Here is a 115,343-nt window from a genome sequence, read left to right on the forward strand (position 1 = left end):
GTTTCTCTCCTGGAGCGAGCTGCCGTGGTTCTGGTGGGGCACCCAGCACTTTGCCTGGGCGCTGGTGCTGATCGTGATGGTGCCGGGTTTGCTGGCGCTGGTGTTTGGCTGGTTTGCCTTCCGCTCGAAGATCAAAGGGGTTTACTTCTCGATTATGACCCAGGCGCTGACCTACGCGGGCATGCTGCTGTTCTTTCGCAACGAAACCGGCTTTGGCGGCAATAACGGCTTTACCGGCTTCACCACGCTGCTCGGGTTTTCGGTGACGGAAACGGCAACCCGCATCGCGCTGTTCCTGGCGACGGTGCTGTTGCTGCTTCTGGCGTTGGGCACCGGATTTGCGCTGGCGAAGAGCAAGTTTGGCCGCATCCTGACCGCCGTGCGCGACGCGGAAAACCGCCTGACGTTCTGCGGGTACGATCCGCGCGGGTTCAAGCTACTGGTGTGGACGCTCTCCGCCGTGCTGTGCGGCCTGGCGGGGGCGCTGTACGTTCCGCAGGTGGGCATCATTAACCCCGGTGAAATGTCGCCGACCAACTCGATAGAAGCCGCCATCTGGGTGGCGCTGGGCGGGCGCGGCACCCTGGTGGGGCCGGTGATTGGCGCGGCGCTGGTGAACGGGGCGAAAAGCTTCTTTACCGTTGCCATGCCGGAGTACTGGCAGCTGTTTCTGGGGCTGATTTTTATCGCCGTCACGCTGTTCCTGCCGCGCGGCGTCTACGGTCTGTTGCGTAAGGGAGAGAAATAATGCAGCCAACGGAAGAGTTATTTACCCGCCAGTTGCCCGGCGATCGCTACCGGGACCAGACTGACCCGGTGCTTCAGCTTGAGGCCATTAACGTCAGTTTCGACGGCTTCCAGGCGCTGACCGATCTCTCCCTGAATATCGGCGTGGGCGAGTTGCGCTGCGTGATTGGCCCCAACGGGGCGGGTAAAACCACGCTGATGGACGTGATCACCGGCAAAACCCGACCCAAAAGCGGGAGAGCGATTTACGACCAGTCCATCGACCTGACCGGGCTGGAGCCTGCGGCCATTGCTCGCCAGGGGATTGGCCGAAAATTCCAGAAACCCACGGTCTTTGAAGCGCTGACGGTGTGGGAGAACCTTGAGATCGCCATGAAAACCGATAAATCCGTCTGGGCGAGCCTGCGGGCAAAACTCAGCGGCGAGCAGCGGGACCGCATTGACGAGATGCTGGTTCTTCTGCGCCTTGGCAGCGAGCGGGGCCGTCGCGCCGGGCTGCTTTCGCACGGGCAGAAACAGTTCCTGGAGATCGGCATGCTGCTGGTGCAGGACCCGCACCTGCTGCTGCTGGATGAACCCGCCGCCGGGATGACCGATGCGGAAACGGAATACACCGCCGAGCTGTTCAAAACCCTGGCGGGCAAGCATTCGCTGATGGTGGTGGAGCACGACATGGGCTTTGTTGAAACGATTGCCGACCACGTCACGGTGCTGCATCAGGGGCGCGTGCTGGCGGAAGGCTCGCTTCGCGAGGTGCAGGCCAACGAGCAGGTGATTGAGGTCTATCTGGGCCGCTAAGGAGCGATGATGTTACAGGTTAACGAACTGAATCAGTACTACGGCGGCAGCCATATCCTGCGCGGCGTGAGCTTCGAAGCCGCTCCCGGTGAAGTCACCTGTCTGCTGGGGCGCAACGGCGTCGGGAAAACCACGCTGCTGAAATGCCTGATGGGGCTGATCCCGGCGAAAACCGGGGAGGTCATCTGGCAGGGTAAAACGATCACCCACAGCAGGCCGCACCAGCGGGTGCAGTCCGGCGTGGCGTATGTCCCGCAGGGGCGCGAGATTTTCCCGCGCCTGACCGTGGAAGAGAACCTTTTGCTTGGGCTGTCGCGTTTTTCCGCCCGCGAGGCAAAGCAGGTTCCTGACGAGATCTGGCAGCTGTTTCCGGTTCTCAAAGAGATGAAGCACCGCCGCGGGGGCGATCTCTCCGGCGGGCAGCAGCAGCAGCTGGCGATTGGTCGCGCGCTGGCGAGCCGTCCGCAGCTGCTGATTCTGGACGAACCGACGGAAGGCATACAGCCTTCCGTCATCAAAGAGATTGGCCAGGTGATCCGCACCCTGGCAAACAGAGGCGATATGGCAATCCTGCTCGTCGAGCAGTTTTACGACTTTGCCGCCGAGCTGGCCGACAGCTATCTCCTGATGTCCCGCGGCACTATCATTCAGCGCGGGAGGGGCGAAAATATGGAGCAGGAGGGCGTTCGCGGCCTGGTTGCGATTTGAAATGTTATATTATAACATCCTCATTCTTATAAAACGGAATGAGGGCGTTACTTTGGCTGCACATATTGGAAAATTTGCCATGACTCTGGGGGCGCTGCTGGTCAGCGGCCAGCTGTTTGCTCACTCGCACGGCCATCAGATGACCGAAGCGGAACAGAAGGCGGCGAACGGCGTGTTTGAGGATAAAGACGTGAAGGACAGAACGCTGTCCGACTGGGACGGAACCTGGCAGTCGGTGTATCCGTTCCTGCTGGACGGTTCGCTGGATCCGGTCTTCAAACAGAAAGCGCAGAAGGATAAAAGCAAAACCTTTGACGAGGTGAAAGCGTATTACCGCAAGGGATATGCCACGGACGTGGATGCCATCGGCATTGAAAATAACGTAATGGAATTCCACAGAGGCAAGGCGGTCAGCAGCTGTCAGTATGACTACAGTGGCTACAAAATTCTGACCTACGCATCGGGCAAAAAAGGCGTTCGCTATCTGTTTGAGTGTAAGGATGCGGACAGCAAGGCGCCGAAGTTCGTGCAGTTCAGCGACCATATCATCGGGCCGAAAGCCTCATCGCACTTCCATATTTTTATGGGCAATACCTCCCACGAGGCGCTGCTGAAAGAGATGGACAACTGGCCGACCTATTATCCAAACGAGATGTATAAAGAGCAGGTTGTCGAGGAGATGCTGCACCACTGATGCGTTATTGCCGGGGGGCGGCTTCGCCTTACCCGGCCACTATTTTTTACGCCGCTTTGGGGGATTCGTTCCACGCCTTCACGCTCATTCCCCGCAAAATCATCAGCCAGGCAACGACGATGGCAACCATCATGATTGCAAACAGCGACCAGTGCGGCAGGTTGGTCAGGATAATGCCGGTGATCATCGGGTTTGCCGCCGCGCCGAGCCAGCCCAGCGCCTGCGCGGAAAAATAGCTCGCCTTCATCCCCGGCGGGGCGATGTTGTCGATCAGCATGTATTCACCCGGTGCGTAGATAATCTCACCCAGCGTAAAGATGGCGGCGGCGATGCCCCAGTAAATCAGGTTCTCCCCGGAGAGCATAAAGCCTCCCAGACCCAGGATAAAAAACAGCGTTGCGGCGGTCATTAAAGGCCGAATATTGCTGGCGGAGATCTTCCGCCCCAGCGCGTACTGCAGCGTCACCACCACGGCGGCGTTAACGGGCAGCACCACGGCGACCACCTTCTGGGCAAAATCGCTGTCGGCATTGGCGGCCAGTACGTATTGCGAAATGCAGCTGGCGAACGATCCGCCCACGTAAGACGCGAGCAGGCCGGAGAGGGTGAACCAGAACAGGGCGCGATCTTTCAGCAGCACCGACGGCTGCCAGGGCATCTTCTCCTCGGCGGTATCCAGCGCGACGCTTTTTTGCACGAAGAAATGAATAAACCCGAGCGGCAGCGCGGCGCAGAAGGCCGCCAGCCAGAACGGCAGCTGCAGGCTGTACATCACCAGCAGGGTGCCAATCGGCGGCCCAATCGTCCAGCCAATGTTCAGAAAGCTGTAGTTGAGCGAGAAGACGCGCGCTTTCTGGCTGGAGGTCAGCACGTCCGAGAACCAGGCTTTCAGCACCGTCGAAAAGACGGAATAGGCGCAGTTAATCAGGGAAAAGAACAGCACTACCAGGGTGACGTTATCCACCAGCGGAATCGCGACAAAACCGGCGATAAAAGCCACGATCGCGATCAGCATATAGCGTTTTTTATCAAACTTATCGGCCAGAATGCCAAATCCCAGGCTGAACACCACGCCAACGGTCAGCGCAATCGTCAGGGCATAACCAATATTCTCGACGCTCATATTAAACACGCGCGTGAGATAAATGGTCATGAACGGCAGCGTTGCCCCCCGACCGATGGTTAATAACAATGACGATGCCAGCAGCGCTGCGGTTGAGCGCCTGAGAGATGGTTTCATATTCCTTCCCGACGGTTGCTTATGCTTTTTTTAGACGAGTGTTAACAGGATTACCATGACATAAGGGGCTTGTATAGCACCCGATTTATCCCTAAGTGCTTCAGCTGCCTGCCAGAAATAATGATCTTCTCGCGGCACACTTTTTTCTGTTACCTTGAAGTGTTAACAAATTATTAATAATTCAGGGGCAGGATATGACGCGTAAAGACGGACTGCTGGCGTTGCTGGTGGTCGTGGTATGGGGACTCAATTTTGTGGTCATTAAGCTGGGATTGCACAACATGCCCCCGCTGATGCTGGCCGGTTTGCGTTTTATGCTGGTGGCGTTCCCGGCGCTCTTTTTCGTCGCCCGTCCGAAAATCCCGTTAAAACTGCTGCTGGGCTACGGTCTGACCATCAGCTTTGGCCAGTTCGCGTTTCTCTTCTGCGCCATCAAGTTCGGCATGCCGGCCGGTCTGGCCTCGCTGGTGTTACAGGCGCAGGCGTTCTTTACCATTATTCTCGGCGCATTTGTGTTTGGCGAACGTCTGCAGGGCAAGCAGCTGGCGGGGATAACGCTGGCGGTATTTGGCGTGCTGGTGCTGATTGAAGCCAGCCTGAACGGTCAGGATGTGGCGCTGCTCGGGTTTATGCTCACGCTGGCGGCGGGGCTGAGCTGGGCGTGCGGCAATATTTTCAACAAGCTGATTATGCAGCACGAGGCGAGGCCTCAGGTGATGTCTCTGGTGGTCTGGAGCGCATTGATCCCGATAATCCCGTTTCTGGTGGCGTCGTTTATTCTGGATGGTCCGGAGGTGATGCTGAACAGCCTGGTCGAGATCGATCTGACCACGATCTTTTCTCTTATCTATCTGGCGTTTGTCGCCACCATCGTGGGCTACGGGATCTGGGGTTCGCTGCTGGGGCGCTATGAGACCTGGCGCGTCGCGCCGCTGTCTTTGCTGGTTCCGGTAGTGGGGCTTGCCAGTGCGGCGATACTGCTGGATGAAACGCTGAGCGCGCTGCAGCTGCTCGGTGCCGTGCTGATCATGGCCGGGCTATACATCAACGTGTTTGGCCTGCGGGTTCGCCGGGCGGCGCGGGTAAGGGGATAGGGCGTAAAAAAGCCCCGCGGCTGCGGGGCAAAAACGAATCAGAGGCCGTGCTGATTATAATAAGGCACGCCTAATTCGTCGGATTTGTCGCTACCAGCACCCATGTGGTTGAAATCATAAGGCGACTGGTCATGTGCTGACGGCAAAATCATCGTGTCATGATTATTTTGCTGCGTTGCACCTGGGGTTTGCTCCGCGAAGGTCTGGCTGGAAAACAGCACCAGCAAGGCGAGGGCGGCGGAGGCGGTAACTTTCATTTTTTCCTCGGTTACGTCTTTTACAGGCGATGATTAACTACAGTGTTTTAACGGATACAGATAACGGGATTCACCCGGCACGCTGGTGATTCGGTACTTATGAGGCGGCACGTCAAAATAGTTCTTGAACGTACGCGTGAGGGTTTGCTGTGATTCAAATCCGTAACGCTCCGCCAGATAAAGGATCGGTTCATTGCTTTCTTTCAGTTTCTGGGCAATTTCCGTCAGCTTGCGGCTGCGAATATATTGACCTAATGAATGACCGGTCTCTTTTTTGAACATCCGTTGCAGGTGCCATTTGGAGTAACCTGAACGCTCAGACACTTTTTCAAGGGAGAGCGGCGATTCCAGGTTATCTTCGATCCAGTCCAAAATGCTATGAATAGTGATAGCGTCAGTATTGCGTCTGGACATCGTCATACCTCTTTTTCTGTTTACGGCAGTATTTTCTTCAGCAAAAGCTCAAGGGTAGCCACTTCATCTGCCGTTAAGTTTTTTGTTAGTTCCTGATGCAGTGTTTGTCCTACTAATTGATGACATTGCTCGCACATAGCCGCACCATCGCTGGTGAGCCTGACCAGTACGCCGCGTTTGTCATTCGGGTTAGGGCTTCGTTCTACCCATCCTTTGCAGACGAGACGATCGAGCATGCGGGTTAACGCACCCAGATCGACAGAGAGCACCTTTTTCAGCTCAACCGGCGTGATACACACTTCGCAGCGAATGGAACACAGCACTTTGAACTGTGTTGCGGTGATATCCAGCGGTGACAGGTAGTCATTGAGCAGGCGATCTTTTTTCTGGTTAACCATATGAATAAGACGACCCAGCGGAACAACGTCGTTAAAGATATCACTGGTGCTTTTCACAATGGTTGCCCTGGCAAGTAGTTTAATCACGGCAGATATTATTGCTCAGGCAAGTATAAGTCAACTGAATGAATCAGCCGATGCCACGAATTGCTAAAACGTTTCATGAACGATTTTTGCAACCTTTCAAATCAGGAAGATAACAAACGGGTATCGTTCCCAAAGGAAAACTATCGTTACGTTGCGCCGATGGCTGAACGTCACACTTTCACCCTATAATCGCGATGTTAAATATGGATAAGGACAACGACGCACTATGTTGGATTTGATTAAAGCAATTGGTCTCGGGCTGGTGGTACTGCTGCCGTTAGCTAACCCGTTAACGACGGTGGCGCTGTTCCTGGGGCTGGCAGGGAATATGAACAGCGCCGAGCGCAACCATCAGTCGATGATGGCTTCGGTGTATGTGTTTGCCATTATGATGGTGGCCTACTACGCCGGGCAGCTGGTGATGAACACCTTCGGGATTTCAATTCCCGGGCTGCGTATAGCGGGCGGGCTGATTGTGGCCTTTATCGGCTTCCGCATGCTGTTCCCGGCGCAGAAAGCGCACGAGTCTCCGGAGGCAACCAGCAAATCTGAAGAGCTGGAGTCCGAACCGAGCGCGAATATTGCTTTTGTACCGCTGGCCATGCCGAGTACGGCCGGGCCGGGTACCATCGCGATGATCATCAGTTCTGCATCGACGGTGCGCGACAGCTCTACCTTCCCGGACTGGGTACTCACCGTTGCGCCACCGCTAATTTTTGCGCTTATTGGGGTTATCGTGTGGGCGTCTCTGCGCAGTTCCGGTGCGATCATGCGCTGGGTGGGCAAGGGCGGTATCGAGGCGATTTCCCGTCTGATGGGCTTCTTACTGGTCTGTATGGGCGTGCAGTTTATTATTAACGGCGTGCTGGAGATTATTAAGACCTACCACTGATGTCATTGCCGGGTGGCGGCTACGCCTTGCCCGGCACAAACGCACCTCACCCGTGCTGCCCCTGTTCCTCCAGCGCCACCGGCCACTTGCGGAAGATGAGTACCGACCAGACGAGCGCGACGAGCGCCGGAATCGCCCCCAGATAGCCAATCGCCGACATCGATACGTGCAGGCTAATCTGATTGCCCACCAGCGCCCCCGCGCCAATCCCCAGATTGAATATCCCCGAGAACAGCGACATCGCCACGTCCGTGGCATCCGGTGCCAGGGCCAGGACTTTCACCTGCATGCCGAGACCAATAATCATGATCGCCACGCCCCAGAACAGGCTCAGGATCGCCAGCTGGCTTTCGCTGCCTGACGCAGGCAGCAGCAGCACCAGGCACGCCAGCAGCAGGCCGATGGCGCTGCTCACCAGCAAGGAGGCATGCTGGTTACCCAGTTTACCAAACAGCACGCTGCCAATAATGCCCGCGCCGCCGAGAATGAGCAGTAAGAGGGTGGCAAAGTTTGCGCTAAAGCCCGCGACCACCTGCACAAACGGTTCAATGTAGCTGTACGCCGTGTAGTGCGCGGTGACCACGATAACGGTAAGCAGGTAGATACTCAGCAGCGCCGGGCGACGCATCAGCAGCGGCAGGCTTTTCAGCGAGCCGGAGTGTTCGCTTGGCAGCGCGGGCAGCAGCTTAATCAGACACACCAGCGTCACCAGCGCGCCCATGCCGATGGCAAAGAAGGTGGTACGCCAGCCGAAGTACTGTCCCACGATGCGGCCAATGGGCAGCCCCAGCACCATCGCCAGCGCGGTACCGGTGGCAATCAGGCTCAAGGCCTGGGCGCGTTTACCCGCCGGCGCGAGCCGAATAGCCAGCGACGCGGTGATCGACCAGAACACCGCGTGGGCAAAGGCAATGCCGATGCGGCTAATGACCAGCACCGTAAAATTCCACGCCATAAACGACAGGACATGGCTGGCAATGAACAGGGCAAACAGGCCGATCAACAGCCTGCGCCGCTCCATCTGGCTGGTCAGCAACATAAACGGCAAAGACATCAGCGCCACCACCCAGGCGTAGATAGTTAACATAATCCCCACCTGCGCCGTTTCCATCTGGAAGCTTTCTGCTATGTCAGACAACAGCCCAACCGGAACAAATTCTGTGGTGTTAAAAATAAATGCGGCAATGGCCAGCGTGACCACGCGTAGCCACGCGACCCTGCGGGAAACTGTGTTCGTTGTCATAGGGATGTCGGAGATTCGTTGCTGGAAAGATGAGAAGGCGATCTTAAAACGTCATACGGCGAAAACTCAACCATTATGTGACGCAGATCTCAATATTTACCTTATGAAAGCGGTAGCCGGGGGCGTTGTTTTCATTGAATATAAAAGTACAACACAGCACAGACAGGCGGTAAGACAATGCAGGAGATTGATTTTTATCTGGTAGATGCGTTCAGCAATACCTCGTTCGGCGGCAATCCGGCAGCGGTTTGCCCGCTGAACGAATGGCTGCCGGATGAAACGTTACTGAAAATGGCGCAGCAGCATAATCAGTCGGAAACCGCATTTTTCGTCTGCACTAAGGGCGGCATTGAGCTACGCTGGTTTACCACGCTCACTGAAGTCAATCTCTGCGGTCACGCCACCCTGGCCGCCGCGTACGTTCTGTTTAATGAACTCGATTACCCCGACTCGCGGATCCACTTTGATACCGCCTCTGGCCGACTGACGGTCAGCCGGGAGGGAGAGTGGATGACGCTGGACTTCCCGGCGTGTCCGACCCGAGAAGAGACGCCGCCGCCAGAGATGCTCGCGGCGCTCGGTATCCGCCATTACGTTGAAGCCCGTAAAGGCCGCGCCTGGGTGATTGTGCTGGAAAATCCCCGGCAGGTTGAAGCACTTGCGCCGCGCTTTTCGGCGATGACGCCGGGCGAGCATAAAGTGAGCGTGACGGCACCGGGTGAAGGGGAATATGACTTTGTCAGCCGCTTCTTCTCACCGGGCGTTGCCGTTCCGGAAGATCCGGTGACCGGATCCGCGCACACGATGCTGATCCCCTACTGGAGCGAAAAGCTGGGGAAAACGGCAATGTTTGCCCGTCAGGTTTCGGCGCGCGGCGGGGATGTGCGCTGCGAGCTGAAAGGGGAGCGCGTATTGATGAGCGGTCAGGCGTCGTGCTACCTGAAAGGCACTGTGTATCTGCGCTAAAACTGATAACAAAAGAGGAAGAGACAATGCGGGAAATTGATTTTTATCTGGTGGATGCCTTCAGCGACAAAACCTTTGGCGGCAACGCGGCAGCGGTATGTCCTCTGGAAGAGTGGCTGCCGGACGAGACGCTTCTCAAAATGGCACAGCAGCATAACCAGTCGGAGACCGCGTTTTTTGTGCGAACCGACGGCGGATTTGAACTGCGCTGGTTCACCACGCTGCATGAAATTAACCTCTGCGGCCATGCGACCCTCGCGGCATCACACGTCATTTTTGAGTATCTGGACTATCCGCATACGGAAATCCACTTTACCACGCGCTTCGTGGGGGAGCTGACGGTCAAACGCAGCGGCGACTGGCTGACGCTGAATTTCCCCGCATGGTCCACGGAGGTCGTCGATAACCCACCGCCTGCACTGTTTAGCGCGCTGGGCATCCCGGCGGCAAAAGAGGTGCGCGTCGGGCGAGACTACCTCGTGGTGCTGGAGAGCCAGCAGCAGGTGGAGGCATTAATGCCGGATATTGGCGCGATGGTTCCGCTGGGCAAAATGGTCTGCGTAACCGCGCCGGGCGAAGGGGAATATGACTTCGTCAGCCGCTTTTTCTGCCCGGGCGAAGGGGTGCCGGAAGATCCGGTTACCGGGTCCACGCACAGCATGCTGATCCCCTACTGGAGTGAAAGGCTGGGTAAGACGTCTCTCAACGCCCGCCAGGTGTCGTACCGCGGCGGGGATCTTCGCTGCGAGCTGAAGGGCGACCGCGTACTCATTGCCGGTCAGGCCACCCTGTACCTGAAAGGGCGGATCTTTTTACGCTAGCGGCTGCGCGATAAGTTAATACTATGAAGTAGCCTGGCAGGCCTGCGCTATGTTGACATTGAGTTTCACAAATAAAGCAAGGAGCCTGCCATGTATTTCATTACCTCTGAATCTGCACGTCACCCGGACATTCTTAGGCTGATTGCGGCCCTCGACCGTTATCAGAGCGAACTTTATCCCGCCGAAAGCAACCATCTGCTCGATCTTTCAGAACTGCCCGCGACATCCCTTATCCTGATGATCGTCCGCGACCCGCAGCTTCAGGCCGTTGGCTGTGGAGCTATCGTGCTCAACGGCGACGGAACGGGGGAGATGAAGCGGGTTTATATCGATCCGGCCCATCGCGGGCAACATCTGGCTGAGAAGCTGCTGGCCGCGCTGGAAGATGAGGCCCTGAGCCGTCACTGCCATACCGTACGGCTGGAAACGGGCATCAAACAGCATGCCGCGATTCGTCTTTATGAACGAAGCGGCTACGATCGGCGTCCGGCGTTTGCCCCGTATGTGGACGATCCGCTCAGCCTGTTTATGGAGAAGGCGCTGGTTGAAGACGTTCGTTTAGCAGCGCTATAAACGCTTCCAGCTGGCGGGTCATCGCCCCGCGTCGCCACACCAGCCAGGTAGTGAGCCAGCGCCAGTTTTCCGCCAGCGGCCAGGCTTCAACCTGATGGTGGCCCGGCATACTTTCCAGCATTGAGCGCGGCATCAGCGCGATGCCCGCGCCCGCGATGACGCAGGCGAGCATGCCGTGATAGGACTCCATCTCATGAATGCGTCCCGGCGCGGCTCTGTCTGCATGAAACCAGCTCTCCAGGTGTCGGCGATACGAGCAGTTTGCGCGAAAGGCATAAACATCACTGCCGCTCACCTGCGCAGCGCGCGTTACCTCTGTCTGCCCGGCAGGGGTGACCAGCATCATCTCTTCCCGGTAGACCGGCATCCCCTCCAGCTCCGGGTGCGACAGCGGCCCGTCGACAAAGGCGGCGCTCAGGGTTCCCTCCAGTACGCCATCAATCATCGTCCCGGACGGCCCGGTAGAAAGGGCAAACTGGATGCGCGGATAGCGCTGGTTAAACTGCGCCAGCGTCTCAGGGATGCGCACGGCGGCGGTGCTCTCCAGCGCGCCGAGGGCAAACAGCCCCTGCGGCTCATCGCCCGCGACGACCATGCGCGCTTCATCCACCAGCGCCAGGATCTGCCTGCTGTAGCGCAGGAAGTTATGACCGGCGGGAGATAAGCGTAAACGCTGGTTCTCACGAATAAACAGCTCCACGCCAAGATCGGCCTCCAGCTGGCGGATGCGGGTCGTCAGATTCGAAGGAACGCGATGCACCTTCTGCGCCGCCTGGGTGATGCTGCCCGTCAGCGCGACGGCGTTAAACATTTCAAGCTGGGTTAAGTCCATAGCATTCTCGTTTCGTGAATAAGGTGGTCAGTATTATTCATTTTTAAGAAATAGCAGAGTGAGCCACACTTAATCAACCGAAATGCGTGGAGAACATCATGAAATATTCATCTGCTACACATGCTCTGTCCGTTAACCCTGCAACGGGCGAAACGCTCGCCTCGTATCAGTGGGCGACGCAGGAAGAGGTTGAACGTGCCATCGCGCTGGCTGATGCGGGCTTTCGTCACTGGCGGTGCGAAAGCGTAGCCCACCGGGCGCAGAAGCTGCGCGATCTCGGCACCGCGCTGCGCGGTCGCGCGGAAGAGATGGCCCGGATGATGTCCCGCGAGATGGGAAAACCCATTCAGCAGGCGCGGGCGGAAGTGGCGAAATCAGCGGGCCTTTGCGACTGGTATGCCGAACATGGCCCGGCGATGCTGAATGCTGAACCCACGCAGGTCGAGAATAACAACGCGGTCATCGAGTATCGTCCGCTGGGGCCAATTCTGGCGGTGATGCCGTGGAACTTCCCGCTTTGGCAGGTGCTGCGCGGCGCGGTGCCGATCCTGCTGGCAGGTAACAGCTATCTGCTCAAACACGCGCCCAACGTGCTCGGCTCGGCGGAACTTATCGCGCAGATTTTTGCGGACGCCGGCTTCCCTGAAGGGGTATTCGGCTGGGTGAACGCCACCAATGACGGCGTAAGCCAGGCGATTAACGATCGTCGCATTGCGGCGGTAACCGTCACCGGCAGCGTGCGCGCCGGGGCAGCCATTGGCGCGCAGGCGGGGGCGGCGCTGAAAAAATGCGTTCTTGAGCTGGGGGGTTCTGACCCGTTCATCGTTCTCAACGATGCCGACCTGGATCTTGCCGTGAAGGCGGCGGTAGCAGGGCGCTACCAGAATACCGGGCAGGTGTGCGCGGCGGCCAAACGGTTCATTGTGGAAGAGGGTATTGCAGACACCTTTACCCGACGCTTCGTTGACGCCGTCGCCGCGTTAAAGATGGGCGCGCCGGATGAAGAAGAGAACTACCTTGGCCCGATGGCGCGCTATGATCTGCGCGATGAACTGCATCAGCAGGTGCAGGCGAGCCTGGCAGAAGGGGCAACGCTGCTTCTGGGGGGAGAGAAAATCAGCGGTGAGGGGAATTATTACGCGCCAACCGTGCTGGCGAACGTCACCCCATCGATGACGGCCTTCCGCCAGGAGCTGTTTGGTCCGGTCGCGGCCATTACGGTTGCGAAAGACGCGGCGCACGCCCTGACGCTTGCCAATGACAGCGACTTTGGCCTGTCTGCCACGGTCTTCACCGCCGACGCAGCGCTTGCGGATAAATTCTCTCGCGAGCTGGAGTGCGGTGGGGTGTTTATCAACGGATACAGCGCCAGCGACGCGCGCGTGGCCTTTGGTGGCGTGAAGAAAAGTGGCTTTGGCCGCGAACTTTCCCATTTTGGTTTGCACGAATTCTGTAATGTGCAGACGGTGTGGAAGGATCGCGTGTAATTTATTCGGCCCTCATCACGAGGGCCGTTGTCATTTATCTGCAATGGTTCTGTCATTTTCGTTTCGTAGACTCGCACGCGTCTAACGTCTTGTTACTGAAGAAAATTATGAACCTAACGCAAATTTTTCGCCGTATTGCGCAGCGTCTTATCCCTCGCCAGTTTGGCCTGCTGACGGGCATCTTTTGTATTATTGGCCTTTTCTCCGCGCTGCAGCTCTCCTCATCCTTTCTGCTGAACGCCTCCCTGAAGGAAGCTCAGCGCAATGAACGACAAAACCTGCTGGCGTATCAGCAGCAGAGCAAGCTGGATCTGGCGCGCGTCTCTCTGCTGGCGGCGAGCGATCTGCTCAACCGCTCCGGCGTCTGGTTTATGCAGGATAAAGAAACCGGCTCGGAAGGAAGCTGGCACAGCCTGATGGACGACGCACAAAAGTCGCTGGCGGTTTCTCAGCAGGCATGGAAGGCCTGGCTGGCGCTCAGCCCGCCAAAAGATGAGGCGCTGATTAACAGCTACCAGCTTTTCTACGATGCCATTAAGGAGCAATCGGAAGCGCTTGTCAGAACCAACTCGATTGATGCCTTTTTTGCCGTGCCGGCACAGGCGTTTCAGACCGACTTTAACGACAACTACGCGCGCTATCAGCAGGCCAGCGAGAAGCAGGCCCTGCAGGGGCGTCAGGCTTTAATGGCGCAGCTCTCCGGTCTGCAAACGTTGTTCCTGCTGGCGCCGGTTCTGCTACTCGCCATCGCCGCAGCCGTCTGGTTCGGCATGTCCAGGTGGGTGATTACGCCGTTGCGTCGGCTTATTGCACATATTAACCGGCTGGCCGCTGGAGATCTCTCCGGCACGCCGCCAAACGTGATGCGCTTTAACCGGGAGACGGGGCAGCTTAGCGACAGCGTTGCCACCATGCAGCGCGGCTTGCAGCAGCTGGTGACGCAGGTCAGCCACGCCACAGCCACGATGGTGGAGAACATTGGCTCCCTCGCGGAGGGAAACCAGAAGCTGTACCAGCAGTCGGCGCGTCAGGCAAAGGAGCTGGAGGAGGTCATAGCGCATATCGCGGCGCTGGAAACCCACGTGGAAGGGAATACCGGCTATGCCCGCCTCGCCAGCTCGCGCGCGGATGAAGCGCGTCAGGCTGCCGTAGGAGGCGACCAGATGATGTCGACCGTGAATGCCTCCATGCAGGCGATCGTCGAGCGATCGTCAGAGATGCGCGGGATCGTGGCGATGATCGACAGCGTGGCGTTTCAGACTAACATTCTGGCGCTCAACGCCGCCATTGAGGCCGCCCATGCCGGAAACCAGGGGCGCGGGTTTGCCGTCGTCGCCCGGGAAGTCGGGCTCCTGGCGCGAAAGAGCAGCCACTCGACGCAGACCATTCAGGAGTTGATCAACCGCTCCGTGCAGGGCATTGAAGACGGCTCCCGCGCCGTGAAGCTGATGGAAGAGAACCTGCAGCAGGTCACCGGTCTGGTGGGCAATTTAAGCAGTTTGCTGAATGAAATCTCGACCGCCACGCTCAGTCAGGGAGAAAGTATTCACCAGATGACGCGCCAGCTTCAGGCGCTGAATCAGGTCTCGCGCCAGACGGATCTGCTGGTTTCTGACGCCTCGGAGGCCTCTGAACGCCTGCAAAAGCAGTCCGATCTTTTATTGCAGGCCGTTTCGCGTTTTCGTCTTAGCGCCTGACGCAATACATTAGCCTCTGTTATACTCGCAGCCCGTTTTAGCCTGAGGGCAAGGAGCAAAGAGTGGCTGCGGTCATCCATAATGAGATGCTGGACGAGATTCTGGCGCAGGTTCGTCCGTTATTGGGAAAGGGGAAGGTGGCCGACTACATTCCGGCCCTTGCCTCGGTGAGCGGGAATAAGCTGGGCATCGCTATCTGTACCATAGACGGACAGCGATATCAGGCAGGCGATGCCACTGAACGCTTTTCAATTCAGTCTATTTCTAAAGTGCTGAGTCTGGTCGCGGCGATGCGCCAGTATGAGGAAGAAGAGATCTGGCAGCGCGTGGGAAAAGATCCGTCCGGCCAGCCCTTTAACTCACTGCTTCAGCTCGAAATCGAGCAGGGTAAACCGCGTAACCCCTTTATCAACGCCGGGGCGCTGGTGGTCTGCGATATGCTGCAAAGCCGCCTCAGCGCACCGCGTCAGCGAATGCTTGAGATTGTTCGTCAGCTTTCTGGCGTGGACGACATTGCCTATGATTCAGTGGTGGCGCGCTCGGAGTTTGAACACTCGGCCCGCAACGCGGCTATCGCCTGGCTGATGAAATCCTTCGGCAATTTCCACAATGACGTGGCGACCGTGCTGCAAAACTACTTCCATTACTGCGCCCTGAAGATGAACTGCGTTGAGCTGGCCCAGACGTTTCTGTTCCTTGCGCACCAGGGGCACGCACCGCATCTCGATCAGGAGGTGGTTTCCCCGCTTCAGGCGCGTCAGGTTAACGCCCTGATGGCTACCAGCGGCATGTATCAGAACGCCGGAGAGTTTGCCTGGCGGGTTGGCCTTCCGGCCAAATCGGGCGTTGGCGGCGGGGTGGTGGCGATTGTGCCGCATGAAATGGCGATTGCCGTCTGGAGCCCGGAGCTGGATGAAACGGGAAATTCACTTGCCGGCGTGGCGGTTCTGGAGAAGCTGACCCAGCGCCTGGGACGTTCTGTATACTGATGTCTGACCTGGATCCCCTCTTTTCCCGCCTGGCGCGATCGACGTTTCGCTCGCGCTTCCGCTTAGGCAATAAGGAACGACAGTACTGCTGGGACAAAGGCCCCGAAACCATTGACCAGCATGCCGCCGATTTTGTCGCTAAACGCCTTGCACCCGCGCAACCCGTAAACGACGGCAAGCAGACGCCCATGCGTGGCCACCCGGTGTTTATCGCCCAGCATGCCACCGCGACCTGCTGCCGGGGCTGTCTGGCAAAATGGCATAACATTCCCCAGGGCGTGCAGCTGAGCGCGCAGCAGCAACATTATATCGTCAGCGTGATCCACCGCTGGCTGGTGATACAGATGAACGCCCAAAAATGATATTTAATGCGTTCTGCGCTTACCGCCTGCAGCCTCGTACCCGGCTGGCGGACGAGCAAATCGTCATAACGCATTGACGTGAAATGGATAGCGGCTTAACAGGACGTCGAACGCTGACAATGTCTCGGTTTAAGCTACGCTTTGAGTAACGCTTTACGTCAGGAGACATTATGAAAGCACCTGCAACACCTGAAAATGAAATTGACAGACTTAACGCGCTGCGCGAATCGGGTCTGCTTGAGATTGACAGTTCCCCGGCGTTTGACCGCTTAACGCGTCTGGCAAAACGCTTTTTCCAGGTACCGCTGGCCATGGTCAACCTTATTGATGAGCATACGCTGATCGTTAAGTCGGCGGATGGGCAGGCCCCCGATTCCGTTCCGCGCAACATCTCTTTTTGTGGCCATACCATCCTCACCGAAGCACCGCTGATCGTCGGGGATATGCTTCAGGACGATCGTTTTGCGGATAACCCGCTGGTGGCCGGCGAACCTCGCGTGCGGTTTTACGCAGGCTTTCCGCTGCGTTTACGCAACGGCGCAAGCGTTGGCTCGCTTTGCCTGATTGACTACGCACCGCGGGAGTTCTCAGCGACCGATCTCGCCGTGCTGGGGGATTTGGGCGCGCTGGCTGAAGATGAGTTTGCGGCAATCAGCGCGGCGACCACGGATGAATTGACCGGATTATTCAACCGACGGGGCTTTAACCAGCTCGTGCGGTTCACGCTCTCCATCGCCCGACGCCGGGCGGAGCCGTTAACGCTCGGCTGGCTGGATCTGGATCGTTTCAAGGAGATTAACGATCGCTACGGGCATGAAGAGGGGGATAAGGCATTAAAGACCATGGCGCAGCTGATGCGCGCCTCTTTCCGCGAAGCGGATATGCTGGTTCGTTTTGGTGGCGATGAGTTTGCCGTGCTGTTTGCTGATACGGATGAGAAGGGCGCGTGGATTGCCATGCAGTATCTCGCCGAGCAGGTCGAAAACTACAATGCACGCAAGCTACATCCGTGGTCGCTTCTGTTCTCCTGGGGGCTGAGCGAATTCGATCATAACGGCAACGACCTGCAGCAGTGGCTCAAAGATGCCGATGAAAAAATGTATGCCATGAAGCAGCAGCGGCAGCGGGCCAGATGACATAACAAAAGCGTATGACCGTTCCGTTTGCGTTAATGAAATGTTAAATGCAAAGTGAGGGTATTCATCCTAAGGACAAAAAAATGAATACCTCACTGCAAATCAAAAACCTCACCCACGACGACATTCTCACCTATCTTGATGCGCTGGCCGGGATCCTCGAAAATTGCGTAAACGGCGGCGCATCCGTCAGCTTTATGCTGCCCTTTAACCTGGAGAAGGCACGTTCATTCTGGCTCGGCATAGCTGACAGCGTAGGGCGCAACGAGCGCGTGGTGCTGGCCAGTATTGATCCGCAGGAGGGCGTCATTGGCACGGTGCAACTGATTACCGACCAGCCGGAAAACCAGCCGCACCGTGCGGACGTGGCAAAGCTGCTGGTTCATGAAAAAGCGCGTCGAAAAGGGGCCGCAATGGCGCTGATGGAAGCGCTGGAAGCTGAGGCCCGGGCCAGAAACATTTCGGTTCTGGTGCTCGATACCTCCACCGGCAGCGGCGCCGAAACCTTCTACCAGCGTGCCGGCTGGCAAAAGGTCGGTGAGATCCCGCGCTATGCCCTGATGCCGGACGGCGCTATGACGGCCACGTCGGTGTTCTATAAATTCTTATAATTTTTTCACAACCACGCCGGGGATTGATCGAAACAGGGTTTCTGGTCGTAAAGTTTTGATAAGTTATCGTACCAATCTTATCAGGCTGTATGACTAATCATAAAAGGAACCCTCTTGTGAACACGCTCAACCGTCGTGATTTTCCCGGTGCGCAGTATCCCGAACGCATTATTCAGTTTGGCGAAGGCAATTTCCTGCGTGCGTTTGTCGACTGGCAAATTGACCTTTTGAATGAACATACCGATCTCAACGCCGGTGTGGTTATCGTTCGTCCTATTCAGAGCGACTTCCCGCCGTCGCTGAACACGCAGGATGGGTTGTACACCACCATCATTCGTGGCCTGAATGAGCAGGGCGAAGAGGTGAGCGAAGCCCGACTTATCCGCTCTGTTAACCGTGAAATCAGCGTCTACGACGATTACGACGCCTTTCTGAAACTGGCACACAGTCCGGATATGCGCTTTGTTTTCTCGAACACCACCGAAGCCGGAATCAGCTATCACGCGGGTGATAAGTTCGACGATGCGCCTGCCGTCAGCTACCCGGCGAAGCTAACGCGCCTGCTGTTTGAGCGCTTTAGCCACTTTAACGGCGCGCCTGACAAGGGGTGGGTAATCATTCCGTGTGAACTGATTGACTACAACGGTGACGCATTGCGTGAACTTGTGTTGCGCTATGCCCAGGAGTGGGCGCTGCCTGCCGCATTTATCCAGTGGCTGAACGAGGCAAACCACTTCTGCTCAACGCTGGTTGACCGTATCGTGACCGGTTACCCGCGCGATGAAGTGGACACGCTTGAGGCCGGGCTGGGTTATCAGGATGGGTTCCTGGACACGGCTGAACACTTTTATCTGTTTGTAATTCAGGGGCCAGCCTCGCTGGCTGGTGAGCTGCGCCTGGATAAGTACCCGTTAAATGTGCTGATTGTCGACGACATCAAGCCCTATAAAGAGCGTAAAGTCGCCATTCTTAACGGTGCGCACACGGCGCTGGTACCGGTGGCTTATCAGGCCGGGCTGGATACGGTTGGCGAGGCGATGAATGATGAAGACGTGTGCGCTTTCGTCGAAAAAGCAATTTATGAGGAGATTATTCCGGTTCTCGATTTGCCCCGCGACGAACTGGAGTCGTTCGCCAGCGCGGTAACAGGGCGTTTTCGAAATCCCTACATCAGACACCAGCTGCTTTCCATCGCGCTCAACGGCATGACCAAGTATCGCACGCGTATTCTTCCGCAGCTGCTGGCAGGGCAGAAGGCTTCAGGTCAACTGCCAGCGCGTCTGACGTTTGCGTTAGCGGCACTGATCGCATTTTATCGCGCGGAGCGTAACGGAGAGAACTATCCGGTGCAGGATGATGCGTTCTGGCTGGAACGTTATCAACAGCTATGGGCGCAGCATCGCGATAATCAGCTCGCTACCCGCGAACTGGTGCACGCCGTGCTGAGCGTAGAAGCGCACTGGGAGCAGGACCTGACGAAGGTGGACGGTCTGGTTGATCAGGTGACGCGGGATCTTGATGCCATTCTGCTGAAGGGCATGCACGCAGCGGTGAAGCCGCTTTGCTAATTACGTGACCCGGCTTCGGCCGGGTATAAACAGGCATTATTTTAGTTACAACATACTATTTACCCTGTTTTTAAAATCAAATGCAGCACCGTGCGGTTTTCATTCTTCAGGTGAGAGAATGCAATGTTCCGTTAACATGCTTGCAACCGTGATGGGGATCACGTTTAATAGCCACGCTCTTTTCTTGCCTGAAACTCACTATGATTGTTCGTCCTAAACAGCACTGGCTACAACTGATTTTTGTCTGGCACGGTTCGGTACTCCCCAAAATCTATACCCGACTGCTGCTCAACTTCCTGCTTTCTATCGCCGTTATCCTGATGCTGCCGTGGTATACCTCGCTGGGCATCAAATTTACCGTGGCGCCATTTAGCATTCTCGGCGTGGCGATCGCAATCTTTCTTGGTTTCAGAAACAACGCCTGCTATTCACGCTACGTTGAGGCTCGCCAGCTGTGGGGGCAACTGATGATAGCGGCACGCTCGCTGTTTCGCGAGGTAAAAAACACCTTGCCGGACGATAAGCACCTGGGGGAATTTGTCCGCCTGCAGATCGCCTTTGCCAACTGCCTGCGCATGACCCTGCGCCGGGAAATGAACGCTGACCAGCTCTCTCGCTATCTTGCCCCTGACGTTTTAGCTCAGGTAATGGGCGCCAACTCGCCGGCGAACCGTATTTTGCTGGTCATGGGGGAGTGGCTGGCCGTGCGGCGGCGTAACGGGCAGCTTTCGGACATCCTGTTCCACAGCCTGAACAACCGCCTCAACGATATGTCCATCGTCCTTTCCGGCTGTGAACGGATTGCGACAACGCCAGTGCCGTTTGCCTATACGCTGATTTTGCACCGCACGGTGTATCTGTTCTGCATCATGCTGCCGTTCGCGCTGGTTGTGGATCTGCACTACATGACGCCGTTTGTCTCGGCGCTGATCTCATACACCTTTATCTCGCTGGACACCCTGGCGGAAGAGCTGGAAGACCCGTTTGGCACAGAAGATAACGACCTTCCGCTGGACGCCATCTGCAACATGATGGAACGCGATCTGCTGCAGATGAACGATGAAGAGAACATTCCGGAAAGGCTGATGCCGGATAAATACTATCAGCTGACCTGATGGGCGTTCCACTCGTCGCGGGTGATCTCCCACAGTTCGGAGTCCAATATCCCGCTGACGTAGGCTTTCTTTTCCGTTCTGATGAGCCGCATGCCGCTGCTGTCTGAAATACGACGGGAGCGGCTGTTCGCGGCGGCCTTCGGCGCCCGCAAAACGGGTTTGTTGAGCGTATTAAACCAGTAATCCGTCGCGGCAATGCTGGCCTCACGCATATATCCCTGTCCCTGAAACTCCGGCGCCAGCCAGAATCCGCGGTTATTATCGTCAACATCGTACAGACAGATAATCCCCATCAACGTATCCGCCACCTCACGACGGCGGATGCTCCAGATCCAGGCTATCCCTTTTGCCATATCCGGCAGCGCGACGTTATTCACATAGTTTTCCGCGCCATTATCCGGGTAGGGCCAGGGCACGGAAGAGACCAAATAGCGAACGATCTCCCAGCGCGGATACAGCTTTTGAATCTGAACCGCATCTTCGGCGACCAGCGGTTTCAGCAGGAGACGTTCTGTCGTGAGGGTCGGTATTGTCATCTGCGGATCTCCTTATTTAAGCGTTATGTTTTTGTTTGCGTTCTGGTATTTTCATCTCTATCACATTCTGGTGAGGCGTGCTGTGGTTATTCACTACCAAAACTGGGCAACGTCTCTTTCATGGCGAAATATCGAAGAGGTGATATGACGTTACGAACTGCTCATCCACAGGAAGCCGAAATACTCTGGAATATACGCAATCAGGCGATTCGTCACGGCTGCAAAACCAGCTACGACGCTGACGTGATTGCACGCTGGACGCCGGATCTTATGCCCGAGCATTACCGTCAAATGGTCATTGATTACCCTTTTTACGTGGTGGAAGACGAGAAGGGCGTCATTGCGGCTACCGGCTATCTGGATCTCGATACCCATTACCTGGAGGCCATATTCACCTTGCCTTCAGCCACCGGAAAAGGCATGGCGACCCGAATTATCGAGGCGCTTACACACGAGGCGCGCAGCCGGGGGATAACCCGCCTGAGGCTGGATGCAACGCCTAACGCCCACTCCTTTTATCAGAAGCTGGGGTTTGTGACGTTGCGCGAAAACTATCATCACTCGCGTATGGCGGGGGCTGATTTACGCTGTTTTGAAATGGCAATCGACTTGTAATGTGAGGAACGCATGGCTGTCACGGTAAGACCTCTACGCGAAGACGACTATCCCCAGTGGCGACCGCTGTGGGATGGCTATACCCATTTTTATGATTGCTACCTCGAGGAGTCCGTTACCGCATCGACATGGGAAAGGGCGCTCTCAGCGCATTCACCGATGTTCTGTCGGGTGGTAGAGAAAGACGCAAAGGTCATCGGTTTCGCAATGTGTGTTCTGCACGAAGGAACCTGGTCAACCGCGCCCATCTGCTACCTGGAAGATCTGTTTGTTGATGCAGCCGAGCGCGGCGCGGGAGCGGGTAAGGCGTTGATTGATGCCTTGATAGCGGAAGGCAAGCGCGAAGGGTGGTCAAAGCTCTACTGGGTTACCCGGGAGAACAATCCGGCACGTAAACTCTACGATCGATACGGTGACGCTGACGATTACGTCCGCTATCGTCTCTCCCTTTAAGGCAAAAATGCCTGTGTTTGTATCACACTGTATCCGTGTTCCAGATACATACACAGGCTTGCAATAAACGCGTTTCCGCACATATCCGCTATACATTGAACTGTTGTTATATCCCCGTGAATTGTACTCAACCGGAGATACCAACATGTTCAGCAAACTCGCTTATTCAACGCTTGCTCTCACCGTTTCCCTTGGCACCGTCATGTCATGTCAGGCCGAAGTCACCGGCACTAACTTAGCGGCGGCTTTCGATCGTCCACAGCAAATTAACGCCGGCGATCTTAACGTCGGGTATGTCGACATTGGTCCTAAAGACGGCCAACCGGTCATTCTGTTACACGGCTGGCCCTACGATATTCACAGCTACGCTGAAGTCGCGCCTGCGCTGGCGGCAAAAGGCTACCGCGTGATTGTGCCTTCTCTGCGCGGCTACGGTACTACGCGCTTCCTGTCGGCAAAAACGCTGCGCAACGGCCAGCCTTCCGCGATGGCGAAAGATATCGTGAACCTGATGGACGCCCTGAATATCAAGCAGGCGGTGTTTGCAGGCTATGACTGGGGTGCCCGTACGGCCGATATCGTTGCGGCGCTGTGGCCAGAGCGCGTTAAGTCGCTCGTTTCGGTAAGCGGTTATCTCATCAGCAGCCAGCAGATTGGTAAACAGCCGTTGCCGCCAAAAGCGGAGCAGCAGTGGTGGTATCAGTTCTATTTCGCCACCGAGCGCGGCGCTGAAGGCTATGCCAAAAACACGCATGACTTCGCTCGTTTGATCTGGTCTCAGGCCTCACCTGACTGGAAATTTAGCGACGCTGTCTTTAACGCCAGCGCCAAATCCCTTGATAATCCGGATCACGTTGCGGTAACGCTCAGCAACTATCGCTGGCGCTTAGGGCTGGAAAAAGGCGAGCGCAAATACGACGCCTACGAGCAAAAACTGGCCACGCTGCCGAATATCACCGTTCCGACGATCACCATCGAAGGTGGAAACAACGGGGCGCCGCATCCGGCACCGCAGGCCTACGCGGGTAAATTCACCGGTAAGTATGAACACCGTACCTTCGGCGCAACCGTGGGGCACAATCCGCCTCAGGAAGATCCGCAGGATTTCGTCAAGGCAGTTGTTGACGCTGACAAACTCTGAAATGTGCTATTTTCAGTACGTTACCCTTCGGTCTGGAGATTTCGGTGGAGCATATTGATCATATCCTTGTCGTCGATGACGACAGGGATATTCGTGAACTGATTATCGACTATCTCGTTAAGTCCGGTTATCGCGCCTCTGGCGCGGCAAACGGCAAAGAGATGCGCGTCGTGCTGGAGAAGCAGCATATCGACCTGGTGGTGCTGGACGTTATGATGCCCGGCGACGACGGGCTTACGCTGTGCCGGCAATTACGCGTCGGGAAATATAAAGATCTGCCCATCCTGATGCTGACGGCGCGCAACGAGGAGACGGACAGGATCCTGGGTCTGGAGATGGGAGCCGACGATTACGTCGTAAAGCCTTTCGTCGCGCGAGAATTGCTGGCGCGTATCAAAGCGATTTTACGCCGTTTTCGCACGATGCCGCCCAATTTACAGGTGACGGAAGCAGGGCGGCTGGTGACGTTCGGCGAATGGCAGCTCGATACCGTTGCCCGCCACCTGATCGACCCGGAAGGGGTGATTGTGGCGCTCAGCGGGGCGGAGTATCGCCTGCTGCGCGTTTTCCTTGACCACCCGCAGAGGGTGCTGACCCGCGATCAGCTGCTCAACCTGACGCAGGGGCGTGACGCCGAGCTTTTTGAACGCTCAATCGACCTGCTGGTTAGCCGGGTTCGCCAGCGTCTGAATGAAGATGCCCGTACGCCCGCGTATATTAAAACCGTGCGCAGCGAGGGCTATGTGTTTACCATGCCGGTCACCATCAAAGAGGCTAACGAATGACGCTCTGGCCACGCTCGCTGCTGGCCCGCTTGCTGATCGTCGTGCTGCCCGGCCTGTTGCTCGCCAATGCCCTGAGCCTGACGCTGGTCATGATAGAGCGAATGCACAGCGCCCGAACGGTGATGCTCGGTAATCTGGAATACGATGTTGCGACCAGCGTGGCTATTTTAGACCGCTTACCCGCCAGCGAGCGCGCGGCCTGGTTGCCGCGCCTTGAACGGGGTAACTATCGCTATATTCTGGGGCCGGGAGCTCCTGGCAACGCGCCGACGGATAAGCGTTCCCGGGACGCCATCCGAACCTTAAAAGCGACGCTTGCGGAACAGTACCCGCTCAGCTTCACCGCCGTTCCCGGCGCCATTTCACATATCCAGGCGCATCTCACGCTACATGATGGCGCGCCGCTGACCATTGACCTGATCCCTCGGATGCCGCCGGTCGCCAGCTGGCTGCCCGTTGTTCTTATTCTGCAGTTGCTCGTGCTGGCTGCCTGCTCCTGGATCGCCGTACGCCAGGTGATACGGCCTTTTTCACAGTTTACCCGCGCGGTAGACTCCCTGGACCCGGCCGCCAACACGCCAATGACGGAAAAGGGGCCGGTCGAGGTGCAGCGGGCAGCACATGCCTTCAACGCGATGCAGGCGCGCATTCAGTCCTATCTCAGGGAGCGGGCGCAGATCCTGGCATCCATATCGCACGATCTCCAGACGCCCATTACCCGCATGAAGCTTCGTGTTGAAATGGCGGATCAGCCTGACCTGCGCGACAAGCTCTTAAACGACCTTGATAACATGTCGCGTCTGGTGCGGGAGGGTATTGCGTATGCCCGGTCATCAGAATCACTGGAAGAGACCTCGCTGAAGCTGGAGCTGAACGCCTGGATAAACAGCATCGCCTGCGATTATCAGGACATCGGTAAAAACGTGCAGTTTCAGGCAGGCGAAAACCGTTTGCCCATCGTCACGCGTCCACAGGCGCTGCGCCGGGTGATGACCAACCTGCTGGATAACGCCCTGAAATTTGGCGACTACGCCACCATTAGCATTGATGACTCGGCCGCCGGAGAGGTGGTGATTCACATCATGGACGGCGGGCCTGGGATACCGGATGCCGAGCTGGAGGCGGTATTACAGCCGTTTTATCGGGTAGAAACATCACGCAACCGCGACACCGGCGGGACAGGACTCGGCCTGGCGATCGCAGCGCAGCTCACCGCTCAGCTGGACGGAAAGCTAAAGCTGGAGAACCGCGCAGAGGGCGGGCTGGACGTTTCGATTACTCTCCCGCGCCTTTAATTGTACGGTTCTGTATCTCCCCGCGTGGCCGATACAGAGCCAGACAAAAACCCACGCTTTTACACATATCCTGAACACATCCGCACGATGAAATAGCCTCACTGCAGCGTCGCAGGACTTGTATTGTGAGGTGTCTATGTTTCTGATAATTGCTTTCTTGGGCGGGATGATAAGCTTGCTCAGTCCATGTACGCTCCCGGTAATTCCTCTCCTGTTCGCCGGTTTTCAGGGGCAGCGGCGACATATTCTGGCGCTGCTCGCGGGGATGATCGTCATGTTCACCCTGGTGGCGATGGTCGTCACCGTCGCCAGCGAGTGGATAGCAGAGGCAACTATCGTCGGGCGCTGGATCGCGCTTATCGTCCTGGCCACGGCCGCGCTGGCCTTAATTTTTCCGGCCTTTGCCCAGCGTATCGCCGGGCCGGCAGTCAGCGCGGGAAATGTCCTCAACACCCGAAGCGGGCAAACGCGTGGTATGGCATCGGCTTTTCTGGCCGGGCTTGCCGTCGGGCTGCTCTGGTCTCCCTGCGCGGGACCGATTCTGGGCGCCATTTTCAGCATCAATATTGCCGGACACTCGGCCATTGCCACAGGAGCCTTGCTGGCCGCCTATGGTAGCGGCTGCGCGCTGATGCTGGGCCTGCTCGTTTTCGGAGGCCGCACGCTGATGGCGCCGCTGAGAGCAAGGTCGGCGCTGATGGAAAAGTTACGTAAGGGGGCAGGCGTGGTGATGTTAGCGGCCGTTGTCTTTAACGCAACGGGGATGACGTCTGTTCTGCAAGGCGCAAACGGCGTCGCGGATCGTCTTGAAACCGCGCTGCTGAATCTGGCAAAGCCCGCCGCGCAACCGGCGAAGCTTCAACCGGTCGTCATGACCGAGCCCAGCAGCCAGCTGCCTTCATTAAGCGGTGGAACAGGGTGGGTAAATGGTGACCCTGTCACGTCTGAATCGTTGCGCGGGAGGGTGGTTCTGATCGATTTCTGGACCTGGGACTGCATTAACTGCCAGCATACGCTTCCGCACGTGCGCGACTGGGCAACAAAATACCAGTCTCAGGGCCTGGTCGTCATAGGGGTACACACGCCTGAATACCCCTGGGAGAAACCGATCGCCTCGGTGAAAAACGCGGTAAATAAATGGCAACTGCCGTACCGGGTTGTGACGGACATCAACTATCAGATCTGGAACGCTTTTGGCAACCAGTACTGGCCCGCGCACTACTATTTCGATGCTAAAGGTCAGCTACGCTATACCTCGTTTGGCGAAGGGAATTATGAGCAGCAGGAAAAGATTATCCAGCAGCTGCTCAAAGAGGCCCGTTCATAGCGCCGTTCAGGGCTGACGCTGGGCAACCATAAACAGTCGAGGAAAAGCCAGCAGTATCTGCCCGTTTTCCTGGAGCGGATACTGCTCTTCCAGCAGTTCATGGTAGCGTTTCAGGAAACGTTGCTGCTCGCTCTCGTTCAGTTCCTGGAGCCACGGGCGCAAACCGGTCGCGCTGACCCAGTCAATAATGGCCTGGTGCGAACTCATTTTATGGAAATAGGTTGTCCGCCAGATATCCACATCGCAGCCGGCCTCCGACAGGATATCATAATAGGCATGCACGCCAGGCAGCGGCTCGCGCCCACGGTCCGGGTAGCCTTGCTCCAGAGCCACTTCACGCATCGCCACATGCGTGGGCTCAAGCCAGTTGTCCGGCATCTGGATCGCCAGCACGCCATTGAGCGCGAGCAGTGACGCCAAGTGCGGCAGGAGATCGTAATGGTCAGGTATCCATTGTAGGGATGCGTTCGCATAGATGAGGTTCAACGGCTGGCCAGGCCTGAACTGGCGGATATCGGCCTCAACGAACTGACAGTCGGGCAGTGCCTTGCGCGCCTCTTCCAGCATAGCCGGTGAGTTATCGACGCCGACAATCTGCGCTTTTGGCCAGCGATGCTGCAACAGCGCGGTGCTGTTTCCCGGTCCGCAGCCCAAATCGGCAATGGTGGCAACGTCACTCAGGGGAATTCAGGCAAGCAGCTCGGCGGCAGGGCGCGTTCGTTCAGCGCCGTATTGCAGATAAAGCGAGGGGTTCCAGTCGGCCATCTTCAGATCTCCGTTTTGCGTGTTTCAGCAAGGATAGCACAGGCCGACACCTGCACCGGGACAGGCGTCGGGCGAGCGGCAGGTTACAGAATGCCTTTCAGTGCAATATGGTAGAGCAGCATGATGGTTTTTCCGTCGACGATTTTGCCCGTATCAATTCCCCGCAATGCCTCTTCAAAGGGCATTTCCAGCACGTCGATATCTTCTCCCTCCGCTTTGATACCGCCGCCTGCGCTGGTTTTGTCCTTCGGCTGATACTCGGCAATATAGAAATAGAGTTTCTCCGTGACGGAGCCTGGGCTCATGTAGGCTTCAAAGATTTTCTGCACGCTCGACACGTTAAACCCGGTCTCTTCTTCCGCCTCTGCTCTAATGCGGCTTTCCGGATCCATGTTATCAAGCAGGCCGGCCGCCGCCTCAATCAGATTGTCCTCATGGCCATTAATAAAGACCGGGAAGCGGAACTGGCGGGTCAGAATCACCGTTTTTTGGTCACGGTTGTAGAGCAGGATCGTAGCGCCGTTCCCCCGGTCATAAACTTCACGCGTTTGCCGCTGCCATTCGCCATCGCGTCTTTGTAGGTCAAAGGTATATTTTTTAAGTAAGTACCAGTTATCTGACAGGGTTTCACTGTCAATGATGCGCACATCTGCACGTTTTGATTGCACGTTTCGTCCTCCTTACGTAGAGTAACTATCAATACCAGCACTATCGTGCATTTTCAAGATTAAACATGCAACGTCAGGAATACATCATGCTCAGCAGTCAGCGAAAACAGTTGATCCTTGAAAAGCTCGGTGCCGAAGGTCAAGTCCAGTCAAAAGCGCTTAGCGTTCTCTTCGACGTCTCTGAAGACACCATCCGACGCGATTTGCGCGAGCTGGCGGCAGAAGGGCGTTTACAGCGGGTTCACGGCGGCGCGCTGCCGTCGTCTTCCGCTACTGTGCCTTTCGCGGAACGACAGTCCGTTAAAATGGATGCCAAAAGAAAGGTGGCGCAGAAGGGGGCGCAGCTTATTTCTTCGGGCCAGGTGGTGATCGTTGACGGTGGAACGACCACTTCAGAATTGCTCGCTTTTTTACCGCAAGACCTGCGTATTACCGTGGTGACGCACAGTCCGAGCATTGCCCTGGGGCTTGTTAATCATCCTTCCATCGAGGTGATTCTCATCGGCGGCCGTTTGTATAAACACTCGATTGTCGCCGTCGGCGCGGCGGCCATCGAAGGTATCGAAAACATTCATGCGGATCTGTTCTTTATGGGCGTGACCGGTATCCATCCGGAAGCAGGGCTGACGACCGGAGATTTCGAAGAGGCGTGCATCAAACGTGCATTTTCCGGCAGAGCCGCCGAGACGGTTGTCCTGGCGTCGCCGGAAAAAATAAATACGGCGTCATCATTTGTTATTGGCGATGTGGCGCTGGCGAATACGATTGTCGTCGAAGGCGATACCGACCGCGACTGGGTCAATGCGGTATCGGAAAAAGGGGTATCGGTCGTATTGGCCTGAGCGTGAGCCAGCCAGAAAACTGGCTGGCGCGGGTACTCGCAAGCGAGTGAAATTAAGTTATCTTTCTTCGGGGGCATGGCATACCGCTTCGATATTATGACCATCAGGCGCAATGACAAATGCGGCATAGTAATTTTTACCGTAGGAGCGTAATCCCGGTGCGCCATTGTCGCGTCCGCCTGCGCGCAGCGCGGCATGGTAAAAGTCATCAACCTGCTGGCGTGTCGTGGCCACAAAGGCCAGATGAAGCGGAGCGGGTTTATCATTCGACTGAAAAAGGCAAAGAGAAACATCGCCGGAACTCATTTCGACGCCATAGTCAGGAGAGCCTTCATCGACGAGTTCGACACCGAGCGGTTGAAGCGACATGAGGAAGAAGGTTTTACTTTTCTCATAATCGCTGACGCCGAATTTTACATGATCAAACATTATGGACTCCTCAAAAGTGATGGTGAAATGAGAAGTATAGAAAGAGAGTGGAGTCCAACACGATCAAGGGGTTGCGAATGTGACCGATATCAATACTCGCTACACAGCAGACCGTTTACTCCCTACGAATGTCCAACGCAGATAATCATAGAGCCAGTTAAAAAGCATCGTGTATGGCAGGAAAAACAGTACAAGGCCAATCTCAACAAAAAATGCCTCCGCGATCGTTAAATTCAGCATGAACATGGCCACAGGGATTAAGGAGATGATAAGGCCCGTTTCAAACCCAACTGCATGGATGGCGCGAACGAGAAACGTTCGTTGAAACTGATGTTTTTTCTGAAGGGAGTCAAAGAACTTATTGAAGACAAAATTCCAGACCGTTGCGGTAAGTGCAGATATCACCGACAACGAACCCGACTGGAGTACCGAAACGTTCATCAGCCACGCAAGAGACAGAGCGATGATAACGTTGGCCGTCACTTCAAAAATGACAGCGTGGAAAATCCTTTCTTTGAAGCTTTTATTGAGTTCGATTTCCATAAGTCTACAGCAGCGGTGGTCAAAGCCAGGAGTATATCAAACGTCTTTTAACATTGGATAAACGTAGAAGTTGGGATTTCACAAGCTATCAATGACCAGGGGCAATCACGACCGTAGAAAGGCAGATTTTGACTGGCATTACGTTGGTGCGCATAATGTATATTATGTTAAATAAGAATGTTGCTGTGCCTCGGGAGGTATCCCTCCTCAGTCTTGAGGATTCACCGTTGGCCACGCAGTTTGTATGTAAAACCCACTGACGATTACGCCTATCTGTGAAAAAAACTCACAACACCATTCGATGGCGCATGCTGGTTCCCTTCATGTCAGTGCAATACCCTGTCACATACAGAATTGCTGGCAATAAAAGAAGGAACACAGAATGGAGTATGTGAATCTGGGTCGTAGCGGTTTGAAAGTCTCCCGTCTTTGTCTCGGTTGTATGAGCTATGGTGAACCTGAACGCTTGCCTCAACCCTGGTCCCTGGATGAAAAGGCGTCACGTCCGCTCATTCGTCAGGCGCTTGAAGCGGGCATTAATTTTTTTGATACCGCGAATATCTACTCGGGCGGAAGTTCTGAAGAGATCACTGGAAAAGCGCTGAGAGAAATGGCCAGACGCGATGAGATCGTTGTGGCGACAAAGACCTTCTTTCCGTGGCGCAACTCACCCAATACCGGGTTTCTTTCCCGCAAGGCCATTTTTCATTCTATTGACGATAGCCTGATGCGCTTAGGCATGGATTACGTGGATCTCTTTCAGATTCACCGCTTTGACCACTCCACGCCTGTTGAAGAGACCATGGAGGCTCTGCATGACCTCGTTAAATCAGGAAAAGTACGTTACATCGGCGCATCATCTATGGAAGCCTGGCGCTTTGCAAAAATGCAGCATACGGCAGAGCGTAACGGCTGGACCCGATTTATTACGATGCAACCGCAATACAACCTGCTTTACCGGGAAGAAGAGCGCGAGATGCTGCCCCTGTGTGAAGACCAGGGCGTTGGTGTGATCCCCTGGAGTCCGATGGCACGAGGCAGGCTCACGCGCGACTGGAGTGTCACGTCCCGACGAACGCAAAACGATGCCTTTGCGTTAAAAATGTATGAGAACGCAGCCCTTCTGGATAAGCCCGTTATTGATGTTGTTGCCAGCATTGCTGAAAAGCACCATGTGCCAAGAGCCCATGTTGCAATTGCCTGGTTGCTATCAAAAACGGTCATCACAGCACCGATCATCGGCGCGACGAAACCAGAACATCTTTCCACGGCTATTAGCGCGCTGGACTTTTCACTTAGCGATGCCGAAATCATGGAACTCGAGGCACGCTATCTGCCGCACCCCGTCGACGGGATCATTCCCCCGCTTCCGGATACGCCACCTTCACTCACGCCGCCTTCAGCAATACAGGACTGTTAATGCCCTACCCTGGCCCGGCGTTGGTTCGGGCCCGCTGTTGGTGACAATGAACAACTCGTGATGTCAGGGTCGGATCGCCAAACCGGGAGACTTTACCTACAGTCTCCCTGTGACAGTAAGTATAAAGGTGGCCATCACCGTTTAACTTTTATCAAACTGACTTTCGGTAAACGGATCTGCGCGACCGCCCTGCAATGGGATCCTGGCAAGCGCTGCATCGATTTCGCGTAACTCGCTGTCCGTCAACCGGACTTGCGGTGCACCGCTATTTTCTATCAGGTGCGGATATTGCGTCGTACCCGGGATGGGGACAATCCATGGCCGTTGTGCCATCACCCAGGCCAGCGCGAACTGAACCGGAGTGGTGTTTTTGCGGCGGGCCCACGACTGCGCAAATTCAAGCAGTACCATGTTTTTGGCCAGGGCATCGGGCTGGAAGCGTGGCAGATTATGCCGCCGATCTGTGCTGTCGAACCGCTGATCTGGATTGACTGCCCCGGCAAGGAAACTCCTGGCGGTCGGGCAGTAAGGTACAAAGCCGATACCCAGCTCTTCGAGCGTTGGAAATATCCGCGTCTCCGGTTCACGCCACCACATGGCGTACTCACTCTGTACTGCAGTCACAGGGAGTACCGCATGTGCGCGGCGGATTGTCCTGGCACTCGCTTCCGACAATCCCCAGTGTTTCACTTTACCCTCCTGTATCAACGCCTTCACGGTTTCCGCCACATCCTCGATCGGCACATTCGGATCGGGGCGATGCTGATAAAGAAGATCGATGTGCTCCGTTTTCAGACGCTTTAGCGAGCCCTCTACGGCACGGCGAATATGGTCAGGATGGCTGTTAAGGGAGGTTGGCTTCCCCTCCTCCACGCCGAAACCGAACTTAGTGGCAATCACCACACGATCGCGAACGGGGGCCAGTGCTTCCCCGACAAATTCTTCACTGAGATGGGGACCATACACCTCGGCAGTATCAAAGAACGTAATCCCTTGTTCGAAGGCGGCCCGGATGAGCGACACCATGGCTTTGCGATCGCGCGGACCACCGCCGTAATACCCCACCATAGGCAGACACCCCAGTCCCATGCTGGAAACCTCCAGCGAGCCGAGTTTACGCGTGGTTAAGATCTCCTTCTCGACGGGAACAGCATCCGAAGGGGCGTTCGACGAGTCCTGACCAGCCGGGTTCGCCATCACTGCACCGCTCCTGCCAAGGGTGGTAGCGGCCAACGCCAGACCGGCGCCGGCGATCAGAAAATTGCGACGATCCCGGGAAGCGGGTACGGAAGCAGAATGCTGGTCATGCATCATCTTGCTCATAAACTGGAACTCCCTATAGCGAAGAAAGGATTCATTAATTTGGTCATTACCAGGCATAAGCCTGGGGCGCTTCTCCCCCGGGTCCGGGCCAGATTTCGTCGAGACAGCTCATGGTGTCGTCTGATAGCGTGATTGTCGTTGCGTGAAGCGCCTGCTGGAGTTGTTCGACCGTACGAGGCCCGATAAGTGGAGCAGTAACCACAGGATTCTGCAGGAGCCAGGCAAGCGCCACATCGGAAGGGGTTTCGCCGAGGTCCTCACATAATCCTTCGTAGGCTTCCAGCTGCGGACGATACTGTTCGATTAGACGGGCAAACGCGGGCCTTGCACGGCGCCCGCTTGCCATCTTTTTCAGTACGCCGCCAAGCAACCCTCCGGCAAGTGGACTCCAGGGAATCAGTCCCAGGCCAAAATGACGGCATGCGGGAATGACCTCAAGCTCAACGGTTCGGGCAGTCAGATTGTAGAGACTTTGCTCAGCAACCAGGCCCAGGGAATGACGGGCCGTGGCAACTGACTGCGCCGTCGCAATGTCCCAGCCTGCGAAATTGCTGCTACCGATATAAAGCACTTTTCCCTGCTGAACAAGGAGTTCCATGGCCTGCCAGACCTCTTCCCATGGTGTATAACGATCGATGTGATGCATCTGATAGACGTCAATATGGTCGGTCTTAAGCCGTCGCAAACTGTCCTCGCAGGCCTTGCGAATATGGTAAGCAGAAAGACGGCGATCGTTCGGACCCGGTCCCATAGGCTGATAGGCTTTCGTCGCCAGAACGATACGGTCACGGCGGCCACCCTGCTGGAGCCAGCGACCAATAATCTCTTCAGACAGCCCCGAACCTTGCTGGATATCGGGTGATTGTTCGGTGCCATACACGTCTGCTGTATCAATGAAATTGATACCCGCCTCAAGCGCTTCATCCAGAATGCGGGCGCTGGTTTTCTCGTCGGTGACGTCACCAAAATTCATGGTTCCGAGACAAAGGCGGCTGACTTTCAGGCCGGTGCGGCCAAGATGCGTATAGTTCATACACGGCTCCGTTAGGTGAATGTTCCGCCCTGACCGACGGCCAGAGCGCATAATTTTCAAGAATAACGAAGCACAATATGTTCAGTGAGAGGCGATGGGTGGATGGACTTGTGAAAAAAATTCAGCAACGGATTAGCCGTGGTCGGTCTATGGTGTATATCATTTCCCTATCAACGCATTCGGGCCTTAACGCACAAGGAAAACGATTCTGTATGCAAATAAGCAGAGCTGATGTCGCCGATCTCATTTATTTCATGGCTATTGCACGTCATCGCAGTTTCAGCCGTGCGGCGATTGAATTAGGTGTCAGTGCATCAGCGCTTAGTCATGCCCTGAAGGGACTGGAAACCCGGCTCGGGGTTCGCCTGCTTAATCGCACGACCAAGAGCGTTACACCTACGGCTGCAGGTGAAGAACTGGTTCAGTCTGTCCTTCAGCCTTTCGACAAGATAGAAGGCGCGCTTGAATCGCTTAACCGGTATCGTAATACGCCTACCGGGCGTATCCGCATCAATGCAGCCGTTGAAGCGGCCAATCTTTTGCTTGCACCGGTTATGCCCGCGTTTATGGATCGCTATCCCGATATTGAAATCGATATTGTGGCCAGTAACCGTATGGTTGACGTCACTGATGCGGGCTTCGATGCCGGTATCCGCTATGGTGGCACCGTCCCGGAAGACATGGTTGCCCGGCGTTTATCTGCCGATATTCGCTGGGTTATCGCCGCATCCCCCGACTACCTTGAACGCTACGGAACGCCTGAACATCCTGATGATTTATTACACCATCGCTGTATAAGCAATCGTCTCGGCGACGATCGGATTTATCGCTGGGAGCTTGAGCGAGACGGCGAAACGTACCAAATCACTGTGCCTGGCTCAGTGACGGTCAACCAGGCTGAAACGGGTCTTGTGGCCGTATTAGGCGGGGCCGGCCTGATGTATTTTCCGGAGCCTCTTGTTGCACCCTATGTGAAGGATGGACGGCTCCGCCTGGTGCTTACGGAATGGTCCCCGCTGGAGGAAGGTTTTTATATCTATTATTCAAGCCGCCGGCAACTGCCGACCGGGCTTCGCCTTCTGATTGAGTTCATACAGGAGGCCAGGCCACTGGGGTTGTGAAATAGCGCTTCCATACGGGACAATAGGATGCGGTATCGACGCGCTTCATTCTCTCCGTGCTGAAAAAAGTGGCCTGAGCCGTCAGCGTACAGCGCGGCACACCTCCAGCACCTTTTCTCTGAGCCAGCGATGCGCCGGGTCCCTTTCCATGCGCGGATGCCACATCTGTGACACCGTAATGCTCCGGGTTTTAAACGGCAGTGCAAAGACGTGCACGCGCTCGGTCATCGGCTGATTGAGCAGATAGAGCGCCGGCACCATGGCAACGAGATCGGAGACCATCGCCACCGATAACGCCGTCGGGAACCCTGGCACCACGCTGGCAATTTTGCGCTTCATCCCGCGTTCCGCCAGCGCCTCATCGACAAATCCGTGTAACGAGCCGTCGGGCGAGGCCACCACGTGCCCCCAGGCGACATAATCCTCAAGGCTGACTGACGACAGCGAGGCCAGCGGATGCCCCTGGCGTACCGCGCCCACAAACCGGTCCTGAAAGAGCCGTTGCAGACGAATTTCAGGCCCCATATTGCTCTGCACGCCGATCTCCAGGTCAACCAGCCCCTCACGCAGATAGCGCGACGTTTTCTCAGGTTTCGGCGAAAAGCGAATGCAGACGTCGGGCGCCACCGCCGCCACTGCGGCAATGAGCAGTGGCCCAAACGCCACCACAAAGCCGTCGTTGGCTCGGATGGTGAACAGGCGCTCCATACGCTCAACATTCAGCGTTTCCGTGGAGGGTTGCAGTACCGCCCTTGCCTCATGCACGGCGCTTCTGGCCCGGTCCCGGGTGGCTTCGGCCCAGGGCGTCAGCACCATCTGCCGACCGGCCCGCACCAGGATAGGATCGCCTGTCACCTCCCGCAGCCTGCTCAGGGTGCGGCTCATGGCGGACGTACTCAGGTTTAAGCGCCGCGCCGCGCCAGCCACGCTGGCTTCGGCCAGCAGAACGTCGAGCGCAACCAGAAGGTTAAAGTCAGGATCGGACACGATGGCTCCTCTGATAAGGCGTTATATGCAACGATAAAGTGCAAGCGCTGCGTCTTCCGCCCTGTATACCCCATGATTATAGTTTCGTCATCACTATTCTTATGCGGAGTAACGACGATGACGCTCTTTTCAAACCAGCCCGGCGATGAAGGCTTACCCGGTCATGAACGCGCCCGGGTGATGGCCGCCGTCATGACCACCACGCTGATGGGCGTCTTTGACGGCACCATGATCAACATCGCGCTGCCCTCCATGGCAAGGGCGATGCAGGTCCCCGCGAACGTTGCGGTGTGGTTTGCCAACGGTTATCTACTATCGGCGGCAATGACGCTGGCCATCTTCGCGGCGCTGGCGGCGCGGGTGGGCTATCGCCCGGTTTTTCTTGCCGGGCTTGCCACCTTTACGCTCACCTCGCTCGGCTGCGCGCTGGCGAAAACGCCCGACATGCTGATCGGGATGCGTATTCTGCAGGGCATCGGCGGCGCGGCTACCCTGAGTATCGCCCCGGCGATCCTGCGTTCCGTTTTTCCGGGGCGACTGCTTGGCCGCATTCTGGGGCTGCACGCCCTGCTTATTGCCGCCAGCACGGCAATTGCCCCCGTGCTGGGCGGGACGATACTGGACGTGCTGAGCTGGCAGTGGCTGTTCGCCATTAACCTTGTTCCGGGCAGTATTGCCCTGTTGCTGGCATGGCGGGCGTTGCCGCGCCAGTCGGACGTTGACGGCTCCCCCTTTGATGCGCCGGGCGCCGCGCTCTCCGCCGTGCTGTTAGGTTCTGCAATCATGCTGGCCGACAGCCTTCAGCACATAACGCAAGGCATTAACCCGGCAGCCGCTGGCTGGGGGCTTCTCACGCTGGTCAGCGCTATCGCCTTCGTCTGGCGTATTCGGCGCGCGCGCAGTCCCATACTGCCGCCCGTTATGTTCAGAAACGGACGCTTCACCCTCGCCGCCCTGACCTCGCTGGCCTCGTTTGTCAGCCAGGGCATCACCTTTGTCGCGCTGCCGTTCCTGTTTCAGAGCGTGTATGGCTACAGCCCGGTGGTTTCGGCGCTGCTGTTCACCCCGTGGCCAATTGGCATTGTGCTGATCGCACCGCACGCGGGGCGCTGGGCAGATACCCTTTCCGCGCCGCTGATCTCGACTATCGGCCTGATGATTTTTGTCGGTGGGCTGGTCCTGCTGGCGACGTTGCCGGAAAACCCGTCCGCATGGAATATCTGCCTGCGCAGTCTGGTTTGCGGGATTGGGTTTGGCTGCTTCCAGAGCCCCAATAACCGGGAGATGCTCGCTAACGTGGCGCGGGAACATGCCAGCTATGCCTCAGGGGTGTTGTCTATCGTCAGGACGTTCGGGCAATGTCTGGGGGCCGCCGCGGTGGGGGTGCTGCTTGCGACGACCGGATCAGACCACGATCGGGCCGTGCATCTGGCACGGTGGATCGCCGTCATCGCCTCAACAGGATCGGTTTTGTTTAGCCTGAGCAGGCTGCGCCCTGGGGTGCGGGCATCAGCGTAACGCTGTGCAGCGCCTCTCGGCGCTGCTTGTTTATAACAACTACGCTGTAGGACGTTCGTTCCACGCATCAGTGTACTGTATATTTCCGTCCAGAATTTTCCATGTGATTTTTGCATATCGTAAAGATACATTTTCCATGTGACCAGTACCGGGACAATCTCTTGTATCATGCATTATTGGAGTTATTGAAATGACTTTCACGCCTTCCATCAGGATGTTGAAGTATTCCACTTCCTGACCAGCATCATTGATGTGATAGAACTTTAATTCGGCACTTTGAAGCGTCTGACCTGTAGCCACTGCTTTGTATAGATAGGGTGAAGATGAGTCAATTGCCTTTGTTAAACTGAAGGCTGAATGTTGCCTTGTACCTGTAAGTTTACCTGTTGCCTCATCTGTTGGAATGCTCAGGTTATGGATCAGATCTCTAAGCTCTATGCTTCCTTCACGGTTTGCAACATCAGAACCACCACGGATCATTGCTCCGCCATCGTCTTTCAAAAAGAGGTGTACTGGTACAGCCATTTTTAAAACTCCTTATGTTAATTAATTTCTTATTCCATTGGCTATGAGATTAATTACAGGCATGATCGCTACACCATCGGCATAGAACAGATCAGAATTAGTGAATGAATAAACCTTGCCCGTGATTTTTACATTTACCGTGTTCCCATAAGCTGAAGCTGTGACATTGCTTGTATCGGCTTCCAGGAAGGGTGATCGTTCTTCAAGGGCTTTCATAATGTTCCCGCTGTTGTCTTTATCTAAATAGAAGCGGTAAACATCCGACACCGTAGCGTCTCCATCATCATACTTAGTTATGTACAGTGTGACGGTATCAGAGAGTTTCTGTTTGCTGACAAAGCTATCGTGAGGAGATGCATTAAAATAGTATTGATATGTCAGAAACCCACAAACAACGAGCAACAGAATCGTTGTGAGTAAGCAATGGAGCCGTTTAATAACCGTATTTCTTTGCATATTCTATACCTTGCCTTATCCAAAACTGATCGTGTGGATCATCCCCATAAGGCGGTTTTTGATACCAGTGCCCCCATTTCTTTTTGGAGGTTTTAGCTCTTTCCTGCGCCCATCCAGCACCCATCAATAGCGGTTCTGATGGTATCCCGGCAGCATAGCCAGCCGAACCATAATTGAAGTTCCCAAAATTTGCTAACTCCGGGTGTCCTTGCTTGTAATCCCACGGTCCCTTATTTCTTACTTTTTGATAAAACCAAAGATAGGTTGTAGGGATAGCCATGTTTCTGCTCATACCATGCGCTCTTGCAATCCTCATGTTTGCCAACACAAGAGCGATTCCTTCTTTGGGTAACAAAGGTATAACAGCCATATTAACCACCTATTTCATGTGGGTATATGGCCGCATATCGTACACCTTTGCGATGGTAAAAAAGATATCTGTTTACAGAGAAATGACGGAAAAATATCCGACTAAGGTATTAACCGCATTAAAAATCAAAAAAATTAAGGCGGCGCTACGCTTGCGCGGGCCTACAGGAATTGTGCATTTCACAATGTAGGGCAAATAAGCGCAGCGCCACCCGGCAGGAAAGACGGCGTATTTGTTTATTCCAGCGCCAGTAGCGCAAAGCTCGCCAGCCAGTGCCCGCCGCTGTAGTGGCTGCCCACCACGTGCCCGACACTTGCCGCCAGGTGTTTTGCCACGGCATCACGCAAGGCCTGCTGGGCCGGGTGGTTTACCGGAAGCGCCCTGGCGATATGCTTCATACACCAGGCGCGGCTGAGGTTTAACCCATCCAGATGAGCAATTTTCGGGTCGGTACGGTCGCTCACTTCCGCCGGGTTCATCAGCGCCGCAATGGAGCCGATATCCGGCAGAAACGCGTCAAACCAGGCCGGGAAATTCTCTGCGACCTTGCTCATCAGCAGCGCTTCCGTCAGCGCACCAGAGATGTACTCATCGCCACCCGGCTCGTAATGGGCCGGGTAGCGCGTATCGGCGAGATAAAACCGCTCCGCCGCCGTCACAATCGCCTGCTCAAGCGCGCTATCTTCCACGGCTCGGGCGTAATCCAGCCCCAGCGCGAGGGCAAACGCCGTGTTGTAGTGCGTTCCGACGCGGATCGGATAGGTGAGCTTGCTGAGGTAATCCACCAGCCGGTTGCGAATATCCTGGGTGAGCGGCTCCAGCGTCTGGTACCAGCCTGCGGCCTGCGGCAGCGACGATTGTTTCAGCTCCTGGGCCAGCGCCAGCAGCCATCCGTAGCCATACGGCCGCTCAAACGAGGCGCGGAACGGCGCGGTGAAATAGGCCAACTCCTTCGCCACGTTCTCGTCGGTCAGGTGCTCGTCGAAAAGCGCGACGATGTCATTCCGACACGGTAGATCAGGATAGAGGCGCACGCAGCGCAGCAGCAGCCAGTAGCCGTGCACCGCCGAGTGCCAGTCGAAACAGCCGTAGAAAATCGGGTGCAGCTCGCGAGGCGGCAGAACGTCACCGTCATCATTCAGCAGATGCATGATGTGGTTCGGGTATTCCTGGCGCAAATAGGTTAAAGGCATGCGGGCAAACGCGTCAGCCTGATGTTGCGTCAATTCCATAACAGCTCCTTAGCGAAACACGAGGAAATACATGAGGAACACGTTCACCACCAGCAGGGTTAACGCGGTCGGGATCTGGATCTTGATCACCTGATATTTGTCTTTCAGCTCCAGCAGCGCGGCGGGAACGATATTGAAGTTCGCAGCCATTGGCGTCATCAGCGTGCCGCAGTAGCCCGCGTACATGCCGATCGCCAGCAGCGGCGCCGGGTTGCCGTGATGCACGTTGATCAGGAACGGCAAGGCGATCCCCGCGCTCAGCACCGGGAAGGCCGCAAAGGCGTTACCCATGATCATGGTAAACAGCGCCATCCCCACGCAGTAAATGACCACCAGCATGAAGCGGCTGTCCGGGTTCACGAACAGGCTCACCACCTTCTGCACCGAATCACCGGTATTGGCCGCCACGAACACGCCGCCGAGCATGGCCAGCATCTGCGGCAGGATCACCGCCCAGCCGATGGTATCGACAAGACGACGTGACTGGCGAATGGCGTGCAGCGGCGTGCCTTTGGTCAGCCACCAGCCGGTGAGGATCGCCGCGACGCAGGCCACGCACAGCGCCGCCAGAGTGAGCTGTTTCTGGTCGAGAAGGTAAACACCGCCAATCGACACCCCCTTCAGGAACAGCGTCCCGATTACCGTCACCACCGGGATCATCAGCGCGGGCAGGAACAGCCAGTTTTTAAGGCGGTTTGACGAGGCAATGCGCTCCTCGTCGGAGGCCATTTTATAGTGGCCTTTCCCGACCAGGCCAAAACCCGCCAGCAGCGCGATTGCGATAACGCAACCGCCAACGATCCGGTACGCCAGCGATTTGCCCAGCTCCTGAACCATCAGGTCACCGAACAGGAAGATCCCGCCGAATAAAAACCAGAACAGCGCGGTGGTAAAACGCTTCGGATTCTCGCGGTCGCGCAGGGTCATGACAACCAGCAGCATCACAACAAAACCGATCAGGTAATACACCCGATTAATGGTGATAAGCGTCATCATTGCGCGGCCCCCTGCGTACCCTGCTCTGCACGCCAGGCCATGACGTCGCGGCGGATGCTGGCATCCAGGCGCAGCAGGCGCGTCATATGAATAATCAATGCCGCAATGGCGGTGGGAATGGCCCACAGGCCGATGTGCAGCGGCTCGATCCCTTCGATCCCGTTTTCCTTAAGAAACGCGTCAATCAGAAGCACCGCACCGAAGGCGATAAAGATATCTTCCCCAAAGAAGACCGCGATGTTATCGCACGCCGCGGCATGGGCCTTGATTTTGTCGCGAATGTGCTGCGGCAGTTCGCCGTATTCGTTCAGCGCTGCCCCTTCGGCCATCGGGGCCAGCAGCGGGCGTACCGTCTGGGCATGGCCGCCCAGCGACATCAGCCCCAGCGCGGCTGTGCCTTCACGCGCCACGAAGTAGAGCATCAGAATACGCGCCGAGGTGGCGCTGGCGATCTTCGCCACCCAGGCCTGGGCGCGCTCTTTAAGCCCGTAATATTCCAGCAGACCAATTACCGGCAGGATCAGAATGAAGGTCGCCAGCGATCGGCTATTGACGAACTTCTCGCCAAAGGTCTCCAGCAGCATCCCGAAATCCATCCCGACCAGCAGGCCCGTCGCCAGACCCGCCACCACGACGACCAGCAGCGGGTTGAAGCGCAGTGCAAAACCAATGACCACGATCGGTATCCCGATCAGCGGCAACAGCGTAGTACCGTCCATAACGTTTACCCTATCGAAAGTGAGCGTTGCGCGCCGACGGCTATTTTTTTAATTTGCGGCGAGCGATGTTGTGTTTTTCGCCAGGCTTCACAAAACCTGGGCTAAAAAGCTATATCTGAACCTCAAAAACATGTAAACAAATTATCAATAAAATGTTCTTATTTTATCGACGAGTTTACATTTCTGGCTAAGGAACGTTATGACCTCGAAAAAGAGTGCTTCACCCGATTGCAATGATATCAACGATGGCCGGATCGTCTCCTCCCGCCATCTGGTGTCGGAGCGCTGCGCGGAACTGTCAGAGCTGGAGTACGCGCTGATCATGACCGGCAACGCGTTTAACAAGTGGATGGTGCGCTGCATGGCCGCAGCCGGAGAGCCGGATATGGGCGCTTTTGACGTCTCGCTGCTGCATCACGTGAACCACCGCGACCGCAAGAAAAAGCTGGCCGATATCTGCTTTGTTCTCAACGTGGAAGATACGCATGTAGTGACCTATGCCCTGAAAAAGCTGGTCAAAGCGGGCTACGTGACGAGCGAGAAAGCGGGTAAAGAGCTCTTTTTCTCCACCACGGAGGAAGGGAAAGCGTTGTGCATGAAGTACCGGGACGTGCGTGAAGCGTGTCTGATCGCCATTCATGCGGAGAGCGGCATTTCCGGGAAATCCATCGGCGAAACCGCGCAGCTGCTACGCGCGATCTCCTCCCTGTATGACACCGCCGCCCGCGCGGCGGCATCACTCTGAATTACGGACGTCTGAACAGGGTAATGCTGCGTCCGGCCAGTTCGTACTCTACGGTTTCGGTGAACGCTGTCCCGGCGGCAGCGTCATCCGCCGTAGAAAGCTCCAGCACCCATCCTCCTTCGCCAAACTGCGGGATCTGGAACGGCACGGTGCCTTCGAACGGATTAAACAGCATCAGCACGTCGTGCCAGATGCCGTCCTCCTGCTGAAGATCCGGCCTGCTGATGGAGACCCCGAGCGTTGAGCCTTCATCCCACTGCTCGGCCTGCTGCGGACCGCCTCCGGCATTGAACCAGCGGATCTCCAGCCCGTCGCGCCAGCTCTCACGACGCAACAGCGGCTGCTGCGCGCGCAGGGCAATGAGCCGGCGGGTGAACTCGCGCAGCGCCGCGTCGTTTTCGGACAGCCCCTTCCAGTCGATCCATGAGATCTCGCTGTCCTGGCAGTAGCCGTTGTTGTTGCCCTTCTGCGTACGGCCAAACTCGTCCCCCGCCAGCAGCATCGGCGTACCGTGGGAGAAAAGCAGCGTGGTCAGGAAATTACGCTTCTGCCGTTCGCGGGTGGCGATAATGTCCGGGTTCTCCGTCGGCCCTTCTTCGCCATAGTTGTACGACCGGTTATCGTTATGCCCGTCGTTATTGTCCTCGCCGTTGTCGGCGTTGTGCTTCTCGTTGTACGACACCAGGTCATTCAGCGTAAAGCCGTCATGGGCGGTGATAAAGTTGACGCTGGCCCACGGGCGACGCCCGCGCAGGTCGTACAGATCCCCGGAGCCCAGCAGACGCGCGGCAAAGTCCGTCGAGACGTTGTCCCCCTTCCAGTACTCGCGCACGGTATCGCGGTATTTGTCGTTCCACTCTCCCCAGCCTGGCGGGAAGCCACCGACCTGATAGCCGCCGGGGCCAATATCCCAGGGCTCGCCAATTAGCTTGAGCTTAGAGAGCACCGGATCCTGGGTAACGGCGTCGAAAAAGCCCCCGCGCGGGTCGAACCCCTCAGGCTCGCGGCCCAGAATCGTCCCCAGGTCGAAACGAAAACCGTCAATGTGCATGGATTCGGCCCAGTAGCGCAAGGAATCCATCACCATCTGCAGCACGCGCGGGTGGGAGGTATTCACCGTGTTCCCCGTCCCGGTGTCGTTAATGTAATACCGGTGCTGGTCCGGCAGCGTGCGGTAGTAGCTGTAGTTATCAATGCCCTTGAATGAAAGCGTTGGCCCCAGCTCGTTACCTTCCGCCGTGTGGTTGTAGACCACGTCCAGAATCACCTCGATGCCCGCGTCATGATAGGCGCGCACCATGTCGCGAAAGCCCTGGATCCCCGCCGGGCCGTAGTAGCGCGACGCCGGAGCAAAAAAGCCGAGCGTGTTATAGCCCCAGAAGTTCTTCAGGCCACGGTCGAGCAGATGCTGGTCGTCCGGGAACCAGTGAACGGGCAGCAGCTCCACCGAGGTAATGCCCAGACTCTTGATGTAGTCGACCGAGGCTTTGTGTCCCATCCCCTCGAAGGTCCCGCGCAGCTCGGGCGGGATGGCCGGGTTCATCTGGGTAAAGCCCTTCACGTGGCTCTCATAGACGACGGTATGTGGCCAGGGCACGTTTGGCCGGTTGTTGTCCTGCCAGTCAAAAGCGTTCGGGTCGATAACCTTGCATTTCGGCGTGAACGGCGCGCTGTCCCGCGTATCGAAGCTAAGATCCAGTTCGTCATGCCCCAGCTCATAGCCGAAATGGGCGTCGTTCCAGTCGATATCGCCCACCAGTTCACGGGCATACGGGTCAATAAGCAGCTTATGCGGGTTAAAGCGGTGACCGTTTTCCGGATCGTAGGGGCCGTAGACGCGATAGCCGTACAGCGCACCGGGTTTCAGGTCAGGCACATAGCCGTGCCAGACCTCATGGGTATACTCCGGCAGCTCCAGCCGGGCGATTTCTGTTTTCCCGGACGGGTCAAACAGACAGAGCTCCACCCGCTCCGCGTGCGCGGAGAACAGCGCGAAGTTAACGCCCTTCCCGTCATAATTCGCCCCCAACTGCTGGCCATGACCGGCCCGAATTTCAAACGTAGTTTCCTTTGCCATTTTCGTTCTCCACGATTATTCGCAGGTAAGCAGAACCAGTACACATCCCTTTTCTGACGTTAAATCCAGCGTCTCTTGCAGAATGCGGCTTTCACCGCTGAACAGATCCCGATAGCGCTTCCCGGCCAGTTCGTCGGGTATCGCTACCGTGGTATTGACCCACAGCTGATGATTATCGGTGATGCCAAAAACCAGACGCGGCACGGCAACGATCAGCGCCTCCTCGTCTTTAACGCGCGCATAGACAATCAGGTTCTCCTCGCGCTCGCCGGAAACCTTGAGCGGCAGCCAGTCGCCGTAGCGGAAAAGCGCGTCGTAATGCGGTCGAAGCCGCAGCAGCGTGGCGGTGACAAACTGCTTTACCCTGCCTTCCCGCCAGCAGGCCGGGTGTTCAAACACTGAAGCATCCGCCGCGCTGAGGTTTTGCATCAGCGCGTTGAAGTCCGGCTCCCGCCGGTTATCCGGGTCGACGAGGCTAAAGTTGAGCGCCTCGCTGCCCTGATAGATATCCGGCACGCCGGGCGCCGTCAGCTTGATGACCGTCTGGCTGAGGCTGTTCATAAGCCCGGCGCGGATAAAGGGCTGCATCGCCTCGCTGAAATCGTGCAGGAACGGGGCGTTATCCGGGGAAAGCAGATGCCGCGCATAGCTCAGCACCACGCTCTCATAGCTCTCGTTGCTGTCGATCCAGTCGGTGCGCTGCTTCGCCTCGCGAAGCGCTTTCTCAAGGAAGCCGAGGAAACGCGTCTCCAGCGATGCAAGCCCTTCGGCATCGTCAGGCGACAACGTGGCGGGCCAGACGCCCGCCAGCGCCTGATAGATCATCCAGGTATCGGCGGCGTTCGGCGCGGTGCCGTCGTTGAGAAAACGCACCTGGGTCTGGTTCATCTGCCGCCAGCGGGCGAGATTTTCTCCCCAGCGTTCCGGCGCCTCCGTCAGGGTGTAGAGCCGCGCCCGGGCGTCTTCTCCGCGCTTGGTATCGTGCGTGGAGGTGCCCAGCAGCGCGTCGGGCTGACGGGCGAGACGAATGCGCATCTCCTGGTGAAAGCGGGATAACGAGAACGCGCGCGGTGTCGGGTCAGCGCCCACTTCATTGAGCGCAAGCTCAAGGTTCAGACGGAAAAACAGCGTATCTTCCACCGACTTCGCCATCAGCGGCCCGGTCAGCTGCTGGAAGCGGGTTCTGAAAAGCGCGGCGCAGTCGCGGCAATCTTCCGGCAGCTCGCCGGTAAGAATACGCACAATCAGGCTCAGGGCCGCTTCGGACGTATTTACGCCGGCGACCACGCGGCTAAGCAGCGCCACATCAGGCGGGGTTAATCCCTCGCGAGTGCCGTAGGTGCGGTACACCGGAAAGGCGATAAGCAGCTCGCGCAGCGCGTGGCGGATCTCCTCGCGCGGCAGCGCAACGTCATTGCGGCGGGCCAGATCGTCCGCAAGATTTAGCAGCGTGGTGAACTCGCCCTCAAAATTACGATCGGTCATCAGACCCTTGGCATCGCGCAGTTCGACGTGGCGATCGACCGTGACGCCCAGCGTCTCGTCGTGGATTGTCTCCAGGCGCGAGAGGTTATCGTCGTCGACCAGCACCTCCGCCAGCGAGGCGATAAACTCGTAGCCGGTGGTGCCGGAAACCGGCCAGTCGGTGGGGAGCTGCTCTCCCTTCGCGAGAATTTTTTCGACCGTGATGTAACAGTCAGGTCCGGCTGCCTGCCGCAGCTTCTGCAAATAACCCAGCGGATCGGCCAGGCCGTCAATATGGTCAATGCGCAGGCCGTCAACCACGCCCGCGTGAACCAGCTCAAGAATGAGACGGTGCGTATCGTCGAAGACCGCCTCGTCTTCAACCCGTACGCCTACAAGACCGGTGATCTCGAAGAAGCGCCGCCATGAGAGCTGCTTCGGCGCTTCCCGCCAGGACATCAGCCGCCAGCTCTGCGCCTCATGCAGTTCGGCGATGCTTTTATCCTCGCTGTACGTGCCCGGATTAAGCGGGTACGCCGTGTCGTAATAGACCAGAGAGGCTTTATTCGTGACAGGGTCACGTTTTAACGTAATGGCACCCTTCTCCAGCTCCGCCTCAAAGGTGTCGCCGAGAAACGGCAGCGTCAGCGGGCGCGACGCGTCGATATCGAAATAGCGGAAATAGCGGCTCTGCTGGCCATATTCAATCACGTCCCGCCACCAGGCGTTTTCCAGCGAGGTGGACATATGGTTCGGGACAATATCCAGAATCAGCCCCATGCCAGCCTGCCTGACCGCCGCGGCCATGCGGTCAAACCCTGCCCGACCGCCAATCGCGGGGTCAATTTCATTCGGGTTGGTCACGTCATAGCCGTGGGTGGAACCCGTTGTGGCGGTAAACACGGGCGAGGCGTAGAGGTGGCTGATGCCGAGGTCTTTCAGATACGGCACCAGCTCGACAGCGCGGTCAAACGTCATGCCGTTGCGGAACTGAATACGGTACGTGGCGGAAGGGATCATAACGATGCGTCTCCATCAGCAAAGCGAACGACAATACTGTTCGGCGGCAAAACGTCGTTTACCTCCGGCCAGGCGAAGCGCGTCTCCCCTGCGAGCGCGGGTACGTCGACAGGCTTAGGGCCGATATTGAGCGCCAGAGAGAGCGTCCCGGACGGGAAGCGCCAGCTCACCGCCACCATGCCGGGCGCGGTCTCGATCATCTTGCCTTCAACGATGCCGCCCTGATGCAGAAGCGGAACGATATAGCGATGGCGCAACGTCAGCAGGTGGCGGGTGAAGCGCAGCCACGTTTTCCCTTCGTCGGTAGCAATCTTATGCCAGTCGAGCTTTGAGCGAACGAAGGTGTTAACGTCGTTCGGGTCCGGGACGGCTTCATCGTGCCCGGCGTGGCCGGTAAACTCTTTCGCGCGCCCTTCCCGCACCGCTTTTGCCAGGTCGCCGTGAAAATCGGTGAAGAACAGGAACGGATGCGTTTCACCGAACTCCTCGCCCATAAACAGCAGCGGGATATGAGGAGAGAGCAGCAACGCGGCAAGCAGCACCCGCGTCCTGTCGGCCCCCGCGAGGGTGATGAGCCGCTCCCCCTGGGCGCGATTCCCGGTCTGATCGTGGTTCTGAATGAAATCGACGAAGAACTGCGGCGGCTGGGTACGACACTCCACCCCGCGAGATTCTCCGGTTTGCAGCGAAATCTCGCCCTGGTAGACAAACCCTTCCGCCAGCGCACGGGCGAACTTTTTCTCCGGCTCACACGCAAAATCCTGGTAGTAGGCGTGCGTTTCGCCGGTGGCAAACACGTGGGCAGCGTTGTGGAAGTCATCATTCCACTCGGCGGTAAACAGCGGCGTGTTGCCCTGTTCATCGCGCGGATGCAGGAAAATCACGTTGCGGCTGTCTTCCGTGGTCAGGTGAACGTGACGGTGCGGGATCGCCTCGCGGATCTTCGCGGCAATCTCCTCCAGAATGTGCGTCCCGAAGCTGTCTTTAATCTGGTCGATGGCATCAAAGCGCAGGCCATCCAGACGGTACTCCGTCAGCCAGTAGAGCGGTGCGTCGGAGATGTACTGCCTCACCGGCTCGCGCTCGTAAGCGATACCGTTGCCCCACGGCGTCATCCGCTGCGCATCAAAAAACGCGGGCGACAGCAGCGGGAGATAATTCCCCTCCGGGCCGAAGTGGTTGAGCACGATATCCAGCACCACGGAAAGCCCCAGCCCGTGCGCGGCGTCGATAAACGCGTGAAAATCCTCCGGCGTACCGTAGGCAGCGTGCGGGGCATACAGCAGCACGCCGTCGTAGCCCCAGCCGCGGGTTCCGCCAAACTGGGAAACGGGCATCACTTCAAGCTGGGTGATACCGAGCTCCGCCAGATAGGGCAGCTTGTCGATGGCCGCCCGGAAGGTGCCCTCTGGGGTAAAGGTGCCGACGTGCAGCTCGTAAATGACCGTCTCTTCCCACGGCCGCCCTGCCCAGTCCCGGTTAACCGGCTGATAGCGTCGGGGATTAATAACAACCGATGGCCCGTTAACGTCGCCCTTTTGCGCGCGCGATGCCGGGTCGGGTACCGTCATGCCGTCCTGCAGGACAAACTGATACTCTGCACCGTGCGTGACGCCAGAAACGTCTGCCTGGAACCAGCCGTGCCCCACCGCCGTCATCGGCACGTCGGTGGCGGCCAGACGTAGCGTAAGTTCTTTCTGTCCTTCTGCCCAGACGCGAAAACGTACCACGTCATCGGAAATAAACTCAGCACCCCACTGCTTTTGAAATGTCCTGAATTCCATTCATTGTCCTCGAATGACCCACATTTTACGCGGAACGAAGTACAAGCTTAGTTCAGGATCACAAGTGCGTGAGATCAGCGGATTTAACCGCGTCGTCTATTCTTTAGGAATAACTCACTATCGGGAATACTATGCAGATTCGAAAAGGATTAAATACGGACCTCGTCCGTCTTGAATGTTGTGACTTTTCTTTCACCATTAGCCACATTGCGCGAGAGCCCTTTATCCATTGTGATTTGCATATTGAAGCCGTCGCCGAGCCCTGGATAAAAACCTACGAACGCGACATCCAAACCCTTGAAAACCATTGCGTTAATCCGGACGCCATATTTCTTGTTGCGGAAACCGATGACGGTGAATTAGCCGGATTTATTACCGCATCAATCGGCTGGAATAAATTTATTTCAGTGGATTATATTGCCGTTGATCGCACCAGACGCAGAACCGGCGCCGCGCAAAAATTAATGGCTGCCGCGCACGTGTGGGCCCGCAGCGTAAACGCGCCGGGATTACGGCTTGAAACACAAAATGTGAACGTCTCTGCCTGTCTGTTTTACCGTAACTACGGGTTCACCCTGGGCGGGTACGATCGTTATCTCTACAACGCCTTACCGGAAAAAGACGAGGTCGCCCTGTTCTGGTATTACATGCTGGTGTAGCGACGCTGCCTTCATATTTCTGTCATTGAACTTCATTACGCTTTCGGGATTTTAACCACGGTGTTGAGGAAAGAAGTGTGAATTCAATGGCTAAGGCATTACTGCTGGCATTACCCGTTTTGAGTGCAGCGGCGACGGCCGCTGAGCGCGAGCTGTGTGAACCCAAAGCGTACGAAATGGCGCTGCGCTATCAGCAGAAATCGGCTGAGATTCTGGCCCTTCAGCTGCAGACGTATCGGTTTGCCACCGAGCGTTTCAACGAAAAATTAAAAGATCTGAAAACACCTGAAAATTACGCCGTGGTGATGGACCTGGATGAAACGGTGCTGGATAACACCCCTCTGCTGGTGCGCGACATGGCGCAGTGTCACGACTATACGAAATGGGATACCTGGAGCGACTGGGAAAAACAGGGAAAACCCGGCTTAATCCCAGGAGCGAAGGCGTTTCTTGACCATGTGAATCAAAGCAAGGTCCGCATCTATTATGTTTCGGACCGTATGCAGGAAAACAAAGCCGACACGCTGAAGACGTTAAACGCTCTCGGCCTGCCGCAGGTATCTGACGAAAGCGTGCTGCTGGATACGGTCAGCAAGGAAGAGCGCCGTCAGAGCATCCTCAAAAAGCAGCAGATCGTGATGCTGTTCGGCGACAGCCTGCCGGACTTCGCCGTACAGTTCAAAAACAAAAAACCGAGCGAGCAGCAGCGTGAGCTGGTTGAAGCCAGCGCCGAACACTTCGGCAACGACTGGATTGTGCTCCCAAATGCCGCTTATGGTGCCTGGTCCAGGGCCACGCTGGATAGCTGGAACGCACCGCTGAAAAAATAACGCTTTACGGGCCGGGAATGGCTTCACCACCACCCGGCTGTTGCGCTGTGCTATTTATCTCGTTTATAGGTCCTATCATTTCTGAGCAGGTTCTTATAATTTTACGGAGCAGTAAGATGAGCACTTTCAAAGGAGACTCGTATGCTTACCGTGAAAAAACTTGCTCTTTCCACGCTGATTTCCAGTTCATTGCTGTTCTACCCTGCGCTGCAGGCCTCGGCAGAAACGCCGCAGCACGTCGTTAAACAACCGGCGGGCGGTTACAGCGTGCAGGTCGGTGACGTTCTGGTAACGTCGTTTACGGACGGGACCGTTGCGCAGGATCTGCATAAGCTACTGCGCCGTACAACGCCGCAAAACATTGATGCACTGCTCGCGAAAAACTTTCAGACCAACCCGGCGGAAGTGTCCATCAACGCCTTCCTGATTGCGATGCCCGGACACAAAATCCTGGTGGATACCGGTTCCGGCCAGCTCTTTGGCCCCGGCAACGGCGGACGTCTGATTGAGAGCCTCGCCACCCAGGGGATCAAACCCGAGGACATTACTGAAGTCTTGCTAACCCACGCCCATTCCGACCACGCGGGCGGCCTGGTGAAAGACGGCAAGGTGGTGTTCAGCAACGCGCGCGTTTTCGTTGGCAAACCGGACATCGACTTTTTCTTTAACGACGACAATCAGAAGAAAACCGGCTACGGCAAGAACTATTTCGATGTCGCACAGAAGACCTTAAAACCCTATCTTGACGCGGGTAAAGTGGTGCCGTTTAGCGGCACATCGGAGATTCTTCCGGGGCTGACCGGCACGGTTCATCCCGGACACACGCCGGGATCAGCCTTCTACACGCTGACAAGTAAAGGCGAGAAGATCACCTTTGTCGGCGACATCATTCACGCAGCGGCGGTCCAGTTCCCGCAGCCTGCGGTGACCATCACCTACGATGAAGATGAGAACAAAGCGGCAAGCGTACGCGAGCATGCATTCGCTGACTTTGTGAAAAATAAAGACCTTATTGCCGCGCCCCATCTGCCTTTCCCGGGCATCGGCTATGTGACGAAAGGTGAGAAAGGCGGCTATGCCTGGGTCCCTGTCACCTATACCAACCGGGACGCCAGCGGCGCGAAGTAGAGTGATGTCGCGTATATCTGACATGGACATAGACCTGCTCCTGGCGCTGGACGCCCTGCTTCAGGACAGGAACATCACTCATGCGGCCACGCGGCTGGGCATCAGCCAACCCGCCCTCTCTGCCCGCCTGGCGCGTCTGCGCACGCTCTTTGGCGAACCGCTGTTTATTCCCTCCCCGCATGGACGCGGGGTATTGCCCACGCCGCGAGCGGAAGCGCTCAGGCCGCAGGTGGCAAGCGTGCTGCACGGCATCAGCGCGATGTTTGCGCCCATCGCGTTTGAGGCGCAAACCAGCAGCCGGACATTTGTTATCGCGCTGCATGAAAACCCGGCGCTGATGCTCGGCACCGCGCTGCTTAACCAGGTGAGTACCGATGCCCCCGGCATCCGCCTGCGCTTCGCCCTTCCGGAGATAGTAGACCTGCCGCAGCAGCTGGAAAACGGTGATGTGGATATCTACATCGGCGTGAGCGCGGGCGCCCATGACGGATGGGTGAGGCGCAAACTTCTCGACGACGCGTTTGCCACCGCCCAGCGCAAAGCTCATCCGCGTGGAACAGGTTCGTTAGATTTGGAAAGTTACTGCGCGCTTTCCCATCTGGTGGTGTCGTCGGCGGGAGATCCCTTTACCGGATTTATCGACCAAACCCTCGCCGGGCTGGGCTATCAGCGACACGTTGCCATGTCCACCCAGAGCTACGCTATGGCGCCTGCGCTGGTTGCCGGTACCGACCTGGTATGTACCCTGCCGGAACGGATGCTGAAGCAGTTTGCCAGCACGCTGGATATTTTCCCACCGCCGCTGCCGCTCCAGCCGATAACCATCAACATGTACTGGCACCCGAAAAACAGCCAGGATCCGGCGAACGCCTGGCTGCGCGGGCAGCTGCTGCGGGCTGCCGGACGTCAGGTGTGATCGAGCGTGACCAGAAACTTTTTAAGCACTTCTGAACGAATAATCCGGTGGCAAACCAGGGTGAGTTCGCTCTCCCGCAGCCGGTCGAGGATGTCCACGTAGACGACATTCTCAACGCTCACTGCCTTTGCCGACGCGGGCAGCAGCGCCAGCCCAAATCCGGCCGCAACAAGGCTTATCACCGTGGGCACGTCGGTCGCATTTTGCACCACGCCCGGCTGAAAGCCCGCCCCGCTGCAGGCGTCATAGAAGTACTGCTCCAGCCCCATTCCCTCCGGATCGCGCAGCGAGATCCATTTTTCGTCTTTCACCGACGAAAGCGTCAGCGCGGACGATCCGGCGAGCGGATGCTGACGAGAGAGCGCCAGCACCGTTTTCTCCGAGGTGAACGGCCGGCTTTGCAGATCGTCAGGCAGCGACGGCAGCGGCGCGCGGATGATGGCCACGTCCAGCTGGTTGCTCTGTACGGCGGCGTAGAGCGTCTGCACATTTCCCGTCATCAGGGACATGGTAATGGCCGGCCAGCGGCTGTGCATCTGGCGCAGCGCGGCGGGCAGCCTGCCGTCAAACATCGCACTCGACACGCACCCCAGGTTTAACTCCCCCTGCTCGCCCCGTGCCGTTTGTCTGGCATCCAGCACCGCCTGCTCGGTCAACGAGATGGCAAGCCGGGCTTTGACCAGAAACGCTTCGCCCGCGGGCGTTAGGGTTAAGCGGCGGTTCGCCCGGCTGAAAAGCGTGACGCCTAAACGTTCTTCCAGCGCCTTTATCTGCTGGCTCAGCGCCGGTTGGGCGATATTCAGACGCTCGGCGGCCCGGTGCATGTGGAGCTCTTCGGCTACGACAATGAAGTGGCGCATCTGACGAAACTGCACGAGACGCCTCCCTGTATTGATATAAATTTACTTATCAATTTAACAGAAATGATGAAATTGATGCTATTGGTCTTTGCCATAAAAATGGATGTATTCAACCGAGGGAGGAAAATATGGAAAACCAAGTCAACGATCTCCGCAGCGCCATCGCCTTACTGCGGCGCCACAAAGGCCAGTATATTGAAACCGATCATCCGGTCGATCCCAACGCGGAACTGGCGGGTGTCTACCGCCATATCGGCGCAGGCGGCACGGTAAAACGTCCGACCCGCTCGGGTCCGGCCATGATGTTCAACAGCGTTAAGGGCTATCCGGGCTCCCGCATTCTGGTGGGCATGCACGCCAGCCGCGAGCGCGCGGCGCTGCTGTTAGGCTGCGAACCGTCTGAACTGGCAAAACACGTTGGCCAGGCGGTGAAAAAGCCGGTCGCACCGGTTGTTGTTCCGGCCTCGCAGGCCCCCTGCCAGGAACAGGTCTTCTACGCTGACGATCCTGACTTCGATCTTCGCAAATTGCTTCCGGCACCGACCAATACGCCAATTGATGCCGGTCCGTTTTTCTGCCTGGGGCTGGTGCTGGCAAGCGATCCGGAAGACAGCTCGCTGACGGATGTCACCATTCACCGCCTCTGCGTGCAGGAGCGCGACGAGCTTTCCATGTTCCTTGCCGCCGGGCGACATATCGAAGTCTTCCGTAAAAAAGCGGAGGATGCCGGAAAACCGCTGCCGGTGACGATCAACATGGGTCTCGACCCCGCCATCTATATCGGCGCATGCTTTGAGGCCCCTACCACGCCGTTTGGCTACAACGAGCTGGGCGTCGCCGGGGCGCTGCGCCAGCAGCCGGTCGAGCTGGTGCAGGGCGTGGAGGTCAAAGAGAAAGCCATCGCACGGGCGGAAATCATCATCGAAGGCGAACTGCTTCCGGGCGTGCGCGTAAGAGAGGATCAGCATACCAACACTGGCCACGCAATGCCGGAGTTCCCGGGCTATTGCGGTGAGGCGAATCCCTCCCTGCCGGTGATCAAAGTGAAAGCCGTGACCATGCGCAACCACGCGATCCTGCAGACGCTGGTGGGACCGGGGGAAGAACATACCACGCTGGCCGGACTGCCGACCGAGGCCAGCATCCGTAATGCCGTTGAAGAGGCAATTCCGGGCTTCCTGCAAAACGTCTATGCCCATACCGCGGGCGGCGGTAAGTTCCTCGGCATATTGCAGGTGAAAAAACGCCAGCCGTCAGACGAAGGACGCCAGGGCCAGGCGGCGCTCATCGCCTTAGCCACCTATTCGGAGCTGAAAAACATTATTCTTGTCGACGAAGATGTGGATATTTTCGACAGCGACGACATCCTGTGGGCGATGACGACGCGCATGCAGGGCGATGTGAGCATCACCAATATTCCGGGGATCCGCGGCCACCAGCTGGATCCGTCCCAGTCGCCGGATTACAGCACCTCGATTCGCGGCAACGGCATTTCCTGCAAGACGATCTTCGACTGCACGGTGCCGTGGGCGCTGAAGGACCGCTTCGAGCGCGCGCCGTTTATGGAAGTGGATCCACGTCCGTGGGCGCCGGAGCTGTTTGCCGATAAGAAATAAAATCACGCGCGTATGGCCCGCAGGTCATACGCGTATTTTCTTTTCAAGCGTGGCGATATTTTCACCCGCCACGCGTTCAACAGTGAAACGATCGACGCTCAGCAATATGAGCATCAGCCCCCTGCCGCTCTCCAGCAGCGGCGACATTTCGCAGAAACGGTCTCGGCGGGCGATCTCAAGACGCTCCTGCGGGAACGCGTCACCCGCGTCGGTAAAAACAAGGCTGACGTCATGGCCGCGGATGGCGAACTGTACGCTAAAGACGCTCGAATTATCCTCATGAAGCGCGTAGCGGATGATATTCGTTGCCACTTCACAAACGGCGAGATCGAAGGCGAAACGCCACTCGTCATCGACGGGAAGCGCGCTCAGCCTGTCTCTCAGCCAGTCGGACAGCGGCGTCAGGGACGCGACCGCCGCCGGAAATTCAGCATGCTCTGGCCTCTGCATCTACTGCCCCAGCTGCGCAAGCGCGCTATGTTTATCCGGATAGATACGGAAGATGCGATCCATTCGGGTCAGGGTGAACATGTTCATGATCCCGGGGTTCAGAGAGCACAGCGCCATGTCACCTTTCCCGTTCATCAGCTTAAACAACGACACCAGCATCCCCAGCCCGCTGCTGTCGATGAAATCCACTTTGCTAAAGTCGACGATTAAGGCTTTACGATCGCTGCCGATTTCCTCCGTCACGGACGCTTTAAACGTCGCAGCAACGGAGGCGTCCAGTCGTCGGACCGCGGGCGTGAGAATGTTGGCATGCGGTAATCGTTCGGTGTTAATTATCATTCTGTTCTCCCTGACGCTCAATCACGAGCAGTGACACGTCATCGGTTAAGGCGATCGGTTCATCACGGTTTGCATTGCGCCAGCTGGTCAGGTGGTCACCGAACCGCGGCAGGAGCTGGTCAACGGGGAGCCGGGCATGCTCATGAAGCCAGCGTTCGAGACGTTGCGGGCCAAACTGCTCGCCGCTGACGTTCTCACACTCGGTAATACCGTCACTGAATAAGCATAAGCGATCCCCCGGATGGAGGGTAAACGCGACGTCTTCCCAGCTCAGATCCGGGATTAGCCCGACCGGCGGTCCGCCATCGCCCACGGACGTGACGGCGCTGTCCGCGTTCACAATGACGGGAGTAGGATGCCCGGCCTGGCACAGCCACCCTTCGCCAGTCTCTGGATCGATCACGCCGTAAATGAGCGTGAAATAACTGGTGATGTCGCTCTCTTCACTGCAAAAGCGGCTGTTCAACATCCTGACAACCTCCGCAGGTGACTGAATCCCCCCCTCTTCGGTAAACAGAAAGCGATCCACCACCCGGCCATGTAAAAACTGGCGAGCCACCGCGAGGGACATCATCGCGGCCCCCACGCCGTGACCCGAGACATCAACGCAATAGAATCCCAGATGTGAATCCAGAGGGAAAATATTGAACACATCGCCCGAAACCCAGGCTGACGGCAGGAAAAGCCAGTCGGAGAAGTAGTCGCCATAGCGTAAGCGGCGTGAAGGCAGCACCGAGTGCTGAACGCGCGCAGCCAGTTCCAGATCTTTTTCAATCTGATGCAACGCTTCACTCAGGCGCTTGTTGTGCGCCGCGAGGGTCGCCTCCAGCGTAAGAATACGGACCCCGGCATGGAGCCGCGCCCGCAGTTCAGCCTGCTCAACGGGCTTACTCAAAAAATCATCCGCTCCGGCATCAAACCCCTGCGTCACGTCCCCGGCATTCTCGCGGGCCGTCAACAGGATGATATACACGTAGCGGCCAAACTGACGGTTGCGGATGGTCTGACACAGCGTCAGTCCGTCCATTTCCGGCATTTCCCAGTCGCTTATCACCATGCTGACCGGCTGGCTGGACAAGATTTCCAGCGCGTCGACACCGTTTACCGCCTCGCTCACGATATATCCCCACTGGGTGAGCATTCGGGAGAGTAACCGACGATAAATCAGCGAATCTTCAACGATTAACACGTGCAGCGCCGACATACATCCCTCCTAAAGCGGTAAGAACCAGATGAGGCTCACGGTCCCTTCCCTGAATTTTGCATTCCCGTTGCCGTGCCCCGGATAGCGCGTTCCTGCATAATTCGCGTACTGGATGGAGAACGAACCCGGCGTATAGCCGGCATAACCGAAGCTGTAGCTGTAATCGCCGTTCCAGGGCTGCTGCTGGCTGCTGTCCGGGAACCAGAATGCCGTCGCGCGAACGAAGAAATGTTGTTTGAAGGTGTAGCCACAGCCGCCGAGCATGACGTTTTTATTTTTGCGGATGTCATCGCTGCTGAGGTCGTAGTAGCGCGGTGCCCAGCTGTACCCGACCTGGCAAATGATGGAATCCCCTTTATTAATCAGGAGCGTGTTTTCAACCGGTTTCGGTAGCGAAAACTTATAGGCCAGCGTGAAGGCGCCCTGTTCGAAATAGGTGTGTCGTCGGCTGCCCGATGTCCAGAAATGGTTATCGCCGTAGTTGCTGTAAACCAGACTCACGGTGTTGGCGTGCCAGTCATCGTAGCCGAAGCTGTAGCGAAAATCGGCGGTATAGCGGCTGGTGTCTCTGACCGGCAGTCGGGACGTAATGTTGGCAAACCAGAAGCTGTAGGGGGAATACTGTAAGCTGAGATTCAGCGTCTGGTTAATCTTTTTCTTTTCCGTGGCGGTGTCTGAACTGTTAGGAATGCTCATCCACTGCTCTTTCAGTCCCGAGCTAAAGCTCAGCGCACCTGAGAATTTCTTGTCGTTACCCGAGAACAGGCGCCCCCAACGGCTGGTAAAAACGCCTGCCTGAACGGGTTCACCGTTCTTATCGCGCAGGGTTTCTTTATCACTGCTTTGCGCCGCCTCCGCGGTGGGTATCGCGGCGAGCAGCACGCCCGCCAGAAGCCATTTTTCGCGCATAACCGCCATCCTTAGTTAGGTATCCAGCGTGCGCCGACGTCGTATTTTGCCATCAGCCACAAAATACCCAGTGCCGCCGCATGCACTAACGTGTTCTCTATCCAGGCGTGACGCCATAAATCGAAGGTAATGAACTGACTCACCAGCAGCACCACGTAAACATGCAAAATAAAGGTATAGAGCGAGTGCTGCCCTAGCGGGATGAGGAACCATCCCAGCAGGCGGTTGAGCGGCGTCCAGCAATACGTCAGCACCAGGTAGACGGTGACCATCAGGGCGATATCGTTCAATACCCGCACCGGGCCCAGCCCATTCTTCGCCGCCCAGGTGTGATAAAACGAATTGAAGCTGTCAGGCGGGATGACGTGCATCAGCAGCGCGGGCGGCATAAACGGGTTGGTATGGTTCTGGGCAACAAATCCCAGCACCAGTGACACCATGACCAGCGCCACCACCACCCCTTTGCCCGGGGGCGTCCGGGCGAACGAGAGCAGTTCGGCTTTATACCAGCCGCTGGCCATGCCCAGCACAAAGATGAACTGCCAGGCGAGCAGCGGGAAGGCAAATTCGAATTCCGACGGCGTCAGCCGGAGCGGCCACCGCTGCCACAGGCTGTACACCAGCAGCGACAGCCCTAACAGCCACCAGACTTTTCCTTTCTGCAGCATCCCTAAAAATAGCGGGCTGAGTAGCAGCAAAAAGATATAGAGTCCGAGAATTTGCGTCTGGTGGGGGCCGATCTGCAAATAGAGAATAATATTGAACCAGGTCTCTTTAATTTGCGGCGTCACAGGATAAAGCGACCAGCTTTGACCCGAAAAGCGGTCGGTAAAATGGGTGACCTCGAAAACGTTAATATGTGGGATATAGGCCAGCAGAATAAACGACACTATGATAATGATATTTACGCGATATATTTTCCATGCCCTGAGATAAAGCCCCCAGGAAACCGTGAGCAAAACCACTTTTTGCAGACGCGCGCGATTCAGCATTCCCAGCATAAACCCGGAAAGAATGACAAAGCCTTCTGCACCTGTTGTTAACCCAAAACGCTCCCAGGAGAATATATTAAATATCGACATCACCTCCGTATGCGCCACGACCATCATGACGAGGGCAATGCCGCGCATAAAGTCAATTCTCAGGTCACGGGCACCTGCAACGGAATACCTCCATGTTATTGATTTAGCGTCATCTTCTTGCGCGACCGACGGCGCAACATGGCTCATAGGGTGTCCTTTGCCTGAAAACGAAAATTAAGGTCTAAATAAAGTAGATAGTCTAAAGGAATAGTAACTGCAATTTATCACCGGCAGATGAAACATATTAAGCAGAATTAAATCCAAATTAACCACCACTTCATATTAATAAAAACGACGCTGGACACTTTTATTCGGCGTTCTACACTTATCTTAAATCTTGTTTACTCGCTATTTTCTTTCGCTTTTGGGCAACTGTCTGCGCAGCAGAATGGGTCTGCATTTTCACGGAATCAGGAACGCCGGAACTATGGATTTTTATTTTTCCCGTTTTGAACATCGTCGTCCTCCGGAACCGTTAACAACACCGCGTTGGGTCATGATGACCTGGCAGGTATTAGCGGTCGCGGCACTTATTCTGGGTGCAAATTATATTTACTGGCGCTGGACCGCCTCCCTGAATACTGACGCACTATGGTATGCCATACCGCTGGTCCTCGCCGAAACGCTGGCGTGGATAGGGACCGTGCTGTTTACCATCAACTTATGGAAAGAACAGGATCCCCCCCAGTGTCCGCCCCCCGGCGAAATTAACGAATGCCTGTTTCCGGAAGAGGCCGTAGAACCTCGTCCTGTTAAAGTGGATTTGTTCATTGCCACCTACTCGGAAGACACCGAGCTGGTCAGGCTGTCCATTCGCGACGCCCTGAAGATGGCCTACCCGTACCCGATTGACTACCGGATCCACGTGCTTGATGACGGCCGCCGCCCGGAGATGAAAGCCGTCTGCGACGAGGAAGGCGTTAACTATATCAGCCGCCAGACCAACATCGGCTTTAAGGCCGGCAACCTGCGCAACGGTCTTGAGCAAACCGACGGTGATTTCATTGTTATCTGCGACGCCGATACCCGCGTATTTCCCACCCTGCTCAGCCATACGCTGGGCTATTTTCGCGATCCGGACGTGGCCTGGGTGCAGACGCCGCAGTGGTTCTTCGACCTTCCGGAAGGAGAAAATCTTTCACGCTGGGGCCAGCGAAAAGCCGGAAAAGTGGGCTACGGTCTGGGCTGGCTGATTCAAAAGTGTGTTGGCCCGGTCACCGTAGGCCGCGACCCGTTTTTTAACGATCCGCGCATGTTCTATGACGTGATCCTGCGGCGGCGCAACTGGGCGAACGCGGCTTTCTGCTGCGGCGCGGCCTCCATCCACCGGCGCGAGGCGGTCATGCAGGCCGCGCTGAGAAGCTACGTCTGGTCCGTCGAAGAGGAGATCCATCGCCACACCCGCGACATCCGCGATGAAGAAACCCGCGAAGCGCTGCAGGAGGCGATGCGCCCGCACGTGGCGTTTGACACCGAGCTCACCCCCTACAAATTTCACGTCTCCGAAGATATTTACACCTCGGTGCTGCTGCACGGTGACGCCGCGCGACGCTGGCGCTCGGTCATGCATCCGCGGGTGGAGTCGAAGATGCTCTCTCCGCAGGATATGCTGACCTGGATGATCCAGCGCTTTAAATACGCTGCCGGCTCGCTGGATATTTTGTTCCATGACAATATCTTCAGCCGTCGCCGCTTCCGGCTTTCCCTCCCCCAGACGCTAATGTATGCCACCACCTTCTGGTCTTACATGGCCTGCGTGTGGAACACGGTATTTTTGATTTCGCCCATTATCTATCTGTTCACCGGCATTCCGCCGGTATCCGCATGGTCGACGCCGTTCTATCTCCACTTTCTCCCCTTTTTTATCTTCTCTGAACTGGCGTTTATGTTCGGGACATGGGGGATCTCGGCCTGGGACGGCAGGGCCTCTTACCTCTCCTTCTTTTCCATGAACCTGCGCGCGCTCAATACCGTGCTGCGGGGCGAGCAGATCAAATTTCACGTCACGCCAAAAGAGCGGCAGACGGGCCGTTTTCTCTACCTGGTGAAGCCGCAGATTGCCATTGTGGTGCTGACCCTCGCAGGGCTTATCTGGGGCGGTATTCAGGTGGCGCGTGGACAGGTGGACGACCCCTCCGGCTACGTCATCAATATTTTCTGGGGAGGGGTGAACATCGCCGCCATGCTGCCGCTGATTTTCGCGGCCATGTGGACGCCCGCCGAAGAGGATGAGGTCACCCAATGAGGATACGTGATGCCCTGCTGCCCGCGCGCAGCTACCTCACCATTTTGCTCGGGTTCCTGCTCGGCTTTGCCATTGTGGTCTGGGTGGAGAAACAGATGCCCACGCGCGTGGAAAGCAGCGGCGGCATCGCGCTCAGCAAAGACTTCCCGCCGCTGCCTGCGAAACGCGCCCTGACCTATGACGAAGCCATCTGGGCGCGAGTCGCCTGGCAATACTACGTGAATAATACCCAGCCAAACGGCCTGCCGAATGCCAGCGACGGTGAACCCTGGCTGAGCCTCTGGAGCGTGGGAAGCTACCTGTTTGCGACCGCTGCCGCAGAGCAGCTCAACATTATTTCCGCCGATGAGTTCGACGAGAGGATCGGTACGGCCCTGTTCGCGCTGGGGCAGCTGCCGCTCAACGAGCGAGGCCTGCCAGCCGCGTATTACCATGCGGATACCCTGAAAATCCTCGGCAAATCCGACGCCTCGGCAATTGGGCTGAGCCGCCTGCTGACGGCGCTTCAGACCCTCCTGTGGCGCTATCCTCAGCACGCGGCGGCTATCCACGATCTCTTCAGCCTCTGGAACACCGGCGCTCTGATTGAACATAACGTCCAAAGCCAGGCGGCCGTGCCGCTCCATCACTGGACGCTGACCGATGATGAACAGCGGGACAGTTTTGGCTACCGTCTCTATGCCAGCCATACGCTGCGCCTGATTGACAGCGCGGCAGGCCTCGCGGTAACCAACCCGCCTGAAGGGCAAAAGATGATCGATCTGGACGGCGTGATGGTGCCGGATGAAGGGCTACGCACGCCCTGGGGCAAGCAAACCTCCCTGATCAGTCTCCCCTACCTGTTAACCGGCCTTGAACTGGGCTTTGACGCGCAGAGCGCTGAGATTGCGTGGCGGATTATGCAGATCCAGCAGCGGCGTCATAGCCTGCGCAGCCCAAAACAGCCTGTCAGCACGGATTACGCCGAACCGGCGCCGGATTACGTCAACGATCTGCCGAACAGGCAGCCGGTACAGGCGCGCAACCTGCGCGACGAGGTGCCGGAGAAAGTGGCAATTACCTCCACCCGCACCGCGTTTGCCTGGTATGCCCTGTTCCGCAACAGCTGGAGCGAAGCGCTGCGCCAGCAGGTTCTGCCGCTTCAGGTACCGGGTAAAGGCTGGCAGCGCGGTTTAAATCTCAACAACAGCGTCAATGCCGTCGTGGACGCCGATACCAATGCCATTGTGCTGGAAAGTCTGTCTTACATCGCGCATGGTCAGATGCTCTGTCTGGCCTGCCTCTACACTTCCCCCTCAGCAGGAGCAACGCCATGAAGCCACGATCCCCGATCCTTTTCCACTTGCTCACGGGAATAACGATCTGCTGGCTGGCGTTATCGACCGTGCGTGCGGACACCGAGCTTCCTGCATCAGGTTACTCCCCGCGCAGCGGCGAGCTGACGGCCCGAGAGATGACCATCGCGAAAAACGCCTGGCAGTATTTCGTCACCAACTATCAGCCCACGACGGGCCTGGTGAATGCGGTCAACAAATTTCCCTCCACCACCATGTGGGACAGCGCCTCCTATCTGGCCGCCCTGACGGCGGCGCGGGAGCTCGGGATCATTGATAAAGCGGAATTTGACCGCCGGATGCTGAAATTTCTCGCCACGTTAAACACCCTGGTACTGTTCCGCAACGAGCTGCCCAACAAGGCCTATAACACCATCAGCGCCCAGAAGGTGGACTACACCAACAAGCCCGGCGAAATTGGCTTCTCGGCGCTGGATATCGGGCGAATGCTGGTCTGGCTGAAAATCGTCAAAGAGCGCTATCCGGAATACGGCAACAGCATTGATAACGTGGTGCTCGGCTGGGATTTCAGCCACGCGATCGACCCCTGCGGCACGCTGTACGGGGCCTATCTCGAGAACGGCCAGCCGAAGTACGTTCAGGAAGGTCGGCTGGGCTATGAAGAGTACGGCGCGGCCGGGTTCCAGCTTTGGGGGTTTAATACCTGTAAAGCCAGCCGTCCGCAGCCTTACGAGCTGGCCGAAATCTACTGCGTGCTTGTCCCGTACGATACGCGCGACCCGCGCAACACGTCGCAGCATAACTACGTGGTGACGGAATCCTACCTGCTCTACGGGCTGGAGTTCGGCTTTGATAAACCGACCGACCGGGATAACGCCCCGCGCGACTACTCCCTGACGTGGATGAAAAACTTTGCTGACCGCGTTTATCAGGCTCAGGAGAACCGCTATACCATTACCGGCGTCCTCACCGCGCGCTCCGAGCACCAGCTCGATAAGGCCCCTTACTTCGTCTATGACACCGTCTTCAGCGACGGATACAACTGGAACACCATTACCGATAAAGGCCAGTTCGTCCCCAACGCTGCCGCGATATCGCTGAAGGCGGCGCTGGGCATGTGGGTGCTGTGGAACTCCCCCTATACCGACCGCCTGCTGAATACCATTGAGAATGCCAACGAAGAGGGAAAAGGCTACTACGAAGGGCTGTATGAAAACGGTGACGGCCCGATCAAAGAGTTCACCGCGAACAATAACGGCATCATGCTGGAAGCCCTGCTGTTCAAGAAAGAGGGAAAACTGCTGGCCTTCAACACCGACAACCCAAAGAGCAAGGATTTTGCCCCGTCGCTGTGGGATCGCAAGCTGCTCGATCAGTTTGAAGAGAACAACGCGCTGCGCAGCCGTCCGTTCCTTAGCAGCACACCGGCCATAAAAAGCTGGTGCGACCGGACGGGCGTCACGCAGCGTACCAAACCCGCCTGTCAGGCCTGTCAGTGCGCGTCATGCAGCGTGGACGAGCCCGTTAAACTGCCTCCGGTGACTGCGCAATGCTTAAAACCTTAGCCAGAGGGCTCGCGGGATTACTCCTTGCAGGCGGGGTCATCTTTGCCCTGTTTGGCCATCAGGGCGCAGGCTGGCGCTGGCTAATCCACGGCGGCTGGCACTCCAGCGCGCGTATCGCCGCCCTGACGCCGGAAGAGCAGACGTGGGCGACGATCGCCTGGCGCTATTTCGTCAATAATACCCAGCCGCAAACGGGCCTGGTCAACGGGAGCGACAAACAGCCCCGCGTCACGCTCTGGCAAATGGGCGATACGCTTATCGCCCTGCTGGCGGCAAAAGAGCTGGGACTGATTGAGGACGCCGAGTATGACGCTCGCTTAACCCGTCTCATGGGCACCCTTAACCGCCTGATGCTGACCGATGCCCGAACGCCGGGTCGACTCTATTCCAGCCAGACGGCGACGCCAGTCGACTTTAGCGGCAAGCCCAGCAAAAACGGCTGGTCCGCGCGCGACATGGCGCGTCTGATGCTCGCCCTGCGCCTTACCGCAGAGCGGGAGCCGCAGTACAGCGAATACCTGGATAAAATTATCCTGCGCTGGAATTTCTGCCCGGTCATCGATAGCGAAGGCGAGCTATGGTCCTCTTCCCTGCAAAACGGTCAGCCGGTCGTGCGGGAGGAACTGCGGCTGGGCGAAAGTGAATATGCCGCGACGGCGTTTCAGCTGTGGGGATTTTCCCCGGATAAAGCGTTTACGCCCCCGGCGCACCACGTCATCATCGCCCAGCGGCGTCTGGCCGTCGATGCCCGCGATCCGCGCACCACGTGGCAGCCCTCTCTGATTACCACCCTTCCCTATATGCTGCCGGGCCTGGAGTTTGGCTGGGAGCCAGAAGGCGTTGCGGCCGATCTGCAACAGCGTCTGCGCAAGCAGGCCGAAAACGTCTGGCTGAGCCAGAAGACCCGCTGGGAGACCGATAAAATCCTGACGGCCAGGGCAGATTTCACGCTCTCTCAGGCGCCCTGGCATATCCAGGATACCGTCTGGGGAAATGGCTATGCCTGGAACTCTGTCGGAGACGATGGCCGGGACTACACCCGTTTCGCGCAGGTATCGACCAAAGCGGTTTTTGCCCTGTGGGCACTGTGGGACACCCCGTACACCGACGTGCTGATGACGGTCACCAAACACCTTAACGATCCGCAGAAAGGCTGGTATGAAGGCCGTCAGGAAGCCACGGGCGATACCAACGCTGCCTTAACCCTCTCGACCAACGCCACGGTGCTGGAAGCCCTTTTCTTTAAACACAACGCCGGCCCTCTGTTTGACGTGCGTCGGTCGAAGAAAGAGAGCTACTTCTCACGCCGCCTGGCGGAGCAATACACGCCCATCGGACACTGTCTGCCGGGCGAAAGCACCCTAAGGAGGACGCCGTGAAGTTCTATCGCGATCTGTTTGAATCCAGCCTGAACCGCGTCTTTCCGAATAATGAAAAAACCGCGTTTTTTCAGACGTTCTATGACGCCTTCGTCCATATGTCACCCGAAACCGAAGCGCATTTTTCTCGTCTGCCGGATCGGGAGGGCCAGCAGACCCTGTTTAAAAGCTTCTTCGCCATGCTTGCGGTCGACGGCGCCCTGATCGTCCCTGATTTTCTCGAGCGCCTGGCGCGGGAGCAAAGCGACGACGGCCTCCACCTTCCCCCGCGGTTTTTTGCCCTTTGGCGCGAAGCGATGTTGAACGCGGTGAGCCTGCGCGATCCGCAGTGCGACGATGAGATCCTCACCGCCTGGGCCATGGCGATCGCGCCCGGGCTGGAATACCTTCGCCGACAGGCAGAACTGCACTACCGCGCGTAGGGGGAATCACGATGAGTTCATTCACGTACGATCTTAACGCGCTGCCGGCCGCCGTCATGATTTACGACCGTAATGAATGCCTGCAAGCCTGGAATCACAACGTTGCCCTGTTTTATCCGGTCATAACCCCGTGGCTGACGGTGGGAACGACACTTGAGGCGCTGGCGGAACGCTTTATCGACGCCGTTTACAACGTCGATCCCGGCCTGCGCCAGACGCTGCGCGAGTCGATCGTGCGCAACTGTCGGCAGGATAAACACTGCGAGGTGCGCCAGGCGGGCCAGCGGCGGATCTTCGTCCAGCATCAGCGGCTTGCGGACGGTGGTATTGTCAGCCTGCACAGCGATGTTACGGAGCTGGATGAAGCGCAGCGCGCGCGCCACCAGCTGCATGACGACTTTCTGCTGACGGCGGAATCCATTCATATCGGGATCTGGGACTGGCAGGTTTCCGGCGACACGCTCCAGGTCAACGATACCCTGCTTGCCATGCTGGGCCAGTCGCGCACACAGTGGCGATATCCGGTGCGTTTTCTTCTCAATCAGGTCCACGAGGACGATCGCGCAGCGCTACGCAAGGCGCTGCACGCTTCGAAGCAGGATCATCGTCCGGTCTTTGAATGTGAAATTCGCGTGCATCACCCTACCGAAGGACTGCGCTGGATGCTGCTGTCCGGCCAGGTGGTTACGCTCTCCATTGAGGGAAACGCAGAGCGCGTTATTGGCACGCTGCAGGATATTACGCGGCGCAAAGAGGCTGAAATTCAGGCGTTCGCCTCGGCCATTGAGGCACAAAAAGCCAATGAGGCAAAAAGCGCGTTCCTGGCGAATATGAGCCATGAAATTCGTACCCCGATGAACGGCATTATTGGCATGACCCAGCTGTGCCTGGATACGTCTCTGAGCGCCGATCAGCGCGACTATCTGACCCTGGTGATGAGCTCTGCCCAGTCTCTGCTGCATATCATCAACGACATTCTCGATTTTTCCCGAATTGAAGCCGGCAAAGTGGAGCTGGAGTCGGAACCCGTTCCTGTCCGCCCCTTTATTCAGTCGCTTATTCGCCCGCACATGCCGGGGGCGAGCGAAAAAGGCATCGAGCTGCTGGTTGATATTGCGCCCGACGTTCCCGACGTGCTGCTGGTTGACGGCGCGCGGCTGCGGCAAATCCTGACCAATTTGCTGGGCAACGCGCTGAAATTTACCCATCAGGGAGAAGTGATCCTGGTGGTTGAGCCCGGCGATAGCGCGGGCAGATGGCGTTTTCGCGTGCGCGACAGCGGCATTGGCATACCGGCAGATAAGCAGAAGGCCATTTTTGAAGCCTTCAGCCAGGCGGACAACTCAACCACCCGTCGCTACGGCGGTACGGGGCTCGGGCTAACCATCTCGGCAAGACTGGTTGCGGCCATGGGGGGCGAATTAACGGTCTCCAGCGAGCCGGGAAAAGGCAGCGAATTTTCGTTCTCGCTGCCCCTGGCGGCGCAGACCCTTGCGCCCGGAGAGCGCCCACATAGCCAGCGCTTTAACGGTGAACCCGTGCTGGTGGTTGATGATAACGCGACCAACCTGCGGCTGCTGGCCGCGATGCTCAGCCAGATGGGACTGAAACCCACCTGCGTTAACAACGCCAGCGAGGCCATTGACCGGGTTAAAACGGGAACGGCGTGGCCCCTGATCCTGCTGGACGCACAGATGCCGGATATGGACGGCGTGTCTCTGGCCCTTGAGCTTTCGGTTCTGCCGCAGGTTGCTGAAAGCCATATCATCATGCTGAGCTCCATGAGCCGACATTTTGATATCAATATGCTGAAGCGGATCGGGATCAAAACCTATCTGCATAAGCCTATCGCCCAGGATGAATTACATCAGGCGATTGCCGCCGCGTTTGAACGTTCGCCAGCTCCCGTGGGTGAAAGCACGCCCGCGCCTGTCGCCTCGCCTGCAGCCACGGGACTGCGGATCCTGCTGGCCGAAGATAATCTGGTCAACCAGAAGGTCGCCGCGCGCCTGCTCGAGCGGCTCGGCCACAGCTGTCAGATAGTCGACAATGGCGTCGCGCTGCTGGAACGCTGGCGCGCGGATGCGTGGGACGTTTTGCTGATCGACCTTCAGATGCCTGAGATGGACGGTGAGACCGCCATTCGCCTGCTTCGTGAAGAAGAGCAGTCCCGGCCCGGACCGCCTCAGCCCACCGTCGCCATGACCGCACACGCCATGCAGGGGGATAAAGAGCGCTGCCTGAACATGGGGTTCGACGGCTACATTGCCAAACCCATCAGCCAGGAGCGTCTCGCTGAAGAGATTGCCCGCGTGCTCCAGCACCACGAAGACGCCTCCGGTTTTCCGGATGAAGCACGCCTGCTGAAGCAGTGCGCTGACGATCCCACCCTGGTACAGGAGCTGCTGGCCCTGTTTGGCGAAGGGCTAAATGAAGCAATCAAAACCATTACCCAGGCGATCGACAGCAACGACCGCGAGGCGCTGCGACGCGCGGCCCACAAGCTGCGCGGAGAAGCCGTCACCCTGGACTTCAGCACGCTCGCACAGCAGCTGCAGGTGCTGGAAAGCGACGCGCATACGCTGGATGGGCGCCAGCTTGCGGCCCTGAAAGAAAATCTTCGCCAGGAATCGCTGCGCCTGATGGCGTGGCTCAACGCGCGGGGGGTAAACAAATGAACGCTCGCAACTGCACGCTGCTCGTTGCCCTGTTGACCACCCACGCGGTGGCGAACTCTGCGCCGGTCAGTTGGTCTCTGGCCGGAGAATGGCAGGTTCAGGATGCCAATGACAGCGCACATCCTGCCGCATCAGGCTGGCACCCGCTTCAGGTTCCTGCCAACTGGTACAGCGCCGGGTACGATCATCAGGGCGCGCTGTGGTACAGGCACGCGTTTTCCCTGCCCGTGCAGCCCCCCGACGTGATGAGTACCCTGGTGTTTGACGGCGTCGATTACCTGGCAGAGGTGACCCTGAACGGCCAGCCGCTGGGCAAGCATGAGGGCTACTTTCAGCGTTTTTCGCTGGACGCCAGCCTGGCGTTACAACGTCACAATCGACTCGTCGTCAGGGTAGACAGCCCCTACGAAGATCCGCACAAGATCTGGCCTTTGCATAAAACGGTCATGAAGGGGGTTCTGAATCAGCATGACACGCGTCCCGGTGGCGCCTGGTCGCCGGAAGGACAGGACGCTAACTCGGGCGGCATCTGGGCACCGGTCCGGCTGCACCTTAGCCGGGGCGCCACCCTTGATGAGACCATCCTGCGGCCCGACTGGTCGCAGGGGCTGACTCGCCCGACGCTAAAAGCGGAGATTCGCTATCGCGCGCTCGGTCAGGGCCCGGCGACCGTGCGGCTCACCGCCACACCCGCCAACTTCAGCGGCATGCCCTATCAGGCTGACTTTCCGGTTACCCTCGAAAGCGGTGCCCATTCCGTGCAGGTGATGCTGCCCATGCCGAAGGCAAAGCTGTGGTGGCCGATCGGCACGGGGAAACCCCACCTGTATACCGTTCGCGTCGCGTTGCGGGATGCAAACGGCTTAATGGACACGGCGGTAACCCGCACCGGGCTGCGCAAAATCGTCGAGCAGCCCGACAATAAGGGCTGGCTCATAAACGACAGGCGCCTTTTTATTAAGGGCAGCAATTACATCGGTTCCCCCTGGCTCGGCACCATGACGCGGAAAAAATACCGACGCGACCTTCGTCTGGTGGAAGCCATGAACGCCAACGCCATACGCGTGCACGGACACGTTGCGGGGCGCGCGCTGTATGACGTGGCCGATGAGATGGGCATGATGATCTGGCAGGATGTTCCGCTGCAGTGGGGCTACAACAACAGTGCAGCTTTCACGGAAAATGCGGTTCGACAGACGCGAGAGATGATCGAACAGTTTGGCAATTCGCCCGCCATCATCGTCTGGGGCGGGCATAACGAACCGCCGTGGAATTCGCCGTGGATGGAAAAACGCTTCCCGGACTGGAATAAAGATCTGAATCGCGAGCTCACGCAAAAGGTGGCGGATACGCTTGCCGAAGATACCTCCCGCATCGTGCACCGCTTCTCCGCCGTTGAGGAGCATTACTGGGCGGGCTGGTACTTCGGCACCGTGCGCGACCTGCTTGCCCCAGCCAAAACGGGGATCATTACCGAGTTCGGCGCGCAGGCGCTTCCCCGCCTGTCAACGCTAAAAACCATCATCCCGGCGGCGTCGCTCTGGCCAAAAACGACCGCCGCCGACGATCCCGGCTGGACCGTCTGGAAATACCATAATTTTCAGCCCTTCCAGACCTTTAAGTTTGCCGGTATTTCGCGCGGGAAGAACATTCAGGCGATGATTCGCAATACCCAGGCGTACCAGTCTCAGCTGGTGGCCACGGCGGCCGAAAGCTATCGCCGACAGCGATACCAGCCGGTGACGGCCCTGTTCCACTTTATGTTTGTGGAAACCTGGCCATCCATCAACTGGGGCGTGGTGGACTACCTGCGTAAGCCTAAAGCCGGGTTTTACGCGCTCCAGCGCGCGTACCAGCCTGTTTTGCCGTCCATCGAACCGGTCACCGCGCAGTGGCAATCCGGCGCGGCGGCGACCGTGCGCCTCTGGGCCATCAACGACACCTGGAAACCGTGCAGCGAATGCCGCCTGACCTGGCGTATCACCCAGCGCGACAAGGTGCTGGCTAAAGGCACGACGACGATGACGATCGCAGCAGACTCGGGAACGATGGTCAAAACGCTGACGGCTACGCCCGTGGGCCAGGACGACGTGTCGATTCGGTTTACGATTGAAAACAGCGCGGGAAAAATTGTCGGTGAAAATCAGCGCACGGAGTCCGTCATAAAGTGAGCGAGGGGAAAAGGAAAATTGCCGCTTCCCCTGCTTTCTTGTACCCTTTCAGCGTTTACCCCAATCCCCTAAAAATCGAGACATCCGGACGCCTATGACTGCACACATTTCCAAAGATCCTTTACATGGCGTAACGCTGGAGATGATGGTCAACGCCCTGGTGGCGAAGTATGGCTGGAGCGAATTGGGCGACCGCATCAAAATTAACTGTTTCAGAAAAGATCCCAGCGTTAAATCGAGCCTGAAATTCCTGCGCCGCACCCCGTGGGCGCGCGCGGAAGTTGAAGCCCTGTATCTGGACTCCCTCAACGATGAGGAAAGCGCAGAACAAGCGGCGCCCGCCTTTAATCCCTGGGCTAACAGTCGGATTATCAAGAGCTAATACGCAAATGACGCGACACGTAAAACGGATCGGTGCGCTGGCTGCCTGCGCGCTTTTACTTGTAAGCTGCTCCTCAAAACCACCTAAATCACTGGTTACCCCTCTTCCCACCGCCAGCAAACCGACGCAGCAGGCAAACGAGCCGATGCGCGGGGTCTGGCTGGCGACCGTCTCTCGTCTCGACTGGCCGCCGGTGGCCTCGGTGAACGGCCGCAGCGCCGACCAGCGCATCAGCATGCAAAAGCAGGCGCTGATCGGCAAGCTCGACAACCTTAAGCGCCTCGGCATCAATACGGTATTTTTCCAGGTGAAGCCGGACAGTACCGCGCTCTGGTCATCAAAAATTCTACCGTGGTCAGATATGCTGACGGGCAACATCGGCGAATATCCGGGTTACGACCCGCTGCAGTTTATGCTGGATGAAGCGCACAAGCGCGGCATGAAGGTCCATGCCTGGTTTAACCCATACCGCGTGTCGACCAACACGAAGCCATCAACCATCGCCGCCCTGAACCGGACTTCATATCTGACCCCGTCCAGCGTCTATGTTCAGCACCCGGAATGGGTACGCGTCTCCGGCGATCGTTTTGTTCTCGACCCGGGCATTCCCGAAGTGCGCGACTGGATAACCAAAGTGGTGACCGAAGTGGTGGCGAACTACCCGGTAGACGGCGTGCAGTTTGATGATTACTTTTACGCTGAATCGCCGGGATCCGCGCTCAACGACGCGCAAACCTGGCGGCAGTACGGCCAGGGATTTGCCTCAAAAGCCGACTGGCGCAGACACAATACGCAGCAGCTGATCGTGCAGGTCTCCCGCGCGATCAAGCAGACCAGGCCCAACGTGGAGTTTGGCGTCAGCCCGGCGGGCGTGTGGCGGAACCGCTCCTTTGACCCGGCGGGTTCGGACACGCGCGGCGCCGCGGCCTACGATGAATCCTACGCCGATACGCGTCAGTGGGTGCAGCAGGGCCTGCTGGACTACATTGCCCCGCAGATATACTGGCCCTTCTCCCGGGACGCCGCGCGCTACGACGTGCTGACCAAATGGTGGGCCGACGTCGTCAAGCCGACCCACACCCGCCTGTATATCGGCATTGCGTTCTACAAGGTGGGCGAACCGTCGAAGAATGAGCCGGACTGGACGGTACACGGCGGTGTGCCGGAGCTAAAAAAACAGCTCGACCTTAACGATTCGCTGCCCAACGTGAACGGCACCATCCTGTTCCGGGAAGATTACCTGAACCAGCCGCAGACCCAGCAGGCGGTGAACTACCTCAAAGGACGCTGGGGTAGCTAAGTGACTATCAGGCAGAAACACCCCGTTTCTGCCTGATTTCTTACGGCTTCGGCCCGAACATTGCCTCAAGCTGCTGCGCGTCCGGCATACCGACCACCTGCTGCAGCTCGTTTTCCGCATTCAGATAGTAAATGGCTGGCGTGGCGTTTGCGCCCAGGCTGTCCATCAGCGCCTGGTGTTTCTGCAGGATCGCTACCGTTTCGCGGGAAGCGTCCCCTTCAGGTTTTGGCAATTTTTTCCCACCGGAAAGCTCGTATTCGCGCCAGGCCGAAACCGGATCTTTCGCATTCAGGATCGCAGAGGCGTTGCGCCCGCTGTTGGGGTTAAGAAACGCCACCAGCAGCGTGTTGAGCTGAACCTTGCCCGCCTTCACCCACGGCTGCGCTTCGGCCCAGAACTGCTTGCAGTACGGGCAGAACGGATCGGCGAAGACGAAGACCTTACGCGGGGCGTTATCTGCCCCTTCCTTCAGGGGATGCGCCGCGTTGAGGTTCTTCCACATCTCGCGTCCCATCGGAGCGTAGATCTCTTTCTGGAAATAGCTTTCGCTGAGGTTTTTTCCTTTGTCATCGTACAGATAGCCCGAAATAACGTGCTTTCCGTCCGGCGTTAAAAACAGCGTCACGCCCATGTCCTGATACTGCCCCAGCCAGGCCGGTGCGCCGCCGGGGGCATCCAGTTTCTTAATGATTTTGATCTGCTGCTGCTCGCTGAACTGCTTCACCACATCCGGTATGGCATCAGCGGCCTGGGCCAGCCCTGAGGTCGCCAGCGCCGAAAGTAACAGTAATTTTTTCATTTCCCTCTCCGGTTTGTCGGGGGCATTCCGCCCCCTTCAGGTTAGCGGTTTTTCAGTGCGTCACTGACCATTTCGTCGAACTGTTCAAAAGGAACCCAGCCGGGCAGCAGCCCTTCGCCGATAAGCGTGGCGGGCGTGCCCTGAATTCCCATTTTTTCCGCGACGATCAGGCTGCGTTTGATCGACACCATGCTCTCATCATCCGGCGCGGTGACGCTCACCCCCGCGCGCTTTTGCGCCTCCTGAATGCTGGCGTCATCGTGGTATCCCTTTTTGGCCATCAGGGTATGGTTAAATTTCATAAACTGCTCGGGATGCGCGCGCCAGACGGTTAACGCGTCGCGCGCGGCGGTCAGCGAACTTTCCGAGCGGAAAGGTAAAAACTTAAAGACCACCGCCACATCAGGGTGTTTTTCGACGATCTTCTCCAGGTAAGGATCGAATTTCTTACAGTACGGGCAGTTATAGTCGGTAAACACCACCAGGATAAGCTTTGGATTTTTCGCGCCGATGCGCGGGGAGTTCGGATCGTTAAACAGGAAATCAGCGATCATCTTCTGCGCGCGCTGTTCCTGGTCCGGCGTCAGCGGCTGGGCTGCCATCACCTGAGTCGAGGCCAGCAGGAGCATAAGCGTAATAAAGAATTTTTTCATAATGCATTAGCCTTTTGCGTTGTTCAGGGTGGTGACCAGGGTGCGCTTGTCCAGCAGCGGCGAGAGGATCTCTCCGTCAGGCGTGCCGGGGCCATAGACCTCATTAAAGGGAATGGCGTAGCGGTTTCGCTTCGCGAGAAACTCTGCGATAAGCGCGGAGGGCTGGCTCCAGTCTCCGCGCAGGGCCACCACGTCCGGCTGGCTCAGCGCGGCAATAACGTCCGGCTGACGCAGTACCCGGTGCTCGTTAACTTTGCAGGTCACGCACCAGTCCGCCGAGATATCCACAAACACCCGTTTCCCCTGCGTCAGCGCCTGCTCAATGGCCTCCTCGCTGAGCGGCTGCCACGGGATGGTCTGTGCGACGCTTTGCGTGGTGGCGTCAGACGGTGAGTTGAGCAACCCGCGCAGCTGATACCCGCCGAACACCGACAGCGCGATGACCACGACCCAGAATAACGGCGAGGAGGTTTGCCCCTTCTTCGCGAACAGCGCCAGCGCGATAACGATCAGCACCAACATCACGACCTGGCTGACCGCCTCGCCCAGATGCAGGCTCAGCAGCGTGACCAGCCAGAGGCTGGAGGCCAGCATCATCAGGCCCAGGATCGTTTTGAGCGTGTTCATCCAGCGGCCGGGTTTTGGCAGCAGCATGGCCGTTTTCGGCACCAGGGCCACAAACAGCCACGGCAGGCTCATGCCCACGCCCAGCATCAGGAAAATAAGCCACAGGGAATGCAGCGGCGCGCCAAGGGCAAAGGCAACCGCCGTACCGAGGAACGGCGCGGAGCACGGCGTGGCAAGTAGCGTGGCGAACATCCCTTCGCAGAAACTGCCGCCAAGCCCTGTGCCCCCTGCCGTTGCCAGCCGCCCGGCGGCGGCAGTAGGGAGCAGCATCTCAAACGCCCCAAACAGGTTTAGCGCAAAGAGGAAGGTGACGGCGACCATCAGGCCGATAAACCACGGGTTCTGGAACTGAATGCCCCACCCCAGCGACGCTCCGGTCAGCTTAAGCGCGGTCACCATCGCGGCGAGCAGCGCAAAGGAGGTGAGGATCCCGGCGCTGGTGGCCAGGAAGCGCAGCCTGATGGCGCGCCTGTCCGATCCCGCCTGCAGGATGCTGTTAAGCTTCATGCCCATTACCGGCATCACGCAGGGCATCAGGTTCAGGATCAATCCGCCCAGCAGGGCAAAAAGCACCATTTTACCCGTTCCTTCAGGCGCGGAAGGCTCTGCGGTCGTTGCCCCAACGGTCATGGTGGTTTGCTGCGCGTTACCGCCATTGGTCAGCACAAACGAAAGCCTCTTGCCTTCCAGCGAGGCGGGTTTATCGCCCCATTCGTCGGTCACGGGTACCGTCACCCGAAGCGTGTTGCCGTCGTGCTTAATGGCCGGCTCGCCGGGGAGAATGTCACCCTCCAGCGGGTCAAAGTAGATCCCCGGATTGTCCCACTTCCCGTCCGTGGTGCCGGTAATCACCAGCTTGTCGCCGGATAGCCATGCGGAAAGATCCGTGGATACGCCAGACGTGCCCGGAACGGCGCGCATCGCTTGCTCGAAGGCGGCCTGGAAGCTCTCATCCACCGGCTGGGTAAAATCGAGATGCAGCGGGTAGTCCGTCAGCAGGCAGACGTTGCTGCAGGTGGAGAGCGTGAGCGTTCCATTGAGCGCGTCGCTCTTCACCACGTCGAGAACGATCGGAATCGTGACCTTATCGTGATACCCCTGCGTGGTCATGCCGGAGATATCGAAGCGCGAAGGAACCGGCCAGGACCAGCTGTCCGTTACGCCTTCCGGCCAGCTGATTTTTGGCGCGACGCCACCCTCGCCCGGCGATCGCCAGTAGGTTTTCCAGCCGGGCTTTAGCTCAACGGTGAGCAGGCCTTTAACGTGCGTTTGTTCCCTTTCCGCCTGAAAGCGGATGCGGGCGTGATCGTTTTGTGGGGAGACCAGCCAGCCGGTGTCTGCCGCATGGGCAATGCCGATGCAGGACAGCCACAGGAGGACGAATCCCCTGAAGAGATTAACCATGTATTACTCCGTGAACAGTGAAAAATTATCGTGTGGTGACGATGATTTTCATTCACGGAAAACGCAGTTTTTAAGGTGTATTCGGGGAGGCGGTGCCTGAACCGGCTGTTCCGCGGGAGCGAATGCCCGCCCTTGCGTCAGCAGCTGTAACAGCGCGAAGAAGATAATGATAGCCGGCAGCGCGCCGTCGAAGAACAGCGGCTGGGCACAAAGAAGCGACTGGGCGCCCAGCTGGCAGGGCGATGGCCCGGACTGCTCGGTGCTGCTTTGGGTTGGGGCATCTGCACTCAGTGAAATCTGCGGATCCAGTCCCTGTAAAAAATGGTTGAGCATCACCGCACGCTGCACGAGGCAAATCGCCATCGCGAGACAGGTGATGATCAGAAGCCATTTTCCGAGGAGCTGACGGTTGCGCATAATATTCCAGAGTAACAAGATGCCCCGATCATAAACGATAGTGATGAATCTACAAGTGCCGGAAGTGTAAGGTTTTGTCTGTCGCCGCTATTCACCCGTCAGCGCGTCGTAGATATCCCGCAGCCGCGTGCGCAGAAACAGCACCGCCTTGTGCTTGCGGGATAGAAGCGCCTGCTCGCTGGCCCCCGTCTCCTCTGCCAGCATTTTAATGCTGTAGCCGTGCAGCTCGGTCTTTTCAAACACTTCGCGCTGCGGTGGCGGGAGTTCTGACAGCGCCTGCCCCAGCTCTTCCCACAGCAGCGTTTTGAGATACTCCTCCTCCGGCGTTTGAGGTACGCCGAACAGGGTTTCGGTCAGCTCGTCCTCGGGAAAACTCTCTTCGTCTTCGCCCGTAAAATAGCCGGAGAGCGGCACCTCGCGCTTTTTGCGCGCCCGGTCTGTCATCTCGTTACGCGCCGCGCGGAACAGCCAGGCCGCGACGTTTTCGACCGGCTGCTCCACTTTCATCAGCTGATACGTGACTTCCTGCAAAATGTCGTCGGCATCATCGCGAACGGACGTCCGTCCGCGAATGAAGGCTTTCAGCCGGGCGCGGCAGGCGTTGAGCGCCGACATCAGCATGGATCCGCCCGCCTCCCCGGCTTTCATTTCGCTCACTCTGCTTCCGGGGTTTTGGGCGCGGCGTCATCGCGCTTATCGTCACGATGGCCGTGCCAGCCGCAGTGACCGCGACCGTGACGACCAAAGCCTTCGCGACGCTGCTGAATAAACGCCTCGCGCTGCTCGGGCGTCATGTTCATCCAGCGCTCGTGCATCCGCCGGTGCGCGCCAAACATCCCCGGGCGGAACCCCAGCCCACCGAACAGAATGCGGCTCAGCACCAGAATGCCCAGCGCCTGCCAGAATCCGATGGCCTTCACGCCCAGGATCGCCGGAAGCAAGGCGTTCCACAGGGACATCACCAGCAGGCCGAGCACGATGAAAATCACCGCGCCGATGACTAAGCCCTTGCCCATACGGTGGCGCCCGAATCCGCGCCCGTGACCTCTGCCGTGCAGTTCAAAATCTCTCATGGTGTTTACCTCGTTTACAGTAACTGATTATGGCTTGTGGTGAGGTAGACGGATGAGGGAGGGAAATATTGCTGGGGTGAATAAAAATTTTTTGTGCTGTCGGATTTGGACTCATAGCTGTTAGAGCGGGCGCTCGTTATGAGTCACCTTCAGGCCATCTTTTTTTGCGAAATGAAGTCGCTAGTCTTCGCTTGAAAGAAAAGGAGAAAGGCGCGAGTAAATGGCATAAAAAGACCGGCATTCTGAGTGCTGGTCTTGTGGCTTAATTCAAGCATCAGTTTTGCCATGAAATGATGTTGTCCAGACCAGACAACAGTTCGGGAAAGTAACTTTCATCAATATCAAAGGAATCATCAAGGGTAATACTGTCAGCATGGTTTTCAGGCTTCAGTACCATACTAACTCCAACAGCCCCGGCAAAATGTGCCTGATGAAACTTAAGCATAACCTGCTCGAATGCCGAGGTTAAACTAATATCCTTAGACTTTATACCTTTCGTTAAGGCCTGATGGAAAGCATGTGTATCATTCCTGAATTGCTCTAACTGACCGACAAAAAACTCTGCAGCAAACTCTGTTTTTAAGACAGGGATTGAGAATTCAACCCATACCATAATACGGCTATAGGCAGGCACCTCGGGCTCAGTCAGCCTTTCATAAGGCGTTAATTTAAGGTGTCTGTCACCGCTTGTGATATTTATCATAATCCCCCCTTACGGCATGTACTGAAAATGCATAATAGTCCAGTCAGCTTCCCTGACCAACACCTCTAGACGGTAAGACTTGTAAATATAAGCGCCTTTATTTTGCTTGTCTTCCACAAGCTTATACATACGAGCCTCGTACCGGAAAAGCCCTGGCTTTTTCAGTGGGTCTGGTGTTCTCGTACCATAACGAATGGCCTTTTCCTGAATCTGTAAAGGCACATAGCGACCGGGTGTTAGCATATGTTTTGCTGATGATTCACTCATCCTGAGCCCGCGAGCTGATAAGCCCATTTTCAGACGGCCACGCAAGAGACTGATGGTAGCCTCACTGAGTCTCACCGTTACGGCGGTTTTGACACCACTCTCCAGTAACGCCTTACCAACCCGAAAAAGTCGAAATGCGCCAAAGGCGATTAAAGCGAGATCTGTTGGGTCAATCAGAGGAGCCTCTAATGGCGCTTCTTCCAGCCTGACAAACACGCCATCGGTATCATAAATTTGCCACAAACCGGGAGCCTGGGCGACGGAATAACCAATACACATACCGCTTGCGTCATCAACGATAGGTTTTGAGTTCAGTGGAGGGTTGCGGGGGCGTAATTCGAAATATTCACCAGCAGGCAATGTTGACTGGAAGGTATAAAAACGTCCTGGCTCGTCTGTAATTAATCCAATGCTCATTGTCAGGATTTCCTTTTGGGCTAACCTTGTGGTCATCATAATTGACGTTTTCTCTGCGTTCTACTTTTCTCGACTCTGATTTCATCGACACAGAAGCTAACGCCTCGCCGGGCTTGTTGTGCAACACCACCGACACGATGGCCATAATGGAGCCCGACGCTGTGACGTCAGCGGTCTTGATGCCTGACACGGTGTGCGCCCCGTAAGGAAAGGACACGTGAAGCGCATCAGGGGAGGCAGACGGCTCGGAATTGTCATCCGAGAAAATGCCGGGCAGCACAAACGCCGTATCGAGCTCGTCGCCGATCGCCAGTAAAAGCACCTGCTCACCAACAGACGGAGCCCACCATACGCGCGAACGACCGGCGCAAGAGGAAAACCAGTTCAGCCAGGTGTTTTCCATGCCGCCGGTCTGGACACGACACATCCCCTCGTCGGGGTCGATATCGGTCACAATGCCGGTGCGAATGAAATTTCTAAGAAGTCGTAAAATTGCGTTGGTTTGTATGTTCATGTCACAATCGTGAGGTCTTTTGATTTAACATGAAATTCGACTAGATTCTGACATATTCTACACAACAAACTTATGACCATCAGGATTAGATAATGAATACTGTTTTCTTCAGCAATCCAGATAATCAATATCTCATTTCAAATAAACTTCGTGAATTGAATGCAAATGATACCGATGGCGAGATAAGTTTCAGTAAAGAACGAGACTACCTCGTAATGGGAGCATTACAACTTTTTTTAAAACATGCTGCAATATGGGATGAAAGGGTTCAGTTTAATATAGAGCTAATTGGTGATGCGTTTATTAGAGAGCTAAACACACCTATAAATGAAGAAAATCTTAACCTACTCTTCACCTCTTGCTTTAGATTTTTCATGGAAAATTATATATTCCATAAAGACAATCTCTTTCAACTCACTGATGCCATAAAACAATTCGCAATTTACAGACAAGATGAATTCGACGAAAGATCATCAGGCCAGATCACATATGCTCTAAAAGAGATGCCTCTAACAATGATTAGAGAGATTTTAAGTAGCGATAACGCTAAGTCATACCAAGAGTATATCCGAAGGGCTAATGACCTTGAAGATGCAGGACGCCATTGGGATTCAATTTTAAAGGAGAACTTAGCTAAATCCGAAAAATTAAATGAATCCCTAGTCATGCAGGCAAATAAATTTAACTTTGTTGGTCTTTATAAGGGATTTGCCGAGCTTGGGGAAAATAAATCTAAGGAGCTAAAGTCAGCCAAGTATCTTATGTTTATCTTGGGCATACTTATTCCGTTTCCTCTACTGATAGAGATCCTGACGTTTGCAGAGTCTGGTGCATTGCCCTCTGGGTGGTCAAGCTTGGCAAAGATCATCCCCATACTTTCACTAACATTAATACTCGTATATTTCTTTAGAGTTTCACTTTTAAATTTCAACTCTATCCGCGCACAATTAATCCAAATTGACCTAAGAAAAAGCCTTTGCCAGTTCATCCAGAATTACGCAACTTATGCTCAAGAAATTAGAGAACATAACACAGATCTTTTAGTGAAATTTGAAGAGGTTATTTTTTCTAACATAATGCCATCAGAGGACAAGATACCCTCGACTTTTGATGGGATTGAGCAATTAACAAATTTAATTGGTGCGTTAAAAAAGGGAGGTTAGCCGCATTTTATAGCTCTTGACTACTAGTCGTAAACGTGAATCCTTGTCTAGCGCGGCTTTCCAGCTACGCCAGATATGAAAAAGGCTCCCTCAGGAGCTTTTTAAAACGATTCAACGCAATGAAATAAAAGGATTTATTTCAGGTCACGTCCACATATTGACCACATTGATAGAAGAAGCCCCGCTAATGACGGGGCTTTAACTTTATCATTTCAAGTATTACAGAATGTTTATGGCTAATTACATATAGCATTCCATTGGAGCAAGTATCTAATTAGGTAGCCTTCCAACTATTCAAGTACTGCTAACCTAGCCTTTACTTTCCATAACACATTAAGCCCTGCTAGTTTTTTCATTGTTGGATTTTATTACATCCTAAATTGTCCATCATTTTTTCTAGTGGCCCGCCTACCGATGAAGGCGTTCCATTCTCATAAGCGTTTGCTGCCTTTAATGCTAATGTGGAACAAGTCTCTACAAGATTTTGAATTTTATTATTTGTCGTTGGTACCTTAGGTGTAATACTTGCATCTAGATTGTTCTTTGATACTGAACTCTGAACTCCAACCGTTGCTGATTGATAAATTGCCTGCATTTGCCCCTCAAGAGTCTTGATTCTGCTATCTAGCCCAAAGAAAAACCAAATTAAGGTAATTACAGCAGTTACAATAGCAATTATGCCAGCAACCCCAGAAATAACATTTACTATTTTATTCACTTCACATTCCTTTTATGCATTGAATATATATTTATTTATTGAATAATATCATAACATTATGTGATAAAAACGCACATCAGCTTCGTACTCGTTTCCGTTTAAGAAGGCTACGCCAGACATGAAAAAGGCTCCCTCAGGAGCCTCCTACCATCAATCAAGCCTGCACCGGCAAACTAAAACTCGAAATACTCCGCGAAAGCTGCTGCGCCTGCTCTTCCAGCGAGGCCGCTGCCGCGGCGGACTGTTGCACCAGCGCGGCGTTCTGCTGGGTGACGCCATCCATCTCGGTCACCGCCTGCCCGACCTGGCCGATCCCGCGGCTCTGCTCTTCGGAGGCGACGGAGATCTGCTCCATCAGCGTATTCACCTTATTCACCGACGAAATAATCGAATCAATCACCTCGCCCGAGCGGCTCACCAGCTCCGCACCGTTTTTCACGCTGGAGACCGACTGCGCGATCAGGCTTTCGATATCTTTAGCCGCCACCGCGCTTTTCTGCGCCAGAGTGCGCACTTCGCTGGCCACCACTGCAAAGCCCCGGCCCTGCGTACCGGCGCGCGCCGCTTCAACCGCCGCGTTAAGTGCCAGAATGTTGGTCTGGAAGGCGATGCTGTTGATCACGCTGGTAATGTCTTCGATGCGCTTCGAGTTCGCCGCGATGGTGTTCATCGTGTCGATGACTTCGCGGGTCACCGCTTCCCCGGTGTGGGCATTGTTCACCGCGTCCTGCACCAGTTTTCCGGCCTGGTAGACATTATCGGTATTGTTCGCCACCGTCGCGCTCAGCTCCTCCATGCTCGCCGCCGTCTGGGTCAACGCGGAAGCCTGCTGCTCGGTACGCGAAGCCAGATCGATATTCCCGGCGGCAATCTCCTGCGCCGCGTGCGTCACGGTATGGCTCGCATCGCGCACCTGGGCGATGGTCGCCAGCAGTGCCTGACGCATCTGCTCCATCGAGCCCATCAGGTGGTCGATTTCGTTGCTTGATCTCCCCTTCACCGGCACCGGAACGTCCAGCTTGCCCGCCGCAATCTGGCTGCAGTGCTCGCGCGCCAGGTTGACCGGGGCAAAGACAAAGCGCTTCATGAAGATGCTGACTGCAACGATCACCACCACAAACAGGCAGGCAATAACGGCAATCATCACCAGGCCGGAGACGAAATTGCTGCTCGCATCCTCGTTCAGGCTTTTAGCGTATTTCTGGTGGACCGAAAGCACCTGGTCGAGCACGATTTCGTACTGGCGGTCAAGACGGGAAACTTCCGGGATCAGCGCGTCAAATTTGGCGACATCGTGCGCCGCAGCTGCATCGATCAGCGGCGCCAGCCCCTGGTTGCGGTAGTTTTGCCAGGCGTCCTGATAGGCACTCACCAGCGGCGCTTCATCCGTCAGACGCGGCGAAGCCATAAACGCCGCAAAGGCATTGTCCGCTTTGGTCAGCGCCTCTTTCACTGCGGCAAGCTTTGCAGACTCGTCCGCCGCGTTGCCCGCTTCCACCATCTTCACGTACTCCATCACCCGCACGCGCAGCGTACGGCTGTGGTTGATGGGGTCAATAATCGACAGCACCACCTGGATCTCTTTGTTTACGTTATCCAGCGAGTTATTACTTTTAATGATGAGGCCAACGCTCGTCACGGTGCTGACGATAAAGAACAAAAGCAGCGAGAACAGGACAATCAGGGACGACTTTTTCAACGACATAAACCAATACCTCAAGGAGAATTATTCCTTATGGTTATCGGCGCTTCCAAAACTTAAATTAATTAAAGTTATTGATGTATCGAACGACGCTATACCCCTGACTTATAGCGCCGCTGCAGGGTGGCATCCAGCTTGCGCTGCAATGGCTGCGGCGTCTCCCCTTCGATCAATTTGCCAATCAGATCAAAGCAGTGCCACGCCAGCTGGCGGTTGTCCTGCCGAATGGTATCCACCGGGATCGTCAGTGAATCGTAGAGATAGTGATCGTCAAAGCTGGCTAATCTGATATCGCTTTGCAACAGGTTATGCTGGCCCATATAGCGCAGCACCCCTTCCAGCAGCCCGCAGGCGGCGGTGAAAAGCGCTTTTGGCGGACGCCCCAGGCGGGCGCAGAGTTCGGCAAACATCTCGTACCCGGAGCTCGGGTGATAGTTACCGTGAATGATCCACTCGGGGCGCAGCTCCACGCCGGCCTCTCGCAGACCTTGCTTAAAACCGTCCAGACGGTCGCGCGTCGGAGACAGGCGCGGCTGGCCGCCGAGGAAGTAGAATTCATTCGGATGCTGGCGCGCAATGTCTGCTACCAGCGCCGCTGTCGGGGAAATGGAGTCGGTGATCACCAGCGGCAGCGCGCTGTCGTTCATGTGCCGGTCAAAAAGCACCACGGGCAGCTGCTCGCTGAGCTTCAGGTAGTCCGCATCGTTCAGCATGCTGGAGGCCACAATCAGCCCGTCCACCTGACGCGCTACCATATTGTTCACCACCACCGTCTCCTGCCCCGGATTTTCATCGCTGCAGGAGATAAGCAGCTGAACGCCGGCCTCGCGGCACAGCGTCTCCAGCTCGTGAGAAAAGACGGCGAAACCGTAGTTGGTGATCTCAGGAACGACAAGACCAATGGTGTGGCTGCGGTTATCGCGCAGCGAGCGAGCGTGAATGCTGGGCTGATAGTGGTGCTCTTTTGCAATCGCCAGCACGCGCTCGCGCGTCTCTTCCGCCACGCGAAGCTCTTTGCTGCGCCCGTTCAGGACCAGGCTGGCGGTGGCTTTTGACACACCCGCCAGCTCCGCGATGTCTTTAATGGTGACGCGTTTTGTTTTTCTCACAACGACTTAGATCCGGCTGCCAAAACCCTCATTCTATCATGCAGGCGCGCAGCGACCAGTAGCGTAATGTGATGTCGGACGCACCTTCGAATCGCACCCGGGCCGGATGGTCAGGAAAATAGCGGCTGCTCATCACCCCTTCACCGTGGTTGATGAAAATTTCGACGCTGGAGCGGTCGCACAGAACGCGTAAATGACGAACCTCACCCTGCCAGTAGCGGGTCAATGTTTCACCGGTTTTCAGGCTCGCGCGTTCAAGGCGTAAACCCTGCTCATCGACCGTGAGGCGCAGCGCGCTTGCGAAATCGACATTCACCTGCGATGCGCCCAGCTCAAACTCCAGGCGCGTCGCGTCCAGTTCCGGCGCCTCGCTGGCGCGCCCCTGCCAGCGCTGCTCATCTTCACGCAGCGCCGCCAGCTCGCGCGCCGGGGTCTGCCAGAGCCTGCCGTCACGATAGCGTAATTCACGCGGGCAGGTCATCTGGTGCATCCAGCCGTGCGCCCGGGTTGGCTGAAGCATCTCCTCCCCGTCCGGTACGCCCATCCAGCCGATCAGAATGCGGCGTCCGTCTTCTGCTAACGTGGTTTGCGGGGCGTAGAATTCAAAGCCCGCGTCCAGCTCGTGCAGCTCGCCGTGATCGAATACCGCGCGGGCATAGTCAAACGCCCCGCTCATCCAGGTGGCCGGATAGGTATTGAGGTAGCGATGCGGCTCGCGCGCCAGCCCCTGCGGACAGCAGATCAGGAGGTGCGTCCCGTCGAGGGCAAACAGGTCCGGACACTCCCACATATACCCCGCGTCCGTCAGGCCGTTGACCCCGTGACCGGCGATCTCCCCGCAGGCCGTCCAGGCGTGCAAATCGGCTGATTTAAACAGCAGCACCTTCCCGCGCTTTTGCACATCCTGCGCGCCGAGAACCATGTACCACTCCCCGTCGTGCTTCCACACCTTCGGGTCGCGCACGTGGCCGGTGTAGCCTTCCGGCAGCGCCAGCACCGGTCCCAGCTTCGTAAAGCTCCCGTCCGGCTGCTCAACGGCCAGGCACTGCCAGGCGGTGCGGCTGCCGTCATTGAACTTGACGTTGCCGGTGTAGCACAGGGTCAAAATGCCCTGGTTATCGACGGCGCTACCGGAGTAGCAGCCGTTGCGGTCATACGCTTCGTCGGGCATCAGCGCCAGCGGCTCGTGCCGCCAGTGCACCAGGTCCGCAGAGCTCCAGTGCCCCCAGCACTTAAAGCGATGCTCGCAGTCCAGGGGGTTCCACTGATAGAACAGATGGTAGCGGCCAGCGAACCAGATAAACCCGTTCGGGTCGTTCATCAGCCCCGTCACCGGCGCGGGATGCCACTGCGGATAATGGTTATCCGCCAGCGCCCGCGGCTGCCCTGTCATAACGGCCTGCAGGATCGCAGGCCAGCGGGAAAGTTGCGTCATTATTCAGAGTCCGTTTTATATTTCAGCAGCAGCGAGACGGTAAACGCCACGCCGAAGGCAATCACCATGCCGATAATATAGTTGAGCAGCGAGCTGGCCTGCACGATGGCCATGCCCGGAATGGCGGTCAGCCCGACGGCGGTCATGTACACATGCACGGAGACCACCCATGCGCCGCCCGCCGCGCCGCCGATCAGCGCGGCGATAAACGGCTTAACGAAGCGCAGGTTAATACCAAAAATGGCCGCTTCGGTGATGCCCAGCATCGCCGAGAATGCCGACGGCAGGGTAATGGCTTTGATTTTGGCGTCTTTGGTTTTGAACCACACCGCCAGGCAGGCGCCGCCCTGCGCCACGTTCGCCATGGCCCAGATCGGCAGCAGGAAGTTAACGCCGATCGACGGGTTACCCAGCAGCCCGGCTTCAATCGCGTGGAAGCTGTGGTGAATACCGGTGATCACAATCACCGAGTACAGTCCACCAAACAGCAGCCCGGCCAGCCAGCCCGCGTGTTCAATCAGCGTGCTCAGAATAAAGGAGATGCCGTCGCCCAGCGCGCGCCCTGCCGGGCCGATAATCAGCAAGGCGATGAAGCCAGAGATAACGACGGTGAGGAACGGCGTCAAAATAAGATCCAGCGCGTCCGGGATAGCGCGGCGCAGGTTTTTCTCGACGATGCTCATAAACCAGACGGCCAGCAGCACCGGGAATACCGTGCCCTGGTAGCCAATCATCGCGATCTCAAGGCCGAAGAAGTTCATGGTGTGGAAGCCGGAGGCCACGCCCCAGGCGTTGGTCAGCGCCGGGTGGGTCAGAATGCCGCCCAGCGTCGCGCCCAGATACGGGTTCCCGCCAAATTCCCGCGCCGCGGTAAAGCCGATCAGGATTGGCAGAATGATAAACGCCGCCGAGCTGCACATGTCCAGCATGATGTAGAGGGCGTTATCCGCATTGACCCAGCCGTAGGTTTTCACCATGCCGAGCAGGCCCATCAGCAGGCCGGACGCCACAATGGCGGGAATGATCGGGACAAAGATATTGGAAAGCAAACGCGCAATGCGCTGGAACGGGTTCAGCTTGCGCGCCGCGATATCCGCCGCTTCAGACTTGCTGGACTCGCTAATCCCCGTCGCCTGAATAAACGCGGCGTAGACCTTATTCACCACGCCCGTGCCGAAAATGACCTGCATCTGCCCGGCGTTATGAAAACAGCCCTTCACGCCCTCGACCTTGCCAATCGCCTGCCGATCGGCAAGCGCGTCGTCGACCAGCACCAGACGAAGACGCGTAGCGCAGTGCGCAGCGCTGGCGATATTTTCCTTGCCGCCCAGCAGCGGAATAAGCTCGCGGGCGATTTGATTAACATCCATAGATACCTCTGCCTGACTTCTTTTTATGATGTGCGAAACGCCCTCGCCGGGCGGGAGCGTGATGGGTTAAAACCAGGTTTCCATCTGGACCCCAAAGTTCCATTCCCCGCCAGCGTTGAAGCCGCTGCTGCCAAAGGCATCATCGCTGGCGTAATTATCCAGTTTGCTGCTCCAGTCCATCCAGGTGGCAAACAGGCGCAGCTCCGGGCGGCTGAAGAAATCGCCGATTTTGCTCGCTTTTAAGGTTGGCGCAAAGGTCAGCTTGTAGAAACTGCCGTTCACGGCGTTACGGTCCTTATAGCCTTCCGGATGTAAATCCATGTACTGATAGCTTCCCTCAAACGCCAGCGCGAAGTTCTGGGTCACCTCTTTAATCAGGCGGGTGTTGAGCGTCACCCACTCATAGCTGTCGCCCTTGACGTAGCGATCTTTGCTGCTCTGCGCCAGCACGGCAGGCGCGATACTCCAGCCACCGCCAACAGGCGTGACACCGTAACTTGCGAAGCGCCAGGTATCGGCATCAGACAGCAGCGCCCCGTCGGAACCGATGCTCTTAACTTCTGCGCCCAGGCCGTGACCGTACAGCAGCGCCGTTTTGGCACTCCCTTCCCGCAGGCCGTAGAAACTCTCGTTGTGCAACCCCACCAGGGCATGAACGCCGTTATTGGCCGCGTCGGTTTTGATGAGATCGCCGTTAGCGTCTTTACGGTCGTCGTTATCCTTCGCCCGCAGGCCGCTCACCATCACCTGCAGCGGGCCGGCGAAGTGGTTCATGCTGAGGATGTAGTTCTGAACGTTATTGTCGGTCTGCTCCACGCTGCCGAAGTTGCGGCCGTAGATCGAGAAGTTGCTGCGCAGCGAGTCGTTCCACTTCACGTCGTAGACACCGCCGCCGGTACCGGCCAGGAATACCACGTCGGAATCCAGCCAGTGAATATCAAAGTTGTCGCGGTCGAAGCGTTTACCCGCCCAAAACGTGCTGCCCTTCAGCGCGCCGGTAAAATCAGGCAGGTTACCCAGCTCCGCAAAGGCCTGGCGAATATTGAGATCGCTGGTATCGGCTGACCAGTCGTTATAGGTTCGCTGACCGTCGGCCAGCATCGCCTTGAAGCGCGTGGTCGCCCCGTTATCCAGGGTTTGCTTGTGCTCCAGGTTCAGCTCGACGTAGGTGTCGGCTTCGTTACCCAGACGCCCTACCGCACCGCCGGTTTCCCCGGCTGGCGTCAGGTACGGGCCGCTTTTGCTGCTGGAGGCCGCATCGTTCATCAGCAGGCCGGAACGGGCGTAGCCATGGAACTCAAACCCGCTGCTCTGATCCGCTTTTTTCTCCAGCGCGGCGGTACGCTGCGCCACCGCCTGGGTTGTGGTTTGCGTCTGCTGCTGGGCGGCGACCAGCTGCTGCGTTTTTTGTTCGGCTTCGGTGGCGCGTTTTTCGGCGACCTGCGCACGCGCTTCAGCCGCCTGAAGGCGCTGCTCCATCGCGGCAAGGCGCGCTTCGATACTTGTCATATCCGTCTGGGCAAAAACAGAGGTACTGCCGGCCAGCATGCCTATCATCACGGCAAGTCTGCGTTTTTTATACATTTTGTCGCATCCCTAAAAGTATTAATCGAACGTGCTAAATTGCTAAACCGGTTTAGGCTGCTGATACTAAACCCGGGAATTTTGGATCGGCAATCTTTTTTGCTAAACCGTTTTAGTAAGTGTGATCGAGGCGACAATTCAGGCCACCGGACGGCGGCCAGTGAAGGAAGGATTACAGATCGTGCTGCCAGGGTAACGCGGTCATCGCCCCCTTTGCCGTGGTGGCTAACGCGCCACAGCGCTGGGCTAAGGCGATTGCCGGGACCAGATCCTGACCGGCGGCCAGCCCGTAGAGCAGCCCGGCGACGAAGGCATCGCCCGCGCCAGTGGTATCGACACATTGCACAGGGGTAGCCGGATAGTGTTTCACCGCGCCCTCATGCCAGGCGATAACGCCCTCTTTTCCCTGGGTGACCAGCACCAGGCGCGCCGGGCAGCGCTGCATCAGCGTGTTCAGACCTTCTCGTACATCCTCATCGCCGGTTAAAAATGCCAGTTCCTCAACGGAGAGCTTGACCACGTCGGCGCTTTGCAGGGCCTGTTGCAGGCAGCGACGCAGCGCGTTCTCATCCGGCCAGAGATCCGGGCGAATATTGGGGTCGAAGCTCACGTTACCGCCCGCCTTCCGGATGGCGTCCATCGCCTGAAAGGTCGCCGAGCGGCTCGGCTCTGCGCTTAGCGCGATGGAACAGACGTGCAGCCACTCGCCCGCGCTGAAGGTCGGCAGGTCAGCGGGTTCAAGAAACAGATCGGCGCTCGGGCGCACCATGAAGGTAAACGAGCGTTCGCCGTGGTCGTCCAGATCCACCACTACCGTAGAGGTGCGGTGGGCCGGGTCAAGGCGCATATGCTTCACGTCGACCCGCTCGTCAGCGAGCGTTTTCGCCATAAAGCGCCCGAAAGGATCGTCCCCAACCCTGCCGATAAACGCGCTTTTGCCCCCCAGCCGGGCAATGCCCACCGCGACGTTTGCCGGTGCACCGCCGGGGCACTGCAGTAATTTCACTTCGCCATCGGGCAATAAATCCACCACCGCATCGCCAAGTACCCAGATTTTTTCCATGTGATCCTCTTAGCTAAACTATATTAAACCGTTTTAGCTATTTAAGCACAGGCAGAGAAAAGGGGAAATAACGCGGGAGGAAAATTGCCTAACGCTTCAGATGCGGCCAGCGAATATCGCCAACGCCGTTAAGCTGCGGACGGGCAAACAGGAATCCCTGAAAGCGGCGGATCCCGGCGGATTCGAGCCAGCACCACTCCTCTATTTTCTCGATCCCTTCGGCCACCAGGGTAATTTCAAGATCGGAGCAGCAGCTGATGATGGAGCGCACAATCGCCTGCTTCGGGCCGCTGAGGTGGATATCGCTGATGATTTCGCGGTCGATTTTGATTTTATCCGGCTGGAAGCGGGTCAACAGCGAAAGACCGGCATAGCCGGAACCGAAATCATCAATCGCCAGCCCAACGCCCTCGGCACGAAGCTGTTTAATGGCGCTGTTGAACTGGTTAAGGCCGGATATCATTTCGTTTTCAGTGATTTCAACGACCACCTGCTCCGGCTGAAGCCCATGCTGTTTAATCTGATCGACCAGAAACGCCACCGCGCCAGGGACGTTCACCAGCGACATCGGCAGCAGATTGACCGCAATTTTATGGCTGCCAATGCCCAGCTTTTCCGCCAGCGCGAAGGCATACGCTTTCGTCTGGAGATCGACTTCATAGATTTTGGCCGGGTCCAGGGAGCTGAAGAAATGTTCCGGGCTGCCGCCGTCATTGCTACGGATAAGCGCCTCAAGGGAGCTGATTTTACCTTCCGAGGGCTCGACAATTGGCTGCAGCGCAAACTGGCAGGTTTGCCCGGCAATCAGGCCCAGATGTTCGCCAAAGGGTAGCGCTTCGGTCGAGAGCGTCCATTTGTCCGAGGTGTAACGCGTCCCCGACGGGGCCGGACGTTTACCGGTTATAAAGGTCTGAATAAATTTGAACACCCGATCGTCGGAGGTCAGATAGCTGTCCAGCTTGCTGTAGCGCAGCACCGACTGCAGCACCTCTTTCGGCGACTGCGTTTGCAGGTCGAACAGCAGCATACCGACGTTTTCGAAGCGTCTGCGCGGACCATAGTCCCGCAGCAGTTCAACCACCCCACTGTGACGCTTGTCCTCACGGATGGTGTGGAACAGTTTGACCACACTCTCTTCCGACCCTTCGAGGATCTGCAGAACGTCATTCCCTTTTGCCAGGAGGACGCCGGTAATATCCAGTTTTGTGTTGCGGCCCCTGGCGCGCTCCACCAGCTCCCGCAGTTCGGTGGACGGGCGGGATAAATTCAACTGGCTTCGGTAGATCAGCGTCGTCAGCACAAAAAGTGGTTCCAATGATAATGAGAGGTGCCTTGAAGCTACTATGTAACATACTTAATCAATGCGACCTAACATATTCACGCTACAAGGGAACATTACTTTTCCCCATCGCCAATCCTGCTGTCGATCCTCTCCTGCATATAGTCGTAAAACGGGTTCGAGGTGACCCGCATCAGCGCCTCTTTACCGACGCTCAACACGGACGTTTCTCCCCACAGCGCAATTGTCCCCAGGCTGATGCCGTAGCGGTTTTTCACCCCAGGTTCGCGGCCATAGAGATCGTCATCCGGCGGGAACGGCACGGCGATATGCGACAAGGAATAGACATCCTGCGGCCAGGTCTGCACAAGCGGCACAACGGTCTCCCGCGTGCTGCCGGCCGGGGTTGTTTTCGCCACCGTCGAGAAACTGTGTGCGTCCGCATTGGTAATAATCGTGACACCGTAACGTCTCTGCACAACCGGGAGCAGCGCCGAGGTTGCCGTCCACGACGACGGCTTGAATAGCGGGCGGAAGCTCGCCGCCTGGTTGATGTCAAACACCACCAGCTCGCTGCCGTTTGCCGGAAGCTGGTCAAACAGGCCGGTCACCACCGCGCGGGTGCTGACCGTAGAATCCATGACCGACTGGAACGCCAGCACAGGTGGCAAATTCGCCAGCCTGTTTTCACGCGCCGCGCGGCCAATCTGCTCCTGTAGGGCCTTCGTCAGCAGCCACGACTGGCGGGCGGCGTTCACCGGGAACGAGTTGTATTTATACGGGTTATATTCCGGGGAGATATTCAGCCACGCCGCTTTGGCAAACGGCGGCAGCAGCGCCGGTAGCCCTGCAAAACCTGCAAAGCGCGCAAAGGCCGTCACGCCGATCATCGGTGAGAGCAGGATTACCTGCTGCGGCCGACGAAGCACAGAGGAATCCAGCGCATCGAGAGTATATTTCATCGCCAGCGCCCCGCCGTTGGAGTAGCCCACCAGATGCAGCGGCACGTTATCTCCCGTCAGGCGCGTGGCTTCCCGCACGGCAAGACGCGTCGCCGCGAGCCACATCTCCCAGTCAACGTCCGTCAGCGCGCCGGGCGCGGTGCCGTGTCCGGGCAGGCGCGGGACCACGGCCACGAAGCCGTGCTGCTGATAATTTTCGGCAAGGTGCCTGACGCTGTAAGGCGAGTCCGTCAGTCCGTGCAGCAATACCACCGCGCCACGGGTTTTCCCTGCTGGCATCAGCACAAACGAACGGTTGGCATCGGGCGTGAACTGTCCCGGCCAAACCAGGCTTTGGCGATAATAGCGGTTTAGCGGCGTTTGTTCCTCGCCCGCTGTTTTCGCCGTCACCGCCCTATCAAGCTCGGCGAAAATGGCGTTTTCCCGGGCAACATACCCGGTAAAGTTGGCGTTATCGAGTTCACGCACGGACATCTCGTCCGCCCGCCAGGTGTGCCAGAGGTGCAGGTCCGGCCCCTGCTGCGAGAGATAGACCCGCACCGCCAGCAGGACGACCAGGACGATCCCCACAACCATCCCTGTTTTCTTTGCAAGCGCCGCCAGGCGCACGCTGATTCGCCAGGGCAAATTCGCCATGCCGGGATCCCTTTTATGTTCACTGTCCTTTTATCTTATCAAAAATGTGAACGGACTGACGTATTCATCAAATTCATACCTGCCGCGTCAGCCGCTGCACCAAAAGTGAACTACGCTGCACAAATGTTGATCATTGGTTAACTAAATATTGCGTGAAATTAACAGCACGGCGGGTTTTTACCTCACCGTGAACATGGCACGCGTCGTGCATTGTTAACCCGGTAACAAAAATCCAGCTTTTGACAGCCTGTTAACAGCGAGGCGGTATGACGACGAAACCCGAGATGTTGAGCCGTATCGAAGCGACGTTCAGCCAGCTCACTCCCAGCGAAAAGCGGGTCGGGAGCTGGCTGCTGGCGCACGCCGCGCAAATCCCGTTTGAAACCGCGGAAAGCGTCGGTCTGGCGAGCGGGACCAGCGGGATCACCGTCGGACGTTTCCTGCGCAAGCTGGGGTATCGCAACCTGGAAGATGTCAAAAAGAGCCTGCGCGATCCGTATCAGCCCTGGGGGATGAATGAGCGGCTGGACTCCTGGCAGCAGCAGCGCCCCCTGCCCAACCGCCTTCAGCATGCCCTATCGCTGGAGGTGGACGCCATTACGCAGGTGTATCAGCTGGCGCAAACGGACGCCTTCCGTCAGGTGGTGCACAACCTGGCCCACGCCGACGCGGTGTTTGTGCTGGGGATCCAGTCCACGCGCGGGATCGCCAACGCCTTCTTCAGCCATCTCGAGTACCTTCGCCCGCGCGTGAGCTATTCCGAAGGCGCGTCCGGCAGCTGGGTGGAATCCCTCAACTCCGGGTTTTCGCACCCTTACGTTGTGCTGACCGATACGCGCACCTACTCCACGATGGCCCGCCAGTACTGCCGCGTGGCGAGCGAAAAAGGGATCCCGCTGGCCTTAATCACCGACATCTGGTGCCCATGGGCGCGAGATTACCCGATGGATTTACTGCAGGTGAAAACCGACACCGGTCATTTCTGGGATTCGCTTGCCCCCGTGAGCTGTCTGTTCAACCTGCTGCTGTCGGGCGTGGTGGAAGCGCTGGGTGATGCGCTCCCGGCGCGTCTGGCGGTAAACCGACAATTACAACAAGAGTTTGGTCAATTCGAACGCTAAAGGAGCGGAGCTATGCCCGATGAGAGTGAACTGATTGACGTGGCGAAGACGTTTCCCACGCTGCATATCGATCTGAAGTACGCCACCGCCGACAACATCACCGGCAGGCCGATCTATCAGGAGGCGCTGTGCCTGCTGCATACCGACGCCGCCACCGCGCTGGCAAAAGCCATCAGCATTGCCGCCCTGGCCGGGCTGAAGCTGGTGGTGTATGACGCCTACCGGCCGCAGCAGGCGCAGGCTCAGCTGTGGGACGCCTGCCCGAACCCGGAGTATGTGGTCGATGTGGCAATAGGCTCCAACCACAGCCGCGGTACGGCCATCGACGTCACGCTGATGGACGAGCATAACAACGTGCTGGATATGGGCGCCGGTTTTGACGAAATGCATGACCGTTCGCATCCCTATCACCCTTCCGTACCCCCGCACGCGCAGCGCAACCGTCTGCTGCTGAATGCCATCATGTTCGGCGGCGGTTTTGTGGGGATTAGCAGCGAATGGTGGCACTTCGAACTGCCGAACGCCGCCAGCTACCCGCTGCTTGAAGACCGTTTTGCCTGTTTTCCCCTGACGCACACCTCTCTTTAACCTGGAGCACTGCCATGAAAACATCGCTTCTCACGACTCTGATTGCCGCCACGCTGGCGTTGAGCGCCCCGCTGGCGCTGGCCGCCGTCCCGAAAGACATGCTGGCGATCGGTAAAGCCGCCGACCCGCAAACGCTCGACCCTGCCATCACCATCGATAACAACGACTGGACCGTCACCTATCCGTCCTACCAGCGTCTGGTCAAGTACAAGCCCGGCTCAACCGAGGTGGAGGGCGATCTGTCGACGGGCTGGAAGGCGTCCGACGACCAGAAAGAGTGGACCTTTACCCTGGCGGATAACGCCAAATTCTCCGACGGCACGCCGGTCACCGCCGAAGCGGTCAAACTCTCCTTTGAGCGCCTGCTGAAGCTCGGCCAGGGGCCGTCTGAAGCCTTCCCGAAAGATCTGAAAATTGATGCCGTCGATGACCACACGGTGAAATTCACCCTCAGCCAGCCGTTCGCGCCTTTCCTCTACACGCTGGCAAACGACGGGGCGTCCATCATTAACCCGGCGGTGCTGAAGGCCAATGCCGCGGACGACGCGCGCGGTTTTCTGGCGCAAAACACCGCCGGTTCCGGGCCGTTTATGCTGAAGAGCTGGCAGAAAGGCCAGCAGCTGATCCTGGTGCCGAACCCTCACTGGCCGGGCGACAAGCCGCACTTTAAGCGCGTCTCGGTGAAAATTATCGGCGAGAGCGCTTCGCGCCGACTGCAGCTTTCCCGCGGCGATCTGGACATTGCCGACTCCCTGCCGGTCGATCAGCTGACGGCCCTGAAGCAGGAAGGCAAAGTCGCCGTCGCGGAATACCCCTCCCTGCGCGTGACCTATCTCTATCTCAACAACAGCAAAGCGCCGCTCAATCAGGTGGATTTACGCCGGGCCATCTCCTGGGCGACGGACTATCAGGGAATGGTAAAAGGCATTCTGAGCGGCAACGGCAAGCAGATGCGCGGCCCGATCCCGGAAGGCATGTGGGGCTTTGACGCCGCGGCAATGCAGTACAGCTTCGACGAGGCCAAAGCCAAAGCGGCGCTGGAGAAGGTCAAAGACAAACCCGCCAGCCTGACCTTCCTTTACTCGGACAACGATCCGAACTGGGAGCCTATCGCCCTCTCCACTCAGGCGAGCCTTGGCAAGATCGGCATTAACGTCAAGCTGGAAAAACTGGCCAATGCCACCATGCGCGACCGCGTCGGCAAAGGCGATTACGACATTGCCATCGGCAACTGGAGCCCGGACTTTGCCGACCCGTACATGTTCATGAACTACTGGTTCGAATCGGACAAAAAAGGGCTGCCGGGCAACCGCTCGTTCTATGAGAACAAAGAGGTGGATTCGCTGCTGCAGGCCGCGCTGAAAACCACCGACCAGGCGGAACGCACCAAAGATTACCAGCAGGCGCAAAAGGTGGTGATTGACGAAGCGGCCTACGTCTATCTGTTCCAGAAGAACTACCAGCTGGCGATGAACAAAGAGGTCAAAGGCTTCACCTTTAATCCGATGCTCGAGCAGGTGTTCAACATCGCCACCATGAGTAAATAACGGTTCTCGCCGGGGGAAAGCGTATGACGTTCTGGAGCATCGTGCGCCAGCGCTGCTGGGGGTTACTCCTGGTGGTGGCCGGTGTCTGCATTATTACCTTTATTATTTCACACATGATCCCCGGCGACCCGGCGCGTCTGCTGGCGGGCGATCGCGCCAGCGACGAAATCGTGCAGAACATTCGCCAGCAGCTGGGGCTGGATCGGCCGCTGTATGTGCAGTTTGGCCGCTACGTGGACGCCCTGGCCCACGGTGATTTAGGCACCTCCATCCGTACCGGACGCCCGGTTGCGGAAGACCTGAAGGCCTTTTTCCCCGCCACGCTGGAGCTGGCCTTTTGTTCTTTGCTGCTGGCGCTGGTTATCGGCGTGCCGCTGGGGATTTTGTCGGCGGTGTACCGCAACCGCTGGCTGGATCACCTGGTGCGTTTAATGGCGATGACCGGGATTTCCACGCCTGCATTCTGGCTTGGGCTGGGCGTGATTGTCCTGTTTTACGGGCACCTGCAGCTTCTGCCGGGCGGCGGCAGGCTGGACGACTGGCTCGATCCGCCGACGAACGTCACCGGGTTTTATCTGCTGGACGCCCTGCTGGAAGGCAACGGTGAAGTCTTTTTCAACGCGCTGCAGCACCTGATTTTGCCCTCACTGACGCTGGCGTTTGTTCATCTGGGCATCGTGGCGCGCCAGGTGCGCTCGGCGATGCTGGAGCAGCTTAGCGAGGACTACATCCGCACCGCACGCGCCAGCGGGCTGCCCGGCTGGTACATCGTCCTGCGCTACGCCCTGCCGAATGCGATGATCCCGTCCATTACCGTGCTCGGGCTGGCGCTGGGCGACCTGCTTTACGGCGCCGTCCTGACCGAAACCGTCTTTGCCTGGCCGGGTATGGGCGCCTGGGTGGTGACGTCCATTCAGGCGCTGGACTTCCCGGCGGTGATGGGCTTTGCCGTCGTCGTTTCGCTAGCCTACGTGCTGGTTAATCTGGTGGTCGATCTGCTTTACCTGTGGATTGACCCGCGAATCGGGCGCGGAGGTGCCGAATGATGTTAACGCAGGAAACACCCGTCCCGGTGAAAACCACCAGACAACGCATCAACTGGGCAAAGCTGTTCTGGATGCTGCGCCAAAGCCCGCTCACGATCGTTGGCGGCGTCATTATGATCGCGATGCTTTTGCTGATGGTGACCTCGCCGTGGATAGTGCCGCATGATCCGAACGCGCTGGATCTCACCGCTCGCCTGCAGGCCCCCTCTGCGCAACACTGGTTTGGTACCGATGAGGTGGGACGCGACCTGTTCAGCCGCGTGCTGACGGGCAGCCAGCAGTCGATTACCGCCGGGCTGGCGGTGGTGGTGATTGCGGGCGGCATTGGCTCGCTGCTGGGCTGTTTGTCCGGCGTCCTGGGCGGGCGCGGCGACGCCGTCATCATGCGGGTGATGGACATTATGCTCTCCATTCCTTCTCTGGTGCTGACCATGGCGCTGGCCGCCGCGCTCGGTCCGAGCCTGTTTAACGCCATGCTGGCGATTGCGATTGTCCGCATACCGTTCTACGTGCGGCTGGCGCGCGGGCAAACCCTGGTGGTGCGTCAGTTCACCTACGTTCAGGCCGCCCGCACCTTTGGCGCCTCCCGCTGGCATTTGATCCGCTGGCATATCCTGCGCAACGCCCTGCCGCCGCTGATCGTGCAGGCATCGCTGGATATCGGCAGCGCCATTCTGATGGCCGCCACGCTGGGGTTTATTGGCCTGGGCGCGCAGCAGCCCACCGCCGAATGGGGCGCGATGGTGGCCGTGGGCCGTAACTACGTCCTGGACCAGTGGTGGTACTGCGCCTTTCCCGGTGCGGCGATTTTGATTACCGCCGTGGGCTTTAACCTGTTTGGCGACGGTATCCGCGATCTGCTGGATCCGAAGTCAGGAGGCAAACAGTAATGACCGAACCGGTACTCAATATTGAAGACCTGCATCTGAGCTTCCCGGTTTTTCGCGGGGAGGTCCACGCCCTGAACCACGTTTCGCTGGAGATCGGCAGGGGCGAAATTGTCGGCGTGGTGGGCGAATCAGGGTCGGGCAAATCCGTTACCGCCATGCTCGCCATGCGCCTGCTGCCAGAGGGCAGCTACCGTATTCATCACGGTCAGGTGAGATTACTCGGTGAAAACGTCCTGACGGCGTCCGAGAAACAGCTTCGCCAGTGGCGCGGCGCTAAAGTGGCGATGATTTTTCAGGAGCCCATGACCGCCCTCAACCCGACGCGGCGGATTGGCAAACAGATGGTGGAGGTGATCCACCAGCATCAGCCGCTTTCCCGGCGCGAGGCGCAGCAGAAGGCGATCGCCCTGCTGGAAGAGATGCAAATTCCGGACGCGAAGCAGGTCATGGCGCGTTATCCGTTTGAACTCTCCGGCGGCATGCGCCAGCGGGTGATGATCGCCCTTGCCTTCTCCTGCGAGCCGGAGCTGATCATCGCCGACGAGCCGACCACCGCGCTGGACGTGACCGTCCAGCTCCAGGTGCTGCGCTTACTGAAGCATAAGGCGAAGGCCAGCGGCACCTCGGTGCTGTTTATCAGCCATGATATGGCCGTAGTGTCCCAGCTCTGCGACAGAATGTACGTAATGTATGCGGGCAGCGTGATAGAGAGCGGCGCCACGCAAACGCTGATCCACCGCCCTGTGCATCCCTATTCTATCGGCCTGCTGCGGTGCGCGCCGGAAAACGGCCAGCCGCGCGACCTGCTGCCCGCCATTCCCGGAACGGTGCCCAACCTGAGCCAGCTTCCGCAGGGGTGCGCTTTCCGCGAGCGCTGCTTTGCCGCGGGGGCAAAATGCAGCGAAACGCCGCGCCTGCAGCCGCATGGCGCAGAGGGCCAACTGGCTGCCTGCTGGTATCCACAACGGGAGAAACACCATGTCTGATGTACTGCTGGAACTGGATAGCGTGCACGTGAACTTTGCGGCGCGCAAAAACTGGCTGGGCCGCGTGACGGAACGGGTCCATGCGCTCAACGGGCTGGATCTCCAGATCCGTCGGGGCGAAACGCTGGGCGTTGTCGGAGAATCCGGCTGTGGGAAAAGCACGCTGGCGCAGCTGCTGATGGGGATGCTTAAACCCAGCACCGGCGCATGCCAGCGTGCCCACCACGCCGGTGGCATGCAGATGGTGTTTCAGGATCCGCTCTCCTCGCTCGACCCGCGATTGCCGGTCTGGCGCATCATTACCGAGCCGGTGTGGGTGCAAAAACGCAGCAGCGAGCGCGAGCGCCGCCAGCTGGCGGCAGATCTGGCGCTGCAGGTGGGCATTCGCCCGGAATATCTCGACCGCCTTCCACACGCCTTCTCCGGCGGGCAGCGCCAGCGCATTGCCATCGCCCGGGCGCTTTCGTCCGCTCCGGATATCATCGTGCTCGATGAACCCACCAGCGCGCTGGATATCTCCGTGCAGGCGCAAATCCTCAACCTGCTGGTGACGCTACAGCAGCAGCGTAATCTGACTTACGTACTGATCTCGCATAACGTCTCGGTGGTCAGACACATGAGCGACCGCGTGGCGGTGATGTATCTCGGACAGATTGTGGAGCTGGGCAGCGCCGCGAAGGTACTTGGCGAACCGCGCCACCCCTATACCCGCCTGCTGCTCGATTCGGTTCCCCGCACCGGAGAGCCGCTGGATGAAACGCTGGCGTTACGCAAAACGGAGCTTCCCGGCAACCGTCACCTGCCAGAAGGCTGTTTTTTCCGCGACCGCTGCCCGATGGCCGCGCAGGGGTGCGAACATCCTCAGCCGCTACAGCCCTCTCGCGAGGGCCGTCACGTTCGCTGCTGGCGCAGCCTGGGTTAAATTTGCGCCATCCCGCCGTCCACAAACAGCTCGGTGGCGTTGATAAAGCTGGCCGCGTCGGAGGCCAGAAACGCCACCGCTTTACCCACCTCGCCCGGCGCGCCTAAACGTCCGAGCGGCACCTGCGCGGCCAGCGCGTCGTACAGCCCCTGGCGATGTTCTTCCGGCACCAGATCCCCTAAACCTGGCGTTTTGATCGGGCCCGGGCTTACGACATTGACGCGGATCCCACGGCCCTGCAAATCCAGCGCCCAGGAGCGGGCAAAGTTACGCACCGCGGCCTTACTGGCGCTGTAGACGCTGAAATTGGCCGTCCCCTTAATCGACACCGTCGAGCCGGTCAGAACGATCGACGAGCCGGTTGATAACAGCGGCAGCGCCTTCTGCACCGTGAACAGCACCCCGCGAACGTTGGTGCCAAAAATCCGGTCAAACTGTTCTTCGGTGATCGCGCCCAGCGGCAGCATATCGCCGCCACCCGCATTGGCGAACAGAATATCGAGACGGCCTTCTTCTTTTGCTATCCGGGCATAAACCGCATCCAGATCGGCAAGCTTAGAGACGTCCGCGCGAATGCCCACTGCGTCAGAAGCAATCTCTGCTACCGCGGCGTCAAGTTCGGCCTGACGACGCCCGGTGATGTACACCTTCGCGCCCTGTGCCGCCAGTTCCTGCGCCGTGGCAAGACCAATACCGGTGCTGCCGCCGGTGACCAGTGCAATTTTTCCTGAGAGAGTCGTGTTCATGTCATTTACCTTTTTGTGTTTGCGTTGGACAGACTTTATCCCTTGCGACATTTATGAAAAATGGGCAAAAATGAAAATGACTATTCACCTATGGAAATAATCAGAGGTCATCATGGATCAGCTAATGGCGATGCGCGCCTTCACGCGGGTGGTGGAATCCGGCAGTTTTACTCGCGCGGCGGACTCGCTGAATATGCCGATCGCCACGCTGAGCAAACTGGTTAAATCCCTTGAGGCGCACCTGGCGATACGTCTCCTTCACCGGACGACTCGTCGGGTGGTCACGACGCCTGAAGGGCTGGAATACTATGAAAAAGCGCGCCGGGTGCTGATTGATATCGAAGATATCGACACCTCGTTTCGCGTTTCCCGCGCGACGCCCAAGGGACATTTGCGGGTTGACGTGGGCGGTTCCACCGCACGGGACGTGCTCATCCCCCTGCTGCCGGATTTTATGCAGCGCTACCCGGATATCCGTATCGATCTTGGCGTGGCCGATCGTCCGGTCGATCTTATCAGCGGTAACGTAGACTGCGTGATCCGCGGCGGCCCGCTGAACGATTCAACGCTTATCGCACGTCATCTCGGTGACGCTCAGATGGTCACCTGCGCGACGCCGGGTTACCTTAAAAACCACGGCGTTCCGGCCTATCCGCAGGAGCTGCGCAACGGCCACAAGCTTGTTAGTTATCTCTCTCCCGTCACCGGGCGGCCGTTTCCGTTTCGCTTCCGGCAGAACGGCGAGGCGCTGGAAATCACTCTTCCGCACTATCTCGGCGTCAATGAAAGTAACGCTCATCTGGCGGCTGCCGCGGCGGGTCTGGGGATCGTTCAAACTTTTGAGTATTCAGCAAAGACCTATTTGCAGACGGGAGCGCTGGTGGCGATTCTGGGTGACTGGCAGCCTGCCGCGTACCCGTTTCACGTGGTCTACCCGCAGAACCGGCATTTGACCCACAGACTGAAGGTGTTTATCGCCTGGCTGGCGGAGGTGTTCCCCGCCGCGCTGAAGGGATAGCCGGGCGCAAACCCGGCGGGAAGTTAATTTAGCTTATAGTCCAGGGTGATCTCGGCTTTCAGAAGCTGTGAAACCGGACAGCCCGCTTTGGCTTTCTGAATAATGCCGTCAAACTGCTGTGGCGCAATGCCCGGTACGGTGACCTTACTTTGCAGCGCAACCTTAGTGATGGCAAATCCGCCGTCGGTTTTATCCAGAGAGACGTCCGCGGTGGTATCAATAGAGTCAGCGGTATAGCCCGCTTCGCCCAGCATCAGCGACAGGGCCATGGAAAAACAAGCCGCATGTGCCGCACCGATGAGCTCTTCCGGGTTGGTCCCCTTTTCACCCTCAAAGCGGGTGTTAAAGCCGTAAGGCTGTTGGTTGAGAACGCCGCTCTCGGTGGAAACCGTTCCTTTCCCGCGCTTAATGTCGCCAGACCAGTGTGCCGAACCGTGCTTATGAATCGTCATTCTTGCTCTCCTTTTGGCTTACAAAGGGTTAAGTATAGACTATGCATCTGACACGCCCTGGAACACAGACGATTCCGTGCCTTTCACCTGCTGTACCGACCACAAGGATAATGATATGACGCTTAAAATCAGGATGGCCGTCGCGGTAGCCACGCTGGCTCTCTCTCTTTCTTCACTGGCTAAAACGCCGGAAAACTTTATCTATACCAGCTCAGGCGACCTCGACGCGGCGCTCCCGCTGGTTGCGCGTGGCGACATCGGCGGCGTGCAGATCGTGTACAACTGGCGCCTGCTTGAACCCGAGAAGGACAGCTATGACTTCTCGCGGATTGAGCAGGATCTGGCGCGTCTTAAGGCCGCCCGGAAAAAACTCTTTATTCAGATCCAGGATCGTTTCTTTGAGCCGGAAGCCCGCTACGTTCCGGACTATCTGATGCACGATAAGCAATACAGCGGCGGGATTGCGCCGCAGTTTGATAACCCCGGCGAGGGCAAGCCTGTTGGCGCAGGATGGGTTGCGCGTCAGTGGGACCCAACGGTGCGCCAGCGCTACCAGGCACTGCTGGCAGCGCTCGCAAAACGCTTTGATGGCAAGGTATATGGCGTAAACCTGCCTGAAACCGCGATTGATATTGACGAGAAAAATCCGCCAGCGGGCTTCACCTGCGACAGCTATTTCGCGGGTGAGATGGAAAATCTGGCCTTTGCGCGCAAGGTTTTTCAGAAATCACATGTGGTGCAGTACGTGAACTTCTGGCCGTGCGAGTGGGATAACGACCACAACTATATGGGACGTCTTTTTGCGTATGCCAGCGCCAACAATATCGGCCTGGGCGGGCCGGACATTGTGCCCAACCGCAAGGCGCACATGAAGAATGCCTATCCCTTCTTCCATAAAAATAAACAGGCGCTGCCGCTCATCGCCATGGCGGTTCAGGAGCCGACTCTGACCTATAAGGATCCTCAGACCGGAAAACCGTTCACCAAAGCCGAGTTTGTCCGCTTCGGCGAAAATTATCTCGGGGCCGATATTATTTTCTGGAGCACGGCCTCTCCCTGGCTAAAGGCAAAATAATCGCCCCTCAGGCAAGGTGGCGGGACAGTTCGTCAAGAAACACGCGCAGCGCGGCAGGCTGGTATTCCCGTGACTGATAAATGCCGTGGATGGCAAGCGGTTTCGGCTCCAGCGACGCCAGTACCGGCACCAGTAATCCCTGCTCAAGCGCGGCGCGCGCTTCGCGCTCCGGCAGCATGGCGATGCCGCAGTGCTCGATCGCCGCGTTCATGAGCAGTGAAGAGATACTGGCGCTCAGGTTGCCGCTGACGGCCACGCTCAGGCTTTCGCCTTCCGGGGTCAGGAAGTGCCAGGACTGCCCGGCGAAAAAGCTGTAGTGCAGGCAGTTATGCTGCGCCAGTTCTTCGGGGCTGACGGGCGTGCCGTGCTGTGCCAGATACGCCGGCGAGGCGCAGAGCACCGATCGACATTCCCCCAGCCGGCGGGCGATCATGCCGGGCTCCGGGTTATCGGTAATGCGCACGGCGACGTCAATGCGCTCTCCCACCAGGCTGACCGGATGGTTGTTCACGTCCAGCTCAATGCGCAGCTGCGGGTAGCGCGAGAGCAGGCCGGGCAGGACCGGCGCAATCAGGTGCATGGCGGTAAAGTGCGCGCAGGCTACCCGCAGCGTGCCGGACGGCAGATCTTTTTCCGACTGACCTTCGATTTCCTGCGAGATCTGCGAGAGAGTCCGCGTTTTTTGCAGCACCTTTTCCCCTGCCGCCGTCAGCGTCAACTTGCGCGTGGAGCGGTTTACCAGCCGCGTCCCCGCCCACTTCTCCATTTGTTCAAGGTAACGGCTCACCATCGGCCGGGAAATGCCCAGCGCGCGGGCCGCCGCGCTCAGGCTTCCCAGCTCGCATATCCGGTTATAGACCTGAGCGGCAATAACGCGATCCATATAAGCTCCATCTGCTCGATTTATGAAACTAAGCATGTCTTGTTTCAGGAATTCTGGCAAATGAGAATATCCGTACAATAGAAACATTACTGAACAACAGAGACAACAGCATGAAACTCACTCATATTGCCCTGCTTTCCACCCTTTTCGCTCCGGCCGTTTTTGCCGCGCCGTTGACGATTGATACCTATAACCCGCAGGAAAAAGGCATTTTCGCGGTCTCCTCCACGCTCGTTTCCGGCCCGAAAGAGGCGGTGCTGTTTGACGCGCAGTTCAGCGTGAAGGATGGCGAAGCGCTGGTAGAGAAAATTCGCCGCAGCGGTAAAACGCTGAATAAGATTGTGATCACCTCCGGCGATCCGGATTTCTATTTTGGCCTGCAGCCGCTGGTGAAGGCCTTCCCGAATGCCAAAGTGGTGGCCACGCAGCAGGTGGTTGACCATATTAAGGCCACCAAAGACGCCAAGCTCGCCTTCTGGGGCCCGCAGATGAAAGACGGCGCGCCAACTGAACTGGTGGTGCCGCAGGTGCTCGCCTCTACCACCTTTATGATTGACGGGGAAAAGGTCGATATCGAGCAGCCGGACAGCTACGCGGCCTACGTGTGGATCCCGTCCGTGAAAACCATCCTCGGCGGCACCGGGGTCTCCTGGGGGATTCACGTCTGGACGGCTGATACCCAGACGCCGGCTCGCCGTCAGCAGTGGCAGCAGACCCTGGACAACATGGCCGCGCACAAGCCGGAACGCGTGATCCCAGGCCACTATCTGGGCACACCACCGTCCGGAACCGGGGCTATTGATTTTACCCGTGGCTATCTGCAGCATTTTGAACAGGCGTTATCGGCACATAAAAACTCTGCGGGCGTCATCGGTGCAGTGAAAAAACAGTATCCGGATCTGGCAGAAGAGAGCTCTCTGGAATTAAGCGCAAAAGTGAATACCGGCGAAATGAAGTGGTAATTTAAAAACGGCTCCTGCTATATTCCCGCGATAGCAGGAGCACCGCCATAATATCCGCACTGCCTCACGCCAATATATCCCTACGTTTTAAAAACGCATAAAAGCATGCACTTATGTCATTTTTATTTCTAAGATGAATCTGAGACACAACCGGGGAAATATTTGCCATTCTGTTTATGAATTAAATTTTTTGCGAGCCGTACCATTAAACAGACAACGACACGGAGGCAGCATGTTTACTTATTACCCGGCTAATACCACAGCAGCACAACCTGAACTCGTTAACGCGATTGCGCAGGGTCTTCACGCTGAGCACGGTGCTGTGACTGAAGATGACATTTTAATGGAACTGACCAAGTGGGTGGAATCCACGGATAATGACATCCTCAGTGACATCTACCAGCAGACCATTAACTACGTCGTCAGCGGGCAAAGCGCACCTTTGTAAAAACCTGCTAAGCTGGATCTGCAACCTAAGGGGTTACATTTCGTTTGCGAAAGCAAACTGGTCCTTAAAACTATCAACAGGATTGAGGAGTTAATATGAAATCGAACCGTCAGGCACGCCACATTCTGGGACTGAACTACAAGCTTTCTAATCAGCGTAAAGTGGTGATTGAAGGCGACCACGAAACGCAAGTCACTCACGCCACCGGCAGAAAACGCCACGCGGGCAAGTAAGTTCCCGACTGAGATCCAGAACACCATCGGCAAAACCGATGGTGTTTTTGTTTATGTGTTGCGGTAATTAATATTTAGCTCCTTTATAATACCGCCCGACCGCACCCCGTAGCACAGGCCAGAAAGATGACAAACAGCAGTGTCAGGGACGGATCTTCAAAAAAAGAGTGAGTGACATGGACAACAAACTGAAAAAACATCGTTCCTTATACATCCCATACGCCGGCCCGGTTTTACTCGAATTCCCCCTGCTCAACAAAGGCAGCGCCTTCAGCATGGAAGAGCGCAGCAGCTTTAACCTGCTTGGCCTGCTGCCGGAAGTGGTTGAAACCATTGAAGAACAGGCGGAGCGCGCGTGGATCCAGTATCAGGGCTTCAAAACCGAGATCGACAAACACATCTACCTGCGCAACATCCAGGACACCAACGAAACCCTCTTCTATCGCCTGGTGCAAAACCATCTCGAAGAGATGATGCCGGTGATCTACACCCCAACGGTGGGTGCGGCGTGCGAACGCTTCTCTGAGATCTACCGTCGCTCACGCGGCGTCTTTATCTCTTATCAGAACCGTCACAACATGGACGACATTCTGCAGAACGTGCCGAACCACAATATTAAAGTGATTGTGGTGACGGACGGGGAACGTATTCTCGGCCTCGGCGACCAGGGCATTGGCGGGATGGGGATCCCAATCGGTAAACTCTCTCTCTACACCGCCTGCGGCGGCATCAGCCCGGCGTACACCCTGCCGGTGGTACTGGATGTCGGCACCAACAACCAGCAACTGTTGAACGATCCGCTGTACATGGGCTGGCGTCATCCGCGCATTACCGACGACGAGTACTATCAGTTTGTCGACGATTTCATTCAGGCCGTGAAGCACCGCTGGCCGGACGTTCTGCTGCAGTTTGAAGACTTTGCGCAGAAAAACGCGATGCCGCTGCTGAACCGCTATCGCGATGAGATCTGCTCCTTTAACGACGACATCCAGGGCACCGCAGCGGTGACCGTGGGCACGCTTATCGCCGCCAGCCGCGCGGCCGGCAGCCAGCTGAGCTACCAGAAAATCGTCTTCCTGGGCGCAGGCTCTGCGGGCTGCGGCATCGCCGAGCAGATTATTGCCCAGACGCAGCGCGAAGGCTTAAGCGAAGAGCTGGCCCGCTCCCGCGTCTTTATGGTTGACCGTTTCGGCCTGCTGACCGACGGTATGCCGAACCTGCTGCCGTTCCAGACCAAGCTGGTGCAGAAGCGCGAGAACCTGAAGAACTGGGACACCGACAACGAAGTGCTCTCCCTGCTGGACGTGGTGCGCAACGTGAAGCCAGATATTCTGATCGGCGTTTCCGGGCAAACCGGTCTCTTCACCGAAGAGATTATTCGCGAGATGCACAAGCACTGCGAGCGCCCTATCGTGATGCCGCTTTCTAACCCGACCTCCCGCGTGGAAGCGACGCCGCAGGACATCATCGCCTGGACCGAAGGTAACGCGCTGGTTGCCACCGGCAGCCCGTTCGATCCGGTGGTGTGGAAGGATAAAACCTATCCGATCGCCCAGTGCAACAACTCCTATATCTTCCCGGGCATTGGTCTGGGCGTGATCGCCTCCGGCGCGTCCCGCATTACCGATGAGATGCTGATGTCAGCGAGCGAAACCCTTGCGGGCTATTCGCCGCTGGTCAACAACGGCGAAGGGCTGGTGCTGCCGGAACTGAAGGACATTCACAAGGTGTCGCGCGCTATCGCGTTTGCGGTGGGTAAAATGGCGCAGCAGCAGGGCGTGGCGGTGAAAACCTCTGCCGACGCGCTGCAGCAGGCTATTGATGATAACTTCTGGATGCCTGAATACCGCAGCTATCGCCGTACCTCGATTTAATTGGCTCCGACCCTTCCCTCTCCTCAAAAGGGAGAGGGAACGTGAACACCCCCCTCCCTTTATTTTCTTTGCCGCTTCTACGGCATTCCTCTTCCCCTTATTAAAAAAATAAATATTTCAACAACTATTCATACCCCATTGAAATATAAAAATTTCGCATAACACTTTTTGTCTAACAAACGTATTTTTTTAAGAGTTTAGTAACGTTTTGCATTACTAAAAATTGCGAGGAAAGTAAGGAGCGGTTATGTACTATAAAAATGAAGTGATAAGTTATTTGCAGGCGAATAACATCCTTGCGTTAAAACTCGAGCATGCATTAACGGGTGTAGGAAAAGCCGTATCAAATCAGATTGAAACGATCGGCGCAGGTGCAACGCGCGCGCTGTATTATACCTCCTGCTTTACTGATGAATATCAAGACGTATGCCAGAAACAAAAGTCCGAAGACATCCGATTTGCTAAAGGTGTTTATCATATTATATGGCATAGAGATGTTGTATGTGAAATGCTCAACATCTACTTTGAAGAAGTATTCCGACACAAAACCTCCGATCAGCTAGAGCACATCAAACAATTGCTGATGGCAGTAAATATTCATATCGCCGCAAGTTCACTTACAAACGCCGGATTTGCTTTAGCAACAGCATCATATGTTGCTGCATGTATGAATCTAAGCCTTGAACTTAGTGCACTGGCTGGGCGAAGAGCGGGACAGGTTGTTGGAGGTATTGGCCTGTACGGCATTGTTCAGAAAGCAGCAGATAGTTCGCATCGCCTTCATATTACTTATCCAGCGTACTACTCAGCGCTATACGCTAAAGAGCTGGAAATGTTGTACTTCTTGATAGAGCCATTGTTTAAACGGGCTGAAGCTTTTAAAGCACAATGGGTATCGGATAGTGAGATTGCAGATATCATAACAAGGATGGTTCAGTAATTATGATGCATCTTATTAAAAGATTTTTCAGGCGGATATTCTTTTCATTGATATCGATGTACGGCCCTTCGCTATTGACACTTTTATTTGCAGTTGTCTTTTTCCAACTTTGCCCTGACGGGCCAATATGGCCTGTTCCTATATTCTTCATTTTTGTGATGGTTATTTTATCGCTATATGAAATTGTAAATCTCAAACGTTAGCTTTATCGTAATTTATCTATAAGGAAATAGTATGTCTACACCAGCACACTTATGGCTTGAAGATGAGAACGGTTCTCCGGTAATCGGTAGCTGCATGATGCCACTTCGCCTGGGGTCTATCGAGTTAAAATCCTTTTCTCACGGTGTCACTATCCCGGTAGATCCAAGCTGGGGAAAACTAACAGGAACGCGAGTCCATCGCCCTATCACGATAGTAAAGGAGTTTGACCAAACAACACCACTTTTGTACCGCGCTGTCTGTGAAGGCCGAACCATGAAGAAAGCCACAATTAAAATGTACCGTATTCTGGAATCAGGTATTGAGGCCGAGTATTTCAATATCATTCTGGAAAACGTCAAGTTTACAACTGTTGCACCCTACCTGTCTCCTAACGGTATAAGCAGCACACATCTTGAAACGCTCGAATTACGTTATGAAGCGATTACCTGGAAGTATACGGAGGGTAATATTATCTATCGTGATTCATGGAACGATCGTTGTTGTGCATGATGACGAAGGCGGCATTTGCACTGGCTGCAATGCTGCCCCTCTGTTTGGTATATGCAGGAAAACGTTGTATAGTGATAGTCACCTACAAACTCATAACATATAAGGAGGCCAATTATGCTGTACTGTGAAATTTTCAATGTTTCACATACATTTGGTGATCGCACCAGCTCAAGCGTTATCGGTATCGTGCTGCGATAACTTCTGCTTGAGCGAAGACACCAACCCCTGAAATCCCTTCTCTCGGGCTTACTGAGTTATCGTCAGCGATGTTTGACGAGGCATAAACATGCCTGTAACTCTTGGGTAAGCAACAATGAGCACTTTACTCACTGCACAATCTTTACGCGTTGATACGGCGTTTGGCACGCTCTTCGACTCACTCTCCTTTACGCTGAAAAAAGGCGACCGCATCGGCCTGCTGGGCGACAACGGCTGCGGCAAAAGTACGCTTTTAAAGGTGCTGGACGGAACAGATATCCCTGCCGCCGGAACGGTAGCGCTGGCCGGACACTGCCTGATGGCGCGCGTGGAGCAACATCTCCCGGACGCCATTTTCCCGCTGACCATGCTGGATGCCGTACTCGCGCAACTGCCTTTAGCTGAGCACGAAAGTCTGCGCTGGAAAGCCGAAACGCTGCTGGCGAGCATGGGCTTCACGCCGCAGGATATGACGCTGCAATCCGCCACCCTGAGCGGCGGACAGCACACCCGCCTGCTGCTGGCGCGGGCGTTGATTCACGAGCCGGATCTGCTCCTGCTGGATGAACCCAGCAACCACCTGGATCTGCCGACCATGCTCTGGCTGGAACACTTTTTACAGAACTGGTCAGGCAGCTTCGTGCTGGTTTCGCACGACAGACAACTGCTGGATGCCGTCACAAACGGCAGCTGGATCCTGCGTGATAAGACGCTGCACTACTTTGCCCTTCCCTGTACGGCCGCCCGTAAAGCGCTTGCAGCAAAAGACGAAAGCGATGCGCAGCGCCACAAGGCGGAGCAAAAGGAGATCGACCGCGTGACCGCCAGCGCCAAACGTCTGGCGACCTGGGGTAAGGTTTATGACAACGAAGACCTGGCCCGCAAAGCCAAACAGATGGAAAAACAGGTCGAACGGCTGAAGGAGAGCCAGACGGAAGTGACGGCAGGCAGCCAGTGGACGTTAACCCTGCGCGGCGACGCGCTGCGGGCGGACCGTCTGCTGGAGATGGAAAACCTCAGCGTCCCGCCTGCGCCCGGGCTACCGCCGCTGTTTAACATCGAAACGGCGCGGCTGAAAAGCGGCGATCGCGTGGCAATTGTCGGTCGTAACGGCTGCGGTAAATCGTCGCTGATGAAGCTTATCTGGCGACATTTTGTGGATGAACCGACGGACAGCGGGCTGAAAATCCATCCGCGCGTCTCGCCGGGCTACTACGACCAGACGCTGCATCAGCTGCCTGATGACGCCACGCTGCTCGACGCGCTGGAACCTTTCGCCCCCGATCCGCAGCACAGGAAGATGGCGCTCATCAGCGCCGGGTTCCCGTGGGCGCGCCACGGGCAGAAAGTCAGCACGCTCAGCGGTGGCGAACGCTCGCGCCTGCTATTCGTGGGCCTGACGCTTGCCCGCTACAGCCTGCTGATGCTGGATGAACCCACCAACCATCTCGACATGGAAGGCAAAGAGGCACTGGCGGAAACGCTGCAACAGTTCGAAGGCGGCGTGCTGCTGGTCAGCCACGATCGCCAGTTAATTAGCCAAAGCTGTAACCGTTTCTGGCTGATTGAGGACGGCTGGCTGAGCGAGTGGCACGATGCTGAAGCCGTGTTTGAGCGGCTGCGTGAAAGCGTGGGGCTCGGGACATCAGCCGCGCCTGTCGTCACCGCTGGCGAGGTTCAACCCTCGCCGTACGACGATCTGCTGGAGCGGCTGATCGCGCTGGAAACGCTGCTGGAAGACGATCTGGCGCGTAAGCCGAAACATCAGAAGCCGCAGCTGCAGGCGCAATGGCGTAGAGAAATTGAGGAGATTGAAGCCCAGCTGTAAATCTGCGCCCGGCGAGCACCTCGCCGGGCCAGCATTTTCCCCCTTAATTATTAGAGGATCGCCGTATTCTTAATCTGAAATCGAATCAAATGATGACATTATGTTGCCGCAGCCTTGCATTACCAGGCTAATGTATTAATCCTTAAGGGGTACCACACCTGCTATGCAGATTCTTATCATGAACAAGGAGATACACATGAAGGCTGCTGTTGTTACTCAGGATCATCAGGTCAATGTCACTGAAAAAACCTTACGCCCGCTTAAGCACGGAGAAGCCCTGCTGAAAATGGAGTGCTGTGGTGTATGCCATACCGACCTCCACGTGAAGAACGGTGATTTTGGCGATAAAACCGGGGTAATCCTGGGCCATGAAGGAATTGGTATCGTGAAAGAAGTCGGCCCTGGCGTGACGTCGCTGAAAGTTGGCGACCGCGCAAGCGTGGCCTGGTTCTTTGAAGGCTGCGGTCACTGCGAATACTGTAATACCGGTAACGAAACCCTGTGCCGTGACGTGAAAAACGCCGGTTACTCCGTTGACGGCGGCATGGCGGAAGAGTGCATCGTCACCGCGGATTACGCGGTAAAAGTGCCGGATGGTCTGGATTCGGCGGCGGCCAGCAGCATCACCTGCGCCGGTGTCACCACCTACAAAGCGGTGAAAATCTCCGGCATAAAACCGGGCCAGTGGATCGCGATTTACGGTCTGGGCGGGCTGGGCAACCTCGCGCTGCAGTACGCCAAAAACGTGTTTAATGCCAAAGTCATCGCTCTGGACGTTAACGATGAACAGCTGAAGCTGGCCGCGAGCATGGGTGCAGATTTAACCATCAACTCCCGCAGCGAAGATGCCGCTAAGATTGTGCAGGAAAAAACCGGCGGCGCGCATGCCGCAGTCGTCACCGCCGTCGCAAAAGCGGCCTTCAACTCGGCGGTAGATGCCGTGCGTGCCGGTGGCCGCGTGGTCGCCGTTGGCCTGCCGCCGGAAGCGATGAGCCTGGACATTCCGCGCCTGGTGCTGGACGGTATTCAGGTGGTGGGTTCGCTGGTTGGCACCCGTCAGGATCTGCAGGAAGCCTTCCAGTTTGCGGCCGAGGGCAAAGTGGTGCCGAAAGTGACGATGCGTCCTATCGAGGACATCAACGCCATCTTTAAAGAGATGGAACAGGGCCAGATCCGTGGCCGTATGGTGATCGACTTACGCTCGTAAACACCTTTTGCCGGGTAGTGGCTACGCCTTACCCGGCTCATTGCTACGACGAACGACGAACTGAAATCCACTCCTGAACCTCAATCTGGAAGGTGTCCGGCGCTTTCCGGTACATTTTACGCGCCAGGTCGAGAATAGTATGCCGCGCGAGCTCCTCTTCCATCCGCTGCTGCGCGCTATCCATGACTGAACGTACTCCGCACGGGCCGTCGCAGACCCAGGCAGGCGGTGCCTCATCAAACACGGCCAGCCGCTGGCGCACTTCACGACATTCGAACATGTTTTTCTCGCCGTCAATGGCATGCGCCACATCCAGCACGCTGATCAGCTCCGCCGGACGCGCCAGCTTAAAGCCCCCGCCCTTGCCTTCCGTACTGATGACCAGCCCGGCACGTGACAGGCGTGTAAAGATTTTGCCGAGGTAGTCATACGGCACGCCCTGCAAGGCAGCCATCTCCCGGACGCTCATTTCACGCTCGCTGCCCTTCGCATCCACCATACACATCAGGCTGTGAATGCCGTATTCCACACCGGAACTGTAAAACGCCATGGTTAACTCCGAATTAGTGTTCGGAGCATTATAACGATTTTTAACTCAGAAAGAAGTTGTCGGAGTTAACTCCGACAAGTATAGTGGCAGTTATGTCAGGCATGAAGCCTGGCGGGAGAAAGGATCGAATATGAAAAAGCAGATTTTAATCGTAGGCAGTGGTTTTGCGGGTATGTGGGCAGCCGTGAGCGCGGCACGTCTCTCTGAGCAGCAGGGTAATAACAGTCTGGAGATTGCGGTACTGGCCCCCTTACCCGAACTGCGCGTTCGGCCACGCTTCTATGAGGAGAAGGTGTCAACGCTGGTCGCCCCGTTGACTGACCTGTTTGCCGAGCTTGATATCACATTCATTGCCGGACACGCGGAACAAATTGATACCACGGCGAAAACCGTTTTATACCGGATGTCCAATGGCGCGCATGCTACGGCTTCCTACGATAGGCTGATCCTCGCTACGGGCAGCCAGACCAAACGCCCACCGATTGCCGGCCTGGCTGACTACGCCTTTGACATCGACCAGCTGGAATCCGCACAGGTATTTGAGCGTCACCTTGATTCACTGGCGTTACGTCCCTCCACGCCCGAGCGCAACACCGTGGTAGTCTGCGGAGGCGGCTTTACCGGCATCGAGCTGGCAACGGAGCTACCTGCCCGACTGCGTGCCCGTTTTGGCGACAATACGGAGATTAAAATAGTCGTAGTTGAGAGAGGACCAGTCATTGGCGGCCGTTATAGCGACGCATTGCGTAAAACAATTGCAGAGGCGAGTGAGGCGCTGGGCGTTGAATGGCGGCTGAAGAGTGAAGTTGAAGCCATTGATGCTCACGGCGTAACGCTGAAAAACGGTGAACGTATTGCTGCTGCGACCGTCGTCTGGACCGCAGGCCTCGAGGCAAATCCTCTCAGCCTGCAGATAGGCGGTGAACGCGATAGCCAGGGCCGCCTGGTTGTGACAGAGACGTTGCAGGTCCCCGCATATCCTGACGTCTATGCCACCGGCGATATGGCTCACGCCAAAACAGACGATGCGGGCAATACGGCGCTGATGACCTGCCAGCACGCGATCCAGCTAGGGAAATTTGCCGGTCATAACGCTGCCGCCAGCCTGCTGAACGTTGCTCCTTACCCTTATCGTCAGGTGAACTATGTTACCTGCCTGGATTTAGGCGCGTGGGGCGCGGTTTATACCGAGGGCTGGGATCAGGTCGTTAAGTCAGTCCAAGATGACGCCAAGAAGATCAAGATCGCCATCACTAACGAGCTGATCTACCCTCCAGCAGCGGATAAAGCAGTCGCCTTTGCCGCCGCCGACCCGCTGGCGAAATTCGTTTAGGTCCCCGCCATCGCCCCGCTAACGGGGCGTTTTTATTTTCAGTTTCCGGCAATCCTTATCTTAATTCCTTTGTTCCCTTGTTTTCCCCCGCGCCCGATGATGAATCCGATGCTAACAAGAAGATAACAAAGGAATTCACCATGCAAACCCCATTTCGTCTGCCGCTGCTGACGGCGCTGATTCTGACGACAACCGCAGCCTGGTCCGCCGATGCGCCGGTCAAAGGCGGCACGCTGATTTATCTGGAACAACAGGCGCACACCAACCTCTATCCGCCTGCCGGCGGCTTCTACCCGAACGGCGGCATTCTGAACCAGATCACCGACAAACTGACGTGGCAAAATCCAAAGACGCTGCAGGTCGAACCGTGGGTGGCCGAAAGCTGGACCACCAACGCCGATAAAACTGAATACACCTTTAAACTGCGTCCCGGTATTACCTTCTCCGACGGCACGCCGCTGGACGCCAACGCCGTAGCAAAAAACTTTGATACCTACGGTTTGGGCAATAAGACGCAGCGCCTGCCGGTGTCAGAAGTGATCAATAACTACGATCGCAGCGAAGTGGTCGACCCGCTGACCGTGAAGTTTTACTTCAAAAAACCGTCGCCGGGGTTCCTGCAGGGCACCGCCACGATTGGCTCGGGTCTGGTCTCGCTCAGCACGCTGAAGCGCAACTTTGAAGAGCTGGGGGATGCCCGGCATATCATTGGCTCCGGCCCGTTTGTGGTGAAGGACGAGAAGCTGGGCCGCGAAGTGACGCTCGAAGCCCGTAAGGACTACCGGTGGGGGCCCAAAAGCCTGACGCAACAGGGTCCAGCCAATCTGGACGGCATCAAGTTTATCGTGACTCAGGAGGACAGCGTGCGCGTCGGCGCCCTGCTGGCAGGTCAGGCCGACTTTATTCGCCAGGTACAGGCGTATGACGAAAAGCAGGCGACAGACCAGGGCTATAAAATCTACGCTGCCCCAACGCGCGGGGTGAACGACAGTATCAGCTTCCGCCCGGATAACCCGCTGGTCTCCAATATTCGCGTGCGCCAGGCGCTGCTGCATGCCACGAATGCAAAGCAGGTGGTCGAGACTCTCTTCTCGGCCAACTATCCGCAGGCAAAGTCGGTGATTGCCGATTCCGCCGCAGGCTTTGTCGATCTCAGCGACAAATTGACCTTTGATCCGGCAAAAGCCAACCAGCTGCTGGACGAGGCGGGCTGGAAAGCGGGCAGCGACGGGATCCGCGCCAAAGACGGCCAGCGGCTGGCGCTGACGGTATATGAATCCCTGCCGCAGCCGCAAAATAAAGAGGTGCTGCAGCTGGTTGCCCAGCAGTGGCGTCAGGTGGGCGTAGTGCTGAACGTAAAAGCCGGGGACGCTGGCAGCCGCACGCTGGATAACCTTGATCCACAGAAAACCCCGTTAACCGTCTCCGAAGTGGGCCGCGCCGATCCGGACGTGGTGAAAAGCATGTTCTACCCGGCTAACCGCGACGCGCTGCTGCAAAAAGGCGGCTCCAGCGACAAGGTCAAAAGCTTCCGTGACG

At 57.0% G+C, this 115,343-nt stretch carries 112 protein-coding genes and 1 pseudogene (2 of these 113 cut by a window edge); 62 read left to right on the forward strand and 51 right to left on the reverse strand.

Annotation, left to right across the window (positions count from 1 at the left end; genetic code table 11):
• The 4 genes in view from urtC to zinT are tightly spaced (at most 52 nt apart) and all read left to right on the forward strand, a layout consistent with a single transcriptional unit that may run on beyond the window.
• Positions 1–748, forward strand: partial view of an urea ABC transporter permease subunit UrtC gene (urtC, locus tag IM313_RS10375; protein WP_047368539.1) — the 3' portion only. It extends 326 nt beyond the left edge of the window; only the last 748 of its 1,074 coding nucleotides appear in the window; its start codon lies off the left edge, out of view; it ends in the stop codon at positions 746–748.
• Entirely contained in the window at positions 748–1,545 is a 798-nt protein-coding gene (gene urtD / locus IM313_RS10380; RefSeq protein ID WP_048999557.1) for an urea ABC transporter ATP-binding protein UrtD, read from the forward strand. Before urtC ends, urtD begins: the two co-directional genes overlap by 1 nt.
• Positions 1,546–1,554: 9 nt before the next feature.
• Entirely contained in the window at positions 1,555–2,253 is a 699-nt protein-coding gene (gene urtE, locus IM313_RS10385) for an urea ABC transporter ATP-binding subunit UrtE (RefSeq protein WP_028013134.1), read from the forward strand.
• Between the two features lie 52 nt (positions 2,254–2,305).
• On the forward strand, positions 2,306–2,947 hold the full coding sequence (zinT, locus tag IM313_RS10390) for a metal-binding protein ZinT (RefSeq protein ID WP_028013135.1): 642 nt from the start codon (positions 2,306–2,308) through the stop codon (positions 2,945–2,947).
• A 46-nt stretch (positions 2,948–2,993) separates the two neighbouring features.
• On the opposite strand, the gene ydeE is transcribed toward zinT, so the two are convergent.
• Positions 2,994–4,187: an efflux MFS transporter YdeE gene (gene ydeE / locus IM313_RS10395; RefSeq protein WP_028013136.1), complete on the reverse strand. Its 1,194-nt coding sequence runs from the start codon at positions 4,185–4,187 to the stop codon at positions 2,994–2,996.
• A gap of 194 nt (positions 4,188–4,381) precedes the next feature.
• Between ydeE and eamA the strand changes: the two genes are divergently transcribed.
• Positions 4,382–5,281: an O-acetylserine/cysteine exporter gene (eamA, locus tag IM313_RS10400; RefSeq protein ID WP_192971062.1), complete on the forward strand. Its 900-nt coding sequence runs from the start codon at positions 4,382–4,384 to the stop codon at positions 5,279–5,281.
• 38 nt (positions 5,282–5,319) lie between these two features.
• On the opposite strand, the gene marB is transcribed toward eamA, so the two are convergent.
• From marB to marR, 3 genes are read right to left on the reverse strand one after another with little or no spacing between them, the layout of a single operon-like run.
• Positions 5,320–5,538: a multiple antibiotic resistance protein MarB gene (gene marB / locus IM313_RS10405; RefSeq protein WP_028013138.1), complete on the reverse strand. Its 219-nt coding sequence runs from the start codon at positions 5,536–5,538 to the stop codon at positions 5,320–5,322.
• Positions 5,539–5,571: 33 nt separating this feature from the next.
• Positions 5,572–5,952 carry an MDR efflux pump AcrAB transcriptional activator MarA gene (marA, locus tag IM313_RS10410; RefSeq protein ID WP_008502237.1) on the reverse strand — a complete coding sequence of 127 codons (381 nt, stop codon included), beginning with the start codon at positions 5,950–5,952 and terminating at the stop codon, positions 5,572–5,574.
• Between the two features lie 20 nt (positions 5,953–5,972).
• Positions 5,973–6,407 (reverse strand): multiple antibiotic resistance transcriptional regulator MarR, encoded by a 435-nt coding sequence (marR, locus tag IM313_RS10415; protein WP_028013139.1) that lies wholly within the window; start codon positions 6,405–6,407, stop codon positions 5,973–5,975.
• Between the two features lie 256 nt (positions 6,408–6,663).
• Here marR and IM313_RS10420 point away from each other — a divergent pair, with 256 nt between their 5' ends.
• On the forward strand, positions 6,664–7,329 hold the full coding sequence (locus IM313_RS10420; RefSeq protein ID WP_041909999.1) for a MarC family NAAT transporter: 666 nt from the start codon (positions 6,664–6,666) through the stop codon (positions 7,327–7,329).
• A 46-nt stretch (positions 7,330–7,375) separates the two neighbouring features.
• Here the strand turns inward: IM313_RS10420 and IM313_RS10425 are convergent, their stop codons facing one another.
• A complete protein-coding gene (locus tag IM313_RS10425; RefSeq protein ID WP_041909997.1) occupies positions 7,376–8,572 on the reverse strand; it encodes a sugar transporter in 1,197 nt (398 codons plus the stop codon).
• Positions 8,573–8,749: 177 nt separating this feature from the next.
• On the opposite strand from IM313_RS10425, the gene IM313_RS10430 reads away from it, so the two are divergent.
• The 3 genes from IM313_RS10430 to IM313_RS10440 all read left to right on the forward strand — a co-directional run bounded on the left by IM313_RS10430 (position 8,750) and on the right by IM313_RS10440 (position 10,932).
• A complete protein-coding gene (locus IM313_RS10430; RefSeq protein WP_045260510.1) occupies positions 8,750–9,538 on the forward strand; it encodes a PhzF family phenazine biosynthesis protein in 789 nt (262 codons plus the stop codon).
• Between the two features lie 26 nt (positions 9,539–9,564).
• Entirely contained in the window at positions 9,565–10,359 is a 795-nt protein-coding gene (locus tag IM313_RS10435; RefSeq protein WP_048999560.1) for a PhzF family phenazine biosynthesis protein, read from the forward strand.
• Between the two features lie 90 nt (positions 10,360–10,449).
• Positions 10,450–10,932, forward strand: a complete 483-nt coding sequence (locus IM313_RS10440; protein WP_192971063.1) for a GNAT family N-acetyltransferase — start codon at positions 10,450–10,452, stop codon at positions 10,930–10,932.
• On the opposite strand, the gene IM313_RS10445 is transcribed toward IM313_RS10440, so the two are convergent.
• Complete coding sequence (locus IM313_RS10445) at positions 10,886–11,764, reverse strand: LysR family transcriptional regulator (RefSeq protein ID WP_028013145.1); 879 nt, start codon at positions 11,762–11,764, stop codon at positions 10,886–10,888. The genes IM313_RS10440 and IM313_RS10445 overlap by 47 nt on opposite strands.
• 98 nt (positions 11,765–11,862) lie before the next feature.
• Here IM313_RS10445 and sad point away from each other — a divergent pair, with 98 nt between their 5' ends.
• From sad to IM313_RS10485, 8 genes are all read left to right on the forward strand, one after another.
• Positions 11,863–13,251, forward strand: coding sequence for a succinate-semialdehyde dehydrogenase (gene sad, locus IM313_RS10450; protein ID WP_192971064.1), 1,389 nt, complete (start codon positions 11,863–11,865; stop codon positions 13,249–13,251).
• Positions 13,252–13,358: 107 nt separating this feature from the next.
• A complete protein-coding gene (locus tag IM313_RS10455; protein WP_192971065.1) occupies positions 13,359–14,948 on the forward strand; it encodes a methyl-accepting chemotaxis protein in 1,590 nt (529 codons plus the stop codon).
• Between the two features lie 62 nt (positions 14,949–15,010).
• The gene (gene glsB, locus IM313_RS10460; protein ID WP_028013148.1) at positions 15,011–15,937 is read left to right on the forward strand and encodes a glutaminase B; all 927 of its coding nucleotides are present in this window, start codon (positions 15,011–15,013) and stop codon (positions 15,935–15,937) included.
• The gene (locus IM313_RS10465) at positions 15,937–16,299 is read left to right on the forward strand and encodes a DUF4186 domain-containing protein (protein ID WP_192971066.1); all 363 of its coding nucleotides are present in this window, start codon (positions 15,937–15,939) and stop codon (positions 16,297–16,299) included. The genes glsB and IM313_RS10465 overlap by 1 nt, the downstream gene beginning before the upstream one ends.
• A gap of 170 nt (positions 16,300–16,469) precedes the next feature.
• Positions 16,470–17,435, forward strand: a complete 966-nt coding sequence (locus IM313_RS10470) for a sensor domain-containing diguanylate cyclase (protein WP_028013150.1) — start codon at positions 16,470–16,472, stop codon at positions 17,433–17,435.
• 83 nt (positions 17,436–17,518) lie between these two features.
• Complete coding sequence (locus IM313_RS10475; RefSeq protein ID WP_192971067.1) at positions 17,519–18,046, forward strand: GNAT family N-acetyltransferase; 528 nt, start codon at positions 17,519–17,521, stop codon at positions 18,044–18,046.
• A gap of 116 nt (positions 18,047–18,162) precedes the next feature.
• The gene (locus IM313_RS10480) at positions 18,163–19,614 is read left to right on the forward strand and encodes a tagaturonate reductase (protein ID WP_192971068.1); all 1,452 of its coding nucleotides are present in this window, start codon (positions 18,163–18,165) and stop codon (positions 19,612–19,614) included.
• Between the two features lie 200 nt (positions 19,615–19,814).
• Entirely contained in the window at positions 19,815–20,729 is a 915-nt protein-coding gene (locus IM313_RS10485; RefSeq protein WP_045260518.1) for a bestrophin family protein, read from the forward strand.
• Here IM313_RS10485 and IM313_RS10490 read toward each other — a convergent pair.
• On the reverse strand, positions 20,717–21,265 hold the full coding sequence (locus tag IM313_RS10490) for a GNAT family N-acetyltransferase (RefSeq protein ID WP_192971069.1): 549 nt from the start codon (positions 21,263–21,265) through the stop codon (positions 20,717–20,719). The genes IM313_RS10485 and IM313_RS10490 overlap by 13 nt on opposite strands.
• Before the next feature lie 144 nt (positions 21,266–21,409).
• On the opposite strand from IM313_RS10490, the gene IM313_RS10495 reads away from it, so the two are divergent.
• The 6 genes from IM313_RS10495 to IM313_RS10520 all read left to right on the forward strand — a co-directional run bounded on the left by IM313_RS10495 (position 21,410) and on the right by IM313_RS10520 (position 26,881).
• The gene (locus tag IM313_RS10495; protein WP_028013155.1) at positions 21,410–21,880 is read left to right on the forward strand and encodes a GNAT family N-acetyltransferase; all 471 of its coding nucleotides are present in this window, start codon (positions 21,410–21,412) and stop codon (positions 21,878–21,880) included.
• 12 nt (positions 21,881–21,892) lie between these two features.
• A complete protein-coding gene (locus IM313_RS10500) occupies positions 21,893–22,333 on the forward strand; it encodes a GNAT family N-acetyltransferase (RefSeq protein WP_028013156.1) in 441 nt (146 codons plus the stop codon).
• A 145-nt stretch (positions 22,334–22,478) separates the two neighbouring features.
• Positions 22,479–23,474 (forward strand): alpha/beta fold hydrolase, encoded by a 996-nt coding sequence (locus tag IM313_RS10505; protein ID WP_028013157.1) that lies wholly within the window; start codon positions 22,479–22,481, stop codon positions 23,472–23,474.
• Between the two features lie 44 nt (positions 23,475–23,518).
• Positions 23,519–24,259, forward strand: a complete 741-nt coding sequence (locus IM313_RS10510; protein ID WP_059357547.1) for a response regulator — start codon at positions 23,519–23,521, stop codon at positions 24,257–24,259.
• Positions 24,256–25,554 (forward strand): ATP-binding protein, encoded by a 1,299-nt coding sequence (locus IM313_RS10515; protein ID WP_192971070.1) that lies wholly within the window; start codon positions 24,256–24,258, stop codon positions 25,552–25,554. The genes IM313_RS10510 and IM313_RS10515 overlap by 4 nt, the downstream gene beginning before the upstream one ends.
• Positions 25,555–25,690: 136 nt before the next feature.
• Positions 25,691–26,881 carry a cytochrome c biogenesis protein/redoxin gene (locus IM313_RS10520; protein ID WP_193034327.1) on the forward strand — a complete coding sequence of 397 codons (1,191 nt, stop codon included), beginning with the start codon at positions 25,691–25,693 and terminating at the stop codon, positions 26,879–26,881.
• Between the two features lie 6 nt (positions 26,882–26,887).
• Here IM313_RS10520 and tam read toward each other — a convergent pair.
• Both tam and IM313_RS10530 read right to left on the reverse strand, forming a co-directional pair.
• A pseudogene (gene tam / locus IM313_RS10525) lies at positions 26,888–27,646 on the reverse strand (trans-aconitate 2-methyltransferase).
• Positions 27,647–27,729: 83 nt separating this feature from the next.
• Entirely contained in the window at positions 27,730–28,314 is a 585-nt protein-coding gene (locus IM313_RS10530; RefSeq protein WP_063154080.1) for an NUDIX domain-containing protein, read from the reverse strand.
• A gap of 86 nt (positions 28,315–28,400) precedes the next feature.
• Here IM313_RS10530 and IM313_RS10535 point away from each other — a divergent pair, with 86 nt between their 5' ends.
• A complete protein-coding gene (locus IM313_RS10535) occupies positions 28,401–29,156 on the forward strand; it encodes a DeoR/GlpR family DNA-binding transcription regulator (RefSeq protein WP_192971072.1) in 756 nt (251 codons plus the stop codon).
• 57 nt (positions 29,157–29,213) lie between these two features.
• Here IM313_RS10535 and IM313_RS10540 read toward each other — a convergent pair whose 3' ends face one another.
• Together IM313_RS10540 and IM313_RS10545 are read right to left on the reverse strand one after the other, a co-directional pair.
• Complete coding sequence (locus IM313_RS10540) at positions 29,214–29,585, reverse strand: VOC family protein (RefSeq protein WP_028013164.1); 372 nt, start codon at positions 29,583–29,585, stop codon at positions 29,214–29,216.
• A gap of 99 nt (positions 29,586–29,684) precedes the next feature.
• Complete coding sequence (locus IM313_RS10545) at positions 29,685–30,128, reverse strand: PACE efflux transporter (protein WP_063438008.1); 444 nt, start codon at positions 30,126–30,128, stop codon at positions 29,685–29,687.
• Positions 30,129–30,510: 382 nt separating this feature from the next.
• Between IM313_RS10545 and IM313_RS10550 the strand changes: the two genes are divergently transcribed.
• Positions 30,511–31,548 (forward strand): aldo/keto reductase, encoded by a 1,038-nt coding sequence (locus IM313_RS10550; protein ID WP_192971073.1) that lies wholly within the window; start codon positions 30,511–30,513, stop codon positions 31,546–31,548.
• 141 nt (positions 31,549–31,689) lie between these two features.
• Here the strand turns inward: IM313_RS10550 and IM313_RS10555 are convergent, their stop codons facing one another.
• Both IM313_RS10555 and IM313_RS10560 read right to left on the reverse strand, forming a co-directional pair.
• A complete protein-coding gene (locus IM313_RS10555) occupies positions 31,690–32,871 on the reverse strand; it encodes an aldo/keto reductase (RefSeq protein ID WP_192971074.1) in 1,182 nt (393 codons plus the stop codon).
• 46 nt (positions 32,872–32,917) lie between these two features.
• Complete coding sequence (locus IM313_RS10560; RefSeq protein ID WP_192971075.1) at positions 32,918–33,904, reverse strand: aldo/keto reductase; 987 nt, start codon at positions 33,902–33,904, stop codon at positions 32,918–32,920.
• 212 nt (positions 33,905–34,116) lie between these two features.
• Here IM313_RS10560 and IM313_RS10565 point away from each other — a divergent pair, with 212 nt between their 5' ends.
• Positions 34,117–35,025, forward strand: coding sequence for a LysR family transcriptional regulator (locus IM313_RS10565; RefSeq protein WP_014831948.1), 909 nt, complete (start codon positions 34,117–34,119; stop codon positions 35,023–35,025).
• An 81-nt stretch (positions 35,026–35,106) separates the two neighbouring features.
• Here IM313_RS10565 and IM313_RS10570 read toward each other — a convergent pair whose 3' ends face one another.
• Complete coding sequence (locus IM313_RS10570) at positions 35,107–36,012, reverse strand: LysR family transcriptional regulator (RefSeq protein ID WP_048999577.1); 906 nt, start codon at positions 36,010–36,012, stop codon at positions 35,107–35,109.
• A gap of 117 nt (positions 36,013–36,129) precedes the next feature.
• Here IM313_RS10570 and IM313_RS10575 point away from each other — a divergent pair, with 117 nt between their 5' ends.
• Positions 36,130–37,530, forward strand: a complete 1,401-nt coding sequence (locus tag IM313_RS10575) for an MFS transporter (RefSeq protein ID WP_048999578.1) — start codon at positions 36,130–36,132, stop codon at positions 37,528–37,530.
• Between the two features lie 39 nt (positions 37,531–37,569).
• Here IM313_RS10575 and IM313_RS10580 read toward each other — a convergent pair whose 3' ends face one another.
• The 6 genes from IM313_RS10580 to IM313_RS10605 form a co-directional block, all read right to left on the reverse strand.
• A complete protein-coding gene (locus tag IM313_RS10580) occupies positions 37,570–38,055 on the reverse strand; it encodes a type VI secretion system tube protein TssD (RefSeq protein ID WP_048999579.1) in 486 nt (161 codons plus the stop codon).
• A 21-nt stretch (positions 38,056–38,076) separates the two neighbouring features.
• A complete protein-coding gene (locus IM313_RS10585; RefSeq protein WP_048958788.1) occupies positions 38,077–38,511 on the reverse strand; it encodes a hypothetical protein in 435 nt (144 codons plus the stop codon).
• On the reverse strand, positions 38,489–38,881 hold the full coding sequence (locus IM313_RS10590; RefSeq protein ID WP_192971076.1) for a polymorphic toxin type 44 domain-containing protein: 393 nt from the start codon (positions 38,879–38,881) through the stop codon (positions 38,489–38,491). The genes IM313_RS10585 and IM313_RS10590 overlap by 23 nt, the downstream gene beginning before the upstream one ends.
• Before the next feature lie 236 nt (positions 38,882–39,117).
• On the reverse strand, positions 39,118–40,113 hold the full coding sequence (locus IM313_RS10595; RefSeq protein ID WP_136343280.1) for a DUF2891 domain-containing protein: 996 nt from the start codon (positions 40,111–40,113) through the stop codon (positions 39,118–39,120).
• A 9-nt stretch (positions 40,114–40,122) separates the two neighbouring features.
• Complete coding sequence (locus tag IM313_RS10600; RefSeq protein ID WP_192971077.1) at positions 40,123–41,109, reverse strand: DUF979 domain-containing protein; 987 nt, start codon at positions 41,107–41,109, stop codon at positions 40,123–40,125.
• Positions 41,106–41,828 carry a DUF969 domain-containing protein gene (locus tag IM313_RS10605; protein ID WP_028013182.1) on the reverse strand — a complete coding sequence of 241 codons (723 nt, stop codon included), beginning with the start codon at positions 41,826–41,828 and terminating at the stop codon, positions 41,106–41,108. The genes IM313_RS10600 and IM313_RS10605 overlap by 4 nt, the downstream gene beginning before the upstream one ends.
• 199 nt (positions 41,829–42,027) lie before the next feature.
• Between IM313_RS10605 and IM313_RS10610 the strand changes: the two genes are divergently transcribed.
• Complete coding sequence (locus IM313_RS10610; RefSeq protein WP_041909953.1) at positions 42,028–42,573, forward strand: winged helix DNA-binding protein; 546 nt, start codon at positions 42,028–42,030, stop codon at positions 42,571–42,573.
• 1 nt (position 42,574) lies between these two features.
• On the opposite strand, the gene glgX is transcribed toward IM313_RS10610, so the two are convergent.
• From glgX to treZ, 3 genes are read right to left on the reverse strand one after another with little or no spacing between them, the layout of a single operon-like run.
• Positions 42,575–44,650: a glycogen debranching protein GlgX gene (gene glgX, locus IM313_RS10615; RefSeq protein ID WP_028013184.1), complete on the reverse strand. Its 2,076-nt coding sequence runs from the start codon at positions 44,648–44,650 to the stop codon at positions 42,575–42,577.
• A 15-nt stretch (positions 44,651–44,665) separates the two neighbouring features.
• On the reverse strand, positions 44,666–47,134 hold the full coding sequence (treY, locus tag IM313_RS10620) for a malto-oligosyltrehalose synthase (protein ID WP_192971078.1): 2,469 nt from the start codon (positions 47,132–47,134) through the stop codon (positions 44,666–44,668).
• The gene (gene treZ / locus IM313_RS10625; RefSeq protein ID WP_192971079.1) at positions 47,131–48,918 is read right to left on the reverse strand and encodes a malto-oligosyltrehalose trehalohydrolase; all 1,788 of its coding nucleotides are present in this window, start codon (positions 48,916–48,918) and stop codon (positions 47,131–47,133) included. The genes treY and treZ overlap by 4 nt, the downstream gene beginning before the upstream one ends.
• Before the next feature lie 131 nt (positions 48,919–49,049).
• Here treZ and IM313_RS10630 point away from each other — a divergent pair, with 131 nt between their 5' ends.
• The 4 genes from IM313_RS10630 (at position 49,050) to IM313_RS10645 (ending at position 52,451) form a co-directional block, all read left to right on the forward strand.
• Entirely contained in the window at positions 49,050–49,577 is a 528-nt protein-coding gene (locus IM313_RS10630) for an N-acetyltransferase (RefSeq protein ID WP_192971080.1), read from the forward strand.
• Between the two features lie 86 nt (positions 49,578–49,663).
• Positions 49,664–50,407, forward strand: coding sequence for a 5'-nucleotidase, lipoprotein e(P4) family (locus IM313_RS10635; protein ID WP_180216685.1), 744 nt, complete (start codon positions 49,664–49,666; stop codon positions 50,405–50,407).
• Positions 50,408–50,548: 141 nt separating this feature from the next.
• Positions 50,549–51,535: an MBL fold metallo-hydrolase gene (locus tag IM313_RS10640; protein ID WP_048999583.1), complete on the forward strand. Its 987-nt coding sequence runs from the start codon at positions 50,549–50,551 to the stop codon at positions 51,533–51,535.
• 4 nt (positions 51,536–51,539) lie between these two features.
• Positions 51,540–52,451 carry a LysR family transcriptional regulator gene (locus IM313_RS10645; protein ID WP_192971081.1) on the forward strand — a complete coding sequence of 304 codons (912 nt, stop codon included), beginning with the start codon at positions 51,540–51,542 and terminating at the stop codon, positions 52,449–52,451.
• On the opposite strand, the gene IM313_RS10650 is transcribed toward IM313_RS10645, so the two are convergent.
• A complete protein-coding gene (locus tag IM313_RS10650) occupies positions 52,442–53,326 on the reverse strand; it encodes a LysR substrate-binding domain-containing protein (protein WP_048999585.1) in 885 nt (294 codons plus the stop codon). The genes IM313_RS10645 and IM313_RS10650 overlap by 10 nt on opposite strands.
• A 113-nt stretch (positions 53,327–53,439) precedes the next feature.
• Here IM313_RS10650 and IM313_RS10655 point away from each other — a divergent pair, with 113 nt between their 5' ends.
• Positions 53,440–54,927, forward strand: a complete 1,488-nt coding sequence (locus tag IM313_RS10655) for a UbiD family decarboxylase (protein WP_192971082.1) — start codon at positions 53,440–53,442, stop codon at positions 54,925–54,927.
• A 24-nt stretch (positions 54,928–54,951) separates the two neighbouring features.
• Here IM313_RS10655 and IM313_RS10660 read toward each other — a convergent pair whose 3' ends face one another.
• Genes IM313_RS10660 through opgC form a run of 5 tightly spaced genes read right to left on the reverse strand, consistent with a single transcriptional unit; the run spans position 54,952 to position 59,058 of the window.
• Entirely contained in the window at positions 54,952–55,377 is a 426-nt protein-coding gene (locus IM313_RS10660; RefSeq protein ID WP_192971083.1) for an ATP-binding protein, read from the reverse strand.
• A complete protein-coding gene (locus IM313_RS10665) occupies positions 55,378–55,716 on the reverse strand; it encodes an STAS domain-containing protein (RefSeq protein ID WP_028013194.1) in 339 nt (112 codons plus the stop codon).
• Positions 55,706–56,920, reverse strand: a complete 1,215-nt coding sequence (locus IM313_RS10670; RefSeq protein ID WP_192971084.1) for a PP2C family protein-serine/threonine phosphatase — start codon at positions 56,918–56,920, stop codon at positions 55,706–55,708. Before IM313_RS10670 ends, IM313_RS10665 begins: the two co-directional genes overlap by 11 nt.
• Before the next feature lie 9 nt (positions 56,921–56,929).
• Positions 56,930–57,829: a hypothetical protein gene (locus IM313_RS10675; protein ID WP_192971085.1), complete on the reverse strand. Its 900-nt coding sequence runs from the start codon at positions 57,827–57,829 to the stop codon at positions 56,930–56,932.
• An 11-nt stretch (positions 57,830–57,840) separates the two neighbouring features.
• Positions 57,841–59,058 (reverse strand): OpgC domain-containing protein, encoded by a 1,218-nt coding sequence (gene opgC / locus IM313_RS10680; RefSeq protein ID WP_048999590.1) that lies wholly within the window; start codon positions 59,056–59,058, stop codon positions 57,841–57,843.
• 280 nt (positions 59,059–59,338) lie between these two features.
• On the opposite strand from opgC, the gene IM313_RS10685 reads away from it, so the two are divergent.
• From IM313_RS10685 to IM313_RS10725, 9 genes are all read left to right on the forward strand, one after another.
• Entirely contained in the window at positions 59,339–61,156 is a 1,818-nt protein-coding gene (locus IM313_RS10685) for a glycosyltransferase (RefSeq protein WP_028013198.1), read from the forward strand.
• Positions 61,153–62,472 carry a DUF3131 domain-containing protein gene (locus IM313_RS10690; protein WP_192971086.1) on the forward strand — a complete coding sequence of 440 codons (1,320 nt, stop codon included), beginning with the start codon at positions 61,153–61,155 and terminating at the stop codon, positions 62,470–62,472. The genes IM313_RS10685 and IM313_RS10690 overlap by 4 nt, the downstream gene beginning before the upstream one ends.
• Positions 62,469–64,016 (forward strand): DUF3131 domain-containing protein, encoded by a 1,548-nt coding sequence (locus IM313_RS10695; protein ID WP_045630442.1) that lies wholly within the window; start codon positions 62,469–62,471, stop codon positions 64,014–64,016. Before IM313_RS10690 ends, IM313_RS10695 begins: the two co-directional genes overlap by 4 nt.
• Positions 64,001–65,395: a DUF3131 domain-containing protein gene (locus IM313_RS10700; protein ID WP_041909922.1), complete on the forward strand. Its 1,395-nt coding sequence runs from the start codon at positions 64,001–64,003 to the stop codon at positions 65,393–65,395. Before IM313_RS10695 ends, IM313_RS10700 begins: the two co-directional genes overlap by 16 nt.
• Positions 65,392–65,817, forward strand: a complete 426-nt coding sequence (locus IM313_RS10705; RefSeq protein WP_028013202.1) for a hypothetical protein — start codon at positions 65,392–65,394, stop codon at positions 65,815–65,817. Before IM313_RS10700 ends, IM313_RS10705 begins: the two co-directional genes overlap by 4 nt.
• 11 nt (positions 65,818–65,828) lie before the next feature.
• Complete coding sequence (locus tag IM313_RS10710; RefSeq protein WP_192971087.1) at positions 65,829–68,495, forward strand: response regulator; 2,667 nt, start codon at positions 65,829–65,831, stop codon at positions 68,493–68,495.
• A complete protein-coding gene (locus tag IM313_RS10715; RefSeq protein ID WP_192971088.1) occupies positions 68,492–70,666 on the forward strand; it encodes a glycoside hydrolase family 2 TIM barrel-domain containing protein in 2,175 nt (724 codons plus the stop codon). Before IM313_RS10710 ends, IM313_RS10715 begins: the two co-directional genes overlap by 4 nt.
• A gap of 94 nt (positions 70,667–70,760) precedes the next feature.
• Positions 70,761–71,048: a VF530 family DNA-binding protein gene (locus IM313_RS10720; protein WP_041909918.1), complete on the forward strand. Its 288-nt coding sequence runs from the start codon at positions 70,761–70,763 to the stop codon at positions 71,046–71,048.
• Positions 71,049–71,055: 7 nt separating this feature from the next.
• The gene (locus tag IM313_RS10725; RefSeq protein WP_192971089.1) at positions 71,056–72,348 is read left to right on the forward strand and encodes a glycoside hydrolase family 10 protein; all 1,293 of its coding nucleotides are present in this window, start codon (positions 71,056–71,058) and stop codon (positions 72,346–72,348) included.
• A 40-nt stretch (positions 72,349–72,388) separates the two neighbouring features.
• Here IM313_RS10725 and dsbG read toward each other — a convergent pair whose 3' ends face one another.
• From dsbG to IM313_RS10770, 9 genes are all read right to left on the reverse strand, one after another.
• Entirely contained in the window at positions 72,389–73,147 is a 759-nt protein-coding gene (dsbG, locus tag IM313_RS10730) for a thiol:disulfide interchange protein DsbG (RefSeq protein ID WP_192971090.1), read from the reverse strand.
• Positions 73,148–73,188: 41 nt separating this feature from the next.
• Complete coding sequence (locus tag IM313_RS10735) at positions 73,189–73,800, reverse strand: DsbA family protein (protein WP_192971091.1); 612 nt, start codon at positions 73,798–73,800, stop codon at positions 73,189–73,191.
• Between the two features lie 6 nt (positions 73,801–73,806).
• Positions 73,807–75,831, reverse strand: coding sequence for a protein-disulfide reductase DsbD (locus IM313_RS10740; protein ID WP_192971092.1), 2,025 nt, complete (start codon positions 75,829–75,831; stop codon positions 73,807–73,809).
• A 48-nt stretch (positions 75,832–75,879) separates the two neighbouring features.
• Entirely contained in the window at positions 75,880–76,248 is a 369-nt protein-coding gene (locus tag IM313_RS10745) for a hypothetical protein (protein ID WP_028013210.1), read from the reverse strand.
• 87 nt (positions 76,249–76,335) lie between these two features.
• The gene (locus IM313_RS10750) at positions 76,336–76,896 is read right to left on the reverse strand and encodes an RNA polymerase sigma factor (RefSeq protein WP_192971194.1); all 561 of its coding nucleotides are present in this window, start codon (positions 76,894–76,896) and stop codon (positions 76,336–76,338) included.
• Between the two features lie 5 nt (positions 76,897–76,901).
• A complete protein-coding gene (locus tag IM313_RS10755; RefSeq protein WP_047368588.1) occupies positions 76,902–77,321 on the reverse strand; it encodes a hypothetical protein in 420 nt (139 codons plus the stop codon).
• A gap of 274 nt (positions 77,322–77,595) precedes the next feature.
• Complete coding sequence (locus IM313_RS10760; RefSeq protein ID WP_082132730.1) at positions 77,596–78,024, reverse strand: hypothetical protein; 429 nt, start codon at positions 78,022–78,024, stop codon at positions 77,596–77,598.
• A 9-nt stretch (positions 78,025–78,033) separates the two neighbouring features.
• On the reverse strand, positions 78,034–78,708 hold the full coding sequence (locus IM313_RS10765; RefSeq protein WP_226837197.1) for a hypothetical protein: 675 nt from the start codon (positions 78,706–78,708) through the stop codon (positions 78,034–78,036).
• The gene (locus tag IM313_RS10770) at positions 78,638–79,222 is read right to left on the reverse strand and encodes a phage baseplate assembly protein V (protein WP_226837200.1); all 585 of its coding nucleotides are present in this window, start codon (positions 79,220–79,222) and stop codon (positions 78,638–78,640) included. Before IM313_RS10770 ends, IM313_RS10765 begins: the two co-directional genes overlap by 71 nt.
• A 92-nt stretch (positions 79,223–79,314) precedes the next feature.
• Between IM313_RS10770 and IM313_RS10775 the strand changes: the two genes are divergently transcribed.
• On the forward strand, positions 79,315–80,385 hold the full coding sequence (locus IM313_RS10775) for a hypothetical protein (RefSeq protein WP_192971093.1): 1,071 nt from the start codon (positions 79,315–79,317) through the stop codon (positions 80,383–80,385).
• A gap of 352 nt (positions 80,386–80,737) precedes the next feature.
• Here IM313_RS10775 and IM313_RS10780 read toward each other — a convergent pair whose 3' ends face one another.
• The 9 genes from IM313_RS10780 to IM313_RS10820 all read right to left on the reverse strand — a co-directional run bounded on the left by IM313_RS10780 (position 80,738) and on the right by IM313_RS10820 (position 92,243).
• On the reverse strand, positions 80,738–81,103 hold the full coding sequence (locus IM313_RS10780) for a hypothetical protein (RefSeq protein ID WP_192971094.1): 366 nt from the start codon (positions 81,101–81,103) through the stop codon (positions 80,738–80,740).
• A 154-nt stretch (positions 81,104–81,257) separates the two neighbouring features.
• Positions 81,258–82,808 (reverse strand): methyl-accepting chemotaxis protein, encoded by a 1,551-nt coding sequence (locus IM313_RS10785; protein WP_192971095.1) that lies wholly within the window; start codon positions 82,806–82,808, stop codon positions 81,258–81,260.
• A gap of 89 nt (positions 82,809–82,897) precedes the next feature.
• On the reverse strand, positions 82,898–83,914 hold the full coding sequence (locus IM313_RS10790) for a LacI family DNA-binding transcriptional regulator (RefSeq protein WP_059357579.1): 1,017 nt from the start codon (positions 83,912–83,914) through the stop codon (positions 82,898–82,900).
• Between the two features lie 28 nt (positions 83,915–83,942).
• Positions 83,943–85,349, reverse strand: a complete 1,407-nt coding sequence (locus IM313_RS10795; RefSeq protein ID WP_192971096.1) for a sucrose-6-phosphate hydrolase — start codon at positions 85,347–85,349, stop codon at positions 83,943–83,945.
• Positions 85,349–86,719, reverse strand: a complete 1,371-nt coding sequence (locus IM313_RS10800) for a sucrose-specific PTS transporter subunit IIBC (protein ID WP_192971097.1) — start codon at positions 86,717–86,719, stop codon at positions 85,349–85,351. Before IM313_RS10800 ends, IM313_RS10795 begins: the two co-directional genes overlap by 1 nt.
• 66 nt (positions 86,720–86,785) lie before the next feature.
• Positions 86,786–88,303, reverse strand: a complete 1,518-nt coding sequence (locus IM313_RS10805; protein WP_028013217.1) for a carbohydrate porin — start codon at positions 88,301–88,303, stop codon at positions 86,786–86,788.
• Between the two features lie 172 nt (positions 88,304–88,475).
• Positions 88,476–89,366 (reverse strand): aminoimidazole riboside kinase, encoded by an 891-nt coding sequence (locus IM313_RS10810; RefSeq protein WP_192971098.1) that lies wholly within the window; start codon positions 89,364–89,366, stop codon positions 88,476–88,478.
• Between the two features lie 88 nt (positions 89,367–89,454).
• Positions 89,455–90,666: a diguanylate phosphodiesterase gene (locus IM313_RS10815; protein WP_192971196.1), complete on the reverse strand. Its 1,212-nt coding sequence runs from the start codon at positions 90,664–90,666 to the stop codon at positions 89,455–89,457.
• 95 nt (positions 90,667–90,761) lie between these two features.
• Positions 90,762–92,243, reverse strand: a complete 1,482-nt coding sequence (locus tag IM313_RS10820; RefSeq protein WP_192971099.1) for a carboxylesterase — start codon at positions 92,241–92,243, stop codon at positions 90,762–90,764.
• A 266-nt stretch (positions 92,244–92,509) separates the two neighbouring features.
• Here IM313_RS10820 and IM313_RS10825 point away from each other — a divergent pair, with 266 nt between their 5' ends.
• Genes IM313_RS10825 through IM313_RS10855 form a run of 7 tightly spaced genes read left to right on the forward strand, consistent with a single transcriptional unit; the run spans position 92,510 to position 99,343 of the window.
• Positions 92,510–93,364 (forward strand): MurR/RpiR family transcriptional regulator, encoded by an 855-nt coding sequence (locus IM313_RS10825; RefSeq protein WP_045630451.1) that lies wholly within the window; start codon positions 92,510–92,512, stop codon positions 93,362–93,364.
• Positions 93,365–93,376: 12 nt separating this feature from the next.
• Entirely contained in the window at positions 93,377–93,952 is a 576-nt protein-coding gene (gene ddpX, locus IM313_RS10830) for a D-alanyl-D-alanine dipeptidase (protein WP_192971100.1), read from the forward strand.
• A 14-nt stretch (positions 93,953–93,966) separates the two neighbouring features.
• On the forward strand, positions 93,967–95,499 hold the full coding sequence (locus IM313_RS10835; protein WP_192971101.1) for an ABC transporter substrate-binding protein: 1,533 nt from the start codon (positions 93,967–93,969) through the stop codon (positions 95,497–95,499).
• Between the two features lie 23 nt (positions 95,500–95,522).
• Complete coding sequence (locus IM313_RS10840) at positions 95,523–96,545, forward strand: ABC transporter permease (RefSeq protein WP_192971102.1); 1,023 nt, start codon at positions 95,523–95,525, stop codon at positions 96,543–96,545.
• Entirely contained in the window at positions 96,542–97,435 is an 894-nt protein-coding gene (gene ddpC / locus IM313_RS10845) for a D,D-dipeptide ABC transporter permease (RefSeq protein ID WP_088205475.1), read from the forward strand. The genes IM313_RS10840 and ddpC overlap by 4 nt, the downstream gene beginning before the upstream one ends.
• Positions 97,435–98,421 carry an ABC transporter ATP-binding protein gene (locus IM313_RS10850; RefSeq protein ID WP_192971103.1) on the forward strand — a complete coding sequence of 329 codons (987 nt, stop codon included), beginning with the start codon at positions 97,435–97,437 and terminating at the stop codon, positions 98,419–98,421. Before ddpC ends, IM313_RS10850 begins: the two co-directional genes overlap by 1 nt.
• The gene (locus IM313_RS10855; RefSeq protein ID WP_192971104.1) at positions 98,414–99,343 is read left to right on the forward strand and encodes an ABC transporter ATP-binding protein; all 930 of its coding nucleotides are present in this window, start codon (positions 98,414–98,416) and stop codon (positions 99,341–99,343) included. Before IM313_RS10850 ends, IM313_RS10855 begins: the two co-directional genes overlap by 8 nt.
• Here IM313_RS10855 and IM313_RS10860 read toward each other — a convergent pair.
• A complete protein-coding gene (locus IM313_RS10860) occupies positions 99,340–100,089 on the reverse strand; it encodes an SDR family NAD(P)-dependent oxidoreductase (protein WP_192971105.1) in 750 nt (249 codons plus the stop codon). The two genes, IM313_RS10855 and IM313_RS10860, sit on opposite strands and share 4 nt — an antisense overlap.
• Positions 100,090–100,201: 112 nt before the next feature.
• On the opposite strand from IM313_RS10860, the gene IM313_RS10865 reads away from it, so the two are divergent.
• A complete protein-coding gene (locus tag IM313_RS10865; RefSeq protein WP_047368602.1) occupies positions 100,202–101,107 on the forward strand; it encodes a LysR family transcriptional regulator in 906 nt (301 codons plus the stop codon).
• Between the two features lie 23 nt (positions 101,108–101,130).
• Here IM313_RS10865 and IM313_RS10870 read toward each other — a convergent pair whose 3' ends face one another.
• On the reverse strand, positions 101,131–101,559 hold the full coding sequence (locus IM313_RS10870; protein WP_028013230.1) for an OsmC family protein: 429 nt from the start codon (positions 101,557–101,559) through the stop codon (positions 101,131–101,133).
• A gap of 115 nt (positions 101,560–101,674) precedes the next feature.
• Between IM313_RS10870 and IM313_RS10875 the strand changes: the two genes are divergently transcribed.
• A complete protein-coding gene (locus IM313_RS10875) occupies positions 101,675–102,634 on the forward strand; it encodes a hypothetical protein (RefSeq protein WP_192971106.1) in 960 nt (319 codons plus the stop codon).
• Positions 102,635–102,641: 7 nt separating this feature from the next.
• Here the strand turns inward: IM313_RS10875 and IM313_RS10880 are convergent, their stop codons facing one another.
• Positions 102,642–103,517, reverse strand: coding sequence for a LysR family transcriptional regulator (locus IM313_RS10880; RefSeq protein ID WP_047365094.1), 876 nt, complete (start codon positions 103,515–103,517; stop codon positions 102,642–102,644).
• A gap of 110 nt (positions 103,518–103,627) precedes the next feature.
• Here IM313_RS10880 and IM313_RS10885 point away from each other — a divergent pair, with 110 nt between their 5' ends.
• The 8 genes from IM313_RS10885 (at position 103,628) to adhP (ending at position 111,921) form a co-directional block, all read left to right on the forward strand.
• Entirely contained in the window at positions 103,628–104,479 is an 852-nt protein-coding gene (locus IM313_RS10885; RefSeq protein WP_192971107.1) for a Vmh family MBL fold metallo-hydrolase, read from the forward strand.
• A gap of 232 nt (positions 104,480–104,711) precedes the next feature.
• A complete protein-coding gene (gene bdm, locus IM313_RS10890) occupies positions 104,712–104,927 on the forward strand; it encodes a biofilm-dependent modulation protein (RefSeq protein WP_028013234.1) in 216 nt (71 codons plus the stop codon).
• Positions 104,928–105,022: 95 nt separating this feature from the next.
• Complete coding sequence (sra, locus tag IM313_RS10895) at positions 105,023–105,160, forward strand: stationary-phase-induced ribosome-associated protein (RefSeq protein WP_008501714.1); 138 nt, start codon at positions 105,023–105,025, stop codon at positions 105,158–105,160.
• Between the two features lie 176 nt (positions 105,161–105,336).
• Positions 105,337–107,034 carry an NAD-dependent malic enzyme gene (locus tag IM313_RS10900; RefSeq protein WP_028013235.1) on the forward strand — a complete coding sequence of 566 codons (1,698 nt, stop codon included), beginning with the start codon at positions 105,337–105,339 and terminating at the stop codon, positions 107,032–107,034.
• A gap of 247 nt (positions 107,035–107,281) precedes the next feature.
• Positions 107,282–107,974 (forward strand): hypothetical protein, encoded by a 693-nt coding sequence (locus IM313_RS10905; RefSeq protein ID WP_136485754.1) that lies wholly within the window; start codon positions 107,282–107,284, stop codon positions 107,972–107,974.
• 234 nt (positions 107,975–108,208) lie between these two features.
• On the forward strand, positions 108,209–108,688 hold the full coding sequence (locus tag IM313_RS10910; protein WP_028013237.1) for a type VI secretion system tube protein TssD: 480 nt from the start codon (positions 108,209–108,211) through the stop codon (positions 108,686–108,688).
• Between the two features lie 313 nt (positions 108,689–109,001).
• The gene (locus IM313_RS10915; RefSeq protein WP_192971108.1) at positions 109,002–110,714 is read left to right on the forward strand and encodes an ABC-F family ATP-binding cassette domain-containing protein; all 1,713 of its coding nucleotides are present in this window, start codon (positions 109,002–109,004) and stop codon (positions 110,712–110,714) included.
• Between the two features lie 196 nt (positions 110,715–110,910).
• On the forward strand, positions 110,911–111,921 hold the full coding sequence (adhP, locus tag IM313_RS10920; RefSeq protein ID WP_041909867.1) for an alcohol dehydrogenase AdhP: 1,011 nt from the start codon (positions 110,911–110,913) through the stop codon (positions 111,919–111,921).
• Positions 111,922–111,964: 43 nt separating this feature from the next.
• Here adhP and IM313_RS10925 read toward each other — a convergent pair whose 3' ends face one another.
• Positions 111,965–112,471, reverse strand: a complete 507-nt coding sequence (locus IM313_RS10925; RefSeq protein WP_192971109.1) for an Rrf2 family transcriptional regulator — start codon at positions 112,469–112,471, stop codon at positions 111,965–111,967.
• A gap of 130 nt (positions 112,472–112,601) precedes the next feature.
• Between IM313_RS10925 and IM313_RS10930 the strand changes: the two genes are divergently transcribed.
• Positions 112,602–113,804, forward strand: coding sequence for an NAD(P)/FAD-dependent oxidoreductase (locus IM313_RS10930; protein ID WP_192971110.1), 1,203 nt, complete (start codon positions 112,602–112,604; stop codon positions 113,802–113,804).
• Between the two features lie 140 nt (positions 113,805–113,944).
• Positions 113,945–115,343, forward strand: the 5' portion of a protein-coding gene (locus IM313_RS10935; RefSeq protein ID WP_192971111.1) for a TIGR04028 family ABC transporter substrate-binding protein. The gene runs 221 nt beyond the window's last position; 1,399 of the gene's 1,620 nt are visible here — the first part of the coding sequence; its start codon is at positions 113,945–113,947; the stop codon falls past the right edge of the window.

Origin of the sequence: Enterobacter cloacae complex sp. P2B (assembly GCF_014895985.1) — a bacterium.
Classification (GTDB): Bacteria; Pseudomonadota; Gammaproteobacteria; order Enterobacterales; family Enterobacteriaceae; genus Enterobacter; species Enterobacter bugandensis.

Coding starts and splice junctions, on each gene's coding strand:
- urtD (WP_048999557.1), top strand. CDS start 748: ATGCAGCCAACGGAAGAGTTATTTACCCGCCAGTTGCCCGGCGATCGC.
- urtE (WP_028013134.1), top strand. CDS start 1,555: ATGTTACAGGTTAACGAACTGAATCAGTACTACGGCGGCAGCCATATC.
- ydeE (WP_028013136.1), bottom strand. CDS start 4,187: ATGAAACCATCTCTCAGGCGCTCAACCGCAGCGCTGCTGGCATCGTCA.
- eamA (WP_192971062.1), top strand. CDS start 4,382: ATGACGCGTAAAGACGGACTGCTGGCGTTGCTGGTGGTCGTGGTATGG.
- marB (WP_028013138.1), bottom strand. CDS start 5,538: ATGAAAGTTACCGCCTCCGCCGCCCTCGCCTTGCTGGTGCTGTTTTCC.
- marA (WP_008502237.1), bottom strand. CDS start 5,952: ATGTCCAGACGCAATACTGACGCTATCACTATTCATAGCATTTTGGAC.
- IM313_RS10420 (WP_041909999.1), top strand. CDS start 6,664: ATGTTGGATTTGATTAAAGCAATTGGTCTCGGGCTGGTGGTACTGCTG.
- IM313_RS10425 (WP_041909997.1), bottom strand. CDS start 8,572: ATGACAACGAACACAGTTTCCCGCAGGGTCGCGTGGCTACGCGTGGTC.
- IM313_RS10430 (WP_045260510.1), top strand. CDS start 8,750: ATGCAGGAGATTGATTTTTATCTGGTAGATGCGTTCAGCAATACCTCG.
- IM313_RS10435 (WP_048999560.1), top strand. CDS start 9,565: ATGCGGGAAATTGATTTTTATCTGGTGGATGCCTTCAGCGACAAAACC.
- IM313_RS10440 (WP_192971063.1), top strand. CDS start 10,450: ATGTATTTCATTACCTCTGAATCTGCACGTCACCCGGACATTCTTAGG.
- IM313_RS10445 (WP_028013145.1), bottom strand. CDS start 11,764: ATGGACTTAACCCAGCTTGAAATGTTTAACGCCGTCGCGCTGACGGGC.
- sad (WP_192971064.1), top strand. CDS start 11,863: ATGAAATATTCATCTGCTACACATGCTCTGTCCGTTAACCCTGCAACG.
- IM313_RS10455 (WP_192971065.1), top strand. CDS start 13,359: ATGAACCTAACGCAAATTTTTCGCCGTATTGCGCAGCGTCTTATCCCT.
- IM313_RS10465 (WP_192971066.1), top strand. CDS start 15,937: ATGTCTGACCTGGATCCCCTCTTTTCCCGCCTGGCGCGATCGACGTTT.
- IM313_RS10470 (WP_028013150.1), top strand. CDS start 16,470: ATGAAAGCACCTGCAACACCTGAAAATGAAATTGACAGACTTAACGCG.
- IM313_RS10475 (WP_192971067.1), top strand. CDS start 17,519: ATGAATACCTCACTGCAAATCAAAAACCTCACCCACGACGACATTCTC.
- IM313_RS10485 (WP_045260518.1), top strand. CDS start 19,815: ATGATTGTTCGTCCTAAACAGCACTGGCTACAACTGATTTTTGTCTGG.
- IM313_RS10490 (WP_192971069.1), bottom strand. CDS start 21,265: ATGACAATACCGACCCTCACGACAGAACGTCTCCTGCTGAAACCGCTG.
- IM313_RS10495 (WP_028013155.1), top strand. CDS start 21,410: ATGACGTTACGAACTGCTCATCCACAGGAAGCCGAAATACTCTGGAAT.
- IM313_RS10500 (WP_028013156.1), top strand. CDS start 21,893: ATGGCTGTCACGGTAAGACCTCTACGCGAAGACGACTATCCCCAGTGG.
- IM313_RS10505 (WP_028013157.1), top strand. CDS start 22,479: ATGTTCAGCAAACTCGCTTATTCAACGCTTGCTCTCACCGTTTCCCTT.
- IM313_RS10515 (WP_192971070.1), top strand. CDS start 24,256: ATGACGCTCTGGCCACGCTCGCTGCTGGCCCGCTTGCTGATCGTCGTG.
- IM313_RS10520 (WP_193034327.1), top strand. CDS start 25,691: ATGTTTCTGATAATTGCTTTCTTGGGCGGGATGATAAGCTTGCTCAGT.
- IM313_RS10535 (WP_192971072.1), top strand. CDS start 28,401: ATGCTCAGCAGTCAGCGAAAACAGTTGATCCTTGAAAAGCTCGGTGCC.
- IM313_RS10540 (WP_028013164.1), bottom strand. CDS start 29,585: ATGTTTGATCATGTAAAATTCGGCGTCAGCGATTATGAGAAAAGTAAA.
- IM313_RS10545 (WP_063438008.1), bottom strand. CDS start 30,128: ATGGAAATCGAACTCAATAAAAGCTTCAAAGAAAGGATTTTCCACGCT.
- IM313_RS10550 (WP_192971073.1), top strand. CDS start 30,511: ATGGAGTATGTGAATCTGGGTCGTAGCGGTTTGAAAGTCTCCCGTCTT.
- IM313_RS10555 (WP_192971074.1), bottom strand. CDS start 32,871: ATGAGCAAGATGATGCATGACCAGCATTCTGCTTCCGTACCCGCTTCC.
- IM313_RS10560 (WP_192971075.1), bottom strand. CDS start 33,904: ATGAACTATACGCATCTTGGCCGCACCGGCCTGAAAGTCAGCCGCCTT.
- IM313_RS10565 (WP_014831948.1), top strand. CDS start 34,117: ATGCAAATAAGCAGAGCTGATGTCGCCGATCTCATTTATTTCATGGCT.
- IM313_RS10575 (WP_048999578.1), top strand. CDS start 36,130: ATGACGCTCTTTTCAAACCAGCCCGGCGATGAAGGCTTACCCGGTCAT.
- IM313_RS10580 (WP_048999579.1), bottom strand. CDS start 38,055: ATGGCTGTACCAGTACACCTCTTTTTGAAAGACGATGGCGGAGCAATG.
- IM313_RS10585 (WP_048958788.1), bottom strand. CDS start 38,511: ATGCAAAGAAATACGGTTATTAAACGGCTCCATTGCTTACTCACAACG.
- IM313_RS10590 (WP_192971076.1), bottom strand. CDS start 38,881: ATGGCTGTTATACCTTTGTTACCCAAAGAAGGAATCGCTCTTGTGTTG.
- IM313_RS10595 (WP_136343280.1), bottom strand. CDS start 40,113: ATGGAATTGACGCAACATCAGGCTGACGCGTTTGCCCGCATGCCTTTA.
- IM313_RS10600 (WP_192971077.1), bottom strand. CDS start 41,109: ATGATGACGCTTATCACCATTAATCGGGTGTATTACCTGATCGGTTTT.
- IM313_RS10605 (WP_028013182.1), bottom strand. CDS start 41,828: ATGGACGGTACTACGCTGTTGCCGCTGATCGGGATACCGATCGTGGTC.
- IM313_RS10610 (WP_041909953.1), top strand. CDS start 42,028: ATGACCTCGAAAAAGAGTGCTTCACCCGATTGCAATGATATCAACGAT.
- glgX (WP_028013184.1), bottom strand. CDS start 44,650: ATGGCAAAGGAAACTACGTTTGAAATTCGGGCCGGTCATGGCCAGCAG.
- treY (WP_192971078.1), bottom strand. CDS start 47,134: ATGATCCCTTCCGCCACGTACCGTATTCAGTTCCGCAACGGCATGACG.
- treZ (WP_192971079.1), bottom strand. CDS start 48,918: ATGGAATTCAGGACATTTCAAAAGCAGTGGGGTGCTGAGTTTATTTCC.
- IM313_RS10630 (WP_192971080.1), top strand. CDS start 49,050: ATGCAGATTCGAAAAGGATTAAATACGGACCTCGTCCGTCTTGAATGT.
- IM313_RS10635 (WP_180216685.1), top strand. CDS start 49,664: ATGGCTAAGGCATTACTGCTGGCATTACCCGTTTTGAGTGCAGCGGCG.
- IM313_RS10640 (WP_048999583.1), top strand. CDS start 50,549: ATGCTTACCGTGAAAAAACTTGCTCTTTCCACGCTGATTTCCAGTTCA.
- IM313_RS10645 (WP_192971081.1), top strand. CDS start 51,540: ATGTCGCGTATATCTGACATGGACATAGACCTGCTCCTGGCGCTGGAC.
- IM313_RS10655 (WP_192971082.1), top strand. CDS start 53,440: ATGGAAAACCAAGTCAACGATCTCCGCAGCGCCATCGCCTTACTGCGG.
- IM313_RS10660 (WP_192971083.1), bottom strand. CDS start 55,377: ATGCAGAGGCCAGAGCATGCTGAATTTCCGGCGGCGGTCGCGTCCCTG.
- IM313_RS10665 (WP_028013194.1), bottom strand. CDS start 55,716: ATGATAATTAACACCGAACGATTACCGCATGCCAACATTCTCACGCCC.
- IM313_RS10670 (WP_192971084.1), bottom strand. CDS start 56,920: ATGTCGGCGCTGCACGTGTTAATCGTTGAAGATTCGCTGATTTATCGT.
- IM313_RS10675 (WP_192971085.1), bottom strand. CDS start 57,829: ATGCGCGAAAAATGGCTTCTGGCGGGCGTGCTGCTCGCCGCGATACCC.
- opgC (WP_048999590.1), bottom strand. CDS start 59,058: ATGAGCCATGTTGCGCCGTCGGTCGCGCAAGAAGATGACGCTAAATCA.
- IM313_RS10685 (WP_028013198.1), top strand. CDS start 59,339: ATGGATTTTTATTTTTCCCGTTTTGAACATCGTCGTCCTCCGGAACCG.
- IM313_RS10690 (WP_192971086.1), top strand. CDS start 61,153: ATGAGGATACGTGATGCCCTGCTGCCCGCGCGCAGCTACCTCACCATT.
- IM313_RS10695 (WP_045630442.1), top strand. CDS start 62,469: ATGAAGCCACGATCCCCGATCCTTTTCCACTTGCTCACGGGAATAACG.
- IM313_RS10700 (WP_041909922.1), top strand. CDS start 64,001: ATGCTTAAAACCTTAGCCAGAGGGCTCGCGGGATTACTCCTTGCAGGC.
- IM313_RS10710 (WP_192971087.1), top strand. CDS start 65,829: ATGAGTTCATTCACGTACGATCTTAACGCGCTGCCGGCCGCCGTCATG.
- IM313_RS10715 (WP_192971088.1), top strand. CDS start 68,492: ATGAACGCTCGCAACTGCACGCTGCTCGTTGCCCTGTTGACCACCCAC.
- IM313_RS10720 (WP_041909918.1), top strand. CDS start 70,761: ATGACTGCACACATTTCCAAAGATCCTTTACATGGCGTAACGCTGGAG.
- IM313_RS10725 (WP_192971089.1), top strand. CDS start 71,056: ATGACGCGACACGTAAAACGGATCGGTGCGCTGGCTGCCTGCGCGCTT.
- dsbG (WP_192971090.1), bottom strand. CDS start 73,147: ATGAAAAAATTACTGTTACTTTCGGCGCTGGCGACCTCAGGGCTGGCC.
- IM313_RS10735 (WP_192971091.1), bottom strand. CDS start 73,800: ATGAAAAAATTCTTTATTACGCTTATGCTCCTGCTGGCCTCGACTCAG.
- IM313_RS10740 (WP_192971092.1), bottom strand. CDS start 75,831: ATGGTTAATCTCTTCAGGGGATTCGTCCTCCTGTGGCTGTCCTGCATC.
- IM313_RS10745 (WP_028013210.1), bottom strand. CDS start 76,248: ATGCGCAACCGTCAGCTCCTCGGAAAATGGCTTCTGATCATCACCTGT.
- IM313_RS10750 (WP_192971194.1), bottom strand. CDS start 76,896: ATGAAAGCCGGGGAGGCGGGCGGATCCATGCTGATGTCGGCGCTCAAC.
- IM313_RS10755 (WP_047368588.1), bottom strand. CDS start 77,321: ATGAGAGATTTTGAACTGCACGGCAGAGGTCACGGGCGCGGATTCGGG.
- IM313_RS10760 (WP_082132730.1), bottom strand. CDS start 78,024: ATGATAAATATCACAAGCGGTGACAGACACCTTAAATTAACGCCTTAT.
- IM313_RS10765 (WP_226837197.1), bottom strand. CDS start 78,708: ATGAGCATTGGATTAATTACAGACGAGCCAGGACGTTTTTATACCTTC.
- IM313_RS10770 (WP_226837200.1), bottom strand. CDS start 79,222: ATGAACATACAAACCAACGCAATTTTACGACTTCTTAGAAATTTCATT.
- IM313_RS10775 (WP_192971093.1), top strand. CDS start 79,315: ATGAATACTGTTTTCTTCAGCAATCCAGATAATCAATATCTCATTTCA.
- IM313_RS10785 (WP_192971095.1), bottom strand. CDS start 82,808: ATGTCGTTGAAAAAGTCGTCCCTGATTGTCCTGTTCTCGCTGCTTTTG.
- IM313_RS10795 (WP_192971096.1), bottom strand. CDS start 85,349: ATGACGCAACTTTCCCGCTGGCCTGCGATCCTGCAGGCCGTTATGACA.
- IM313_RS10800 (WP_192971097.1), bottom strand. CDS start 86,719: ATGGATGTTAATCAAATCGCCCGCGAGCTTATTCCGCTGCTGGGCGGC.
- IM313_RS10805 (WP_028013217.1), bottom strand. CDS start 88,303: ATGTATAAAAAACGCAGACTTGCCGTGATGATAGGCATGCTGGCCGGC.
- IM313_RS10810 (WP_192971098.1), bottom strand. CDS start 89,366: ATGGAAAAAATCTGGGTACTTGGCGATGCGGTGGTGGATTTATTGCCC.
- IM313_RS10820 (WP_192971099.1), bottom strand. CDS start 92,243: ATGGCGAATTTGCCCTGGCGAATCAGCGTGCGCCTGGCGGCGCTTGCA.
- IM313_RS10825 (WP_045630451.1), top strand. CDS start 92,510: ATGACGACGAAACCCGAGATGTTGAGCCGTATCGAAGCGACGTTCAGC.
- ddpX (WP_192971100.1), top strand. CDS start 93,377: ATGCCCGATGAGAGTGAACTGATTGACGTGGCGAAGACGTTTCCCACG.
- IM313_RS10835 (WP_192971101.1), top strand. CDS start 93,967: ATGAAAACATCGCTTCTCACGACTCTGATTGCCGCCACGCTGGCGTTG.
- IM313_RS10840 (WP_192971102.1), top strand. CDS start 95,523: ATGACGTTCTGGAGCATCGTGCGCCAGCGCTGCTGGGGGTTACTCCTG.
- ddpC (WP_088205475.1), top strand. CDS start 96,542: ATGATGTTAACGCAGGAAACACCCGTCCCGGTGAAAACCACCAGACAA.
- IM313_RS10850 (WP_192971103.1), top strand. CDS start 97,435: ATGACCGAACCGGTACTCAATATTGAAGACCTGCATCTGAGCTTCCCG.
- IM313_RS10855 (WP_192971104.1), top strand. CDS start 98,414: ATGTCTGATGTACTGCTGGAACTGGATAGCGTGCACGTGAACTTTGCG.
- IM313_RS10860 (WP_192971105.1), bottom strand. CDS start 100,089: ATGAACACGACTCTCTCAGGAAAAATTGCACTGGTCACCGGCGGCAGC.
- IM313_RS10865 (WP_047368602.1), top strand. CDS start 100,202: ATGGATCAGCTAATGGCGATGCGCGCCTTCACGCGGGTGGTGGAATCC.
- IM313_RS10870 (WP_028013230.1), bottom strand. CDS start 101,559: ATGACGATTCATAAGCACGGTTCGGCACACTGGTCTGGCGACATTAAG.
- IM313_RS10875 (WP_192971106.1), top strand. CDS start 101,675: ATGACGCTTAAAATCAGGATGGCCGTCGCGGTAGCCACGCTGGCTCTC.
- IM313_RS10880 (WP_047365094.1), bottom strand. CDS start 103,517: ATGGATCGCGTTATTGCCGCTCAGGTCTATAACCGGATATGCGAGCTG.
- IM313_RS10885 (WP_192971107.1), top strand. CDS start 103,628: ATGAAACTCACTCATATTGCCCTGCTTTCCACCCTTTTCGCTCCGGCC.
- bdm (WP_028013234.1), top strand. CDS start 104,712: ATGTTTACTTATTACCCGGCTAATACCACAGCAGCACAACCTGAACTC.
- sra (WP_008501714.1), top strand. CDS start 105,023: ATGAAATCGAACCGTCAGGCACGCCACATTCTGGGACTGAACTACAAG.
- IM313_RS10900 (WP_028013235.1), top strand. CDS start 105,337: ATGGACAACAAACTGAAAAAACATCGTTCCTTATACATCCCATACGCC.
- IM313_RS10905 (WP_136485754.1), top strand. CDS start 107,282: ATGTACTATAAAAATGAAGTGATAAGTTATTTGCAGGCGAATAACATC.
- IM313_RS10910 (WP_028013237.1), top strand. CDS start 108,209: ATGTCTACACCAGCACACTTATGGCTTGAAGATGAGAACGGTTCTCCG.
- IM313_RS10915 (WP_192971108.1), top strand. CDS start 109,002: ATGAGCACTTTACTCACTGCACAATCTTTACGCGTTGATACGGCGTTT.
- adhP (WP_041909867.1), top strand. CDS start 110,911: ATGAAGGCTGCTGTTGTTACTCAGGATCATCAGGTCAATGTCACTGAA.
- IM313_RS10925 (WP_192971109.1), bottom strand. CDS start 112,471: ATGGCGTTTTACAGTTCCGGTGTGGAATACGGCATTCACAGCCTGATG.
- IM313_RS10930 (WP_192971110.1), top strand. CDS start 112,602: ATGAAAAAGCAGATTTTAATCGTAGGCAGTGGTTTTGCGGGTATGTGG.